General features: G+C 55.0%; 107 protein-coding genes, 2 tRNA genes, 1 rRNA gene and 1 pseudogene (1 of these 111 running past the window's edge). 72 read left to right on the forward strand and 39 right to left on the reverse strand.

Features of this window, described 5'->3' with window-relative positions; translation table 11 throughout:
• The 3 genes from rrf to dkgB form a co-directional block, all read left to right on the forward strand.
• Positions 1-93 (forward strand): 5S ribosomal RNA (gene rrf / locus ACIP6T_RS00005); the annotation flags it as partial.
• Between the two features lie 102 nt (positions 94-195).
• Positions 196-272, forward strand: a tRNA-Asp gene (locus ACIP6T_RS00010).
• A gap of 168 nt (positions 273-440) precedes the next feature.
• Positions 441-1,244, forward strand: coding sequence for a 2,5-didehydrogluconate reductase DkgB (gene dkgB, locus ACIP6T_RS00015; RefSeq protein ID WP_097094852.1), 804 nt, complete (start codon positions 441-443; stop codon positions 1,242-1,244).
• A 12-nt stretch (positions 1,245-1,256) separates the two neighbouring features.
• Here dkgB and yafC read toward each other — a convergent pair whose 3' ends face one another.
• Positions 1,257-2,165 (reverse strand): DNA-binding transcriptional regulator YafC, encoded by a 909-nt coding sequence (yafC, locus tag ACIP6T_RS00020; RefSeq protein ID WP_400454653.1) that lies wholly within the window; start codon positions 2,163-2,165, stop codon positions 1,257-1,259.
• A 100-nt stretch (positions 2,166-2,265) separates the two neighbouring features.
• Here yafC and ACIP6T_RS00025 point away from each other — a divergent pair, with 100 nt between their 5' ends.
• Positions 2,266-3,444 carry an MFS transporter gene (locus ACIP6T_RS00025; RefSeq protein ID WP_097094850.1) on the forward strand — a complete coding sequence of 393 codons (1,179 nt, stop codon included), beginning with the start codon at positions 2,266-2,268 and terminating at the stop codon, positions 3,442-3,444.
• Between the two features lie 148 nt (positions 3,445-3,592).
• Positions 3,593-4,396 (forward strand): endonuclease/exonuclease/phosphatase family protein, encoded by an 804-nt coding sequence (locus ACIP6T_RS00030; RefSeq protein WP_097094849.1) that lies wholly within the window; start codon positions 3,593-3,595, stop codon positions 4,394-4,396.
• Positions 4,397-4,551: 155 nt separating this feature from the next.
• Here ACIP6T_RS00030 and mltD read toward each other — a convergent pair whose 3' ends face one another.
• A complete protein-coding gene (gene mltD, locus ACIP6T_RS00035; protein WP_097094848.1) occupies positions 4,552-5,925 on the reverse strand; it encodes a murein transglycosylase D in 1,374 nt (457 codons plus the stop codon).
• Between the two features lie 71 nt (positions 5,926-5,996).
• Positions 5,997-6,752 carry a hydroxyacylglutathione hydrolase gene (gene gloB, locus ACIP6T_RS00040; protein ID WP_097094847.1) on the reverse strand — a complete coding sequence of 252 codons (756 nt, stop codon included), beginning with the start codon at positions 6,750-6,752 and terminating at the stop codon, positions 5,997-5,999.
• Positions 6,753-6,792: 40 nt separating this feature from the next.
• On the opposite strand from gloB, the gene ACIP6T_RS00045 reads away from it, so the two are divergent.
• Entirely contained in the window at positions 6,793-7,527 is a 735-nt protein-coding gene (locus tag ACIP6T_RS00045; RefSeq protein ID WP_097094846.1) for a class I SAM-dependent methyltransferase, read from the forward strand.
• Here the strand turns inward: ACIP6T_RS00045 and rnhA are convergent.
• A pseudogene (gene rnhA / locus ACIP6T_RS00050) lies at positions 7,512-8,079 on the reverse strand (ribonuclease HI). The gene ACIP6T_RS00045 and the pseudogene rnhA sit on opposite strands and share 16 nt — an antisense overlap.
• Between rnhA and dnaQ the strand changes: the two are divergent.
• Positions 8,033-8,764, forward strand: coding sequence for a DNA polymerase III subunit epsilon (gene dnaQ, locus ACIP6T_RS00055; protein WP_097094845.1), 732 nt, complete (start codon positions 8,033-8,035; stop codon positions 8,762-8,764). The pseudogene rnhA and the gene dnaQ sit on opposite strands and share 47 nt — an antisense overlap.
• A gap of 134 nt (positions 8,765-8,898) precedes the next feature.
• Positions 8,899-8,975: transfer RNA gene (locus tag ACIP6T_RS00060), tRNA-Asp, on the forward strand.
• 117 nt (positions 8,976-9,092) lie between these two features.
• Here the strand turns inward: ACIP6T_RS00060 and ACIP6T_RS00065 are convergent.
• Complete coding sequence (locus ACIP6T_RS00065) at positions 9,093-10,586, reverse strand: NCS1 family nucleobase:cation symporter-1 (RefSeq protein WP_400454657.1); 1,494 nt, start codon at positions 10,584-10,586, stop codon at positions 9,093-9,095.
• A gap of 145 nt (positions 10,587-10,731) precedes the next feature.
• Between ACIP6T_RS00065 and ACIP6T_RS00070 the strand changes: the two genes are divergently transcribed.
• Genes ACIP6T_RS00070 through puuE form a run of 3 tightly spaced genes read left to right on the forward strand, consistent with a single transcriptional unit; the run spans position 10,732 to position 13,177 of the window.
• Entirely contained in the window at positions 10,732-11,454 is a 723-nt protein-coding gene (locus tag ACIP6T_RS00070; protein WP_097094843.1) for a GntR family transcriptional regulator, read from the forward strand.
• Positions 11,451-12,182: an allantoin racemase gene (gene hpxA, locus ACIP6T_RS00075; RefSeq protein ID WP_400454661.1), complete on the forward strand. Its 732-nt coding sequence runs from the start codon at positions 11,451-11,453 to the stop codon at positions 12,180-12,182. The genes ACIP6T_RS00070 and hpxA overlap by 4 nt, the downstream gene beginning before the upstream one ends.
• 35 nt (positions 12,183-12,217) lie before the next feature.
• Positions 12,218-13,177, forward strand: a complete 960-nt coding sequence (gene puuE, locus ACIP6T_RS00080) for an allantoinase PuuE (RefSeq protein WP_400454664.1) — start codon at positions 12,218-12,220, stop codon at positions 13,175-13,177.
• A 615-nt stretch (positions 13,178-13,792) separates the two neighbouring features.
• Here the strand turns inward: puuE and hpxZ are convergent.
• The 4 genes from hpxZ to ACIP6T_RS00100 are packed head-to-tail and all read right to left on the reverse strand — an operon-like array spanning position 13,793 to position 17,357.
• Entirely contained in the window at positions 13,793-14,176 is a 384-nt protein-coding gene (hpxZ, locus tag ACIP6T_RS00085) for an oxalurate catabolism protein HpxZ (RefSeq protein WP_097094840.1), read from the reverse strand.
• A 2-nt stretch (positions 14,177-14,178) separates the two neighbouring features.
• On the reverse strand, positions 14,179-15,576 hold the full coding sequence (locus ACIP6T_RS00090) for an AtzE family amidohydrolase (RefSeq protein ID WP_097094839.1): 1,398 nt from the start codon (positions 15,574-15,576) through the stop codon (positions 14,179-14,181).
• On the reverse strand, positions 15,573-15,758 hold the full coding sequence (gene hpxX / locus ACIP6T_RS00095; RefSeq protein WP_400454667.1) for an oxalurate catabolism protein HpxX: 186 nt from the start codon (positions 15,756-15,758) through the stop codon (positions 15,573-15,575). Before hpxX ends, ACIP6T_RS00090 begins: the two co-directional genes overlap by 4 nt.
• A gap of 12 nt (positions 15,759-15,770) precedes the next feature.
• Entirely contained in the window at positions 15,771-17,357 is a 1,587-nt protein-coding gene (locus ACIP6T_RS00100) for a gamma-glutamyltransferase family protein (protein ID WP_400454668.1), read from the reverse strand.
• Positions 17,358-17,585: 228 nt separating this feature from the next.
• Here ACIP6T_RS00100 and hpxU point away from each other — a divergent pair, with 228 nt between their 5' ends.
• From hpxU to katG, 10 genes are all read left to right on the forward strand, one after another.
• Entirely contained in the window at positions 17,586-18,425 is an 840-nt protein-coding gene (hpxU, locus tag ACIP6T_RS00105; protein WP_345827221.1) for a MurR/RpiR family transcriptional regulator HpxU, read from the forward strand.
• A gap of 192 nt (positions 18,426-18,617) precedes the next feature.
• Positions 18,618-19,403: a transporter substrate-binding domain-containing protein gene (locus ACIP6T_RS00110; RefSeq protein ID WP_400454671.1), complete on the forward strand. Its 786-nt coding sequence runs from the start codon at positions 18,618-18,620 to the stop codon at positions 19,401-19,403.
• A gap of 3 nt (positions 19,404-19,406) precedes the next feature.
• Entirely contained in the window at positions 19,407-20,072 is a 666-nt protein-coding gene (locus ACIP6T_RS00115) for an amino acid ABC transporter permease (RefSeq protein WP_400454674.1), read from the forward strand.
• Positions 20,069-20,725, forward strand: coding sequence for an amino acid ABC transporter permease (locus ACIP6T_RS00120; protein WP_007887184.1), 657 nt, complete (start codon positions 20,069-20,071; stop codon positions 20,723-20,725). Before ACIP6T_RS00115 ends, ACIP6T_RS00120 begins: the two co-directional genes overlap by 4 nt.
• A complete protein-coding gene (locus ACIP6T_RS00125) occupies positions 20,706-21,437 on the forward strand; it encodes an amino acid ABC transporter ATP-binding protein (RefSeq protein ID WP_064740345.1) in 732 nt (243 codons plus the stop codon). The genes ACIP6T_RS00120 and ACIP6T_RS00125 overlap by 20 nt, the downstream gene beginning before the upstream one ends.
• A gap of 21 nt (positions 21,438-21,458) precedes the next feature.
• Entirely contained in the window at positions 21,459-22,694 is a 1,236-nt protein-coding gene (locus ACIP6T_RS00130) for an alanine--glyoxylate aminotransferase family protein (protein ID WP_345827219.1), read from the forward strand.
• On the forward strand, positions 22,691-23,950 hold the full coding sequence (gene hpxK / locus ACIP6T_RS00135) for an allantoate amidohydrolase (RefSeq protein ID WP_400454677.1): 1,260 nt from the start codon (positions 22,691-22,693) through the stop codon (positions 23,948-23,950). Before ACIP6T_RS00130 ends, hpxK begins: the two co-directional genes overlap by 4 nt.
• Before the next feature lie 10 nt (positions 23,951-23,960).
• On the forward strand, positions 23,961-24,455 hold the full coding sequence (gene uraD / locus ACIP6T_RS00140) for a 2-oxo-4-hydroxy-4-carboxy-5-ureidoimidazoline decarboxylase (protein WP_400454680.1): 495 nt from the start codon (positions 23,961-23,963) through the stop codon (positions 24,453-24,455).
• Entirely contained in the window at positions 24,452-24,787 is a 336-nt protein-coding gene (gene uraH / locus ACIP6T_RS00145; protein WP_097094832.1) for a hydroxyisourate hydrolase, read from the forward strand. Before uraD ends, uraH begins: the two co-directional genes overlap by 4 nt.
• Before the next feature lie 355 nt (positions 24,788-25,142).
• The gene (gene katG, locus ACIP6T_RS00150; protein WP_400454682.1) at positions 25,143-27,341 is read left to right on the forward strand and encodes a catalase/peroxidase HPI; all 2,199 of its coding nucleotides are present in this window, start codon (positions 25,143-25,145) and stop codon (positions 27,339-27,341) included.
• Positions 27,342-27,384: 43 nt separating this feature from the next.
• Here katG and ACIP6T_RS00155 read toward each other — a convergent pair whose 3' ends face one another.
• The gene (locus ACIP6T_RS00155) at positions 27,385-28,155 is read right to left on the reverse strand and encodes an amidohydrolase (RefSeq protein ID WP_400454685.1); all 771 of its coding nucleotides are present in this window, start codon (positions 28,153-28,155) and stop codon (positions 27,385-27,387) included.
• Positions 28,143-29,303 carry a pyridoxal phosphate-dependent aminotransferase gene (locus ACIP6T_RS00160; RefSeq protein ID WP_400454687.1) on the reverse strand — a complete coding sequence of 387 codons (1,161 nt, stop codon included), beginning with the start codon at positions 29,301-29,303 and terminating at the stop codon, positions 28,143-28,145. The genes ACIP6T_RS00155 and ACIP6T_RS00160 overlap by 13 nt, the downstream gene beginning before the upstream one ends.
• 130 nt (positions 29,304-29,433) lie before the next feature.
• Here ACIP6T_RS00160 and ACIP6T_RS00165 point away from each other — a divergent pair, with 130 nt between their 5' ends.
• Genes ACIP6T_RS00165 through ACIP6T_RS00175 form a run of 3 tightly spaced genes read left to right on the forward strand, consistent with a single transcriptional unit; the run spans position 29,434 to position 31,272 of the window.
• A complete protein-coding gene (locus ACIP6T_RS00165; protein WP_097094828.1) occupies positions 29,434-30,048 on the forward strand; it encodes a methylthioribulose 1-phosphate dehydratase in 615 nt (204 codons plus the stop codon).
• On the forward strand, positions 30,045-30,728 hold the full coding sequence (mtnC, locus tag ACIP6T_RS00170; RefSeq protein WP_400454689.1) for an acireductone synthase: 684 nt from the start codon (positions 30,045-30,047) through the stop codon (positions 30,726-30,728). The genes ACIP6T_RS00165 and mtnC overlap by 4 nt, the downstream gene beginning before the upstream one ends.
• A 1-nt stretch (position 30,729) precedes the next feature.
• Positions 30,730-31,272 carry a 1,2-dihydroxy-3-keto-5-methylthiopentene dioxygenase gene (locus tag ACIP6T_RS00175; RefSeq protein WP_400454692.1) on the forward strand — a complete coding sequence of 181 codons (543 nt, stop codon included), beginning with the start codon at positions 30,730-30,732 and terminating at the stop codon, positions 31,270-31,272.
• Positions 31,273-31,360: 88 nt separating this feature from the next.
• On the opposite strand, the gene mtnA is transcribed toward ACIP6T_RS00175, so the two are convergent.
• The gene (gene mtnA, locus ACIP6T_RS00180; protein WP_400454695.1) at positions 31,361-32,380 is read right to left on the reverse strand and encodes an S-methyl-5-thioribose-1-phosphate isomerase; all 1,020 of its coding nucleotides are present in this window, start codon (positions 32,378-32,380) and stop codon (positions 31,361-31,363) included.
• Between the two features lie 105 nt (positions 32,381-32,485).
• Between mtnA and mtnK the strand changes: the two genes are divergently transcribed.
• Complete coding sequence (gene mtnK, locus ACIP6T_RS00185; RefSeq protein WP_400454696.1) at positions 32,486-33,685, forward strand: S-methyl-5-thioribose kinase; 1,200 nt, start codon at positions 32,486-32,488, stop codon at positions 33,683-33,685.
• 42 nt (positions 33,686-33,727) lie between these two features.
• On the opposite strand, the gene fadE is transcribed toward mtnK, so the two are convergent.
• Positions 33,728-36,172 (reverse strand): acyl-CoA dehydrogenase FadE, encoded by a 2,445-nt coding sequence (fadE, locus tag ACIP6T_RS00190; protein ID WP_400454698.1) that lies wholly within the window; start codon positions 36,170-36,172, stop codon positions 33,728-33,730.
• Positions 36,173-36,415: 243 nt separating this feature from the next.
• Between fadE and lpcA the strand changes: the two genes are divergently transcribed.
• Positions 36,416-36,994, forward strand: a complete 579-nt coding sequence (gene lpcA, locus ACIP6T_RS00195; protein ID WP_097094822.1) for a D-sedoheptulose 7-phosphate isomerase — start codon at positions 36,416-36,418, stop codon at positions 36,992-36,994.
• 51 nt (positions 36,995-37,045) lie between these two features.
• Complete coding sequence (locus tag ACIP6T_RS00200) at positions 37,046-37,813, forward strand: class II glutamine amidotransferase (protein WP_097094821.1); 768 nt, start codon at positions 37,046-37,048, stop codon at positions 37,811-37,813.
• Here the strand turns inward: ACIP6T_RS00200 and dpaA are convergent.
• Entirely contained in the window at positions 37,784-38,527 is a 744-nt protein-coding gene (gene dpaA, locus ACIP6T_RS00205) for a peptidoglycan meso-diaminopimelic acid protein amidase (RefSeq protein ID WP_097094820.1), read from the reverse strand. The two genes, ACIP6T_RS00200 and dpaA, sit on opposite strands and share 30 nt — an antisense overlap.
• Before the next feature lie 312 nt (positions 38,528-38,839).
• On the opposite strand from dpaA, the gene ACIP6T_RS00210 reads away from it, so the two are divergent.
• Both ACIP6T_RS00210 and dinB read left to right on the forward strand, forming a co-directional pair.
• Positions 38,840-39,631, forward strand: a complete 792-nt coding sequence (locus tag ACIP6T_RS00210) for an FkbM family methyltransferase (RefSeq protein WP_400454702.1) — start codon at positions 38,840-38,842, stop codon at positions 39,629-39,631.
• 98 nt (positions 39,632-39,729) lie between these two features.
• Positions 39,730-40,782 (forward strand): DNA polymerase IV, encoded by a 1,053-nt coding sequence (gene dinB / locus ACIP6T_RS00215; RefSeq protein WP_400454705.1) that lies wholly within the window; start codon positions 39,730-39,732, stop codon positions 40,780-40,782.
• A gap of 32 nt (positions 40,783-40,814) precedes the next feature.
• Here dinB and ACIP6T_RS00220 read toward each other — a convergent pair whose 3' ends face one another.
• From ACIP6T_RS00220 to pepD, 4 genes are all read right to left on the reverse strand, one after another.
• Positions 40,815-41,885 carry a sugar ABC transporter substrate-binding protein gene (locus tag ACIP6T_RS00220; RefSeq protein WP_097094817.1) on the reverse strand — a complete coding sequence of 357 codons (1,071 nt, stop codon included), beginning with the start codon at positions 41,883-41,885 and terminating at the stop codon, positions 40,815-40,817.
• 27 nt (positions 41,886-41,912) lie between these two features.
• Entirely contained in the window at positions 41,913-42,911 is a 999-nt protein-coding gene (locus ACIP6T_RS00225) for an ABC transporter permease (RefSeq protein WP_400454708.1), read from the reverse strand.
• Positions 42,908-44,413, reverse strand: coding sequence for a sugar ABC transporter ATP-binding protein (locus ACIP6T_RS00230; protein ID WP_400454710.1), 1,506 nt, complete (start codon positions 44,411-44,413; stop codon positions 42,908-42,910). Before ACIP6T_RS00230 ends, ACIP6T_RS00225 begins: the two co-directional genes overlap by 4 nt.
• A gap of 279 nt (positions 44,414-44,692) precedes the next feature.
• A complete protein-coding gene (gene pepD, locus ACIP6T_RS00235) occupies positions 44,693-46,153 on the reverse strand; it encodes a beta-Ala-His dipeptidase (protein ID WP_176519196.1) in 1,461 nt (486 codons plus the stop codon).
• Between the two features lie 255 nt (positions 46,154-46,408).
• Between pepD and gpt the strand changes: the two genes are divergently transcribed.
• From gpt to crl, 3 genes are all read left to right on the forward strand, one after another.
• Entirely contained in the window at positions 46,409-46,867 is a 459-nt protein-coding gene (gene gpt / locus ACIP6T_RS00240) for a xanthine phosphoribosyltransferase (RefSeq protein WP_007887137.1), read from the forward strand.
• 121 nt (positions 46,868-46,988) lie between these two features.
• Positions 46,989-48,236: an esterase FrsA gene (gene frsA / locus ACIP6T_RS00245; RefSeq protein ID WP_345827210.1), complete on the forward strand. Its 1,248-nt coding sequence runs from the start codon at positions 46,989-46,991 to the stop codon at positions 48,234-48,236.
• Positions 48,237-48,345: 109 nt separating this feature from the next.
• Positions 48,346-48,747: a sigma factor-binding protein Crl gene (gene crl, locus ACIP6T_RS00250; protein ID WP_097094812.1), complete on the forward strand. Its 402-nt coding sequence runs from the start codon at positions 48,346-48,348 to the stop codon at positions 48,745-48,747.
• Positions 48,748-48,828: 81 nt separating this feature from the next.
• Here the strand turns inward: crl and ompC are convergent, their stop codons facing one another.
• Positions 48,829-49,920, reverse strand: coding sequence for a porin OmpC (gene ompC / locus ACIP6T_RS00255; protein WP_097094811.1), 1,092 nt, complete (start codon positions 49,918-49,920; stop codon positions 48,829-48,831).
• A gap of 246 nt (positions 49,921-50,166) precedes the next feature.
• On the opposite strand from ompC, the gene proB reads away from it, so the two are divergent.
• The 8 genes from proB (at position 50,167) to ACIP6T_RS00295 (ending at position 57,551) form a co-directional block, all read left to right on the forward strand.
• The gene (gene proB, locus ACIP6T_RS00260) at positions 50,167-51,270 is read left to right on the forward strand and encodes a glutamate 5-kinase (RefSeq protein WP_097094810.1); all 1,104 of its coding nucleotides are present in this window, start codon (positions 50,167-50,169) and stop codon (positions 51,268-51,270) included.
• A 10-nt stretch (positions 51,271-51,280) separates the two neighbouring features.
• A complete protein-coding gene (gene proA / locus ACIP6T_RS00265) occupies positions 51,281-52,534 on the forward strand; it encodes a glutamate-5-semialdehyde dehydrogenase (protein ID WP_400454716.1) in 1,254 nt (417 codons plus the stop codon).
• Positions 52,535-52,887: 353 nt separating this feature from the next.
• Positions 52,888-53,619: a S24 family peptidase gene (locus ACIP6T_RS00270; RefSeq protein WP_097094808.1), complete on the forward strand. Its 732-nt coding sequence runs from the start codon at positions 52,888-52,890 to the stop codon at positions 53,617-53,619.
• A 415-nt stretch (positions 53,620-54,034) separates the two neighbouring features.
• Positions 54,035-54,313, forward strand: a complete 279-nt coding sequence (locus tag ACIP6T_RS00275; RefSeq protein ID WP_097094807.1) for a hypothetical protein — start codon at positions 54,035-54,037, stop codon at positions 54,311-54,313.
• Positions 54,314-54,498: 185 nt separating this feature from the next.
• The gene (locus ACIP6T_RS00280; protein ID WP_097094806.1) at positions 54,499-54,966 is read left to right on the forward strand and encodes a hypothetical protein; all 468 of its coding nucleotides are present in this window, start codon (positions 54,499-54,501) and stop codon (positions 54,964-54,966) included.
• A complete protein-coding gene (locus tag ACIP6T_RS00285) occupies positions 54,963-55,313 on the forward strand; it encodes a hypothetical protein (protein ID WP_097094805.1) in 351 nt (116 codons plus the stop codon). Before ACIP6T_RS00280 ends, ACIP6T_RS00285 begins: the two co-directional genes overlap by 4 nt.
• Positions 55,310-55,603 carry a hypothetical protein gene (locus ACIP6T_RS00290; protein WP_097094804.1) on the forward strand — a complete coding sequence of 98 codons (294 nt, stop codon included), beginning with the start codon at positions 55,310-55,312 and terminating at the stop codon, positions 55,601-55,603. Before ACIP6T_RS00285 ends, ACIP6T_RS00290 begins: the two co-directional genes overlap by 4 nt.
• A gap of 202 nt (positions 55,604-55,805) precedes the next feature.
• Positions 55,806-57,551, forward strand: coding sequence for an amylovoran biosynthesis protein AmsF (locus tag ACIP6T_RS00295; RefSeq protein WP_097094803.1), 1,746 nt, complete (start codon positions 55,806-55,808; stop codon positions 57,549-57,551).
• Positions 57,552-57,677: 126 nt separating this feature from the next.
• Here the strand turns inward: ACIP6T_RS00295 and ACIP6T_RS00300 are convergent, their stop codons facing one another.
• From ACIP6T_RS00300 to ACIP6T_RS00325, 6 genes are all read right to left on the reverse strand, one after another.
• Positions 57,678-61,187 carry an autotransporter outer membrane beta-barrel domain-containing protein gene (locus ACIP6T_RS00300; protein WP_400454720.1) on the reverse strand — a complete coding sequence of 1,170 codons (3,510 nt, stop codon included), beginning with the start codon at positions 61,185-61,187 and terminating at the stop codon, positions 57,678-57,680.
• A 312-nt stretch (positions 61,188-61,499) separates the two neighbouring features.
• The gene (locus ACIP6T_RS00305) at positions 61,500-62,570 is read right to left on the reverse strand and encodes an ABC transporter ATP-binding protein (protein WP_400454722.1); all 1,071 of its coding nucleotides are present in this window, start codon (positions 62,568-62,570) and stop codon (positions 61,500-61,502) included.
• Positions 62,563-64,332, reverse strand: a complete 1,770-nt coding sequence (locus ACIP6T_RS00310; RefSeq protein ID WP_097094801.1) for an iron ABC transporter permease — start codon at positions 64,330-64,332, stop codon at positions 62,563-62,565. Before ACIP6T_RS00310 ends, ACIP6T_RS00305 begins: the two co-directional genes overlap by 8 nt.
• Before the next feature lie 74 nt (positions 64,333-64,406).
• Positions 64,407-65,495 (reverse strand): ABC transporter substrate-binding protein, encoded by a 1,089-nt coding sequence (locus ACIP6T_RS00315; RefSeq protein ID WP_400454725.1) that lies wholly within the window; start codon positions 65,493-65,495, stop codon positions 64,407-64,409.
• A 175-nt stretch (positions 65,496-65,670) separates the two neighbouring features.
• Entirely contained in the window at positions 65,671-66,372 is a 702-nt protein-coding gene (locus tag ACIP6T_RS00320) for a response regulator (RefSeq protein ID WP_400454728.1), read from the reverse strand.
• Complete coding sequence (locus ACIP6T_RS00325; RefSeq protein ID WP_400454730.1) at positions 66,365-68,017, reverse strand: ATP-binding protein; 1,653 nt, start codon at positions 68,015-68,017, stop codon at positions 66,365-66,367. The genes ACIP6T_RS00320 and ACIP6T_RS00325 overlap by 8 nt, the downstream gene beginning before the upstream one ends.
• A gap of 1,032 nt (positions 68,018-69,049) precedes the next feature.
• Here ACIP6T_RS00325 and ACIP6T_RS00330 point away from each other — a divergent pair.
• The 4 genes from ACIP6T_RS00330 to ACIP6T_RS00345 all read left to right on the forward strand — a co-directional run bounded on the left by ACIP6T_RS00330 (position 69,050) and on the right by ACIP6T_RS00345 (position 74,084).
• Positions 69,050-70,027: a glycosyltransferase family 2 protein gene (locus tag ACIP6T_RS00330; protein ID WP_400454732.1), complete on the forward strand. Its 978-nt coding sequence runs from the start codon at positions 69,050-69,052 to the stop codon at positions 70,025-70,027.
• Positions 70,028-70,043: 16 nt separating this feature from the next.
• Complete coding sequence (locus ACIP6T_RS00335) at positions 70,044-71,351, forward strand: oligosaccharide flippase family protein (protein ID WP_400454734.1); 1,308 nt, start codon at positions 70,044-70,046, stop codon at positions 71,349-71,351.
• Positions 71,348-72,343: a glycosyltransferase family 2 protein gene (locus ACIP6T_RS00340; RefSeq protein WP_400454736.1), complete on the forward strand. Its 996-nt coding sequence runs from the start codon at positions 71,348-71,350 to the stop codon at positions 72,341-72,343. The genes ACIP6T_RS00335 and ACIP6T_RS00340 overlap by 4 nt, the downstream gene beginning before the upstream one ends.
• A 457-nt stretch (positions 72,344-72,800) precedes the next feature.
• The gene (locus ACIP6T_RS00345) at positions 72,801-74,084 is read left to right on the forward strand and encodes an HAAAP family serine/threonine permease (RefSeq protein ID WP_097094794.1); all 1,284 of its coding nucleotides are present in this window, start codon (positions 72,801-72,803) and stop codon (positions 74,082-74,084) included.
• A gap of 79 nt (positions 74,085-74,163) precedes the next feature.
• Here ACIP6T_RS00345 and ACIP6T_RS00350 read toward each other — a convergent pair whose 3' ends face one another.
• From ACIP6T_RS00350 to dbpA, 3 genes are all read right to left on the reverse strand, one after another.
• Positions 74,164-75,720, reverse strand: a complete 1,557-nt coding sequence (locus tag ACIP6T_RS00350; RefSeq protein ID WP_097094793.1) for a methyl-accepting chemotaxis protein — start codon at positions 75,718-75,720, stop codon at positions 74,164-74,166.
• A 320-nt stretch (positions 75,721-76,040) separates the two neighbouring features.
• Entirely contained in the window at positions 76,041-77,003 is a 963-nt protein-coding gene (locus tag ACIP6T_RS00355) for a chemotaxis protein (RefSeq protein ID WP_345829924.1), read from the reverse strand.
• A 128-nt stretch (positions 77,004-77,131) separates the two neighbouring features.
• Positions 77,132-78,511: an ATP-dependent RNA helicase DbpA gene (gene dbpA / locus ACIP6T_RS00360; RefSeq protein ID WP_400454740.1), complete on the reverse strand. Its 1,380-nt coding sequence runs from the start codon at positions 78,509-78,511 to the stop codon at positions 77,132-77,134.
• A 400-nt stretch (positions 78,512-78,911) separates the two neighbouring features.
• On the opposite strand from dbpA, the gene ACIP6T_RS00365 reads away from it, so the two are divergent.
• Entirely contained in the window at positions 78,912-79,109 is a 198-nt protein-coding gene (locus ACIP6T_RS00365; RefSeq protein ID WP_039333073.1) for a hypothetical protein, read from the forward strand.
• A 208-nt stretch (positions 79,110-79,317) separates the two neighbouring features.
• Here ACIP6T_RS00365 and ACIP6T_RS00370 read toward each other — a convergent pair whose 3' ends face one another.
• On the reverse strand, positions 79,318-80,679 hold the full coding sequence (locus tag ACIP6T_RS00370; protein WP_400454742.1) for an amidohydrolase family protein: 1,362 nt from the start codon (positions 80,677-80,679) through the stop codon (positions 79,318-79,320).
• 87 nt (positions 80,680-80,766) lie between these two features.
• Positions 80,767-81,627, reverse strand: a complete 861-nt coding sequence (locus ACIP6T_RS00375; protein WP_097094790.1) for a LysR family transcriptional regulator — start codon at positions 81,625-81,627, stop codon at positions 80,767-80,769.
• Between the two features lie 87 nt (positions 81,628-81,714).
• Here ACIP6T_RS00375 and ACIP6T_RS00380 point away from each other — a divergent pair, with 87 nt between their 5' ends.
• From ACIP6T_RS00380 to yniD, 6 genes are all read left to right on the forward strand, one after another.
• Positions 81,715-82,875, forward strand: a complete 1,161-nt coding sequence (locus ACIP6T_RS00380) for a cyanate transporter (RefSeq protein ID WP_097094789.1) — start codon at positions 81,715-81,717, stop codon at positions 82,873-82,875.
• 236 nt (positions 82,876-83,111) lie between these two features.
• Entirely contained in the window at positions 83,112-84,758 is a 1,647-nt protein-coding gene (gene lldP / locus ACIP6T_RS00385; protein WP_097094788.1) for an L-lactate permease, read from the forward strand.
• Positions 84,755-85,543, forward strand: coding sequence for a transcriptional regulator LldR (gene lldR, locus ACIP6T_RS00390; protein WP_400454745.1), 789 nt, complete (start codon positions 84,755-84,757; stop codon positions 85,541-85,543). Before lldP ends, lldR begins: the two co-directional genes overlap by 4 nt.
• Positions 85,540-86,730 carry an FMN-dependent L-lactate dehydrogenase LldD gene (lldD, locus tag ACIP6T_RS00395; RefSeq protein ID WP_097094786.1) on the forward strand — a complete coding sequence of 397 codons (1,191 nt, stop codon included), beginning with the start codon at positions 85,540-85,542 and terminating at the stop codon, positions 86,728-86,730. The genes lldR and lldD overlap by 4 nt, the downstream gene beginning before the upstream one ends.
• A gap of 64 nt (positions 86,731-86,794) precedes the next feature.
• A complete protein-coding gene (locus ACIP6T_RS00400) occupies positions 86,795-87,223 on the forward strand; it encodes an OsmC family protein (RefSeq protein ID WP_097094785.1) in 429 nt (142 codons plus the stop codon).
• A gap of 79 nt (positions 87,224-87,302) precedes the next feature.
• Positions 87,303-87,410, forward strand: coding sequence for a small membrane protein YniD (yniD, locus tag ACIP6T_RS00405; RefSeq protein WP_097094784.1), 108 nt, complete (start codon positions 87,303-87,305; stop codon positions 87,408-87,410).
• A 114-nt stretch (positions 87,411-87,524) separates the two neighbouring features.
• Here yniD and ACIP6T_RS00410 read toward each other — a convergent pair whose 3' ends face one another.
• Positions 87,525-87,758, reverse strand: coding sequence for a hypothetical protein (locus ACIP6T_RS00410; protein ID WP_400454749.1), 234 nt, complete (start codon positions 87,756-87,758; stop codon positions 87,525-87,527).
• A 111-nt stretch (positions 87,759-87,869) separates the two neighbouring features.
• Complete coding sequence (locus tag ACIP6T_RS00415; RefSeq protein ID WP_007887091.1) at positions 87,870-88,040, reverse strand: hypothetical protein; 171 nt, start codon at positions 88,038-88,040, stop codon at positions 87,870-87,872.
• A gap of 213 nt (positions 88,041-88,253) precedes the next feature.
• Between ACIP6T_RS00415 and ACIP6T_RS00420 the strand changes: the two genes are divergently transcribed.
• Positions 88,254-88,421 (forward strand): hypothetical protein, encoded by a 168-nt coding sequence (locus ACIP6T_RS00420; RefSeq protein ID WP_176519132.1) that lies wholly within the window; start codon positions 88,254-88,256, stop codon positions 88,419-88,421.
• A 141-nt stretch (positions 88,422-88,562) separates the two neighbouring features.
• Here the strand turns inward: ACIP6T_RS00420 and ACIP6T_RS00425 are convergent, their stop codons facing one another.
• Positions 88,563-88,943 (reverse strand): helix-turn-helix domain-containing protein, encoded by a 381-nt coding sequence (locus tag ACIP6T_RS00425; RefSeq protein WP_097094782.1) that lies wholly within the window; start codon positions 88,941-88,943, stop codon positions 88,563-88,565.
• Between the two features lie 98 nt (positions 88,944-89,041).
• Here ACIP6T_RS00425 and ACIP6T_RS00430 point away from each other — a divergent pair, with 98 nt between their 5' ends.
• Entirely contained in the window at positions 89,042-89,773 is a 732-nt protein-coding gene (locus tag ACIP6T_RS00430; protein WP_345827192.1) for an SDR family oxidoreductase, read from the forward strand.
• 36 nt (positions 89,774-89,809) lie between these two features.
• Here ACIP6T_RS00430 and ACIP6T_RS00435 read toward each other — a convergent pair whose 3' ends face one another.
• Positions 89,810-90,457: a CPBP family intramembrane glutamic endopeptidase gene (locus ACIP6T_RS00435; protein WP_097094780.1), complete on the reverse strand. Its 648-nt coding sequence runs from the start codon at positions 90,455-90,457 to the stop codon at positions 89,810-89,812.
• Positions 90,458-90,674: 217 nt separating this feature from the next.
• On the opposite strand from ACIP6T_RS00435, the gene ACIP6T_RS00440 reads away from it, so the two are divergent.
• From ACIP6T_RS00440 to ACIP6T_RS00450, 3 genes are all read left to right on the forward strand, one after another.
• Positions 90,675-93,260, forward strand: coding sequence for an EAL domain-containing protein (locus tag ACIP6T_RS00440; protein WP_400454751.1), 2,586 nt, complete (start codon positions 90,675-90,677; stop codon positions 93,258-93,260).
• A 459-nt stretch (positions 93,261-93,719) separates the two neighbouring features.
• Positions 93,720-94,019: an I78 family peptidase inhibitor gene (locus tag ACIP6T_RS00445; protein WP_097094778.1), complete on the forward strand. Its 300-nt coding sequence runs from the start codon at positions 93,720-93,722 to the stop codon at positions 94,017-94,019.
• Between the two features lie 172 nt (positions 94,020-94,191).
• Positions 94,192-94,509, forward strand: a complete 318-nt coding sequence (locus tag ACIP6T_RS00450) for a hypothetical protein (RefSeq protein WP_097094777.1) — start codon at positions 94,192-94,194, stop codon at positions 94,507-94,509.
• A 12-nt stretch (positions 94,510-94,521) separates the two neighbouring features.
• Here ACIP6T_RS00450 and ACIP6T_RS00455 read toward each other — a convergent pair whose 3' ends face one another.
• Positions 94,522-94,773, reverse strand: coding sequence for a biofilm development regulator YmgB/AriR family protein (locus ACIP6T_RS00455; RefSeq protein WP_097094776.1), 252 nt, complete (start codon positions 94,771-94,773; stop codon positions 94,522-94,524).
• Positions 94,774-95,165: 392 nt separating this feature from the next.
• Here ACIP6T_RS00455 and ACIP6T_RS00460 point away from each other — a divergent pair, with 392 nt between their 5' ends.
• The gene (locus tag ACIP6T_RS00460) at positions 95,166-96,470 is read left to right on the forward strand and encodes a multidrug efflux MFS transporter (protein WP_345827190.1); all 1,305 of its coding nucleotides are present in this window, start codon (positions 95,166-95,168) and stop codon (positions 96,468-96,470) included.
• On the opposite strand, the gene ACIP6T_RS00465 is transcribed toward ACIP6T_RS00460, so the two are convergent.
• Positions 96,409-99,489 (reverse strand): beta-galactosidase, encoded by a 3,081-nt coding sequence (locus ACIP6T_RS00465; RefSeq protein ID WP_400454755.1) that lies wholly within the window; start codon positions 99,487-99,489, stop codon positions 96,409-96,411. The genes ACIP6T_RS00460 and ACIP6T_RS00465 overlap by 62 nt on opposite strands.
• 262 nt (positions 99,490-99,751) lie before the next feature.
• Here ACIP6T_RS00465 and ACIP6T_RS00470 point away from each other — a divergent pair, with 262 nt between their 5' ends.
• From ACIP6T_RS00470 to ACIP6T_RS00500, 7 genes are all read left to right on the forward strand, one after another.
• Positions 99,752-99,886 carry a hypothetical protein gene (locus ACIP6T_RS00470; RefSeq protein ID WP_400457132.1) on the forward strand — a complete coding sequence of 45 codons (135 nt, stop codon included), beginning with the start codon at positions 99,752-99,754 and terminating at the stop codon, positions 99,884-99,886.
• 207 nt (positions 99,887-100,093) lie between these two features.
• The gene (iraP, locus tag ACIP6T_RS00475; protein WP_097094773.1) at positions 100,094-100,348 is read left to right on the forward strand and encodes an anti-adapter protein IraP; all 255 of its coding nucleotides are present in this window, start codon (positions 100,094-100,096) and stop codon (positions 100,346-100,348) included.
• A gap of 103 nt (positions 100,349-100,451) precedes the next feature.
• The gene (locus ACIP6T_RS00480) at positions 100,452-100,754 is read left to right on the forward strand and encodes a PsiF family protein (RefSeq protein ID WP_097097587.1); all 303 of its coding nucleotides are present in this window, start codon (positions 100,452-100,454) and stop codon (positions 100,752-100,754) included.
• A gap of 291 nt (positions 100,755-101,045) precedes the next feature.
• On the forward strand, positions 101,046-102,569 hold the full coding sequence (locus ACIP6T_RS00485) for a sodium:solute symporter family protein (protein WP_400454758.1): 1,524 nt from the start codon (positions 101,046-101,048) through the stop codon (positions 102,567-102,569).
• 1 nt (position 102,570) lies between these two features.
• On the forward strand, positions 102,571-103,344 hold the full coding sequence (locus tag ACIP6T_RS00490; protein ID WP_400454761.1) for a 6-phosphogluconolactonase: 774 nt from the start codon (positions 102,571-102,573) through the stop codon (positions 103,342-103,344).
• A complete protein-coding gene (locus tag ACIP6T_RS00495) occupies positions 103,337-104,503 on the forward strand; it encodes an amidohydrolase family protein (RefSeq protein ID WP_345827186.1) in 1,167 nt (388 codons plus the stop codon). Before ACIP6T_RS00490 ends, ACIP6T_RS00495 begins: the two co-directional genes overlap by 8 nt.
• A gap of 145 nt (positions 104,504-104,648) precedes the next feature.
• A complete protein-coding gene (locus ACIP6T_RS00500; RefSeq protein ID WP_400454763.1) occupies positions 104,649-106,175 on the forward strand; it encodes an FAD-dependent oxidoreductase in 1,527 nt (508 codons plus the stop codon).
• A 169-nt stretch (positions 106,176-106,344) separates the two neighbouring features.
• On the opposite strand, the gene proC is transcribed toward ACIP6T_RS00500, so the two are convergent.
• Positions 106,345-107,157: a pyrroline-5-carboxylate reductase gene (gene proC / locus ACIP6T_RS00505; protein ID WP_400454766.1), complete on the reverse strand. Its 813-nt coding sequence runs from the start codon at positions 107,155-107,157 to the stop codon at positions 106,345-106,347.
• Between the two features lie 148 nt (positions 107,158-107,305).
• Here proC and ACIP6T_RS00510 point away from each other — a divergent pair, with 148 nt between their 5' ends.
• On the forward strand, positions 107,306-107,749 hold the full coding sequence (locus tag ACIP6T_RS00510; protein ID WP_400454769.1) for a YaiI/YqxD family protein: 444 nt from the start codon (positions 107,306-107,308) through the stop codon (positions 107,747-107,749).
• Here the strand turns inward: ACIP6T_RS00510 and ACIP6T_RS00515 are convergent, their stop codons facing one another.
• Complete coding sequence (locus ACIP6T_RS00515; protein ID WP_097094766.1) at positions 107,750-108,451, reverse strand: DUF2076 domain-containing protein; 702 nt, start codon at positions 108,449-108,451, stop codon at positions 107,750-107,752.
• A 285-nt stretch (positions 108,452-108,736) separates the two neighbouring features.
• Between ACIP6T_RS00515 and aroL the strand changes: the two genes are divergently transcribed.
• From aroL to ppnP, 7 genes are all read left to right on the forward strand, one after another.
• Positions 108,737-109,261, forward strand: a complete 525-nt coding sequence (gene aroL / locus ACIP6T_RS00520) for a shikimate kinase AroL (protein WP_400454772.1) — start codon at positions 108,737-108,739, stop codon at positions 109,259-109,261.
• A 108-nt stretch (positions 109,262-109,369) separates the two neighbouring features.
• A complete protein-coding gene (locus tag ACIP6T_RS00525) occupies positions 109,370-109,561 on the forward strand; it encodes a YaiA family protein (RefSeq protein ID WP_400454775.1) in 192 nt (63 codons plus the stop codon).
• A gap of 309 nt (positions 109,562-109,870) precedes the next feature.
• Positions 109,871-110,623: an IclR family transcriptional regulator gene (locus ACIP6T_RS00530; protein ID WP_345827182.1), complete on the forward strand. Its 753-nt coding sequence runs from the start codon at positions 109,871-109,873 to the stop codon at positions 110,621-110,623.
• A 189-nt stretch (positions 110,624-110,812) separates the two neighbouring features.
• A complete protein-coding gene (locus ACIP6T_RS00535; RefSeq protein WP_400454777.1) occupies positions 110,813-112,372 on the forward strand; it encodes an OPT/YSL family transporter in 1,560 nt (519 codons plus the stop codon).
• Between the two features lie 15 nt (positions 112,373-112,387).
• Positions 112,388-113,320: a DUF1177 domain-containing protein gene (locus tag ACIP6T_RS00540; protein ID WP_345827180.1), complete on the forward strand. Its 933-nt coding sequence runs from the start codon at positions 112,388-112,390 to the stop codon at positions 113,318-113,320.
• A 2-nt stretch (positions 113,321-113,322) separates the two neighbouring features.
• On the forward strand, positions 113,323-114,000 hold the full coding sequence (locus ACIP6T_RS00545; RefSeq protein WP_400454779.1) for an AroM family protein: 678 nt from the start codon (positions 113,323-113,325) through the stop codon (positions 113,998-114,000).
• Positions 114,001-114,104: 104 nt separating this feature from the next.
• Positions 114,105-114,389, forward strand: coding sequence for a pyrimidine/purine nucleoside phosphorylase (ppnP, locus tag ACIP6T_RS00550; RefSeq protein WP_007887052.1), 285 nt, complete (start codon positions 114,105-114,107; stop codon positions 114,387-114,389).
• 32 nt (positions 114,390-114,421) lie between these two features.
• Here the strand turns inward: ppnP and ACIP6T_RS00555 are convergent, their stop codons facing one another.
• Positions 114,422-115,343, reverse strand: the 3' portion of a protein-coding gene (locus tag ACIP6T_RS00555) for a hypothetical protein (protein WP_400454782.1). 473 nt of this gene lie beyond the right edge of the window; only the last 922 of its 1,395 coding nucleotides appear in the window; its start codon lies off the right edge, out of view — the gene reads right to left on this strand; its stop codon occupies positions 114,422-114,424.

A 115,343-nucleotide genomic window follows, 5' to 3' on the forward strand; every position in this document is an offset into this window, starting at 1 on the left:
CCCACCTGACCCCATGCCGAACTCAGAAGTGAAACGCCGTAGCGCCGATGGTAGTGTGGGGCCTCCCCATGCGAGAGTAGGGAACTGCCAGGCATCAATTTAAGACCCGTTATCGGGTCGTGACCTTCCCGGTGACGCGGAAAGGGCGAAACACCTGAAATCAGAACGATTTTCTGATATCAGTACAGAATCGGTGGAGCGGTAGTTCAGTTGGTTAGAATACCTGCCTGTCACGCAGGGGGTCGCGGGTTCGAGCCCCGTCCGTTCCGCCACTTAATTGATAAGCCCTGACTGCAAAGTCAGGGCTTTTTCATGTTTATAATTCAATCGTTATTATTGATTGTTAATCAATATTCTTCTGCTTATAAGCGGATTTTTCAGCAACAATAAACCTGCCAGAATGTTCTCATCGAAGCACAACACAATCCGATGAGGAAATCATGACAATCCCCGCTTTTGGTTTAGGTACTTTCCGTCTGCAAGACGATGTTGTAATCCATTCAGTTAAGACCGCGCTTGAGCTTGGTTACCGCACGGTTGATACCGCTCAAATCTATGAAAATGAAGCAGCTGTGGGTCAGGCGATCGAAGAAAGCCGCATAGATCGTAATGAACTGTTTATTACGACTAAGATTTGGATAGAAAATCTCTCTGCAGATAAGTTAATCCCGAGTTTAAAACAGAGCCTAACAAAGCTGCGTACCGAATATGTCGATCTTACATTGATTCATTGGCCCTCGCCTGGCTCGGCAGTTTCGGTAAAAGAGAGCATGCTGGCATTGATGGCCGCAAAAGAAGCGGGACTGACGCGTCAGATTGGTATTTCGAATTTCCCCATTGCCTTGATGAAAGAGGCTATTGAAGCCGTTGGTGTAGAAAACATTGCCACTAACCAAATTGAATTGCATCCCTTCCTACAGAATCGTCAGGTGGTCGACTTTGCTAAACAGCAAGGTCTGCATATCACTTCCTATATGACGCTGGCTTATGGTGAGGCGCTGAAGGATGACGTGATTAATGCAATTGCAGAAAAGCATCAAGCCACTCCGGCTCAAGTGGTTTTAGCCTGGGCGATGAAGTTAGGTTATGCGGTGATCCCGTCATCCACTAAGCGTGAAAATCTGGCCAGCAATATGGCTGCGACGGATCTAACGCTGGATCAAGAAGACATGGCAAGTATTGCAGCGCTGGATCGCCAGCAGCGATTAGTTAGCCCGGAAGGTCTGGCACCAGACTGGGATTAATCTCCTCGGTATTCAGCCCTGCACTCGCCAGGGCTGATCTTTTACCCATTCACTGAGAAAATCGATAAAAGCGCGCACGCGCTGGCTTACCCCTAAATCACTGTAATATACCGCATTAAAAGGCATCTCTACTGCCACTCGCTGCTCAGCTAATAATTCGATAAAAGTGCCATCTGCTATTTCACTGTCCACCATAAAATCCGATAAACAGGCAATGCCTTGAGCGTCTAAACACAATTGCTTGAGCGTCTCACCACTGTTAGATGATATCCCAGCAACGATATCGTAAAGCACGCCGCTTTCGTCGGCCACGGGCCAGCGATTTAAGCGTGGCGTTTCAACGAAGCCAAGACATTCATGATGTGCCAAATCAGCAACGGATGTTGGAACGCCATACGTTGCCAGATAAGCCGGCGTAGCCACTAATTTACGATAGCTCGTAAAAAGCCAACGAGCACGTAGCGTGGAGTCCACTAGGTTTCCTGCACGAATCGCAACGTCAACTTTGCGTTCAATAAGATTGATAAAACTCTCAGAGGAAATCAGCGAAAGCGTGACATCTGGATAACGCTCGCGAAAGGGCTTGATCATAGGCAGTAGAAGATGAAGAACGACAGGCGTAGCGGCATCAATGCGCAGTATGCCCCGCGGAGCCATCTGACGCTCTAACAATTCACTCTCGGCCGTAGACATCTCCTGCATTAACTTTTGCACGCGACGAAAGTAGTGTTCGCCTTCGTGGGTTAACGCTAGCTGACGAGTCGTACGAGTCAATAGGGCAACACCCAGTTTGTTTTCTAGCTTTTTTACAGTACGGCTCACAGCAGAGTTGGCCATGTGCAACTGTTCCGCAGCACGACTGAGACTACCGCTCTCAACCACGGCAATGAATACCTTCAGCTCTTCTGATGATGCTTTCATTATTCCCTCATGGGCAAAAGTCTATTCTCATTTTGCATCTTTTTGTCATTAAAGCATGAAGTGATACTAACGCCCATCAAAACCTCAATGGGAGTCAATCATGCCACTTGCACTTTGGGCGCTTACTATCAGTGCCTATGCGATCGGAACCACCGAGTTCGTTATTGTCGGACTCATTCCGACCATCGCTGAACAGCTCAGTATTACGCTACCTTCGGCGGGAATGCTGGTATCCATTTATGCATTGGGTGTGGCCGTTGGTGCCCCAGTGCTCACGGCTTTAACCGGTAAATTAGCGCGTAAGCAATTATTGATGGGGCTGATGGTACTCTTCACCGTCGGTAATCTGGTTGCCTGGCTGGCACCCAATTATGAAACGCTGGTGATTGCGCGCTTGCTCACAGGACTTGCGCATGGCGTTTTCTTCTCAGTCGGTTCGACAATTGCAACGAGTCTGGTGAGTAAAGAGAAGGCTGCGAGCGCCATCGCGATTATGTTTGGTGGTTTAACGGTAGCGCTGGTGACCGGTGTTCCATTGGGAACATTGATTGGGCAACATTTCGGCTGGCGTGAAAGCTTCCTCGCCGTATCGTTACTGGGCGTTATTGCTCTGGTAGCAAGCCAGGTGCTCATTCCGCGCAATATTGCTCAACCACCTTCTACTACGCTAGCACAGCAGGCGAGGGTAATGGTTAATCCTCGTTTGTTGCTGATCTATGCAATTACAGCACTCGGTTATGGTGGCGTATTCACCGCTTTTACTTTCCTTGCGCCGATGATGCAGTCGCTGGCAGGTTATTCACCTACTGCGGTGAGCATGATTCTGTTGGGATACGGCATTTCTGTTGCCATAGGCAATATATGGGGCGGTAAACTGGCCGATCGTCGCGGTGCAATTCCCGCACTGACACTGATCTTTATGGCACTGGCCATTTTACTGATGGTGTTCCAGTTCACCGCGAGTATGCACATCATGTCACTGGTAACCGTATTGCTCATGGGAATCTTTGCCTTTGCCAACGTGCCTGGTCTGCAGGTGTATGTGGTGCAGAAAGCAGAACACTATGCGCCAGGTGCGGTTGATGTCGCTTCAGGTTTAAATATCGCGGCCTTCAATATTGGTATTGCTCTGGGGTCCACTGTAGGGGGCTATATCGTTGAGCACTATGGTCTGGCGCAAACACCATGGGTAGGCGCAGTGATTGTGCTGGGCGCATTATTGCTGGTGCGACTGAGTGGCCAGCTCGATAAACCGAAGAGTGCGATAGCAATGGAATAATCTACACAATAGCCTGCCAACCGGCAGGCTATTACATGGGTATGCTGTGAGGTGAATTCCGACAATTACCAACACCAATTGAAACCCCGCACTAAAATCCCTATAACAGTCAGGTGAAGTAGTAGTCGTAAATCAGCCAGGCGGGAAAGTGCGGAAAAAAACTTATTCAATGCGTTATGTAGCAGGTCAGCCAGCTGAGCGAATCTTTCCGCCAGGGGCAATGCTGCATCTTGGACAGGCACTGCCGCCTGGCGCGCCCCTGCCAGCGGATCCCACTTTGCGGGTTTTAGTCTGGAATATCTTTAAACAGCAGCGTGCCGATTGGATGTCAGTCCTGCAAGGCTTCGGCAAGCATGCCCATCTGGTATTGCTGCAGGAAGCACAGGCAACCCCTGAGCTGGTCAAATTCGCCACCAGCAACTATCTCGCGGCCGATCAGGTGCCTGCCTTTGTCTTACCGCAACATCCTTCTGGCGTCATGACGTTGGCTTCTGCGCATCCTGTGTATTGCTGTCCTCTTCGTGAGCGCGAACCGCTGCTGCGCCTTGCCAAATCGGCGCTCGTTACGGCGTACCCATTACCCACCGGTGAAATGCTGATGGTAGTAAATATCCACGCGGTGAATTTTAGCCTGGGTGTCGATGTCTACAGCAAACAGCTGGGGCCGATTGGCGAACAGATTCAGCATCATCGCGGGCCGGTAATTATGGCAGGCGATTTCAATGCCTGGAGCCGCCAGCGTATGAATGCGTTATATCGTTTTGCGCGGGAGATGTCGCTGCGGGAAGTTAATTTCACTGACGACCACCGCCGGAAAGCCTTTGGCCGACCGCTAGATTTCGTTTTCTATCGTGATATGAAGGTGAGTGACGCTTCTGTACTGGTAACACGAGCTTCCGATCACAACCCGCTGCTGGTTGAATTCAATTCTCTCTATGGCATTGAGCGTTAACTAAAGGCGCTCAGGCTCCCACTCTGCTACAGCCGAAAATGGCCAGAACCGAGTACAGCTGATGAGTTAGCTAAAGGCTGGAGAGTCGGGGAAGTACACAATTTGGCAAAAGCTGAAAATGAAAAAGGCTGACAAAAGTCAGCCTTTTCGACGCATTAGGTATCAGGTGTTGCGCTATTCTTCACAAACAGCGTGAGCTTATCGCCCGGCTGGATGTCTTTAGCGTCACTGTTCCAGCGCATCACATCTTTGGTATTCACACCATGACGTTTTGCAATACTGGCAAAAGAATCACCCTTACGTACACGATAGGTGATGCTGTTGCCGTTATCAGCCAATTGCGTGGACGCTTTGCCGCTTACGGTCAATGTTTGACCCGTGCGAACTGAAGCGCTGCGCAGATTGTTCTGCTGTTTCAGTGTACTGACGCTTACGCCAAGCTTGCTGGCAATGCCAGACAAGGTGTCGCCTTTGCGCACCGTGTAGCTATTTCCTGCCGCGCTGGCTTTCGCCATCTCGGTAGGCTGCACGGAAGCAATATCACCGGAAGCCAGTGAATCTCGCAGCTTAGCAACATTGGACTTTGGCACCATAATGTAGTGCGGTCCATTAGGCGCCGTCGCACCGTTTTTATAACCGGCATTGAATGTCTTCAGTTTACTGAGAGACATACCGGCCATATCTGCGGCTTGCGTCAGTTCCATCTGCTGTCCCACCTCTACGCGAGCTAACGCACGGCTCTCGTTCGGGGTCGGCAGTTTGATACCGTAACGCTTGTTGTTCTTGAGAATTTCACTCAAGGCCAACATTTTAGGTACATAGACCGTCGTTTCGCGTGGTAACGATAAATTCCAGAAGTCAGTCGGCTTGCCGCGCGCCTTATTCTGTTTCATCGCTTTCAGCACTCGTCCTTCACCGCTGTTGTAGGCGGCGATGGTCAGTAACCAGTCACCGTCAAACATACCGTTTAGACGCTGCATCATATCCAGCGCTACTTTGGTCGAGGCCACCACATCGCGGCGCCCGTCATACCATTGGTTCTGTTTCAAACCATAGTTTTTGCCCGTTTGTGCAACAATCTGCCAGATGCCGGCGGCATTGGAAGACGATGTTGCGTGTGGGTCAAAAGCGCTCTCCACTATGGGTAGCAGTACCAGTTCCATCGGCATTTTACGTTTCTGTATCTGCTCGACTATCCAGTACATGTACGGCTCTGCCCGTAATGTTACATCGTGGAGATAGCTCTTATTTTTTAAAAATTTTGTTTTTTGTTCGCGGATCCGGCTGTTTTCCGGAATCCCCATCTTCAACTCGTCACTAATGTGATTCCAGAGATCAGTATCTTCTGCGAGGCTTGTTCCATCATCCTGCCATCGCGGCGACAACAATCGATCTCCGTACTTTCCATTTTCACCTTGACCAGCTGAAGACAGACTCTGTGCATGCTGTACGGGGATATTGGCGTCATTCCTTGATGCCTGACATCCTACCAGCAAGACCGAGGCGAGTAATATCGCTTTAGCCTTCATGTGTGTGTCAATAGTTCGCTTAAAAGACGAGCAACTATACGTGACGGTCCGCCACAACACAACCTCAAAAATTAAAAGCGGTCTTTCTTCTCGCGTAGATCGGCGAAAGTTTGCCATAACGCCGACGATGAGACATTACCGCCTAAAGCCTGTTGTAAATCAGGATCTTGCGTGCGTAAAAATAAATTTATTTCTCGCTCAAGGGCCAGTTTTGTCGGTAAAGTAATGCGATTTTCTGCGCGTAAGTCCTTAATTTGCTGATACCTTGCCAAAATTTTCGGGTCATGAGGCAAAATTGCTGCCGCAAACTTCATATTGGATAAAGTGTATTCATGCGCACAGCAAATAAGAGTATCTTCAGGAAGCTGATTAAGCTTTTGAAATGAATCAAACATTTGTTCTGCAGTGCCTTCAAAAAGACGCCCGCAGCCACCAGAAAACATCGTGTCGCCACAGAAAAGATAAGGAGAACTGAAATATGAGATATGTCCTAAAGTGTGGCCGGGGGTGGCGATGACACAGAAGTTTAGTCCAAGCAGCGTAAATTCATCTCCTTCAGCCACAATACGTTTTGCACCTTTATCTGCCGTTTCCTGTGGGCCGAAAACCTCCAGATCGGGATAGTGCTGCAACAGCTCCTCCACGCCGCCAACATGATCGTGATGATGATGGGTCAATAAAATCGCGACCGGTTGCCACCGATTGGCCTTAATTTTATCCATTACCGGCTGTGCTTCGCCGGGATCGACAATCAGGCACTTGTTATCCTCGTCCGTCAGTGTCCAGATGTAGTTATCCTGCAATGCGGGAATGCTGGTAAGATTCATAAACACCTCTCAGGTCGTAGAAAAAGGAAAATGGTAGAGCATGAAGCCGGCTAAAACACGCCAAATCCTGACTGCACCGCGCTCCTGGCGCGATATGCCCATGGGAGATTATTTTCGCGATGCGCTCACGCAGCAACTGCAGCCCTACCTCGGAAAGCTGTATGGCTTTCATATGCTTAAAATTGGCAGTCTTAGCGCAGAAATCAATACGAGTCAGTGTGCCATATCGCACCAGGTGAATGTGGGCATTGAGGGCGATGAGTTGCAGGTTATCGCCAATAACACACAATTACCCTTTGAATCTAAATCGATTGATGCCTGCTTACTCGCGCACACGCTGGCCTGGAGTCAGGATCCACATCGTGTGTTGCGCGAGGTGGATCGGGTATTAATCGATGATGGCTGGATGATCATCAGCGGCTTCAATCCCTTCAGTTTACTCGGTATCAGTAAAGGCATTCCGGGCTTGCACTCGCGCGCGCCGTGGAGTGGACGCATGTTCAGTCAGGTTCGTCTGCTCGATTGGCTAAGCCTGCTCAATTATGAAGTAGTATATCGCACGCGTTTTCAGGTGGTGCCGTGGCATCGGCAAGGCGGCCGAGTGATTAGTGCGCATTTACCTGCGCTGGGCTGTCTGAATATTGTGGTGGCACGTAAGCGCACGTTCCCGCTAACGCCCACCAAAATGAAGAAGAGTCTGAGTCAAAGCCAACTGCGCCAAACCGTCAACGTGACGCGCCAGTTTCGTGAAGTGAAGGATCAGGACTCAACCTGATACCCAATATCATCCTGGGTTGGGTTGCCCGCCGCGCTGCGTGCTAATTCATCGCAGCGTTCGTTTTCTGGATGACCGGCATGGCCTTTTACCCATTCCCACTTAATTTCATGATTGCTGAGCGCCAGATCGAGGCGTTTCCACAAATCGACATTCTTCACCGGCTTCTTATCGGCCGTTTTCCAGCCGCGCTTCTTCCAGTTATGGATCCAGCTGGTGATCCCCTGGCGTACATATTGGCTGTCGGTGCTGATTACCACGTCACACGGCTGCGTCAACGCTTCAAGCGCCACAATCGCCGCCATCAATTCCATGCGATTATTGGTCGTGAGACGATAGCCAGTGCTGAATAATTTTTCGTGTTCGCGATAGCGGAGAATGGCACCATAACCGCCGGGACCGGGATTGCCCAGGCAAGATCCATCGGTGAATATTTCTACCTGTTTGCGCATCTCTGGTAGACTTCCTTCTGACAAAACGCCAAGTCTGACATAAAACGAGTCCTATGAGCACTGCAAATAACCGCCAGATTGTCCTCGATACTGAAACCACCGGCATGAACATGATCGGTGTGCATTATGAAGGGCATCGCATCATTGAAATTGGTGCGGTTGAGGTGATCAACCGTCGCCTAACCGGCAACAACTTCCACATGTATCTGAAGCCCGATCGGCTGGTAGATCCCGAAGCTTTCGGCGTGCACGGCATTGCCGATGAGTTTCTCGCGGATAAGCCGCTGTTTGCAGATATTGCCGACGAATTCCTTGAGTACATTCGCGGCGCGGAGCTGGTGATCCATAACGCCTCGTTCGATATCGGTTTTATGGATTACGAATTCGGCATGCTGAAGCGGGATATCGGCAAAACCGAGACCTTCTGCCAGATCACCGATAGCCTGGCAATGGCGCGTAAGATGTATCCCGGCAAGCGCAACAGCCTTGATGCGTTGTGCAACCGTTATGAAATAGACAACAGTAAACGTACGCTGCACGGCGCACTGCTCGATGCCGAGATTTTGGCAGAAGTGTTCCTGATGATGACCGGTGGCCAAACCTCACTCTCGTTTTCACTGGACGGTGAGCAGAACAATCAGGGCTCCGGTGAAAGTATTCAGCGCATTGTGCGCCCGAGTTCGGGCTTGCGCGTGGTGAGCGCCAGTGATGAAGAGATCGTTGCGCATGAAGGCCGTCTGGATTTAGTGCAGAAGAAGGGCGGCAGCTGCCTGTGGCGCGCGTAAAACGGTTGGTTTTGCACGCATAATCGACGTTAAGCTGAAAAAAGCGGCAAACGAAACATTCCCACAGAAAAAGCGTTGACGGGTGTGGAAGCTGCTATTAATATGCGCCTCGTTCTCGACGGGGAACAAAGCGCGGAGCGGTAGTTCAGTTGGTTAGAATACCTGCCTGTCACGCAGGGGGTCGCGGGTTCGAGCCCCGTCCGTTCCGCCAATCTATTTAAAGAAGCCGATGCAGAAATGCATCGGCTTTTTGCTTTTCCTGGCTGACATAAATGCCAGCCCTACACATCCGGCGTAGGGTCGCCATTCATGGCGACCAGCACCCAGCTTAATCCTTCTGCACCACCACCGTCGCGCGATACGTCGCCACAGATTCTTCACGGTCGGCGCGCGCCAGCCAGCGGTAGCAGCCGGCGCCCAACGCCACGCCGATAAACCAGCTAAAGTTCGCCACTGCATGCAGTGAGGGAATAAAGCTAATCACTAAACCGATGCCCACCGACGGCAGCAGCGCAGCAATTGCTTTCGGGTTGAAGCCGCCGCGATACCAGTAACGTCCTTTCGGCGTGTCATCAAACAGATCGTCAACGTACACTTTGCTGCGTTTAATCAGGTAGAAATCAGCAATCAAAATTCCGAACAGCGGTCCAATGAACGCGCCCAGTACATCCAACGTATAGTGAATCAATTCCGGTGACTGAAACAGGTTCCACGGCGTCAGCAACACCGAGCCGACGGCGGCAATCATGCCACCGGTACGGAAGCTAATTTTCTGCGGCGAACAGTTAGAGAAATCGAACGCGGGCGAAACAAAGTTGGCCACGATATTAATGCCGATGGTGGCGATAATCATGGTCAGCAGACCAATCGCTACCGCCACGTCGTTACCTACCATGCTCACGGTCTCAATCGGATCGGTGATCATTCTGCCGAACAGCGATTGCGTGCCGGAGACAATGACCACGGTGACAATCGAGAACAGCAGGAAGTTGAACGGCAAGCCCCAGCGGTTACCGCGACGAATTTCACCCATACTTTTGCCGTAGCGCGAGAAGTCACCAAAGTTGAGCAGCGGACCGGAGAAGTAAGAGACCACCAGCGCGGTAGCGGTGATCATCTGCCAGGTTTGCTCGCCGGTGCTCAACTGTTTGCTGGCCAGCGTAAAGGAGATGCCGTCAAAACCGGTTTTGTATACAATCCAGCCGGCCAGTGCCACCATCACTACGTATACCGCTGGACCCGCGACATCGATAAAGCGTTTAATCGCGCTCATCCCATGCCAGAACACCATTGCCTGCAGTAACCACATCACGCCGAAACAGCACCAGCCAAGCTGCGATAAGCCGAGCCAGCTGCTTTGCGTCATGCTGCTAAGCGTCGGGAAGAACTTCAGCAGCACCAGCATCAGGGCGTTGGCCGCCAGATAAGTCTGGATGCCATACCACGCGAAGGCGATCAGCCCGCGAATGATGGCCGGGATGTTGGCACCGAATACGCCAAACGCCTGACGCGAAATCACCGCGTACGGCACGCCCGCCATCTGGCTTGGTTTGGCCACCAGATTGGCACACAGCTGCACGATGCAGATGCCCACTAACAAACACAGCAGAACCTGCCAGCTCGCCAGGCCTAAGGTAAAGAAGCTGGCGGCAACGACATAGCCGCCCATGCTATGCACATCCGACATCCAGAAAGAAAAGATGTTGTACCACGACCAGTTCTGATCGCGCGTTGGCGCCAGATCGTCATTGCACAGGCGCGGACTGTATTGCGCGTTGGCTTCAGAGGCCACCCGCGAGGTCACTTCAGAATGTTTTGGCATGAAACCTGCTCCTCTCAACATCATGGAAAAATAATCACAGCGTGAAACGGTATTGCAGGATCCAGGCCAGAATTGATTTCTTGTATACAAAAAATTAATTTCACGTATACGATGTGCAGCACACAGGCACTTACCGGAGCAGGTAATGAAGAGTGAAACAGGCCAGAAAACGGCTGCCGATCTGACCGATCGCGATGAACCCATCTACCAGGCGCTTCTCACCGCCATCGTTGAACATCAACTGCCGCCGGGCAGTAAATTGCCGGAAGAAGCCTTATCCGAAGTATTTGGCGTCAGCCGCACCGGCATTCGTAAAGTGCTGCAACGCCTCGCCGCGGTGCAAATGATCACCTTGTCGCCCAGACGTGGTGCACAAGTGGCGACGCCGGGCGTGGATGAAGCACGCGATATCTTCACCACCCGCAGTTTATTGGAGTGTGCAAATCTGCCGGCGGTGCTGAGCCATGTGCAGCAACCGCATTTGGCTGCGCTGGCCGATCTGATTGAGTCCGAACAGCAGGCGCACCAGCAGCACGATGGTGCCGCCGCGATCCGCTTATCCGCCGCCTTCCATATTCAGCTGCAGGCGATTTCCGGTAATGCAGTGCTTACCGATATGGTGACGCGTTTAACGCAGCGCTCGTCGCTGGTGATCGCCGCTTACGGCGCGCCGTGGCAGCGCGGCTGCCGTTGCGATCATCACGATCGGCTCGTGGATCTGCTACGAAAAAAAGATCTGCCGGCGTTAACCGCCGCTCTGCAGCACCACTTTGAGCACATTGTTAGCAGTCTGCACTTTGAGCGCAGCGGCGAAACGTTACCCGATTTCTCCCGGTTATTTGCCGGTAACAAAGGAGCGGCATCATGAGCCTGATCCAGGTGATCAATCCCAATACCAGCCTGGCGATGACGGAAACCATTGGCGCCGCCGCCCGCGCGATCGCCGCACCGGGCACCGAGATTCTGGCGGTATGTCCAGACCACGGCGTGCCGTCGATTGAAGGGCATTTTGATGAAGCCATTGCGGCGATTGGCGTGCTGGAGCAGGTGAAGCGCGGTAAAGAGCAGGGGGTTAGCGGCCATATTATTGCCTGCTTTGGCGATCCGGGATTACTGGCGGCGCGCGAACTGGCGAGCGGACCGGTGATCGGCATTGCAGAAGCGGCGATGCACACCGCCACGCTGGTGGCAACGCGCTTCTCAATCGTCACCACCTTGCCGCGCACGCTGGTAATTGCCCGCCATTTGCTGCAGCAATACGGTTTTACCCACCATTGCGCTGCGCTGCACGCTATCGATCTGCCGGTGCTGGCGCTGGAGGACGGTAGCGGTGTGGCGCAGGAGAAGGTGCGTCAGCGCTGCATTCAGGCGAAACGTGAAGATGGCAGCGGTGCGATTGTCTTAGGCTGCGGCGGCATGGCATCGCTGGCGCAAGAGTTAACCAAAGAGCTTGGATTGCCGGTGATCGACGGCGTAAGCGCCGCGGTGAAAATGGTGGAGTCGCTGGTGGCGCTAGGCTTCGGCACCAGTAAGCATGGCGATCTCGATTATCCGCTCGAAAAACCGCTCAGCGGGGCATTTCAGCACCTAAACTAAGTGCTGGTTGAGGACTGACGACAGGAACTTGCAGAATGAATGATGTATCTGAAAAGAAAGAGTACAGCTTCAACAAGAACTATCCACGCGATCTGATCGGCTATGCTGGCAACCCGCCGCATGCGCAGTGGCCGGGCAAAGCGCGCGTCGCGGTGCAGTTTGTCCTTAATTACGAAGAGGGCGCCGAGAACAACGTGTTGCATGGCGACGCCGGTTCCGAGCAGTTTCTTTCCGATATCATCGGCGCGGCCAGCTACGCCGATCGCCATATGTCGATGGATTCGCTGTATGAATACGGATCGCGCGCCGGTTTCTGGCGCATCCACAATGAGTTTCAAAAGCGCGGTTTGCCGCTGACGGTGTTTGGCGTGGCGATGGCGCTGGCGCGTCATCCGGACATCGTCGAGGCGATCAAAGCGGCGGATTACGACGTGGTGAGCCACGGCTGGCGCTGGATTCACTATCAGGCAATGGATGCCAAAACCGAGCGCCAGCATATGCAGCAGGCGGTGGACGTGTTAACCGACCTGTTCGGCAAAGCGCCAACCGGCTGGTACACCGGCCGCGACAGCCCAAATACCCGACGTTTGGTGGTCGAGCAGGGCGGCTTTAGCTATGACAGCGACTATTACGGCGACGATTTACCGTTCTGGACGCAGGTCACCTGTCAGGACGGCACGGTTAAACCGCATCTGGTCATCCCTTACACGCTGGAGTGCAACGATATGCGCTTCGCCTCGCCGCAGGGCTTCAACACCGCGGAGCAGTTCTTTACCTATTTGCGCGACACCTTTGATGTGCTGTACGAAGAGGGCGAAACGGCACCGAAGATGATGTCGATTGGCATGCACTGTCGTTTACTGGGACGTCCGGGGAAATTCCGTGGTTTGCAGCGCTTCCTTGATCACATTCAGCAGCATGAGGATGTGTGGGTGTGTACGCGGCAGCAAATTGCCGACCATTGGATTAAGACGCATCCCGCGCCGGATGCTTGATGGGCGCTGGCGGGCTGCCAGACCGCTTTTTTAAAGGCAACTTCAAGGTCAAAGGCGGTTTCGATTGTCCTGCGGACAACCGACCCAGGGGAGGCAGTCGCCCCTCCCCTGGGGACCCGGTCTCTTTGTCGGCAGAATTGCCGCTGCGCGGTCCCCTCACTTCAGGTGAATTCCTGACGGACCGGCTGCGATTCGCTCCTGCTCAGCGCAGCCTCTCGCCGCCGTCCTGGCGGCTCATCTTGGAATCCCCCCTCCGTTCGGCAATTCTGACGACACTCTCCCGCTGCAAAACCTCTGCACCAAAAAAGAGATCGCATCGCGATAAGAATATTTGATTTTATTAAAAATCTTGCCGCGGGGGTGTTGAGTCGGCATCACTTTCGCCGAGGAGAAGCCTGCTTCCAGGATGAGCCGCCAGGACGGCGGCGAAAGGGCCTGCTGAGCCAGGATGGCGAATCAGAGCCGGTCCGTCAGGAAGTGGGATTTGACGAGGGAACCCGCGTAGCGGGCGAGAGTGCTGCCGAAAAGCCCGGGTTCCCAGGGGAGGGGCGACTGCCTCCCCTGGGTCGGTCGGCTGAAAGCCGATCGAAACCGCCCTTGACCTGGCAGCACAGGTCAGCTCATCAAGCTGACCTGTGCTGCAACAATCCGCCACCCTTCCGGCATCCGGACCCATGTCTGTTGTTGACGCCCAATCTGCTCCACGCCCGCGCGCGTAAACTCAGTACTGCACACCGCATAATCATCACCAAAGGTAGTGATCACCGTATTGCGCAGCGTACGATCCAGGCCTTTTGACGGGCGCGCGGCGCGAAACGCGCGGATCTCGTCGATGCCATATAAATTCTCACCCGCACCCAGGCGCACGGTGCGTGGGTCGTGCCAGAACAGCTCATCCAGCACCGCGATGTCATTGCTAATCAGCGCTTGCTCGTAGCGATAAAAGGCGGCGGTGACGTCGGCGAGAACCGCCGGGCGGTCGATATCTTCAGGTGTCATCTTCAGGCGTCCATTAAGGTGGTTTGTGGCAGCGTCAGCCCCTGCTGTTGCAGCGCCCAGGCGGCGCGCAGTGCCAGATGTTCTTTAAACGGTGCGGCGATCAATTGCAAACCAATTGGCAAGCCGCTGGCGGTGTGCAGCGGTACGGTGCACACCGGTAAGCCGAGGAAGGAGATCGGCTGGGTGAGCATGCCCATGCTGGCGCGCGTCGGTAAATCCTGGCCGTTGATGTGAATGGTTTCCTGGCCGATGGTGGTGGCGGTGCACGGCGTGGCAGGGGCGATCAGCACGTCGAACTGCTCAAACAGCGGCAGCACCTGCTGCTGGAAGTGACGGCGGAAACGCTGTGCCTGCACGTACCACGCCGAAGGCAGCATTGCGCCAGCCAGCAAGCGTTCACGCGAATTAGGCTCGAACTGTTCTGGCTGACTACGCAGCGCAGGTAAATAGTGATTGCCACCTTCGGCAGCGGTCATGATAAAGGCCGCCGAACGCGCGATTTCAGCATTGGGTAAGCTGACTTCCTCCACGGCATTTAACGCTTTGGCGACCACTGCCACAGCGGCGCGCGCTTCATCGCTGCACCAGGTTGAGAAGAAACCACCGAGCACTGCGCTGCGCACGCCTTCTGCGCCGTGGCGCAGTAAATCGCTGACCGGCGCAACCGGCTGTGCGGCCTGGAAGGCATCGCTGGCGTCGGCGCCTTGCAGAGTGTCATACACCAGGCTCAAATCTTCCACCGACCGGGCAAACGGGCCGATGTGATCGAGACTGGCGACAAACGGATGGCTGCCGCTGCGCGACAGGCGACCAAAAGTGGGTTTTAAACCGAAGATGCCGCACAGCGAAGCGGGTACGCGGATCGAACCGTTAGTGTCGGTGCCGAGTGAAAAGTGCACCAAACCCGCTGCAACCGCCGCCGCCGAACCGCCGGACGAGCCGCCCGCCACGCGGGTTAGATCTCGTGGGTTGTGCGTCGCGCCATAATGGGTGTTTTCGGTGGTAAAGCCGTAAGCGTAGGCATCCATATTCAACATACCGGAGAGCAGCGCGCCGGACTGACGCAGTTTGCTCACCGCCCAGGCATCTTCGCGTGCCGCGGCGCGATCGCTGAACAGGCTGGCACCGGCTAAAGTGCTGTGTCCAGCGACATCAAACAGGTTCTTTACCGCATACGGAATGCCGGCCAACGGCGCTAATGTCTCGCCGCGCTGGCGTTGCCGATCGAGTTGCTCGGCTTCACGCAGCATGCGTTGGCCGGTCACTTCGGTCCAGGCGTTGAGCGCCGGGTTATGTTGCTCAATCGCTGCCAGCGTCGTTTGTGCGATCTCGCGGGCGCTAATTTCACCCAGGCTGAGCGCCTGATGCAGGGCGTTAATCGATAATGACGACAGTTTCATGGATGGAACACTCCCGCCACTTCCAGGCGATCGTCGAGCGGCAGCGCCATCAGCGGCTCGGCCATCGCGGCGATGAGATTAAATTGCGTCAGCAATTCGGCACGGCGCGCATCGTCCAGCTCCAGCGCCAGAATCTGCTCCATTTGGGCGATATAGGAGGCCCAGTCCGGTTGTGAACTCATCAATAATCTCCGTTAGAAACCGGCGGCGCTGCCGTTGCTGCGCGGATCGAACGCGCCTTCCAGCATGCCGTTGTTATGTCGAACGATGGCACCCGCATGGCCGACCACTTCACTGAAGTCAGGCAGCAGTTCCACCTCATGGCCGAGCGCGCGCAGCTGCTGCACCGTTTCCGGCGCGATGCGGGCTTCAAGCTTGAGTGAATCCGATGATTGTCCCCAGGTGCGGCCCAGCAGCCAGCGCGGCGCGCTCACTGCCTGTTGCAACGGCTGCCCCTGAATCACATGGCGCGTGAAAATCGCCGCCTGGGTTTGCGGCTGGCCGTCGCCGCCCATTGAGCCATACACCATGGTGCGGCCATCTTTAAGACGCGCGGCGGCAGGATTGAGCGTGTGGAACGGCTGTTTGCCCGGCTGCAGCGCCAGCAGATGGTCGGGCTGCAGGCTGAACGCAGCGCCACGGTTTTGCCAGGTGATGCCGGTGCCGGGCAATACCACGCCGCTGCCGAATTCGTGGTAGATGCTCTGGATAAAGGAGACCGCCAGCCCGCTGCTGTCCATCACGCCCATCCACACCGTGTCGCCGGGTCCGCGTCCGGTGCCCCACGACGCGGCTTGCCTGTCGTCTACCTGTGCCGCCAGCGTGCTGAGATGTTCGGCGTCCAGCAGGCTCTGCACATTAATGTCGATGTGGCGCGGATCGGTGATGTGCTGGTCGCGCAGCGCGAAGGCTTTTTTGGTGGCTTCAACGATGCGGTGCACGGTTTGTGCCTCATCGGCGTCTGCCATAGCGAGCCGATCGGTAATGCCGAGGATCGCCAGCGACACCAAACCCTGCGTCGGCGGCGTCATGTTCCAGATATCGCCTTCGCTGTGTGCCAGATGCAGTGGCGTGCAGCGCCGCGCTTGGTGGGTTTGCAAATCTTCCAGGGTGATCGGCATCCCAAGTGCGGTCATTTCGCGCGCCAGATGGTGCGCCAGTTCGCCGCGATAAAAACTCTCCAGCCCGTGATCGCACAGCATGCTCAGCGTATTGGCCAGCGCCGGTTGGGTAAAGCGGCTGCCCGCAGTCGGTACGTTGCCATCTGGCAGGAAAGTGGCGGCGAAACCGGGCTGATGCTGTAACTCCTGCTGCTTGGCAGCGGTAGCGGCGGCTTGCGAAGCGGTGACCGGAATGCCGTCGGCAGCGTAACGAATCGCATCGCGCAGCAGGCGCGTTAATGGCAACGGCGCGGCACCGAGTTCCTGCGCCAGCGTTAAGGCTTCCTGCCAGCCGCTCACGGTGCCGGCGACGGTTAATGCCGCTTTCGGCCCGCGATGCGGAATATGGGTTTCGCCGTGATAGAAATCGACATGTGCCAGCGAACCGGCCGCGCCGCTGGCGTCAATGGCGATGGGATCGCCGTTAGGTGGCACCACCAGCCAGAAGCCGTCGCCGCCCAAACCGTTCATGTGCGGATAGACCACGGCGATGGTGGCGGCCGCAGCCACCATCGCTTCAATTGCGCTGCCGCCTTCGCGCAGCACCGCTAACGCGCTTTCGCTGGCAAGATGATGCGGCGTAACGGCCATGCCTAACGGCGCCATGTTGCTCTGTATCATAGTGATTTCTTCTCTTGTTCTTTTGTGAGCACGCTGTTTAATCCCCCGCACATTCCGTAGCGGCGCAATTTATTGCGCGATAAATCGCGCCGCTACGGAATGTGCGGGTTTATGCGCACCTGGCAGATCCTGCATAAACCTAAGCAAGAGCTGTTCCAGTTTTGCTCGGACATCAATCTGGATCGATTTATGCTAGCTTGTGATGAAACAAAAGTTACAGGACCGATGATGAAACAACTTGATGAACGACTTCGTAGTCACTATCCGCAACTGTCGCCGCAGGAGCAGCGCATTGCCGACTTCGTATTTGACCATTTTGATGACCTGATCAGCTACAACAGCGCCGAGCTGGCGCGATTGAGCGGTGTATCAAAGGCCACGGTCAGTCGTTTATTCAAGCGTCTCGGTTACGAAAAATACAAGGACATGCGCGATGAGCTGCGCATTCTGCGCCAGAGCGGCATGCCGCTCACCGATAATCGCGATGCGGTGCAGGGCAACACCTTGCTGTCACGCCACTATAAGCAGGAGATGGCGAATCTGACGCAGTGGGTTAACAGCATCGATCCGCAGCAGTTCGGTGAGGTGATTGCGGCGCTGGGCGTGGCTAAACGGGTGTTTATCATCGGCATGCGCAATGCGTATCCGGTGGCGCTGCACCTGCGTCAGCAGCTGATGCAGGCGCGTCCACAGGTGCATGTCCTGCCGCAGCCGGGCCAGACGCTGGGCGAAGAGCTGGTGGACATCACGCCGGAGGACATTGTAGTGGTGATGGCGTTTCGCCGCCGCCCGCGCATCATTCGTCCGCTGATGCAGCAGCTGCAGCAGAGCAACATTCCGGTGCTGGCGCTGTGTGAGCCGCAGGCGCAGGGCATCATTACGCTGGCGCGCTGGCAGCTGTGTGCATCGCTCGATAGCGTTTCCGCCTTTGATAGCTACGCCTCCGCCATGAGCCTGATTAATCTGCTTGCCAACGCTTTGCTACATGAAATGTTGTCGCAGGGGCGTCAGCGCATCCATCAAATCGCCGATCTTTATCAGCATCTCGACGAGCTGGAACACCGTTAACGGGCGCCATTTTGGTGCGTTGCACTGTTTTAGAACGTTAACTTCCACGGGCGCTAGGCCCGTTTTTTTCGCCTTGTATTCAGTAAAACCTCATTTTTTCCTCTTTCTTTCCCTGACGCTGCGGTTGGCACATTAGTTGCAGAATGATTCATCAAGAATCTTTTGTTTCACGTAAACTCACCGGGGTGCATAATGAAAAAAGTATTATTGGCGGTAGCGGGCGCGGCTTTGCTGATGGCGCAGGTCGGTAGCGCGATGGCCGATCAGTTGCAGGATATCCAGAAGCGCGGCGTGATTCGCGTGGCGGTACCGCAGGATTTCCCGCCGTTCGGCTCAGTGGGCACCGATTTGCAGCCGCAGGGCTACGATATTGATATGGCGAAGTACCTCGCCAAACAGATGAAACTGAAGTTGCAGCTGGTGCCGGTTTCCAGCGCCAACCGCGTGCCGTATCTGCAAACCGATAAAGTCGATCTGGTGATTTCCAGCATGGGCAAAAACGCCGAGCGCGAGAAAGTGATCGATTTCACCCGCGCCTACGCGCCGTTCTTCCTCGGCGTGTTTGGTCCGAAAGGCGACACGCTGAAGGATGCGGCGGCACTCAGCGGTAAATCCATCGGTGTGACGCGCGGTGCGGTGGAAGACATGGTGTTAAGCGATATCGCGCCAAAAGACGCGCAGGTGAAGCGTTATGAAGATAACAACACCACGCTGTCAGCTTATCTCTCAGGTCAGGTGCAGTATGTGGCTACCGGCAACCTGGTTGTCGCCGCGATTGCGCGCCAAAACGCCGAAAAAGCGCCGGTTGCCCAGTTCATGTTGAAAGATTCGCCGTGCTACATCGGCCTGAAAAAAGATGAGCCGGCGCTGAAAGAGAAAGTGAATGCGCTGATTGAGCAGGGCATCAAAGACGGCACGCTGAACACGCTGTCGGAAGAGTGGCTGAAAGCGCCGCTGCCCGCCAACCTCGGCGCATAAAACATGGGGCAACTTAACTTTGCCGATCTCTGGCCACATTGGCCAGAGCTACTGGCCGGGCTGTGGGTCACGATTCAGATCACCGTGCTCGCCACCGTGGGCGGCGTAAGCCTCGGCATTTTCGGCGCGGCGCTGCGTAGCGGCAAACCGAGCTGGGCGAGCCGCATCTGGGGCGTATACGTTGAACTGATTCGTAATACGCCGTTTGTGGTGCAGCTGTTTTTTATCGTCTTTGGTTTGCCCAATCTTGGTCTGAAACTGACGGCGGGCGAAGCTGCACTGCTAGCGATGTTGATTAATCTGGGTGCCTACAGCACCGAAATTATTCGCGCCGGGATTCAGGTGACGCCGCGCGGCCAGTGGGAAGCGGGGCGCGTGCTGGGCTTAACCCGCACGCAAACCTTTATCCGCGTGGTATTGCCGCCGTCGCTGCAGCGCATTTATCCGGCGCTGGTGAGCCAGTGCATCATTGTGATGCTCGGCTCATCGGTGGTGTCGCAGGTGTCGTACGAAGAGTTGACCTTCGCCGCCAACCTGATTCAGTCGCGCACCTTTTTGAGTTTTGAAGTCTATTTCGTGACCACGCTGATCTATCTGGCGTTGTCGATTGCCATGCGCCAACTGCTGCTGGCGCTGGGACGTAAATGGTTAGGAGCGCAGCCGGCATGACGACGTTTACCGACTGGGACATCCTGCGCAACCTGCTGCTGGCGGCGCGCTGGACAATATTACTCTCGCTGGTGGCGTTTTTCGGCGGCACGCTGGTGACCTTGCCGCTGCTGTTTATGCGCTTGCTGAAACGCAAATGGCCAATGCGCCTGGTGCGCGCTTACACCGAACTGTTTCAGGGCACGCCGCTGCTGATGCAGCTGTTCCTCGCCTTCTTCGGCGTCGGTTTGTTCGGCATTGACGTAGCGCCCTGGACCGCCGCCTCGCTGGCATTAACGCTCTACACCAGCGCGTTTCTGGTGGATATCTGGTACGGCAGCATTCGCGCCCTGCCAAAAGGACAATGGGAAGCGTCGCGCTGCCTCGGCCTGACCTTTGGTCAAACGCTGTTTCGCGTGGTGGCGCCGCAGGCGATTCGTATCGCCATCGCGCCCACGGTCGGTTTTGCCGTACAGGTGATTAAAGGCACCGCGCTGGCCTCGATTATCGGTTTCGTCGAGCTGACCAAAGCCGGCACCATTTTGAATAACGTGACCTATGAGCCCTTCAAGGTGTTTGGCCTAGTGGCGCTCGGTTACTTCCTGATGTGTTATCCGCTGTCGCGTTACAGCCAGTACCTGGAGAAAAAATTCAATGCCGCTCATCACCATTAATCAGGTACAGAAGTACTACGGCGATAATCACGTGCTGAAAGGGGTCGATCTCGATGTCGATCACGGCGAAGTGATCTCGATTATTGGCCGCAGCGGATCGGGCAAAAGTACCTTGCTGCGCTGCATGAATGGGCTGGAAGGCTATCAGGATGGCAGCATCAAACTGGGCGGCATGACCATTACCGATCGCGAATCGCAGGCGCGGGAAATCAGCCGTTCGGTCGGCATGGTATTCCAGAACTTCAATCTGTTCCCGCACATGACGGCGCTGGAAAACGTGATGCTGGCACCGCGCCGCGTGCTGAAGAAAAGCGAAGCCGAATGCCGCGCGCTGGCGACGCAGATGCTGGAAAAAGTCGGCCTTGGTGAGCGCATCAATTACTACCCGGCCAATCTGTCTGGCGGCCAGCAGCAGCGCGTGGCGATCGCCCGTGCACTGGCGATGCAGCCGAAAGTTTTACTCTGTGATGAGATCACCTCAGCGCTCGATCCCGAGCTGGTGGGCGAAGTGCTGAAAGTGCTGGAGCAGCTGGCCGCCGAAGGCATGACGCTGATTCTCGTCACTCATGAAATGAACTTCGCCCGCGACGTGGGCGATCGCGTGGTCTTTATGCATCAGGGGCGCGTCTGGGAGCAGGGCGACAGCAAAACGCTGTTCGCCAATCCGCAAACTGCGGAGCTGAAGCAGTTTATTTCCACGGTCCGCCTCTAGGTTTTCATTAAGGAATACAACATGGATATCAGCCAATTTTCGCAAATCAATCCACCACAGCGTCTGCTGATGGGACCGGGCCCGATCAATGCCGATCCGCGCGTGCTGCGCGCCATGTCGAGCCAGCTGATTGGTCAGTACGATCCGGCGATGACGCACTACATGAACGAAGTGATGGCGCTGTACCGTGGCGTATTTCGCACTGAAAACCGCTGGACGATGCTGATCGACGGCACCTCGCGCGCCGGAATCGAAGCGATCCTGCTGTCGGCGATCCGTCCAGGCGACAAAGTACTGGTGCCGGTATTTGGCCGTTTTGGTCACCTGTTGTGTGAAATTGCCCGTCGCTGCCGCGCGGAAGTACATACCATTGAAGTGCCGTGGGGCGAAGTGTTTACCCCGGATCAGATTGAAGATGCGATCAAAAAGGTGCAGCCGCGCCTGCTGCTGACGGTGCAGGGCGACACCTCCACCACCATGCTGCAGCCGCTGGAAGAACTGGGCGCGATTTGCCAGAAATATGGCGTGCTTTTTTATACTGATGCCACCGCCTCGCTCGGCGGTAATGCGCTGGAAACCGATGCGTGGGGCCTTGATGCGGTCTCCGCTGGCATGCAGAAATGCCTTGGTGGACCGTCCGGCACCTCGCCGATCACCCTCAGTCCGCAGATGGAAGCGGCGATCCGCAAGCGTAAGTGCGTGGAGGAGGGCATCCGCACTGCCGATCATCAGGATGGCGACGACGAGATGATCTACTCCAACTATTTCGATCTCGGCATGATCATGGATTACTGGGGCCCGGAACGCCTCAACCACCACACCGAAGCCACCACCGCGCTGTTTGGCGCACGAGAATGTGCGCGGCTGATGATGCAGGAAGGAGTTGATAACGGTATCGCACGCCATAAGCTGCACGGCGATGCGCTGCTGAAAGGCATTCAGGGCATGGGCCTGGAAACCTTCGGCGATCTTAAACACAAAATGAATAACGTGCTCGGCGTGGTGATCCCGCAGGGCGTGAATGGCGATCGGGTACGTAAACTGGTGCTGGAAGATTTCGGCATCGAAATCGGCACTTCGTTTGGGCCGCTGCACGGCAAAGTGTGGCGCATCGGCACTATGGGTTACAACGCGCGCAAAGATTGCGTGATGCAAACCCTCAGCGCGCTGGAAGCGGTGCTGAATCACGTGGGTTTCCGCACCACGCAAGGCGCCGCGCTGCAGGCGGCGTGGGATCTCTACGGGAGCCGCGCATGACACAAAGCCTGATGAGCGCCAGCGAGGCACAATCTGCCGCCGCGCGCGTCATGGCGCGCTGTGACACGTTAGCGGCGATCAGTGAAAGCGAAGAGGGGCTGACGCGCGTTTATCTGTCGCCGGAACAGCTGCGCGCTAACGCACGCGTGGCTGAGTGGATGCAGGCTGCGGGCATGACGACGTGGCAGGATGCGGTGGGCAACATCTGTGGCCGCTATGAAGCGGCGCAGCCGGGCGCGCAGGCGCTGCTGCTCGGTTCGCATCTGGATACGGTGCGCAATGCCGGTCGCTATGACGGCATGCTCGGCGTGTTAAGCGCTATCGAAACCGTGCAGTGGCTGCACGATCGTCAGCAGCGTTTGCCGCTGGCGATAGAGATTGTCGGCTTTGGCGATGAAGAGGGCACGCGTTTCGGCATTACGCTGCTCGGCAGCCGTGGCATTACCGGCAGCTGGCCCGAAAGTTGGGTCACGCATCCGGATGGCAACGGTATCACCGTGGCGGAAGCGATGCAGGATGTCGGTTTCGATGCAGCAAAAATCCTCGACGCGGCGCGCGAGGTGAATGACATCGCGGCCTATCTGGAATTGCATATTGAACAAGGTCCGTGTCTCGAGCAGGAAGATTTGGCGCTCGGCGTAGTTACCGCGATTAACGGCGCGCGTCGTCTGAACTGCAGTTTTGTTGGCGAAGCGGGCCACGCCGGCACCGTGCCGATGACGCATCGCAAAGATGCGCTGGCCGCCGCTGCCGAATGGATGGTGTTTATTGAACACACTACGCAGCAGCAGGATCCGCAGCTGGTGGCGACGGTGGGCACGCTAAGCTGCTTGCCGGGTGCGGTTAACGTGATTCCCGGTGAAGTACAGCTTTCGCTCGATGTGCGCGGTCCGCAGGATGAGCCGCTGGAGCGCTTGCTCTCGACGCTGCTGACTCAGGCGCAGGCGATTGCGCTGCGTCGCGGCTTAACCTTCAGCGCCAACGAGTATTACCACATTGCCGCCACCGCCTGTGATGCGCGCTTGCAGCAGGCGCTGAGCCATGCGGTGGAAACCGTGCAGGGGCGCAGCCTGTCGCTGCCAAGCGGCGCGGGTCATGATGCGATTGCCATCGCCGAGCGCTGGCCGGTGGGGATGCTGTTTGTGCGCAATCATCGCGGTATTAGCCATCATCCGGCGGAATCGGTGCAGGCTGACGATGTGGCGCTGGGCGTGCAGGCCTATCTGCAAGCAGTTTGCGATATCGCCCGCGTATAAAGGAACAAATATGGATTTGGTCAGCTTTAATCAGTTGCCACCCGAAGCGGCACAGGCGGCGATTGCGCACTGCGTGGCGATTCCGGCCTGGCAACAGGCGCTGGTGGCAGCGCGACCTTTTGCCGATATGGCGGCGCTGCAGGCAACCGCCGATCGTCTGGCACAGCTGTGGCATGCTGATGAATTGAGTCAGGCGCTGAGCGCCCACCCGCGCATTGGTGATAAGGTGGCGGGGGCAGATAAAGATGCAGCGCTGTCGCGCAAGGAGCAGTCAGCGATGCAGCAGGCTAGCGGCGCACTGCAGCTGGCGATGCTGGCGGGCAATCAAACCTACGAGCAGCGTTTTGGTCGGGTATTCCTGATTCGCGCCACAGGGCGCAGCGGCGAGGAGATGCTGGCGGAATTACAGCGCCGGCTGAACAATGATGCGGAGAGTGAACAGCGTGAAGCGCTGGCGCAGCTGCGCGAAATCACCCTATTACGCCTGAAGGAGAGCATCAGATGAGCACCATTACTACCCACATTTTGGATACCGCGCTGGGAAAACCAGCGATTGGCGTGGCGGTTTCGCTCGAGCAAAACAGCCCGGAAGGCTGGCTGCCGCTGGTGGAAGGCGAAACCGACAGCGACGGGCGCATCAAAGATTTAACGCCCGAGCCGCTCGCGCCCGGTCATTATCGTTTGACGGCAGAGATCGGCGATTATTTTGCGGGTGCAGGACGTGATGCGTTGTATGTGAGTGCGCAGATCGATTTCGTGATTGGCGCGACGGGCAGCCACTATCATCTGCCGTTTCTGATTTCGCCGTGGTCGTGGTCGACGTACCGCGGTAGTTGATCCGCGCTGTAGTACGCCTGGTGCGCATCAATGCGCACCCTATAAAAACCGTCGGGTCGCCATTCATGGCGACCAATTGTATAAATGCGCACCTGACAAACGTGGCTGCGGCGGTCGTAGGGTCGCCATTCATGGCGACCAATTGCACAAATGCGCACCTGACAAACGTGGCTGCGGCGGTTGTAGAGGCGCCATTCATGGCGACCAATTGTATAAATGCGCACTGCATCACACGGCTGCGCTTGAAAGCCAGTAACTATCAAAACCTTCGGTTCATCCAAATATATTCTTGGCTCAAGTGCGGCTAATCTTAGTCGCATTAAAGAAAGCAATGTGAAGCCAATGGAGCCGAAAAATGAGCACGCACGACAATAACGATAATGCAGCAGCCTCAGGTAAATGCCCCTTTCATCACGGGGCTTCAGAAGAGAAGAGCGTATTAGCACGCGGCGCCGGTAGTGGGACATCTAACCGCGATTGGTGGCCCAATATGCTGCGTGTCGATCTGTTAAACCAGCACTCCAACCGTTCCAACCCACTCAGTGATACCTTCAACTACCGCGACGAATTCAGCAAACTTGATTACTCCGCATTAAAAGCCGACATCCGCGCCATTCTCACCGATTCGCAATCCTGGTGGCCAGCCGACTGGGGCAGCTATATCGGGCTGTTCATTCGCATGGCGTGGCACAGCGCGGGCACCTATCGCACCATCGATGGTCGCGGCGGTTCAGGGCGTGGGCAGCAGCGTTTTGCCCCGCTTAACTCGTGGCCGGATAACGTCAGCCTTGATAAAGCGCGTCGTCTGCTGTGGCCGGTGAAACAAAAATACGGTCAGAAAATTTCCTGGGCCGATCTCTACATTCTGGCGGGTAACGTCTCGCTGGAAAACGCCGGCTTCCGCACCTTCGGCTTTGGTGCCGGTCGTGAAGACGTGTGGGAACCGGATATGGATGTGGATTGGGGCCACGAAACCGAATGGTTGGCACATCGCCATCCCGAAGCGCTGGCTAACGCTCCGCTGGGCGCGACTGAAATGGGTCTGATCTACGTTAACCCGGAAGGTCCGGAAGCCAGCGGCGATCCGAAATCCGCCGCACCGGCCATTCGCGCCACCTTCGGCAACATGGGCATGAACGATGAAGAGATCGTCGCGCTGATCGCCGGTGGTCATACGTTGGGTAAAACCCACGGCGCGGCTGCGGCCAGCCATGTGGGTGTCGATCCGGAAGCCTCACCGATTGAAGCGCAGGGCCTTGGCTGGAGCAGCAGCTACGGCAGCGGCGTCGGCAAAGATGCCATTACTTCTGGCCTGGAAGTGGTGTGGACACAAACGCCAACGCAGTGGAGCAACTACTTCTTCGAAAACCTGTTCAAATACGAGTGGGTACAGACGCACAGCCCAGCAGGCGCGATTCAGTTCGAAGCGGTGGATGCCGAAGCGATTATCCCGGATCCGTTTGATCCCGAGAAAAAACGCAAGCCGACCATGCTGGTTACCGATTTGACGCTGCGTTTTGATGAAGAGTTCGGCAAGATCTCGCGCCGCTTCCTCAACGATCCGCAGGCGTTTAACGAAGCCTTTGCTCGTGCCTGGTTCAAACTGACGCACCGTGATATGGGGCCGAAAGCGCGTTACATCGGTCCGGAAGTGCCGAAAGAAGATCTGATCTGGCAGGATCCGTTACCGCAGGCCATTCATCAGCCAACGCCGGCGGATATTAGCGATATCAAAGCGCGTATTGCGGCGTCAGGTTTGAGCGTAAGCCAGCTGGTTTCTGCCGCCTGGGCTTCGGCATCAACCTTCCGCGGTGGTGACAAACGCGGCGGTGCAAACGGTGCGCGTCTGGCACTGGCTCCGCAAAACGGTTGGGCGGTCAACGCCAGCGTTATTAGTGATGTACTGCCGACCCTGCAGAAGATTCAGCAGGAATCGGGCAAAGCTTCACTCGCTGACGTGATTGTGCTGGCGGGCAGCGTCGGTATCGAGCTGGCTGCAGCTGCGGCGGGTGTGGCGACACAAGTTCCGTTTACGCCAGGCCGCGTTGATGCGCGTCAGGATCAAACCGATATCGAGTCGTTCAACTTCCTGCAGCCGCTGGCGGATGGTTTCCGTAACTATCGCCGCATCGCCAAAGGTTCTTCGACGGAAACGTTGCTGCTGGATAAAGCGCAGCAGCTGACGCTGAGTGCGCCAGAGCTGACGGCATTGATTGGCGGTTTGCGCGTGTTAGGGACTAACTTTGACGGCGGCCAGCACGGCGTGTTCACCGATCGCGTTGGCGTGCTGAGCAACGACTTCTTCGTTAATCTGCTCGACATGCGTACCGCATGGAAAGCTACCGATGAGAGCGAGGAGCTATTTGAAGGTCGCGATCGTCTGACGGGAGAAGTGAAGTTCAGCGCCACACGTGCCGACCTGGTGTTTGGTTCGAACGCTATTTTGCGCGCCCTGGCGGAAGTTTACGCCAGCAGCGATGCGAAGCAGAAATTCGTGGCCGACTTCATCGCTGCCTGGACGAAAGTGATGAATCTGGATCGGTTCGAGCTGTAATTCAATAAACCAAAATAAACCCCCGGCTAGCCGGGGTTTTTTATTACTTCAACATATAAGCATCCGCATCGCGCCACGCCGGGAAGCGTTCGCGGTAGGCTTGTAGCTCTTCCAGTGACAGCTCAGCGTCGAGGCGCGCGCGTGCAAAAGGCTCACCGCTTGCCAGAATCTCACCCTGTGGCGAAATAATCCGGCTATCGCCGCTGTATTGATGCTGATTGCCATCGCTGCCAACGCGGTTGCAGCCGGCGACGTAAGCCTGGTTCTCAATCGCACGCGCCAGCAGCAGTGATTGCCAATGCAGCGCACGCGGCGCTGGCCAGTTGGCGACATACAGTGCCAGATCGTAATCATTATGATTGCGCGAAAATACCGGAAAGCGCAGGTCGTAACATATTTGCGGCAGAATGCGCCAGCCGCGCCACTCAAACACTGCGCGCGTTTCACCCGCCACATAGTGCTGATGTTCATTGGCCATGCGGAACAGATGGCGTTTGTCATATTGATGCAGCGTGCCGTTGGGTTCCACCAGCAGGAAACGGTTAACCGCGCCTTTCGCCGTCTGAATTGCTGCGCTACCGCCGACTAAAGCATTGCTGGTTTGCGCGTGTGCGTGCAGCCACGCCACCACGTCATCCTGCGGCAGCGAGCCTTCGGCGGCTTCCATGGCAAAGCCGGTGGTAAACATCTCTGGCAGCAGAATGATGTCGCGGCCTTCAATACCTTTCAGTACGCCATCAAAATGGTGCAAATTAGCCGCGCCATCCATCCAGCTCAGCGTTTCCTGCAGAACGGTAATTTTTAAAGCTGACATAAGCGCTCCGCAGCGGCGTCGAGCGTCGCTTCCTGTTTGGCAAAGCACAGGCGAATCAGCTTGTGCGGGAAAGGATCGGCGCAGAACACCGAAAGGGGGATGGCCGCCACGCCGACCTCTTTGGTCAGCAGCTGGCAGAAACTCACGTCATCCAGATCGGAAATGGCGCCGTAATCCACCAGCAGGAAGTAGGTGCCTTCACACGGTAACACCTTAAACCGGCTGCCCGCGAGTGCCGCGATCAGCCGATCTCGGCGGCCACGGTAGAACGCTGACAGCTCACGATAGTGTTCGGGTTCCTGGCGCAGCATATCGGCAATCGCTAACTGCGCTGGCGTATTGACTGAAAACGTCAAATACTGATGCACCTTGCGGATTTCGGCGCTGATCGCGGCTGGTGCGATGCAATAACCCACTTTCCAGCCGGTCATATGGAAGGTTTTACCAAATGACGACACGGCAATAGCGCGCTGACGCAGGTCGGCATGCGCTAATACGCTGGTGTGACCTTCGTCGGCAAAGCAGATGTGTTCATAGACTTCATCGCTCAGCACATAAATTTCCTGCTCTGCAATCGCCTGCCACAGTTCGGCATAATCGCTTTTATGCCATACGGTGGCGGAAGGGTTGTGCGGCGTATTCAGAATCACTAAGCGGGTTTTGGCGCTTAGCAGCGTGCGGAATTCAAACCAATCAACGCGAAATTCTGGTGGCTGCAGCGCGACGCGTTTCAACACGCCGCCGGCGAGCTGAACAGCAGGTGCATAGCTGTCATAGCTGGGATCGAAGCAGATCACTTCATCGCCCTGGCGTACCAGCGCGGTGATCGCGGCGTAGAGCGCTTCGGTAGCGCCGGCGGTCACGGTAATGTCGCTGTTAACGTCGGGCTTGTGGCCGTAAAGTTCGGCGGTTTTCTCTACGATGGCTTCACGGAGTGGCAGCGCGCCGATCATCGGTGCATATTGGTTCGCGCCCTGGCTAACGTGATAGGCCAAACGTTCTTGCAGATAGCGTGGACCGTCGAAGTCGGGAAAGCCCTGCGAAAGATTGATAGCGTTGTGCTGCTGGGCTAACGCGCTCATTTGCGTAAAAATGGTGGTGCCGAGCGCCGGTAATTTGCTCTCGGGGATCAGGTTGTGCTGCGTCATTATTTGTGGCCTTAAGCGCGAATGTCGTTGCGGAGAAACCCTGTGTTGCTGCCACTATAAACAGGATGTTAATATTTGGCAATCGAGACGCTTAGACGTCTAAACTAACCTGCGGAGCCTGTATATCGCTATGACGGATTTTCTCCCACTGGAGCATTTAGTGGCCGCCTGCCACTGGATTGGTGGCAAAGGCTGGGCACCCGCCACTGGCGGTAATATGTCGGTGCGGCAGGACGCAGAATATTGTCTGCTGAGCGCGTCAGGGAAAGATAAAGGCAGCCTGACGCGTGATGATTTTATTCAGGTAGAGATTGCGAATAACGCCGTGCCATCCGGGCGCACGCCATCGGCGGAAACCGGTTTGCATACCTTGATTTATCGCCTTTTCCCCCAAGCTGGCGCGGTATTGCATACCCACACCGTCAACTCCACCGTGCTGTCGCGCGTTGAGCAGGGAGATGCGCTGCGGTTAAGTGGCTATGAAATGCAGAAAACGCTGGCCGGCCAGCAGACGCACCTTAATACCATTGCCATTCCTTTATTCGATAACGATCAGGATATTGACGCGCTGGCGCAGCGTATTGCCGCCTTTGCAGCAAACACCCCGCTGCAATATGGCTTTTTGCTGCGCGGCCACGGCTTGACCTGCTGGGGCAAAGATGTGAACGAAGCGCGCCGCCACCTGGAAGGGCTGGAATTCCTGTTTGAATGTGAACTGCAACGTCGCCTGCTGGAGGCTAAATGATCCGCGCCATTGTTACCGATATTGAAGGCACCACCAGCGATATCCAGTTCGTGCACAGCGTTTTGTTCCCCTATGCCCGCCAGCATTTGGCCGCCTTTGTGCGCGAGAAGCATGCAGATGAAGATGTGGCTGCCGCACTAAACGCGGTGCGTGACGAAGCGGGCACACCGCAGGCCACGCTTGATGAGCTGATTACCACGCTGATGGGTTATATCGATGAAGATCGCAAGTCGCCGGGCCTCAAGGCATTGCAGGGGATGATCTGGCGCGCGGGTTATGTTGACGGCCAGTTTACCGGCCACCTTTATCCCGATGTGCTGCCAGCGTTTGAACGCTGGCAGCAGCAAGGTATTAGCCTGTATGTTTATTCCTCCGGATCGATCGCCGCGCAAAAACTGTTATTTGGCTACAGCGATGAAGGTGATTTAACCTCGCTGTTTAGCGGCTATTTTGATACCGGCGTTGGCGCGAAACGTGAAACGCAATCGTATCGCACTATCGCCGAAAAAATCGGCCACGCGCCGGGCTCGTTGTTGTTCTTGTCGGACATCCATCAGGAACTCGACGCGGCGGCGGAAGCGGGCTGGCACACGGTGCAGTTAATTCGTGGCGAGGCGGATAACGCCAGTCGTCATCACCAGGTAAATGATTTTTCCCAGATTAAACCGGAGTCGATTTAACATGAGCGCATTGACCATTTTTACCGATACCGAAGCCCATCAGCCGGTGTGGCACAGCACCGATGCCTCAGCGATTCGCGACCGCCTGAATGCTAAAAACGTGCGCTTTGAACGCTGGGAAGCCGATCGTGATTTGGGGGCGAATCCCGATGCAGAGACGGTGATTAACGCCTATCAACATGCGATAGATCGACTGGTCGCTGAGAAGGGTTATCAGAGCTGGGACGTGCTGAGCATGCGGGCGGATAATCCGCAGAAAGCGGAGTTGCGCGCTAAGTTTCTCAATGAACACACGCACAGCGAAGATGAGGTGCGTTTCTTCGTTGAGGGGTCAGGGCTGTTCTGCCTGCATTTGGATGGCGAGGTTTATCAGATTCTGTGTGAGAAGAACGATTTGATTTCCGTGCCAGCGGGTACCGCGCACTGGTTTGATATGGGATCTGAGCCGCACTTTACTGCGATTCGTATTTTCGATAACCAGGAAGGCTGGGTAGCGAACTTTACCGGCGACAAGATTGCCGATGCCTATCCGCGCCTGGCGTGATCATGGGGCGGCATGAATGCCGCCCCTACAACCATGTGCCAACCGTAAGGTCGTCATTTATGACGACCACTAATCAACGGCAATCAGCTTACGGCTGAAAAATCCCTTCCTGAACTTGCGCTGGCGTGACCACGCCAGTATCCAGCACCCAACCGCTAATCAGCGCTGCAGGCGTGACGTCAAACGCCGGGTTATACACCGCTGCGTTGGCGGGTGCCCACTGCACGCTGCCAAAACTGCCCGCTACGCCCGTCACTTCGCTGGCGGCGCGCTGTTCAATCGGTATTGCGCCACCGTTCGGACATAAGCGATCCAGCGTGGTATGCGGTGCCGCCACATAGAAGGGAATGCCGTGATACTGCGCCAGCACGGCCAGGCTGTAAGTGCCAATCTTATTCGCCACATCGCCATTGGCAGCAATGCGATCCGCACCCACCCAAATCGCATCGACCACGCCGCGCGCCATCAAACTGGCGGCCATCGAATCGGTGATCAACTGATAGGGAATATTCAGCTCGCCAAGTTCCCACGCGGTTAAACGCCCACCTTGCAGCAGCGGTCGGGTTTCATCTACCCAGACATTTTTCACCAAGCCCTGCTGATGGGCATAGGCAATCACGCCGAGCGCCGTACCGACGCCCGCCGTCGCCAGCCCACCGGTATTACAGTGCGTCAGCAACTGGCTATCCGGTTTCACCAGCGTGCTCCCGGCGCGAGCGATGTTGTCGCATAGCTGTTTATCTTCCGCCACCAGCCGCAGTGCTTCGGCACTGAGCGCCGCGCCATAATCGTGCTCAGCGAGCGCCGTTTTCATGCGATCAAGATTGTTCATTAAGTTCACCGCCGTTGGACGAGCGGCGCGCAGCACGTTAAGCGCTTCAGCCAGTTCGGGGCGCGTTGCACCTTGCTCGGCGAGCAGCGCCAGCAACAAACTGGCGGAGAGGCCAATCAATGGCGCTCCGCGCACGCGCAGGGCGTGAATATGATCAACCAGCTGAGCAACGCTATGCGCAGGCTGCCAGTTTTTCTGTTGCGGCAGCGCCTGCTGGTCAAGGATCCACAGTTGATTATTGCGGACCTCAAGGCTGGTGGTGCGAAGTGTTTGCATGATGTGAAATCCCTGTTGCGTTGATGCTGGCTATTGTGCCAACATGCTTAACGGATGTATAGACGTCTGAACGGCTTATTACTATCGAAACTCGAGGAACAGGCAATGTCGCAATACCGTACGTTCACCGCTGCCGATGCTGTGGAATATGCTAAAAAATTTGGCGGTGTTGACGACCCGTCCACGCTGGTGAGCGCTGAAGAGATCGGGGATGGCAATCTCAACCTGGTATTTAAGATTTTCGATAATCAAGGCCGCAGCCGTGTGGTCGTCAAGCAGGCGCTGCCGTATGTGCGCTGCGTGGGCGAGTCATGGCCGCTCACGCTGGATCGCGCGCGTCTGGAGGCGCAGACGCTGGTTGAACACTACAAATATTGTCCTCAGCACACCGTTAACATCACGCATTACGACGCAGACTTAGCGGTGATGGTGATGGAAGATCTCTCCAGCTATCGCATCTGGCGCGGCGAGCTGGTGAAAGGCGCCTACTACCCGCTGGCAGGCCGTCAGGTAGGGGAATATCTCGCACAGACGCTGTTCCATACTTCCGATTTCTTCCTGCATCCCCACAAGAAAAAAGCGGAAGTCGCGCGTTTTATTAATCCGGAAATGTGTGAAATTACAGAAGACCTGTTCTTCAACGATCCCTTTACCGATCACGAACGCAACAGCTATCCCACCGCGCTGGAATCGTTGGTGGTTAGCCTGCGCACCGACGACGCACTCAAAATCGCCGTCGCGGGACTGAAGCACCGCTTTTTCGCTGATGCGGAAGCGCTGCTGCACGGTGATGTTCATAGTGGCTCGATCTTCGTGGCAGATGGCAGCCTGAAAGTGATCGATGCCGAGTTTGGCTACTTTGGACCGATCGGCTTTGACGTCGGCAGCGCTATTGGCAACCTGCTGATTAATTACTGCTGCCTGCCGGGCCTGCTGGCCCCGCGTGAAGCGGCGGAAGGGCGTGAGCGTCGCTTGAGTGACGTACACGATATCTGGAGCCACTTTGCTAGCCGCTTCCTTGAGCTGGCACAGGAAAAAACCACCGACGTGGCGCTGGCTTATCCCGGCTATGCCGCATCGTTCCTGCAAAAAGTCTGGCGCGACACCATTGGCTACTGCGGCACTGAGTTGATTCGACGTACCGTAGGTATGTCACATGTTGCGGATTTCAAACAGATTGAAGATGTGACGATGCGCACTGAATGCATCCGCAGCTGCATAACGCTGGGACGCACGCTGATTTTAGCCGCCGATCATGTTGCGGATGTTGATGCGTTGATTGCGCGGATTCGCCAGGCGGGCTGAATTTCTGATAAAAAAAAGCCTCCAGAAGGAGGCTTTTCGTTTTTATGCGGCTTCACTTGCTCGTGGGTTAGGCTTGCTTTGCGGCTTGGGGACCGCCAGCGCCTCGGGAGCAAAATCATCCACGTTAATCGCTTTCAGGCGGCTTGCTTCAGCGCGCACCAGTACCTGGGCTTCGCTCTCATCAATCCATCCCTCTTGCAGCGCACGCTGCGCCAGCGCATCCAGCCGGGTAAACGGCAGATGTTTTTTCTGCTGCTGGCACAGGCGATCGTGAATTACTTCTGCTGCCATGACATCCTGCAGCGCTTGCTCCAGCTGACCGGCCGGATTGTGCGCGCTGGGTGCCAGATACTGGCCGCGGCCTAAACGGGTGCGCGTGGCGGAGGGCAGTTGCAGCAGTTTCGCCAGTTTATGATCCAGCTTATCTGATGGAGCAGGGCAGTGATGACCGCCAGCGAAAATCACCAGACGCAGCGCACCGGCTACCATGCGATTTGGGAAGTTGCGCAGCAGATCATCCATCGCTACCTCGGCCTGATGCAACGCATCCTGCACCCCCCAATGCACCAGCGGTAAATCAGCCTCGTTACGGCCTTCATCGTCATAGCGTTTCAGCGTGGCCGATGCCAGATACATTTGGCTGAGTACATCGCCGAGGCGCGCCGAGATGCGTTCGCGACGCTTCAGGCTGCCACCCAGTACCGCCATCGATACATCCGACAACAGCGCGAGGTTGGCACTTAAACGGTTGAGATGCTGATAATAGCGGCGCGTAACGTCGCGGGTTGGCGTGGCACTGGTACGGCCGCCGGTTAAACCCAGCCACAGGCTGCGTACTTTATTGCTGCCCACGTGGCCGATATGGCTGAACAGCGCGCGGTCAAAGGTAATCAAATCGTTTTTCGCCGCGGCGTTCATCTCTTCCAGCACCCATGGATGGCAGCGAATGGCGCCCTGACCAAAGATAATCATGCTACGCGTCAAAATGTTGGCGCCTTCCACGGTGATGGCGATCGGCGCGCCCTGGTAAGCGCGGGCCAGGAAGTTGTTTTCGCCCAGCATGATGCCTTTACCACCGGCGATATCCATCGCATCGATGATGGCGCGCTGGCCGCGATGGGTGCAGTGATACTTCACAATCGCTGACAGCACCGCCGGTTTCTCACCGAGCATGATGCCGCTGGTGATAAGCGTCGCAGCGGCGTCCATCACGTAGGCGTTGCCGGCGATGCGTGCCAGCGGCTCTTCAATCCCTTCCATCTTACCGATGGAAAGTTTGAACTGGCGGCGAATGTGCGCATAGGCACCGGTTGCCAATGCCATACTCTTCACGCTGCCGGTAGAGTTGGATGGCAGCGTAATACCACGGCCTACAGACAAGCACTCCACCAGCATACGCCAGCCCTGGCCGGCCATCGACGGACCACCGATGATGAAATCGATGGGTACGAAGATATCTTTACCGCGCGTTGGGCCGTTCTGGAACGGCACATTAAGCGGGAAATGACGCTGGCCAATCTCCACGCCAGGCGTGTGCGTAGGGATCAGTGCACAAGTAATCCCCAGCTGTTCCGTCTCGCCCAGCAGATGGTCCGGATCGGAAAGCTTAAACGCCAGGCCGAGTACGGTCGCGATCGGTGCCAGCGTAATATAACGTTTGTTCCAGGTGAGGCGCATGCCCAGCACCTGCTGACCTTGCCAGTCACCCATGCACACGACGCCGGTATCAGGAATAGCGCCGGCATCAGATCCGGCTTCCGGGCTGGTCAACGCAAAGCAGGGAATTTCGTCACCGCGTGCCAGACGCGGCAGATAGTGATCCTTCTGCTCATCGGTACCGTAATGCTGCAGTAACTCGCCTGGGCCAAGTGAGTTTGGTACGCCGACGGTAATCGCCAGAATGCCGGAAACGCCGGCCAGTTTTTGCAGCACGCGCGCCTGCGCATAAGCTGAGAACTCCAGGCCGCCGTACTCTTTCTTAATGATCATGGCGAAGAAGCGATGCTGCTTCAGATACGCCCACAGCTCCGGCGGTAGATCGGCCATTTCATGGGTGATTTCGAAGTCGTTCGCCATGCGGCATGCTTCTTCCACCGGGCCATCAATAAAGGCCTGTTCCTCTTCGGTCAGTCGCGGTTGCGGATAGTTGTGCAGCTTCTGCCAATCCGGCTTTCCGCGGAACAGATCGCCTTCCCACCAGGTGGTGCCCGCGTCAATCGCCTCTTTTTCGGTGCGTGACATCGGTGGCATCACTTTCTGGAAGCTGCGCAGCGCCGGTTTTGAAAACATGCTGCGGCGCAGTGCAGGCAGGTTAAACGGCAGCAGGATAATCGCCAGCGGCACCAGCAGCCACGGGGTCCAGAGGCCAGCGGCCGCGAGTGCGCCGGTCCATAGCAGCAATATGACGCTGCTCAGCTGCAGGGAGATTTGGTGGTAAAACAAGACGCTAAGTAAAATTAGCGTCGCAACAATTGAGGCAACCAACATAATGAACCACTCCATAAGTAGTAAGAGGTCTGACCTGTTATGGGTGTAGGTTTAGAATAGCGGGCAAAATTTATCAATCTGTTTACATCGCAATTACAACCCAACTCACAAATTCATTGCGTGTACGGCAACAACTGCCAAACTTCCTTCAGCCATCGCGCTTTTCCTCGGTGCTGGCGCTTTGCGGCTTAGCCCCATTCCGTTAAACTTGCTGGGTCAATCTTTCCTCTAAAGGACATCCCTATGTATCAGGACATTATTCGCTCAGAACTCAATGAAGCAGCCGATACGCTCACTACGTTCCTGAGTGACGAAGCCAATATTCATGCGATTCAGCGCGCTGCGGTTCTGCTTGCCGATAGCTTTAAAGCAGGTGGCAAAGTGCTCTCCTGCGGTAACGGCGGCTCACACTGCGATGCCATGCATTTTGCTGAAGAGTTGACTGGGCGCTATCGTGAAAATCGTCCTGGTTATCCAGCCATTGCCATTTCGGATGTCAGCCATCTCTCCTGCGTCAGCAACGATTTCGGCTATGACTATGTGTTCTCACGCTACATCGAAGCGGTGGGCCGTGAAGGGGATGTGGTGCTGGCGCTCTCTACCTCGGGTAACTCCGCCAACATTATTAAAGCAATTGAAGCTGCCCGCGCCAAAGGGATGAAAGTGATCACCCTGACCGGCAAAGATGGCGGCAAGATGGCGGGCTCGGCGGACATCGAAATTCGCGTGCCGCACTTTGGCTATGCCGACCGCATTCAGGAGATCCACATTAAAGTGATTCATATCCTGATGCTGTTAATCGAAAAAGAGATGGTTAAGTAATGACGTGTTCCTCTCGCCGCTTGCGAGAGGGACTCATTTAAGGCGGTTGCTATGTGCGAATTGCTCGGGATGAGCGCCAATGTCCCTACGGACATCTGTTTCAGTTTTACCGGTCTGGTGCAGCGTGGCGGTGGAACCGGGCCGCACAAAGATGGCTGGGGCATCACCTTTTACGAAGGCAAAGGTTGCCGCACGTTCAAAGATCCGCAGCCGAGCTTTAACTCGCCAATTGCCCGTTTGGTGCAGGAATATCCCATCAAATCGCATTCGGTGGTGGCGCATATCCGCCAGGCGAATCGCGGTGAAGTGTCGCTGGAAAATACCCATCCGTTTACGCGTGAGCTGTGGGGCCGTAACTGGACTTACGCCCATAATGGGCAGCTGAAAGGCTATCGCCAGCTGGATACCGGGCCCTTCCGTCCTATTGGCGAAACCGACAGTGAAAAGGCGTTTTGCTGGATTCTGCACAAACTTACCGAGCGCTATCCGCGCACGCCGGGTAACTGGCCTGCGGTGTTTCGCTATATTGCAGAGCTGGCTGCAGAAATGCGTGAGAAGGGCGTATTTAACATGCTGTTATCGGATGGGCGTTACCTAATGGCCTTCTGCTCTACCAATCTTTACTGGATCACGCGCCGCGCGCCGTTTGGCAAAGCGACGCTGCTCGATCAGGACGTAGAAATTGATTTTCAGCAGCAGACTACGCCGCAAGATGTGGTGACAGTGATTGCCACACAGCCATTAACGGGGAATGAAACCTGGCACCGGATAGTGCCAGGCGAGTGGGCGTTATTTTGCCTGGGTGAGCGCCAGGAATGATTTCGAGGCAGCATCCGGTGTCGATATCACCGGCGTGTTGTTCACCGCATATTGGCCGGTTGCCGTCACGTTCACCGTTGGCGGCACGCGGTACTTCACAAAGTAGGCATAGCCCGGCTGCAGTTCACGCCAGAAATTAATATCGCTTGAATAACGATGGCGCTGCATGTTGCTTTCAGTCATGCGGAATGGATAGATGTTGACCTGAATCTCCTGCTGACCATTACGCAGCGCGGCGTTGGTATAGTTGAAGATCTCATCCATTGACGCATTAGTCATCGCGTAGCAGCCAATCGATACGCAATCACCGTGAATCATCAGAAACTTACCGTCATAACCTTTAGCGCGATCGTACTGGTTAGGGAAACCGGTATTAATGGCGCGGTAAAAACGGCTATCGGGTTTTAACTGGTTAAGCTTAACGTTATAAAAGCCTTCCGGACTTTTAAAATCGCCCTGACGACGTTTAGGTCCTAAACCGCCAGAAAAATTACAGATGCGATAGCTGTCCAGCAGACGATATTCATTACCGATTTTGCCGTACAGTTCCAGCGTACGCTCTTCCTTGAAAATCTGAATAAAAACCGGGGTTCCAATCAGTTGTTTCTTTAACTCTTTGCTCACCGGAGCCAGCGGTTGCGTAGGCTCGGGGTTAATTGCCCAGCTAAGGAGCGGCATAAGAATCATCGCAAGCAATAATGCGATTCTGCCCATTCTGTAGATACCTTGATGTGAAGAGAGACGATGACGCTGCGCGTCTGGGTATTGCATTATCGGAAATATCCGCTATCGCTGCGCAACATTAACATTGTCTGGCTTTTAATCAAGCCAGTGTCCGAGAAAATGGCGCGTTCCTAAAGGGAATGCGGCCATAAATTTGTAAACTTTAATTAGTCCGACAAAAATTTCGCGCATTTTGTACGAAGGTTAAAATTTATAATCCGAGCAGCAAACAAGAACGGTCTTGTCGGAAGGGGTCAGCCACCTCCTTATACTGCGCCAAACCCTTTCAGCAGGAAAAAATCTATGAATCTCTCGGTGGCCCCTTCGGTTTATCAGGTTGAGGATCTTCATTATATGTTGTCGCCCGGTCCTGACCTGATTAATCGGCATCTCAGGAATGGCACTCCATGGGAACCGGCAATGGTCTCTCTCTCAAAATTACTCATCAAAGGGATAGATCGCCCGGTGTTGATCGATGTCGGGGCCAATTTGGGGGCCTGGTCGGTGCCGATGGGTGACCATATTCGTGAGCAGGGTGGCACGTTATATGCCTTCGAACCCCAGCGCCAGGTGTTTTATCAGCTGTGCGCCAACCTGTTTATCAATCAGCTGTTTCATTGTCATGCAAGGCAGATGGCAATAGGTGATACCAATGGTGAAATTGATGTTCCGGTGCTGGATATGCAAACCGAGATTAATGTTGGTGCGCTTTCTCTGGATGCTGAAATTCGTGCCCAAAGGCAGGTATTAAGTACCAAATTAACCGAGAGTGAATCTGTGCGTATTGCAACGCTGGATAGTCTGGAATTGCCTGGCGCGCACCTCATTAAAGTGGATGTTGAAGGTTTGGAACTTGAAGTACTCAGGGGCGCTCGTCACTGGCTTGAAACGTCTGCTTATCCGCCCATTTTGTTCGAAGTCTGGCGAGAGCAGCTCAAAGCATTCGTTCCAAAACGTAACCGCTTGCTGGACTTTGTGCGCGGGGAATTGGGCTATGAAGTCGAGCTATTTGGTGAGCTTGCTATCGCACAACATCCCTCTAACAAACGTTTAAATATCACCATCAGCGATAAAGGAATGGTGATTAATCCCTGAAATTAATCCCACATGCGCGCTCTGTGAACACTTTTGCATCTGTACAAATATCCAGTATTATAATGAGGTCTTATTTTTAATCTGGGTTAGTTACACACGTGAAAATCATTCATGTCGATATGGACTGCTTTTATGCGGCGGTGGAAATGCGCGATGATCCCTCATTGCGTGATATCCCCATTGCAATTGGTGGCAGCCATGAGCGACGTGGCGTGATCAGTACCGCCAACTATCCGGCCCGTAAGTATGGCGTGCGCAGCGCGATGCCCACCGGCATGGCGCTAAAACTTTGCCCTCATCTGCGTTTATTGCCCGGTCGCTTTGATGCGTATAAAGAAGCTTCGCACCAGATTCGCGACATCTTCTCGCGCTATACCTCGCTGATTGAACCGCTCTCGCTGGATGAAGCCTACCTTGATGTTACCGACAGCCTGCATTGCCAGGGCTCGGCAACGCTGATGGCGCAGGCCATTCGTGCGGATATTCTGCGCGAAACCGGATTGACCGCTTCTGCCGGTATCGCGCCCATCAAGTTTCTTGCCAAAATCGCCTCCGATCTCAACAAGCCCAATGGGCAATATGTGATAACGCCTGACGCCATGTCTGATTTTTTACTGACGCTGCCGCTGAGTAAGATCCCCGGCGTTGGCAAAGTCGCCACCAAAAAGCTGGAAGAGATGGGCTTACGCACCTGCGCCGATGTGCAGCAGGCCGATCTTGCCCTGCTGCTCAAGCGCTTTGGCAAGTTTGGCCGCATATTGTGGGAACGCAGCAACGGCATTGACGAGCGAAATGTCGTGGTGGAGCGTGAGCGTAAATCCCTCGGCGTTGAGCGCACGTTAATGGAAGATATTCATCACTGGGAGCAGTGCCTGGAAATTATTGATTTTCTCTACGCTGAGCTGGAGCGTCGCTTAACCGCCATCAAGCCGGATAAGCAGATTGCCCGCCAGGGCGTTAAGCTGAAGTTTAACGATTTCCAGCAGACCACGCAGGAACATGTCTGGCCGGTGCTGAATAAAGAGGACATGATCGCCGTCGCGCGTCAGGCCTGGAATGATCGTCGGGCAGGGCGCGGTGTCAGGCTGGTGGGATTGCATGTCACCATGGTGGATCCGCAGCTGGAGCGGCAGCTGGTGCTGGGGTTATAACAGGGCGCGCTGGTGCACGCCCTGTCAAAGTATTACTTCTTAGCGTACTTCGCTTCCAGCGTGGCAAACCAGGGCGCGACGAAATCACTGTTCTCGCCCCAACCTGGAATGATGTTATTCAGTGAAGCCATGTTAACTGCACCCTGCTGGCTGTTCAGCTGCTGCTGCGAAATCGACGCCGCTTTGAACTCATAGGTTGCGGGCGTTGCTTCGCCGCCAATCTTATTCGCCACCAGGCGCATATTGACCGCGCCAATGGTTTTTGGATCCACCGCTACCGTTTGCACCCACGGGCTGTTCTTCTCATGCATCAGCTGCAGATCCTGATTGGATACGTCGATACTATAGAGTTTGATCTCGGTACGACCGTTCTCCTGCAACGCTTTGTAAGCACCCTGGCTGAAGGCATCCCACGATCCCCAAATGGCATCAATCTTACCTTTCGGGTATTTGGCCAAAATGGCGCCAATCTTGTTGGCGGTATCGCCTTGCACATCAGAGGAAACCGCACCAATCGATTCCAGTTGATGAATGCCAGGATTCGCTTTTAACAGCTTCTCATACACCACCTGCCGGCGATCCATCGCTGGGAAACCCGCCACCCATAGCTTGACGATGTTCGCCTTGCCGTTGAAGTCTTTGATCAAGCTGCCGAGTGATTCTTGCGCTAGCGAGGCGTCGTTTTGTGCCGTTACGGTTACGCCCTCCACCGGGGTATTAACCGGCGTATCAAACACGGAAAGCTTAATGCCGGCCGCAGTGATACGTTGCACCAGCGCGGTAGAGTAAGGATCTTTACCGTGCGACAGAATAATGCCGTCATATTTCTGGCTAATCGCCTGATTAACGAAATCCTGGAAACGCGCATCGTCACCGTTGCTTAGGAAAGTACTGACTTTAAAGCCCAGCTTGCGTCCCTGCTGGATTGCCCCGGCAACAAACTGCGTGGTGTTATCGTCTGAACCGAGGTTACGGATAATCGCAATGCGCACCGGACCTTCGTGGTTGGCGATCGCCGCAGGCACCGGTGTGACGGTGTCGGCGAAGGCGATGCTGGTATTGAGCAGGCTAACGGCCAGCAGCGAAAGGGTGATTTTTTTCATTATGATCTCTTTCTGGTTTAACGCGCCTTAGCGGCGCTGGATGTAAGTGATGGCCAGCGCCAGCGCCAGCACCAGGCCTTTGATAATGTCCATGGCGTAATAGGGTACTGACAGCATCACCAGCCCGTTTTGCAACACTCCGAGGATCACGGCGCCCACTAAGGTCCCGAGCGCATTAGGTTTGCCGGAACCGGCCAGCGAGAAGCCAATCCACGCTGCGGCCACGGCATCCATTAAATAGCCACCGCCAGCATTCACCTGCGAGGAGCCAATACGCGAAGCCAGTAAAATGCCGCCCAATCCCGCCAGCAGCGATGCCAGCACATAGGCCAGCACGCGATAGCGTGTAGTGCGAATGCCCGACAGGCGCGCCGCTTCCGGGTTGCCACCCAGCGCATACATGCGACGACCATGCTTCGTTAGCGACAGCGCCAGCTGCGCCACAATCGTTACCACCAGCATGATAATCACGATAGTTGGCACCTGGCCGAGCAGACCAAAGGCGGCAGGAATGGTGCCCTCGGCCATATCGCCGCTGGGCAGCACCATGTTTTCAGTGATCGAGCCGCCAAAGCTGTAGGTCATTGCGACGCCCTGAATCACACACAGCGTGGCCAGGGTGGCGAGCATGTCGGGAATCCGCAGAATCACGATCAGGAAGCTGTTGAACAGCCCGACCAGCGTGCACAGCAGCAGCGTAATGATGATAGCTTCGGTAGTGCCAAAGCCGTGCCACACGAACAGCGATATCACCAGTGCATTGGCTAGTGACGCCGTAGAGCCCACCGACAGGTCAAAGCCGCCAACCGTCAGCGAAAGGGATACGCCAATCGCGATCACCGTAACGATGGCAATCGATCGCAGGATGTTGATGATGTTGGTCGGTTCCAGAAAGCTATCTGAGGCGAGTCCAAATGCCGCAATCAGGATGACAACCGTCAGCAACATGCCCCATTTATAAAGGAACTCGAAGAGTTGATGGCGCAGAGAAGGCCGCGGGTTTAGGGATAATTCTTTGCTGCTCACGCAGGTGTTCCTCCGGTGGAATAAAGCAGAAGCATCTCTTCTGTCGCTACATCGGCGTCCATTTCTGCCACGATGCGCCCATCCCAGAGCACACAAATGCGGTCGCATAGGCCGACCAGTTCAGCAAACTCACCCGAGGCATAAATGATGCCTTTACCTTCGCGCGCTAAGCCGTCAATCAGGCTGAACAGTTCGGTTTTAGCTTTGATATCCACGCCTTTGGTGGGCTCGTCAAAAATCAGAACATCGGCGTTATTACGCAGCCATTTGCCAATCGCCACCTTTTGTTGATTGCCACCCGACAGACGTCGCAGGATCTGCGCCGGCCCGGTGGTGCGTACATTCAGGCGCTGAATCACCTCTTCAGCCCAGCGCCATGCCTGACGATGACCAAACAGGCTCCAGCGTGAAAAGCTGTTATCGGCGCTGATACTCAAATTCATGCTCACCGGCTCATCAATGAAAATACCCTCTTTACGACGCTCTTCCGGCACCAGCGCCATGCGGTTTTCCACCGAATCATGCGGCGAACGCGGTCGCCACGGCTTGCCATGTAACTCGCCTTTCTCAACCCGGCTTTTGCTGGCACCAAACAACGCTTTGCACAGTTCGGTCTTCCCGGCACCGGCTAAACCTGCAATGCCAAGGATTTCGCCTTTATGCAGGCGCAACGAAATATCTTGCAGCAGACGATCGTCATGTAAGCCTTCAACCGACAGGAGCAGCGGCTGCGCCTGATGTATGCGGCGCGGTGGAAAGACATCGTCGAGCTGATGTCCCAGCATCTTCTCAACGATTTGCTCGCCGCTTAGCGCCGCCATCGGACTACTTTCGATCAGGCGTCCATCGCGCAGCACCGTCAGCCGATCGCAAATCGCTTTAAGTTCATGAATGCGGTGCGAGATGAATACCACGCCAATGCCGCTCGATTGTAAGCGGCGCACGACGGCAAACAGGCGCTCGCTTTCATGCTGATCGAGCGGGGCGGTGGGTTCATCAAGAATCAGGAAGCGGCAGTGGTGAGATAGCGCACGCGCCAGCAAGATTTGCTGCTTCTCCGCCAGCGAACAGCGCTCAACCAAACGGTTCACATCCAGGTTGACTTCCAGCTGTGCCAGCAGCGCGCGCGCCTGATGGCGCGTTTCATGCCAGTTGTAGCCATGGCCCGGCTCCGCTAAGCGATCGAGCAGAATGTTCTCCGCGACGCTGAGTTGCGGCACCAGCGCCACGTCGACTTCCTGCTGAACCAGATGAATGCCAAGTTTTTTGGCATCACGCGGCGAGCGCAGGGCGACGGGAACGCCATCCAGCAAAATTTCCCCGCTGTAATGGGTGTGCGCTCCAGCCAGCACCGCCATGAGCGTCGATTTCCCCGCGCCGTTGGCGCCCGTCAGGGCATGTACCGAACCGCCTTCAGTCATAAAATCGACCTGCGATAGCGCGGCAAAACCGCCAAAAGCGATGGAGATATTACGCATCTCCAGGCGGTTGATCGCCGTCATGCAGCCGTGCCTTTAATTATTTGAGTTGGGGGCATTTTTTCCTGAACCCTCGCGCTGGGCAACAAACGAAAGGGCATAAGCTAGCACGAAATCTTATTAGCCATCCAGACATCTGGATGTAATGGTGGCTAAATCTGGCGCAAGGGAAAGCGGTGGTTTAACTACGAGGCGTTATGGATAATGGGTAGAGTATTGTGCTGCTGAAGGCGATAGGCGGAAACGAGTGGCTTAGGCATAAAAAAACCAGGCCGTAGCCTGGTTGATAGGTCAAACGTAAACTTACGCTTTTTCGGGTACCACGTTCAGCAGCGCTGTCAGCAGTTTCCAGTAAAGACCAACGCTCTCAATGTGTACCTGCTCATCCGGTGAATGCGGGCCGGTGATAGTGGGACCGATCGAAACCATATCCATGTTCGGATACGGTTTCTTGAACAGGCCACACTCCAAACCGGCGTGAATCACCTGGATGTTTGGCGTTTTGCCAAACAGCGCTTCATAGGTTTTACGCGTCAACGCCATAACCGGTGAATCGGCATCGGGCTGCCAGCCTGGGTAGCCGCCTTTGGGTGCCGTTTGCGCGCCAGCCAGTTCTCCCAGCGAAGTCAGCACTTCAACCACCCAATCTTTACCGGTATCGATCAGCGAACGAATCAGACAGATAATTTCGGCATTGTCCTGATCCATGCTCACCACGCCAACGTTCAGCGAGGTTTCTACCACGCCTTTGGCGACGTCGGAGTTACGAATCACACCGTTTGGCGTGGCGTTTAGCAGATTCAGGAAGCGATCGCGGCTATCGCTGCTCAGTGCCTGGCCCTGATGCGCCAGCGACTCGGTCACGACCGCGATATTCTTCTCTTTTGCTCCCAGCTCGTTCAGCAAGGTTGCCTGGAAATGGGCCGCAGCCGATTTCAGGGCATCCACTTTATGGCTGTCGATCGCCAGCGTCGCGAAGGCTTCACGCGGGATAGCGTTGCGCAGCGTACCGCCGGTGAATTCAATCAGGCGCACATCGAGATCGCGCGCGTGCAGCGCCAGAAAACGCGCCAGCAGTTTATTGGCGTTGCCCAGACCATGATGAATGTCGGCACCGGAGTGACCGCCTTTCAGGCCTTTCAGCGTCAGCTTCAGGGTTTCATAACCCGCTGGAATGGCTTCACGCGTCAGCGGCAGGGTGGTGATGAAGTCGATCCCCCCGGCGCAGCCCATGTAAATCTCACCTTCCTCTTCGGAATCGGTGTTGATCAGGATGTCGGCCTGCAGCCAGTTTGGCTGTAAACCAAATGCCCCGTCCATGCCGGATTCTTCGGTCATGGTCAGCAGCACTTCCAGCGGACCGTGCGTCAGGCTGCTGTCAGCCAATACGGCCAGCGCAGACGCCATACCAATGCCGTTATCGGCGCCGAGCGTGGTGCCGCGCGCTTTTACCCAGTCGCCATCAACGTACGGCTGAATCGGATCTTTGGTGAAGTCGTGCGCCGTGTCATTGTTCTTCTGCGGCACCATATCAAGGTGTGCCTGCAGCGCCACCGGCGTGCGTTTTTCCATGCCGGCGGTAGCGGGTTTACGAATCAGGATGTTGCCAACCTGATCGCGCTCAACCCAAAAACCTTGCTCTTTGGCCCAGCCAACAACGTATTCGGCCAGCGCTTCTTCGTGGTAAGAAGGGTGTGGAATGGAACAAATTTTGGCAAAAATATCCCACAGCGGTTGGGGTGAAAGTTGCGACAATTCAGACACCATGCGTCTCCTGTGTCAGCGTGGCGGACAGACCGCACGCACGCGGGTTTCCAGTAAAAATCGTCGTCAGAACATCTGACGTGATGGGGCTGAGAATATCACTGTTTCTCACCGGGTGCGTAATCAGGCGCGCTAAAAACCTGCAACCAGTAAGACAGATGCTGGTTTTTAAGGCGTCAGATCCTTATAATCTCGCGCAACCTTTTCCCCCTTGCATATTTTTTAAGCCAAGTTTATTGGTTGGGATTCCTTCATATGAGCGAAAAATACGTCGTAACCTGGGACATGCTGCAGATTCATGCCCGTAAACTGGCCCAGCGCCTGCTTCCTGTGGAACAGTGGAAAGGTATTATCGCGGTGAGCCGCGGTGGTCTGGTTCCGGCATCGCTGCTGGCGCGCGAACTGGGTATTCGCTATGTCGATACCGTGTGCATCTCCAGCTACGATCACGATCATCAGCGTGAAATGAAAGTGCTGAAGCGTGCCGAAGGCGACGGTGAAGGATTCATCGTAATTGACGATTTAGTGGATACCGGCGGCACCGCGCAGGCGATCCGCGATATGTATCCAAAAGCGCGTTTCTGCACCATCTTCGCTAAGCCAGCAGGCCGTGCGCTGGTGGACGACTATATTGTCGATATCCCGCAGAACACCTGGATCGAGCAGCCCTGGGATATGGGCGTGGTGTATATCCCGCCTATCGTTAAAAGCTGATTGATGCATCGCAAACAACGCCCGGTTATGCCGGGCGTTGTGCTTTCTGCGTCTCGCGCGCGTATGACGTGTGCAGTACACTCTTAGCCATCGCTGTAACGTTGGCAGGAGAATCACTAAAATGTCTGATAAAAACCTGAGCGAAGAACTCTTTAAACCCCGTTTTAAACACCCGGAAACCTCTTCACTGGTGCGGCGTCAGCATCACACGCCAGCGCAGGTGCATAACGCGTTGGAAGGGGATACCCAGCGCGGCTGGTATCGCATGCTGAATAAGCTGCTGTGGACGTGGCGTGGGTTATCGCCGCAGGAGATCAGCGAAGTGCTGGCGCGCATTGCGGTGAGCAACTTTGAGCGCACCACGGAATCTCTGCTGGATACCGTGATTGGCTATCGCGGCGGTAACTGGAATTATGAGTGGTCAAAACAGGCGGCAATCTGGCAGCAGCGCGCGATGCAATCTGAAAATCACGACGAAGCCGGACAACACTGGCTGCATGCCGCCAATTTATTCAGCCTCGCGGCCTATCCTTATATTAAAGGCGATGAGCTGGCCGATCAGGCGCAGGTGTTAGCCAATCGCGCCTATGAAGAGGCCACGCAGCGTTTGCCGGGTGAACTGAAATCACTGACGTTCCCGATAAACGGTGGCGCGCCGGTGACCGGCTTCCTGCACATGCCTGCGCAGGCTAAAGCGCCGTATCCCACCGTGTTACTGTGCGGCGGTCTCGATTCGCTACAAAGCGATCACTATCGCTTGTTCCACGATTACCTGGCACCACGTGGCATTGCTATGCTGACGCTGGATATGCCGTCGGTGGGTTTCAGCAGCAAATGGACGCTGAATCAGGACACCAGCCAGCTGCATCAGCAGGTGCTGCGCGAGCTGAGTAACGTGCCGTGGATTGATCATACCCGCGTTGCGCTGCTGGGCTACCGCTTCGGTGCCAATGTGGCAACACGGCTGGCGTATCTTGAAGTGCCGCGCGTGCGTGCCGTCGCCACGCTGGGGGCGATGGTGCACAACGTGTTTGTTGATGCGCAGCAACAGCAGCAGTTACCGGATATGTATATGGATATGCTGGCGAGCCGTCTCGGCATGTCATCCACCTCCGACAGTAATCTGCGTATCGAGCTCAACCGCTATTCCCTGAAAGTGCAGGGCTTGCTCGGTCGCCGCACGCCAACGCCAATGCTGGCAGCGTACTGGCCGGATGATATTTTTGGCCCGGAAGAGGATGCGCAGTTGATCGCGAATTCCTCTGCGCAAGGTAAGACGCTGGCAATTGCAGGCAAGCCGGTTTTTGCCAGTTTCGACAAAGCTTTAAACCAAATTTGTGACTGGCTGGCAAAACAGTTGCAAAACTAACTGGCGAAACCTCAAACCTCTGCTACTACTTATATCCGGGATTTTCCATTTTTAGTTTCATGGGAAGCTAAAAATGCATTTGATGCGGTTTATTTGAGGGAGAGTTTGCATGACGTTACCGAGTGGTCACCCCCGTAGTCGCCTGCTTAAGCGCTTCACCGAATTGGGGCCGTACATCCGTGAAGGAAAATGCGAAGAGACGCGTTTCTTCTTTGATTGCCTGGCGGCCTGCGTCAACGTCAAGCCTGCGCCGGAGCTGCGTGAATTTTGGGGCTGGTGGATGACGCTGGAAGCGCACGAAGATCACTTCACCTATGAATATCACTTTGGTCTGTTTGATAAAGCCGGCGATTGGGGCACCGCAACCATTAAGGGCAAAGAGAACAATGCCAAAGTGGAGAGCACGCTGCGTAATTTCCACGAGCGTCTGAAAGCGATGCTGTTAGAGCAGAAGTTGGATCTGAAACCGGCGGAAGGGTTTAAAGACGAGCCGGTAAAATTGAGCGCCTGACACTCTCGCGCGTGAATAAATAAGAAAGAGCCGGTGATGAGCCGGCTCTTTTTTTATCGACACAGCAAGGGTAATACGCAATCAGAATTGGTAAGTCAGACCCACGGCTACGATGTCATCGTTGTTCAGGTTCAGCTTGTTGTTATCATCCAGCTGGTTGATTTTGTAATCAACAAAGGTCGACATGTTTTTGTTGAAGTAGTAAGTCATGCCCACGTCGATATATTTAACCAGATCTTCATCACCGATACCTTCGATGTCTTTACCTTTGGTCTGGATATAGCCAAGGGACGGACGCAGGCCGAAGTCAAACTGATACTGCGCCACCACTTCGAAGTTTTGCGCTTTGTTAGCAAAGCCACGTGTACCGATTGGCGTCATATTGCGGGTTTCGGTGTAGATAGAGGCCAGGTAGATGCTGTTGGCATCATACTTAATGCCCGCGCCCCAAGAATCTGCTTTATCGCCATGCCCCAGCGCCTGTTGCTGCTGCTGAATGGTACGATCGGAAGAGGTGATAGCCGACATCAGGCTGACGCCGGTATCACCAATGGTGTAGCCCAGTGACGCACCGTAACCGTCACCGTTCTGGCGAGAGGTATCGGTGATGCTGCCACGGGCGTTGGCGCTGGTCGCATCGTTTTTGCCCTGATATTGCAGCGCGAAGCGCAGGCCATCAACCAGACCGAAGAAGTTGCTGTTGCGGTACGTGGCCACGCCGGTAGCACGCGCGGTCATGAAGTTATCGGTACGCGCTGTACCGTCACCACCAAACTCTGGGAATACGTCCGTCCATGCCTCTACGTCGTAGAGCACGCCGTAGTTACGACCGTAATCGAATGAACCGTATTGACCGAATTTCAGACCGGCAAAGCCCAGACGGGTTTTGTTGCCGGCGTTCGCGTCAGAACCTTCAGAGTTATTGACGTTGTACTGATATTCCCACTGGCCATAACCGGTCATCAGGTCATTGATCTGCGTCTGACCTTTGAAACCGATACGAACGTAAGATTTGTCGCCGTCCTGGCTCGCATTATCGCTGAAGTAATGTTCAGCTTTAACGCGGCCGTAGAAGTCGAGTTTATTACCATCTTTGTTATAAACTTCTGCGGCGTTTGCGGTGGAAGCCAGCGCCAGCGCTGAAACGACTAATGCCAGTGTGCTTTTCTTCATTTTGCTATCAATCCCAATGAGTAAAATTTGTTGTACCCGTGAAAGGTTTTGTAAAACACGGGACTTTTTACCGGGTGGCGATGAACTTTTTATGACAGTTTTTCGGATTTCTTGTTAATTGCGAACTTTTGGTCTAGCGCATTGTCAGCGGATTTTTGTGCTTTTCCCCTTGCTGCTGTTGGCTTCCTTGCTCACTCCTGATAAAACGTCCCTTCGCAGATTTTTTTCTTATATGGCAGGAAAAACATGAGTGGCAGTCAGACCCTTGTGGTCAAGTTGGGTACTAGCGTCCTCACCGGCGGTTCGCGTCGGCTGAATCGGGCGCACATGGTGGAGCTGGTTCGTCAGTGTGCACAACTGCACGCGGCGGGCCATCGCATTGTTATCGTTACCTCCGGCGCGATTGCCGCTGGACGCGAACACCTTGGTTACCCCGAACTGCCGCCTACCATCGCCTCAAAGCAGCTGCTGGCTGCGGTGGGGCAGAGCCGTTTGATCCAGCTGTGGGAACAGCTGTTTTCGATTTACGGTATCCACATTGGGCAGATGCTGCTGACGCGCGCCGATATGGAAGATCGCGAACGCTTCCTCTACGCGCGCGATATGCTGCGTGCGCTGCTCGATAACCACATCGTGCCGGTAATCAACGAGAACGATGCGGTAGCCACCGCCGAGATTAAAGTCGGCGACAACGACAATCTGTCGGCGCTGGCGGCGATGCTGGGCGGCGCCGACAAACTGCTGCTGCTCACCGATCAGCAAGGGCTATTCACCGCCGATCCGCGAACTAATCCTGAAGCGTCGCTTATCAGCGACGTGCACCAGATCGACGACGCGCTACGCACGCTGGCGGGCGGCAGCGTTTCCGGCCTCGGTACCGGCGGCATGGCCACCAAGCTGCAGGCGGCGGACGTGGCTTGTCGCGCCGGCATTGATGTGATCATCGCCGCTGGCAGTCGTCCAGACGTGATCAGCGACGTGCTGTATGGCAAACCGGTGGGCACGCGCTTCCACGCGCAGCAATCGCCGCTGGAAAACCGCAAGCGCTGGATCTTTGGCGCGCCGCCTGCCGGAGAGATCACCATTGATGATGGGGCACTGGCGGCGATGCTGGAGCGCGGCAGCTCGCTGCTGCCGAAAGGGATTCGTGAGGTGCAGGGCAACTTCTCACGTGGTGAAGTGATCCGCATTCGCAGCCTGCAAGGGCGGGATATCGCTCACGGCGTGACGCGCTACAACAGCGATGCCATGCGCATGATCGCCGGTCATCACAGCCAGGAAATTGGCGAGATTCTCGGTTACGAATATGGCCCGGTAGCGGTGCACCGCGACGACATGATCGTCAGTTAAGGAGTGGATGATGTTAGACGAAATGGGTAAAGCGGCGCGTGCAGCGTCGTACAAGCTGGCGGAACTCACCACCGAACAAAAAAATCAGGTGCTGCTCACTATCGCCGATCGCCTTGAAGCCGACAGCGCCGCGATTCTGGCTGCGAACCAGCAGGATCTGGCCGATGCGCGGCAAAACGGCATGAGTGAAGCGCTGCTCGATCGTTTGACGCTTAATCCACAGCGCCTGAAAGGGATCGCGGATGATGTCCGCCAGGTCTGCCGCCTGGCCGATCCGGTGGGGCAGCTGATGGATGGCGGCCAGCTGGATAGCGGTCTGCGCATTGAACGTCGTCGCGTACCGCTCGGCGTTATTGGCGTGATCTATGAAGCGCGTCCGAACGTCACCGTCGATGTCGCCTCCCTTTGCCTGAAAACCGGCAATGCCGCGATTCTGCGCGGCGGTAAAGAGACGTATCGCACCAATGCGGCCACGGTGCGGGTGATTCAAAATGCCCTGACGCAGCACGGTTTACCGGCGGGTGCGGTACAGGCGATTGAAAATCCCGATCGCGAGTTGGTTAATCAGCTGCTGAAGCTCGATCGCTACGTCGATATGCTGATCCCACGCGGCGGCGCAGGTTTACACAAGTTGTGTCGTGAAAATTCGACCATCCCGGTCATCACCGGCGGCATCGGCGTTTGCCATCTCTATCTGGATGAAACCATGGAGACCGAGGCGGCGCTGGAGGTGATCGTCAATGCGAAGAAACAGCGGCCAAGCGCCTGCAATTCGCTGGAAACGCTGCTGATTCATCGCGATCGGGCGGAGCGCTTTATCCCGGCATTCCTGCAGCGCATGGCGCAGGAGAAGATCGTGCTGCACGGCGATGAAAACGTGCTGACGCTGCTGCAAAACGGCCCCGCTGACGTGGTGGCCGTGCAAGCGGAAAACTACGACGACGAATGGTTGTCGAACGATCTGAACGTCAAACTGGTGGCCGATATGGATGCCGCCATCGCGCACATTCGCGAGCACGGTACGCAGCACTCCGACGGCATCCTGACGCGCAGCCTTAGCAACGCCAATCGCTTCGTCAACCAGGTTGATTCCTCTGCGGTCTACGTTAATGCCAGCACCCGTTTCACCGACGGCGGCCAGTTTGGCCTGGGTGCCGAAGTGGCAGTCAGCACGCAGAAGCTGCACGCGCGCGGTCCTATGGGTCTGGAAGCGCTAACCACCTACAAATGGATTGGTTGGGGCGACGATACGCTACGTCGCTAATGTTCGCTCCTGCATGACAATGGGCACCGAAAACGGTGCCCATTTTTTTCGCTTTCGATCCAGTTATTTCCAGAGGTTTTTGATTTATTTCTGTCATCTATGGCGGGGTCACGGCTTTTCACCCATTTTTTCCTTTAGATACTGGTCTTACTGCTACAGAACAATCCTGAAAACCCCTGTCAGAACAAGCGATATGGCATTGTTCACTGGTTTCGGCATAACCGAAGGGGATAATGATCATGCAGCCTCATTGATAAAAGCGGTTGGGTAGTAAACTGACGGTAATATAAAATGAACTGGTAGCAAAAATGAAAATAACATTCAGTCTTTTACTGAAGGCAGATTATTAACTGATGGTTAAAAAAGAAAGTACCAGACAAGGGTTTACTGCCAGGCTGATTGCCGCGTGTGAAAGCGCGGGAATTGTCGGACATGGACGGAACAAACAGGTTGCGCTTGCTCTGCAGGAGAGGGGATGCAAGATCTCAACGCCGGGGGTTTGGAAATGGTTTAACGGACAATCGATTCCTGACGATAACAATCTACTGGCGCTCAGCCAGCTGTTAGACGTGCGCGTTGAGTGGCTGCAATTTGGTATGGAAAAACCGGCTGCCTTACTCACGCATCACAGTCTCACCCCTCCGCAGCATTTATTTCGCGTCGAGAGTCTGGATATTGGACAACATGGCGTCCGCAGCAGCAGCACGCGTGATGAACTGGTCGAAACCATTCAAGCCATTGAATACGGTCTGGAAGAAGCGCGCGTGTTGTTTAATGGCCGTCCGGCCGAAAACATTCGCCTCATTGCGCTCAACAGCGATTCGATGGCGGGCACTTTTGCGCCACGCGATCAGCTGTTTGTCGATATCAGCGTGCATCGCTTTGATGGCGATGGCATTTATTTATTTACGCTTGACGATCAACTCTATCTCAAACGCCTGCAGTTACAGCACAAAAAGGTGGCGGTGATCTCCGATAACAAGCGTTATGAAACCTGGTATTTAACCCTCGACGAAGCCAAAACATTGCAAGTGGTGGCGCGGGTCATCATGAGCCAGGCGCGCGATTACCAAATCCTGGGCTGATCGTATCACCTCAGCCACGGGCAAAAAAATATTGTGGCTGAAATCAAAAATTTAACTGATGGTAAATAAAAAATTAACCATTGGTGTTTGCCAATGCATTAGATCCTGTTAATAATTTGAGCATAGAAGGACGACACACCTGCTCCCGGATGAGCCCGCTCTTAAACAATTGAGGCGCTGCACAAGCGCGATGCATACCACCCAAAGTTAGTGAACTTTGGGATGGGGTGGATACGCACTTTGCAGCGTTGTCAGTTGCCCTCTGTTTTTCACTCTCCTCTACTTCACCCTGGCCGTTAATACTGCCGGGCGAGTTGACGTCGAGTGTTTTTCAGAGGAACAGCGGACGCTTCGGTTTAAGCCGAGTTGCCGTGCCTGCCACCCCATCGCCAAAGACTCATTCACAGGAGGAGTTATGGCGATTATCCAGTACGGAAAATCAGTATTTTCAGGTAATACACGCACGCGCCGCCATCGGCGGCGTCAATCCATCAGCCGCCTTAAGCGCAGCATCGATAGCGCTCTCGGCATCGAACCCGATAACATCACCTTGCGTACCGCTGAACGCATCTGTCAGCGCCAGACGCACTCACGCGTAGATTGCGCCGTTCTGGCGCCGACGCGCGTTCAGCAGGAACAAGCCAGCTTTGATAACTGCTGTTTACCCCATGTGTATTTGTACGCCGTGCGCTAATCCTTTCATCACTTTTCCCCAGTTTTAAACGGGACGTTTCTTTGTTGCTCACTGTTTAAGCATCCTTGAGCGTTTCGCTTATCAAATGACGCGCTCAAGCCGGTGAAGGATCAGCGTGATTTATGTTTGTTTGCCGTTTTGCGCAGCCCATTTCAGGCCGTTGCGCCCGTCAAAGAGGAACGACTATGAGCCAGATTATTGCCATCCTGAATTTCGAAGAGGGTTACCGCGAAGCGCCTTACCTTGACACCTTGGGGTTTCCCACCGTCGCGGGGGGAATTCGTATTGGCCCGAAAGGTGCCTCGCTCAGCAATTACATCTTTCAGGTGCCACGGCCCGTGGGCGACGTGTGGAAGCAATGCATTGTCGAGGGCAAGGTGCAGCAGATGAATCAGCGTGCGCTGGTGCAACAGGCGCTCGCCAAATGCAACGAAGCGCGCTGCGATGTGTTGATCAGCATGGGCTATCAACTCGGTATTGATGGGCTGGCGATGTTTCGCGGCATGCTGACGTCCATCACCCAAGGTGACTTTGACGCTGCTGCCAACGCCATGCTCGATAGCCTGTGGGCGCGCCAGACCTCAGGACGCGCGCGGCGGCATGCGGAAGTGATGCGTAGCGGCACCTACGACATCTATCGGGGGTTGCTATGAACCTGAAACTACTGATTTTTATCATTGCCGTGCTGCTGGTGATCATTGTGGTGCTGATCATGCAGCGCTTCACCACGCTGGAGTTCGTGAAGCATGCGCGCCTGCTGTTTAAAACCTGGTCGGTGTGGCTGGCGTCGCTGGGTTCAATGCTGAGCGCATGGGTGCAATCTTTCCCCTCCGCGGCGCTTGATGCGTGGAACAACATGCCACCAGACGTGAAAGAGATTCTGCCGCATAACTACCTTGGGCTGATTGGCGCCTTCATGGTGGCGATGGGCGTGATTGCTCAGTTCATTCGTCAGAAGAGCCTTAACCAACAGAAAACGGCGCTGGAGGAAAAAGCATGACGTTTCTTATGACATTGCTCGGCGGCAGCTGGCACTGGCTGGCCGCGCTGGCGGGCGTGATTGCCGCGCTGGCTGCCAGCTACTTCGGCGGCAAGAAGATCGGCAAGGTGCAGCAACAATCTCAATCCGCAGTGGAAAGCGCCGACAAAGCGGCAGCACAGGCGGTGGCGGTTAATCAGCAGCAGCAACAGCTGCGCGAGGAGGCCAAACGTGTGGAAGCCAGCAATCTTAATCTTGATGACGCTGCTGCTCGCGACAAGCTGCAGCAATCGAAATACCACCAACCCTGAAGCCCCGGTCGTCATCGACTCTGCCTGTACGCTTTTTTCCCCGATTTATACCCACGGCAATGACGCTGAGCGCATGGACGTTCGCACCGTGCGCGCCATTAACAACCACAACGACCTTTGGGATCGGCACTGCGGCCAACCGGCCCCCTAACGCTGCTCTCACGCATTTGCATTACCTACCTGAAAAGCCGAGGAGGCTATGATGATCGAAGTTAACTCTTATGCAGAACTGCGCACCACTGTACCGACCAAAAACGGCGATCTGGCATTTTTACGTCGCTACAACGCCGACTCCACCTTCCACGGCGGCGGTGACTTTACCGGCTTTATCGGCAGCACCACGGCCGCCGATGATGGGGGTACGCTGGCGGTGGGGAACGGGTTTTACTGGAAACGTGTGATTAACGATCCTTCCGATATCAACGTGTATCACTTTGGTGCCAAAGGTGATGGTTACGCCAACGATACCGATGCGTTCAATCGGATGCTGGCGTGGACGCAAAATTATTCAGGAAATATTGCTGCCTTACCGGTGCGTTTCCCTGGCGGTCGGTTCTTGATTAACCCCATTGACATTAGCGGCACCGAGCGCGCCTATTTTGGTTTACAAGGCGATGACGTGGAGCTGGGCTCTTTACCGCGTACGACCATCATCTCTGACAAAAGCCCCAACACGGTATTTAAGGTGAAGGCGCGCCGCACGTCGATCCGAGGCATTGCGTGGAACGGTCAGGCATCAGCGGACGTCACCACCAACAAAAGCACCATCACCGCCGATATGTGCAGCAACGTGCAGCCGTTCTTCGAGAATACCTGTATCGAAGGCACCACCGTCAATATCTACTGTTTCCGCGCGCAGAATAACGGCGGTACGGTGATCAAGCTGCTGGATACGCTGGACAGTAAATTTGACCAGATTTACACCCTGTATACCTACGGGCGCGTGTTTGATGTTGGCTGGTCGAACTCGCCGAAGGGCGCCTGGGATCACTCCACGGCAATTGAGATCTGTAACTGTAACTTCCAGACCGGTTATGCGGATGCCACGCTCTACATGCCGCGCGTGACGCAGGGGATTTTGCGTAACGTGTGGATCGAGCACACGCGCAACCCGGGCGATCTCTCCGACGGCGGCTGGACCATTGATACGCTGAATATTGAGGACTGCGGTAATCCGTTCAACCTCAACAACGCGCGCGTCACTATCCGCCAGCTCAACCTGCAATCGGGCGCTAAAGTGAGTACCGATGCCGCCGCCGGACGCTGGTTATCCACCTTTGAATATGGCTACCGCCGTGATGAAAGCTACGGCAGCTTCCTCACCGGATCGCTGCGTGCCGGCTATTTCAGCGGCTACAAAATCACTAACAATACCGACACCGATAACTGGTATCGCCTGGGGCAGCTGTTCTTCCCCAACGCCAATCAGCAGTGGGTGATGGAGTTGATTGGTAAGGCGGATGCCACCCAGCCAACCGGTACCGCGGGGTCGCCGGTGAATGTGGCGGCGACCGGGAAAACCTGGATCAACCTGCAGCGACTGGAAACGGTCTGGGCCGATGTCTATCACATGGGACAGCCAGCGGTGCTGGATATCCGCTACAGCCGCGTGGGCACCACCTATGCGGCGGTGTGGGTAAAGCTGCGCGCCAACAGCGGTGACACCATGATGAACCTGAAATGCACCGGTCCAACGCGTTTCGATAGCGGTTCCTGCTCGCTGTTCCAGCAGGACTTCTCGGTAGTGACCGATACCACCAAGCTGGGCGGCTTTAAACCGGCGGCGCGCTTCGGTCTGCATAACGGATTGGCGGGCATTGGCGCCAATGAGAAAGGGGTGCTGACCGTGGCGACGGCGGCCGGTACACCAACCAATGCCACCGCTCCGACGGGCTTTGTGCTGGTCAATATCAACGGTGTCGATCGTAAGCTTCCCTATTACGATTGAGGTCCAGCACCTGTTTGGCGAGGCCTTTGGCCTCGCCTTTTTTTGTTTGTGGGGGAAGAATCCAGGCCATAAAAAAAGCACCGCTGTTTCCAGCGATGCTCTGATTAAGACAGGCTGATTGCGCGATTAAAAACTGACGTTGACGCCCAGAGAGGCGCTAGATTCACTAAAGCCTTTACCGCCAACCTGTTGTGCCACGCCGCCCCAGACACCCACGCGATCGAGCACTTTAGCCTCCATGCCGAGCTTCACTTCACCGATATTGCGCGCGCCGGCCTGCTCGATCTTCACGCCGTCCAGCTGGCTACCGTAGCGCTGCGTGTTGTGCAGCCAGTTCACTTCCGCATAGGGCTCAACGATAGCGCTTTTCATCGCAGCACGCACGCCAGCGCGGGTTTGCACATTATTATTGCCGGTGGCGCTGACGTGCGTCCCGTTTTGTTCGGTGTAATCACCCGGTTTCACACCCATCCATACTGCCTGTGCTTTTGGCTGCAGGCGATATTGCTGCTGCTCACCGAACGCAAAGGTATAGCCACCTTCCAGTGATGCGCTGAGGCCGTGCGACTTATAGCTCTCCTGACCGATACCGTCACCTTTCACGCTGTTGTTGAATGTGCTGTAAGCCAGCCAGCTGTCGGCATAGGCACCGGTTTTTGACACGCTGTCCTGCTGCCAGTTTGCGTAAACACCACCGCTGTAACCATTAATCTGGCCCCTGGCGGTGTAGCCGGTGATGGTAGATTTGGTATGGCTTTTCGCATTACCGTAGCCGGCCATCACGCCAAGGCTGAAACGGTCACTGCCGTTTAGACTCCACTGCGCCACGTCACCGCCCAGCTGTGTCATAGCGATATTGGTGGTGCTCTTCAGCTGGCCGGTGCTGTCGTCAAAGCGATTGTGCGACGCTTTATTGCGCAGCCACAGCGTAGTTTTTTCCACTTTGCCGGTCATCGGGTCTCGATATTCGGTGATACCGGACCGATCTGCGGCACTCAGCGTAAACAGATTGTTAGCCGCTGCCAGATTGGCGATATAGCTGCCAACTTCAGGACGTGCGCGCGGTGCATGCTCAGGCGGTGTGATTCCTGGATCAACAGGTATTGTGGGATCAACCGGCGTGGTGGGATCAACCGGCGACCAGCTCGTCAGCTGCCATTTGCCGTTATCGCCTTGCACCAGATCGTAATCCCACGCGCCGCCAACAATGCGGCCATCCTGTTCAAATTTGCCCGCTGCGTTGCCGTCAACCTTGATAAGCTCAATGCCTTGCAGCGTGGCATCACCTTTGCCGCCAGCATTATGCACCTGAACTTTGGTGGTGCCGCTGCTGTCGCCAGTGATATGCAGGTGGTCCGTTGCGGAGTTGTCATCGCCCAGCGCCAGGTTCATTACCAGCTTAGCGTTGTCAGCGTGGTAATTGCCGTTAACGGTCAGGTTTTTAAAGCTTCCGTCGCTGTGATCAAAACTGATGGTGCTGTCTTTTGCTGTCAGGTTGTCAACCGTCGAGTCGCCGGTAATATTCCAGCTACTGTTGTCGCCCAGCGTCAGGTTTTGCAGGTCATGAGCCGCGCCGCGCCAGGTCGAACCGGCGTTCAAAGAGAGAGTGCTATTTAACGTTTTGCTGCGTTCAATATTGATATCGCCCTGCAGCAGAGAATGATTGCTGGCGTTCAGCGTGATGCCTCTGACATCGGCACCCGCATCTTCGCCGGATGCCAGCTTACCCGCTTCCAGCAATGTACTGCCGGACAATACGCTATGATCCAGGTTGATAGTGGTTAACGCTGCATCGTAGGCAAGCACGGCGGGTCCATTTTCAACGGTCAGCGACGTATTATTCAGATTAATATCGCTTTCAGCATGATGGGTTTGGATACCAATCGCATTATCACCTTCAACGTTTAAAATGGAGTTATTAATGCTTATTGTAGGATTGTTAGAGCTTAAATAAGGATTGCCGGTATGGATCGCAATAGTTTTTATACCAGAATTATTGCTGTTATTCATGTTCACCAGCATGTTGTCAGCGGTAAGAGATGAACCGTTTTGTGCAGAAAACGCTGTGCCACCGCTTAAACTGGTTATTGTTGAATTTGAGACATTTAATGTGGAATTAAAGGTTGATAAGGTCCCGTTGCCGCCATGGGTGATTTCAATATCAACATCATTAGCATCAATGGCACTTGAGTACTGTGAGGCAAGTCCACCGGAATTAGCACCGGATGATATTAGCTTACTATTGCTAACCGTTGCAGAAACATCTTTTCCTGAAACATAAACTGCACCTCCACCATATTGGCTGCCAGAAATCGTACTATTGTCAATTTTAATTGAGGTGCCACTTCCAGTTCCGTAAATGCCGGATGACTTCGCATCAATATTTACATTACTGACGTCAACAGTTGATGAATTTGCGTAGAGACCATAACCCGTTGAAGCAACTTGAACATCCTTAATAAATAGTTGTGCGTTATCGAGTGCAGCAATACCGTAACTTGCCGCACCATGGGTTGTTACGTGCGTATCGCTGATAGTCAGTGTGGAACCTTGGCCACTGGCATGAATGGCGTAGGCTTTATCACCGGTCGTTTCAACATTGACATGATTCAATATTCCGCTGGCACCTTTTTTAAAGGAAACGGCTTCTGCGCCATTGTTCGTACTTAATATATCGGTATGTTCAATATTGAATATCGCGTTGCTTCCCGTGGCATAGATACCTGAAGAGCCTGAAGTAATATGCATATTCTTGAGCGTTACAGCCGAGTTTTCACTGTAAACCCCCCAGCGTGCGGAGTTTACCGTTACGCCATCGGCATGAAGAATACCGCTACCTTTAGTATAAATACCGTAGCTTCCCGCACCGGTGGCGGTAATCGAACCGCCAGTGATATCCAGCTGTGAACCACCGCCCACCCAGCCACCATATGATTTTTCACCGCTGGTGATGTAGTCAACGTTAGTGCTGGAGACTTTTCCGCTGGTCTCTGCTGCAACGGCATACGCACCATTTCCCGCCACGTTAACCGTGCTGTCTGCGATGTCCACGAGTGCACCTTTACCTAAACCATGTACGCCAAATCCAGCGGCGTTCACATTCAGATTTTTAGCTTTAATCGTTGCTGCGTTCGCGTACACCCCTTTACCCGAACTATTGATAGTGATATCGCTGGCCGTCAGGTTACCGCTTTTACCCGCAACTAACCCATGTCCGGCTGCGCCTGTGGTGGTAACGCTTCCTCCGGATACATTAATATTTGAGCCTGCGCCAGTAACATAAACGGCGTAAGCACCACTACCGGAAGTGTTAAAATTCACATTGCTACTATAAGCAGTGGCGTTTTTTTCAACGAATAAACCATGAGCATCCGCGCCAGTGGTATTGACATCTTTATCTTTAATATCGAGGATGTTTCCCTGGCCGGATGCGTATTCTCCGTAGGCGGGAGCGGCGAATGCGGGTTGAATAAAGAGTCCTGCTGCTGCCGTAATTAAGGCACCCAGTGCTCCGCGGCGAATAACCTGAATGACAGATGTTGAGGAGGATGATTTAACTTTTCCGCGCGCAAGTTCTGAGGTTACAACATAATTACCCTGGCTATGATTCCAGATGACGCGATAATTTTTGTTCATTTTTTATTCCCGCAAGCAAATTACGCGCGAAAAATAATTTCGTGCGCTGAATGGGTTGGTTGGTGGTTGAGATTAATATGGGTAAGTCGATGCTTTGCGGGAAGGATGATATTTGAATTACACAGAAAATATAATTGAGACTGGTCTTGAATTATTCCATTAACGATAGTTATTACTTATGGGTGAAAAGGGCGCTTGATTTTATTGTTTTTGTTGCCGTGATGGTTTGGCTAATTTTTTTATCGGGATGGAGAATCAGGAAGTATTGAGAGCCTACCCAGCAGGGAGCGGCAAAAACCGCTCCCAAACACCTCACCCTTTCGGGAAAATCCATACATGGTTTTCCGGCAGCGCCAGATGGCAGTGCTGCGGATCGCGCACCTCGTTGCCGTAGGCGCGAATCACAAAATCGTCGCCGACGGTGCGGAACAGATATTCCCAGCGGTCGCCGAGATACATGCTGGTGAGCAGCGGCAGTTCCAGCTGGTTTTCGCCAGGGCCATCAACCAACCTCACGCGCTCCACGCGAATCACCGCCGTGGCGTCCTGCCCCTGTTGCACACCTTCACCCGCTAGCCCCCATAACGCCCAGCCTTTCCCCTCGATCCGCGCTTTGCCGTCACGCAGCTCGGTGATTTTGCCGTGCAGCCGGTTATTGCTGCCCATAAACTCGGCGGTAAACAGGGTTTTCGGCGAGCCGTACATCTCCTGCGGCGTACCCTGTTGCTCGATCTTGCCGTTATTCAGCAACAAAATACGGTCGGAAATCGCCATCGCCTCATTTTGATCGTGCGTCACCATCAACGCCGACAAGCCCAGCTTGATGATCAGCTCGCGCAGGAACACGCGCGCCTCTTCACGCAATTTGGCATCCAGGTTTGAAAGCGGCTCATCCAGCAGGATCACCGGCGGGTTGTAAACCAGCGCGCGACCAATCGCCACGCGCTGCTGCTGCCCACCGGAAAGCTGATGCGGATGGCGTTTGCCCAAATGGCCAAGGCCAAGCTGCGAGAGAACATCATTCACCCGCTGGGTGATTTCAGCGGAGGCCACTTTGCGCAGTTTCAAAGGGTAGGCGACGTTCTCAAACACCGTTTTGTGTGGCCACAGCGCGTAAGACTGGAACACTAATCCCAGATTACGTTCCTCCGCGGGGATCTCGCTGCGCGGCGTGCCGGCGTAAACCTGGTTTTTGCCGATGATAATCGTGCCCTGAGTCGGCTTCTCCAGCCCGGCGACCGCGCGCAGCAGCGTGGTTTTACCGCTGCCGGAGGGGCCCAGCAGGGACACCACTTCACCACGCTGCAGGTTCATTGAAACGCCTTTCAGCACCGGGTTGTCGCCGTAGGTTAAGTGCAGGTTCTCGACCGATAATTCAATCATGTAATTTCACTCCAAAGCGTAAAGCGATACCCAAGCCGACGACCACCAGCAGGATATTAATAAAGGAGAGTGCGGCGACGATATCAATCGCGCCTGCCGCCCACAGAGAAACCAGCATTGAGCCGATGGTTTCTGTACCCGGCGAAAGCAGATAAACGCCCGTTGAGTATTCGCGTTCGAATATCAGGAACATCAGCAGCCAGGAGCCAATCAGGCCGTAGCGGGATAATGGAATGGTCACGTGACGCGTAATCTGTCCGCGCGTGGCGCCGGTGCTGCGTGCCGCCTCTTCCAGTTCCGGACCCACCTGAAGCAGGGTGGAAGAGATCAAGCGCAGGCCGTACGCCATCCACACCACTGTGTAGGCTAGCCAGACGCTGAAGATGGTGCTGCGCAGCGATCGCAGCCAGACCACCAGGTTATCGCGCAGCCACTGCGACCAGGCAAAATCGGAAAGCCAGCCTGATTTCAGCGCGTTGTCCAGCCACATTGGCAGGAACAGGAATACCCAGAGAAACGCCAGGCCCGCCAGCAATCCCGGCACCGCGCGCGGCACCAGCACGCTGTAGTCAAGGAAGCGCGTGGTGTTGTCCGGTTTGCGGTGCATAGCGATGCCGATAAACAGATAACAGCCTACCGCCACGGCACCGCCAATGACGCCGATCGCCATGGAGTTGACGATGGCGCGCAGCAGGTTGGGCTGCGCCCAGATGGTCTGGAACGTTTTGATCGACAGCTCATCCCACAGCGAGACGCCAACGCCCCAGTTGGAGATAAAGGCGCGCAGCACCACGCCGAGCAGCGGAACACCAATGGTTACGGTCAGCCAGAAGGCGACCACCGCACCGGCCACCCAGCGCCATTTGCCCAGCGGCAGGGCGCGCGCCTGCGACGCTTTCCCTTTGACGGTGACAAAGCGGTTGGCGGTGCGCATCAGGCGGCGTTGCAGCATCACCAGCGGCACCGTGATACAAATCAGCACCACGGCCACTGCGGCCATCAGGTGGTAGGACGGTGTGCCGAGTTTATTAGTGAGCTGGTAGAGATAGGTTGCCAGCACCATGTTGCCTTCAGGATCGCCTAGCACTAGCATCAGGCCGAACACTTCCAGCCCGAGGAAAAACAGCAGCACAATGGCATACAGGATTGACGGACGTACCATCGGCAGGCTCACGGCCGTCATCACCTGCAACGGCGAGGCACCGGCGATACGTGCGGCTTCTTCCACATCCGACCCCACGCTGCGCAGGGCTGATGAGATGTAAAGATAGGCGTGGGGCACGTGGGTTAACCCGGCAATCACCACGATGCTCGACATGTCGTAGATATTCCACGGCACAAATCCCAGCAGCGACTGCGCCCACAGCGAGAAGAATCCCACCGGCCCGGCCGCCACCACATAACCAAAGCCCAGCACCATCGGCGAGACAAAAATCGGTACGAGGATCAGTGGCTCAATAATGCGTCTGCCGGGGAGATCGGTGCGCACCATTAAGAACGCCAAAATGCCGCCCAGCGGGATGGCGATGATCACCAGGCCGAAGGCCAGAATAAATCCGCTTCGCAATGCCTTGTAGAAATCGGGATCGGTAAAAATAAATTCGAATGCTTCCAGGCTCCACGCTTTCGACGGAGAGAAGAACGGGGCGGAGAGAAAACTTTGTATCACGATGAACGACAGCGGCACATAGATAACCAGCGCGGTTATCAGCACCACGACGCCGCGCGGCAAGCTTTGCCACTTTCTGCGCAATGTACTCATAATGAGACCCTGAATGGCGAAATCAGATAAGAGAAAGAGAAGCGCGACGCAGCCGCCGCGCTTGCTTACTGCCGTTATTTACCGGCGGCCGTGCGCCACTGTTTGATGTAATCGAGACGTTTTTTCGGCTGCAGATATTCCAGCAGGCTCTCGTCAACCGGGATCGGTTTCAGCGCTTTGCCTAACATTTTGGTCATGCCATCAATATCGTTTTTGCCTTCGATATCGTTACGCAGGGAAGGGATATCGGCCTGATTGGCCAGAATGCTTTGTCCTTTCTCCGACAACACATAATCTAGCCAGAGTTTGGCCGCATTGCTGTTGTGCGCCTGCTGGCTGATAAAGGAGACGCGAGACAGGACCAGGGTGTAATCCTTCGGATAGGAAATACCCAGTGAAGGATCGGTTTTGGCGCGGGCTTCCGCGTAGGAACCGAGGATGTTGAAACCGATCAGGTTTTCGCCGGATGACACCCTTTCCATCATGGTGCCGGTAGAGGATTGTACGGCTAACCCACCTTTGGCGACGTCAGCCAGGGTGGTGAAATAGTGAGGATCGGCTTTGTCATCCTGCACCGAAAGCATGAAGCCAAGGCCCGATTTTTCAATATCGTAGGTGGTGACTTTACTCTTGAATTTGTCCGTCTGGCTGGCAATAAGCTTGGCCAGCGCAGTGTGTGAATCAGGCACGTCAGCGGCGGGAATCAGGCGTTTGTTGTAAATGAAAACCACCGGTTCGTAGGTGGTGCCGTAGGCCTTATTATTCCACACCGCCCACTTAGGGATCTGGCTCAACTCTGGCGATTGATACTCCTGCGCATAGTCGGTCGCCAGCTTCAGGCCGGTGTCCATTGAGGAGCTCCAGACCACATCGCCGCTGCTGCCGCCTGAAGCCTGCTCGCTGATAAAGCGGTTATACAGCTCGGTGCTGTTCATATCGTTATATTCCACTTTGATACCCGGATAAGTGGATTCAAAGCCCTGAATAAGCGGACCGGCCGCTTTGGTGTCGGTGGTGGAGTAAACCACCACTTTGCCCTCTTTTGTCGCGGCATCTATCACGCTTTGATAGTTGGCCGGATAGCCCTGCGGCGGGGCGGCGAAGGCAGAAGAGGCGAGCAGGACAGTAGTAGCAACCAGAGAGAGATGGAAAGTGTTCGACATTATAATTAACCTTTTAGTTACATTTGAGGAACTAAAGGTCAACATAGCCGATCGATTTTGTCAGACAAGAGGTGACAGATCGTTATCTTCACGAAGTGTGATTGTTGGCGCTGTTTAGCCAATTAACACCATTAAAACCACGCACACGGCGGCCTGGCATTTGCGCTCGGTCACACTATTCCGCCTGCGTGATTTTACGGTAGAGCCGACGCGGATGGCCGATATTGCCATACTGCATCTCCACGCCAATAAAGCCGATTTCGACACAATATTCCAGGTAACGGCGTCCAGTGGTTTTGCTGATTCCCACGCTCTCCACCACTTGCTCCACCGACCAGCTGGCGGCGGGCGCAGCGCTAAAAAAGTGCTTAACCCGTTCCAGCGTGATGGTTTCTATCCCCTTCGTCGAGGGGGCAGCGGGCACATCGCTGGTGGGCAAATTGAACAGCTTATCCAGCGCGTGCTGATCAACATTCGTCATCTGGCGCATCGTCTGGACCAACAGCATAAAGCGTTCCAGCGAGGCGCGCAGGCGATGAAAAAACACCGGTTTTAGCAGGTAATCGAAAGCGCCGCTGCGCATCGCGTGGCTGCAGGTTTGCATATCGCTGGCGGCCGTGATGAAAATCACTGAGCACTCAAATTGCTTCAGGAGAGGATCGTCAATCAGCGTGACGCCCTGGCCATCCGGCAAGTAATTATCGAGTAGCACCAGGCGCGGCTGATGCACGCGAATAAGATCTCGCGCCTGCTGCAGCGTGGCAGCAATGCCTACCACGCGCAGATGAAAATGTTGCTCGATAAATTCGCGATGCAAATCGGCCAGATGGGGTTCATCTTCCACAATGACGACATCAAGTGCTTTGGCGTTATTCATGGGATAGTCCTGTTGAAACCTCGGGCTGGAACGGAATGAAAATGGAGAAAATGGTGCCCTGTGGCGCGTTTTCGCTGATCTCAATGCTGCCGCCCGCCTGATGAACATAACCCGCCGCCAGGTAGAGGCCGATGCCGTGTTCGGAACCCAGCATATCGTCGCCGCTGGTGGGTTTGCTGGTCACGCCTTGCTCAAACAGATGCGGTTTTATCGCCTCATCGACGCCGCAGCCCTGGTCGGCGACTTCAATTAACAGCTCGTGATTTCTGTCTGAAATATAGAGCTCGATAGGGTTGGCCGGTGGCCTAACGTTCAGCGTGGCATCCACGGCGTTATCCAGCACATTTCCCACCACGGACATGAGCGCCGTTTCACTCAGCGCGGCGGGAAGACGCGTAAGCTGGCAGGCCGGATCGAATTTCAGCTCGACGCCTTTCTCTCTGGCACTAACATATTTCCCCAGCAGCAGTCCGCAGAGCGCGGGCGAAGTAAAGCGTGCCGAGACAAAATCCAGGACCTGCTGCGCGCCCGCAGATTGCGCATGGATATAGCGCATGGCATCGTCATAACGCTGCATTTGTAGCAGGCCGACCAGCGTCGCCGTCCAGTTCAGCTGTTCATGGCGCATGATGCGTAAATTATCCGCGTAGCGCTTCACCTGGCTTAGTTGGCTGCTCAGCGTATTGATGTCATTTTTATCGCGGAAGCTGCATACCCAGCCGCTGGGCTCGCCGGGCTCCAGCTCAATCGCGACCCGATTAACGATCACCTGGCGCTGATTCAGTACGGTAATCTGGTCATGATGACGATTTGGCTCATGTACGTCACGTTGGCTGAGAAACGCGGGGTGTATCTGCAACACCGCATCAAGCGGTTTCCCCAGCAGCTCTTTTTCACTCTGCTGCAAATCCAGTAATTCCCGGGCGGCACGATTGATCAAAATCAGCTGTTTTTCTGCATTCACGGCAAACACGCCTTCATACATCGCCTCCAGCAACGCTTTTTGCTGCAGCACCAGTAGCGCAATATCTTTTGGCTCAAGCCAGAACATCTGTTTTTTCAGGTTGCGACTAAACACCCATGAAAAAATAAACAGCAGCAGCAGCAGGGCCACACCGTAGAGGCTGGCTTGCCACAGCAGGCTGGCATTGATATTGGCAATATAGGACGTGAGATAACCCACCGAGACAATGCCAATCACCTGATGCTGCGCATCAAAAATGGGGGCTTTGCTGCGCAGGGAAACGCCGATGCCACCTTTGCGTACGGAAATGATGGTTTTGCCTTGCAGCACCTCGGCATTGTCGCCGCCAATCAAGGGCAGATTAAGGCGCTCGGGCGATTCCGAGTGGTAAAGATGTTGTTCACGCACGTCACCTATCACGATGTAACTGGCATCACTTTGGTCGCGCAGCGGCTGAATCAACGCGGCAATGCCCGCGATATCCCGACGCGCCACCTTATCCGCCAGGCCCGGCATCAGCGCAATTTCGCTGGCCTGCACGCGTGCGCGCTGCCCAAGATCGTGATGCAACTGCCTGTCGATAAAATGAAACAGAATTGTGCCCAGCAAAGCCAGCAGCTGGCAGGAAAAAAGCACCAGAGAGAGAAAGAGTTTTACCTGAAAAGGGAGTCTGCGTTTCATACGGCCTGCAGTAAGGAAAACTGGAGAGTGGCATCCAGGCAGACTAGCACGCGAAAATGCAGGCGGTGATCGACTAACGCCAGAGTTGTGAGCTGGCTACAATCTCCTCGCGACGTAAGGGGTGGTTTGTGCTGGTACGTTGAGATCGGGCTTCCCCCTCTTATTCCTGGCCTATCGAGTCGCTGGCGCTAATCAATGGCGTAAATATTCATTCATCACGGCTAATCTATAGGCTTAAAATTTATCAACGCTGCCCCTGAGTAAATTCCGTTTTGGTCTGGAAGCCATTGACCTTATAACCACTACTGGTGAGAATGCCGCTATAAGTTTTGAACCAGATCGCAAATTTTGGGCCTTATGCCCGTTGCAGTGCGGCTGCGAGAGCCGCACTGGATTAACGCCACTTGCACTTATCGGCTAGCGAAAGACGCACCGAGGTAATAAAAGTGCAGGGCATACAGCAAATATCGTTAATGTCGTCACGTGGGTTGAAAAGGCCCGTTTTTTGCTGCGTCTTTTCACTGCCGATCGACATGTCTTGCGTTACGTAATGGGTGCAATAAAGCGCCAGCGTTTTTTATTCTCATTACAGGAAAGATAAAAATTTAATTTAAGTACACATTGATGAATGCGGTATCTGCGTAATGCAAAAATCGCCGCATGAAAGCGTAACTTGCTGAAAAACAACTGAACTCCTGTGAGTGCAGCGCAGCTTCTTTACGCCAAAAAAGAGAGTTAACTGTTTTCAGTACACGGGTAGCTGTAAGCCTGGGGCGGTAGCCTGCCTATTTTAGCAGCTGAAAACAGAATGAGATTGCTCAGTTTATATGGCGATTATCTTATTACGCTTTTTTTTATAGCCAGCATTTCCCGGCTTTTTTAATTAGCCTGAGGAAACTCTGAAATACCTATCCCATAAATGTTAAGCAGGGCGAAAGCAACGTGTAGTGATAGTTATCGATTAATCACCATTGCGTTCACCGATGTTTTTATCCGCCCGCAATTTTAAAGTCGACAGAGTCCAGAGGTCATATGCAAAATCCCGTTAACGACGTTTTACTCAGCGTCATTGTGCCGGTGTATAACGCCGCAGCGTATCTGGAGCGATGCATTGATAGCCTGCTAAAGCAGGATGAAACCCGTTTTGAAGCCATCTTCATTAATGACGGTTCCAGCGATAACTCGCTCGCGATATTACAGCATTACGCCCATTACCCGCATTTTCACATTATCGATAAAGCCAACGGCGGCGTCTCTTCGGCACGCAATCAGGGCATTCGCGCCTCGCGCGGCAAACTGCTGTGCTTTTTAGATGCGGATGATTTTCTGCCGCCCAGCGCGTTTGCCACCTATGTGCACCTGATGCAAAACCCGGTCGCGCTGGTGGTGGGGGAGTCGCAGCACTTCACGCCGCAGGGGCAGCCCCTTGATTTCCCGGCCAACGCCACCGATACGCGCCAGCTGGCTTCGTCTGCGGCTATCAACGATTTGCTCTATTTCAATCCCCGTCACGGCATCTGCGATAAGGTGTTTCGCGGCGATGTGATTCGTCAGCATCAGCTTAGCTTTAATGAAGAAATTTATAACTTTGAAGATCTGCTGTTTGTGATTAATTACCTGCATCTGCAACAGGATCGCCAGGTGATATTTACGCAACGGGTGGTTTATCACTATGTGGTATCGGATAACTCCGCGACGCGCTCGGCACTGCGGGAAAAGCACTTCTCCTTTGCGCGCTCCTTTAATGGTATGCAGGCGTTTTTATCTGCACAGCACAGCCGTTGTTATTACCATCTCTATTTAAAAGTCACTTCATCTTATATCTATAAAGCGTTGTACAGCGACGGATTTAGTCGCGCCTTTGTTGATGAATATATCTCACTCTACCGCCGCAGCTTTAAGTCTTATTTCACATCAGGATTGATGCTCAATCCGTGGAGTCTGTACTTTGCGCTGTTTTTCGTCAGTCCACGACTGGTATCGCGTCTGCGCCGGCTGGCACAGAAATAAACGCTGAGGTTGAGTTGTGAAAGATAAATTAAAAAACTCCATGTGGATGATCGCTGAAAAGCTGATTGCGGTGTTCGGTCTGATATTTGTCACTTCCTATGTGGCGAAATATGTAGGTCCCACCACCTTCGGCATTATCTCGATCTCGATGCTGGTCTTTCAGTTCATTCAAAGCATCGCGCTGATGGGCAGCGATGTCATTCTGCTGAAACGTATATCGCAAAACCGGCACTCCGGTATGCGCTTAATGATGGCCACGTTCCTGCTGGTGTTGGTGATTTACTGCGTGCTGGCAGCAACGGGTATGCTGATTATGGGCGAGGAGTGGAGTAGTGAGGCGCTGGTATTTATTTGTGCGGCGGCCATTGCCTGTCTCTTCTCGTCACTCGATTTGGTGAATATCTACAATGAGGCGATGCTTAATGCCCGCCTGAATGTCATCGCCAACCTGGCGGGGTTGGCAATCAGTTTAACCGTGCGCTTCTTTATTTCCTGGTTTGAACTGGACGCCAGGTTATTGGCTATTCCTATCGTGCTGGCCACCTTTATTCCGTTCGTCATTAAGCTCGCCATCTTTCTTAAATATCATCGTCAGGTGCCTATTCCGGCCATTCGTCAGATGAAAAAGTATTCACGCTATATGGTGGCCTCGGGTATTTCCCTGGTGTTTTCCGTGATTGCTGTCGCGATCTATACGCGTGTTAACCAAATCAGCGTCTCCTATTTCCTTGGCGTTAAAGAGGCGGGCATTTTCTCGGTGGCGCTGACGTTAGCCACCGCGTGGGTATTTTTACCCAATGCCTTGCTGGCTTCATTTTTCCCGGCGTTCTTTGCCGAACGTGATGATGAGCAGTCGATTATCAAGGCGCAGAAATTACATCTGCTGGTGATTGGCGTCTCATCAATGGTGATTCTGGCTATTTGGTTGCTGTCCGGATGGTTCATCCGCGACTTTTACGGTGCCGAGTATCTCGATGCGGTAGCGCCAACGTTATTACTCAGCGTAGGGGCGATGTGCGCGGTGCTTAGTAGCGTCATGGATCGCTTTATTATTAAGTACAACGGTTATCGTTATTTGGTGAAGAAAACCTTCGTCGTGTTAGTCATCTGCGTGGCGTCATCACTGTTATTGGTACCGTATTTTGGTTTAAACGGCGCGGCAATGAGCGTGGTATTAACCGAGTTCCTCTCCTTCTCGCTACTTAATTACTTTTTCCCTGCTCAGCCAGTTATGCGTATTCATCAAGTGTTTATCAACCCCAGGAAACTATGGCTGTTATTTAGCAATATCAAAACCTCAGACAGTAAAGAGAGTTTATCATGAATGAAAAACCCCTATTTAGTCTTATCATTCCCGTCTATAACTCACAAAAAACCATTAAGCGTACTTTGCTGAGCGTACTTAAACAGACGTTCAGGAATTATGAGGTTATTGTCGTTAATGATGGCAGCAGCGATACAACCCCGAAAATACTGGAGGAGTTTAGCGCTTATTCGCAAGTCACCGTTATTCACCAGATTAATGGCGGTGTTAGCGCGGCGCGCAATAGCGGAATGCAACAGGCGCGTGGTGAATATGTACTCTTTCTCGATGCGGATGATTGGGTGGATGATAACTTCCTAATGATCTTCAAACAGAATCTTGATGCCTGGCCAGCTGAAACTGTCGATTTGATGGTAGGAAACCTCAATGATAACCGCGTGGGGAAGGTATCGCAGGCGGGCTTCTTCAGTAATGAGGATATTCCCTACGTGCTCGGTGAACTGGAGATGAGCGATAACATCGGTTATCTGCATAACAAATGTTATCGCCGTCAGATCATCGAAGAACTGAATCTGCGCTTTTTAGAAGGCATCTCCATGAGCGAGGATTTATTGTTCAACCTGAAGTTCTTTAGCTGTATTAACAATTTCCTGGTGACTCCGGGCGCGGCTTATCACTATGAAGATGTGGAGGCATCATTATCCAAGCGTAAGGTGCAATACAGTGAGCTGAAAGTGAGAAAGCAGTTTCTGACGGCACTTTATGACGCTATTATCAGTAAATATCACTCCAGCGATCTCGATTATTTCCTGAAAGGCATTTCAAAACGCGTATTAGCGTTAGATATGCAAATCGTGACCGCAATGTATCACTCTTCGTTTTCACCTGCGGATATTGCCCAGGAAATTAATGAAATTAAGCGGGGGAAATACTCAAAAGGTATTTTCATACTGCTAAATAAAAATGAAAAACTGAAGTACATGATTATGAATTTGAATACTCTCACAGCGTACTATTTTCTTTATGCTCTCTACAGGATGCGCGCATTCTGATTCTCCCTTCATACTTCACGCTGCAGGTGCGTTGGCTGCGTGAATCATTTGGGAGAAAACCGCTATCAGTGGCAACAACTCACCGTTGCCACTTTCGCTTGTATCCAGGTGCGCATAAATGCGCACCCTACGAAAACCCCGCTCATCAAACGTAGAGTCGCCATTCATGGCGACCGATTAACGCAACTGACCAACCTTTCTCCACGCTTACCAGACCTTTCTGCTTCCTCATTGTGACTCCTTCTTGCACTCATCCCGCGTCTCATGTCAAATAGCGCCCCATGCAATCGATTGCGCGCATGTTTCGTGCATTTACTGCGGTGCAAAACATCAGGGCGCGTGAAATTGTGGCCTTTAAGCGTCATCCTTTGCGCAACGGCAGAGCTGCAAAGCCCGCGCCATAATTGGCAGCCACCGTTTGGCTGCGTTGATTAAGCTTTAACTTGTGGAGAGACAGATGGACAACTCACAAACCGGTACGCTTGGCACCGTTGAAACGGTAGCTAAGGGCTGGCGCAAGAGTGATACCGTGTGGATGCTGGGTCTGTACGGTACGGCGATTGGAGCGGGCGTACTTTTTTTACCGATTAACGCCGGTGCAGGCGGGCTGATTCCGCTGATTATTATGGCGATTCTTGCCTTTCCGATGACCTATTATGCGCACCGCGCGCTGACGCGCTTTGTGCTTTCCGGTAAAAATCCCGGCGAAGACATCACCGAAGTGGTGGAAGAGCACTTTGGCGTCGGTGCCGGCAAGATCATCACCTTGCTCTACTTCTTTGCTATCTATCCGATCCTGCTGATGTACAGCGTGGCGATCACCAATACCGTCGATAGTTTTATCGTGCATCAGCTGGGCCTGGTTTCGCCGCCGCGTGTGCTTCTGTCGCTGATTTTGATCATCGGCATGATGACGGTGGTGCGCTTTGGCGAGCAGATGATTGTGAAAGCCATGAGCGTGTTGGTGTTTCCGTTTGTGGCCGTGCTAATGCTGCTGGCGGCTTATCTGGTACCGCACTGGCATGGCGCGGCGCTGGAAACGTTGTCCCTGAGCCAGAGCGGCAGCGGTATCTGGATGACGTTATGGCTGGCGATTCCGGTGATGGTGTTTTCCTTCAATCACTCGCCGATCATCTCCTCTTTTGCCGTCGCCAAGCGTAATGAGTACGGCGATGGCGCTGAGAAGAAATGTTCACGCATCCTGGCGAATGCCCATCTTTTGATGGTGTTTACGGTGATGTTCTTTGTGTTCAGCTGTGTGCTGAGCCTGTCACCTGCTGATTTACAGGCGGCGAAAGATCAAAACATCACCATTCTCTCCTACCTGGCGAACCACTTTAATGTGCCGATGATTGCGTGGATGGGCCCGATCGTGGCGATGGTCGCCATTACCAAATCGTTCCTCGGCCACTACCTGGGCGCCCGTGAAGGTTTTAACGGCATGGTGGTGAAATCGCTGCGCAGCCGCGGTAAAAGTGTCACGCCGCAGCGCCTGAATCGTCTGACGACCGGCTTTATGCTGCTGACCACCTGGCTGGTGGCGACGCTGAATCCCAGCATCTTGGGGATGATTGAAACCCTGGGCGGGCCGATTATTGCGATGATTCTGTTCCTGATGCCGATGTACGCCATCCAGAAGGTGCCGGCAATGCGTCAGTACAGCGGTAAGATCAGTAACGTATTTGTGGTGATGATTGGCGTGCTGGCGATTTCTTCTATCGCGTATTCATTGGTGAATTAATCTTCGTCATCAACAAGGTGCGCATTAATGCGCACCTAACAATTTGGTAGGGTCGCCATTTATGGCGACCTGGCAAACCTTACACCGCAGCCGTTTTAAACACGCTCATTGACTGCGCCAAACGATCGGCCTGCTCCTGCAACGCCTGTGATGCCGCTGAGGCTTCCTGCACCAATGCGGCGTTCTGCTGCGTTACCGCTTCCATCTGCGTAATCGCAGAGTTTATCTCGCTGATCCCGCTGCTCTGTTCGCTGCTGGCAATGGTGATTTCGCTCATAATATCCGCCACGCTTTTTACGCTGTTGACCACTTCACCAATGGTGGAACCCGCATGCGTCACCAGACGGCTGCCTTCATCCACTTTCGCGACAGAATCCTCAATCAATACCTTGATCTCTTTAGCCGCAGAAGCAGAACGTGCTGCCAGATTACGCACTTCGGTGGCGACCACGGCAAAACCGCGACCTTGTTCACCCGCGCGCGCCGCTTCGACGGCAGCATTGAGGGACAAGATGTTGGTCTGGAAGGCAATGGAGTCAATCACGCTGATAATATCGACGATCTTCTTCGATGACAGGGTAATGGCTTCCATCTTCTCAATCACCTGTTCCATCACCACGCCGCCTTCTTTGGCTACGCTCGAGGTATTGGCGACCAGTTGATTGGCTTCGCGCGCATTCTCGGCATTGTGTTTCACCGTGGCGGTCATCTGCTCCATGGCGGAAGCCGTCTCTTCCAGCGAGCTCGCCTGCTGCTCGGTACGTGAGGAGAGATCGATATTGCCGCTGGAGATCTGATTTGACGCCACCGCGATGGTATCGGAACCCGCACGCACGTCCGAGACGATGGTCAAAAGATTGTCGTTCATCGCCTGCAGCGCCTGCATCAGCACGGCGGTTTCATCTTTGCCGGTGACTTCAATGTGTGAGCTCAGATCGCCCGCCGCCACTTTCCCGGCAATTTCTACCGCTTCGTTGAGCGGACGCACAATTGAACGCGTCAGCATAAAGCCCAGTACGATAGCGGCAGCAATGGCGATAGCGGAAAAGATCAGCGTCATTTCAATCGCCGATGAACCGTTATCAATAATTTTTGTGCCTTCCTGTTCCAGCTGTGCCGATTGAGAATTGGCAAAGGCTATCGCGCTATCCAGAAACGCGTTTTGCGTTTCGGTGATGGATTTCAGCACATAGGTGCTGGCCGCATCCGCATTGCCCGCGCGCACCAGCTCCAGCAACGCCTTTTTCTCTACTTCGAACTTGTCACTGGCGGCCAGCAACCCGGCAATTTTCTTTTTACCCACTTCAGTTACCTGAACCGCTTTGATTTTATTCATCGCGCTATTGGTATGTTCGGTGGCATCGGCGAGTTGCTGATAGCGTTTGACATTATTTTCGGGGCGCGTGGTATCAATCACGATGCCGCGCAGGTATTTAATCTGATCGTTGACGCCATCACGTACATCAAAACCGAGGCGCACTTTCACATAGCGATCTTCCACGATTGATGTGATGCCGGTTTTGATAGTGTTGATTTTGCTAATTGATGTCACACCGACGATGACGAGTAGTGCCACCACTAAACCAAAGGCGATGCCCAGACGGACGCCGACCTTCATATTCTTTAAGCTCAACATTGGATCTCCCCGTAATGCCAAAAATTGATGTTTCAAGATGGAAACGCAGGCAAGGCGCCCGCAGCAGGTTGATGTTTTTAAAGGTGAAAATAATTACGCAGCGTGACAAAACTGGTATGGCAGCATCGGCGCAAGCGCTTTCTGTTATCGGTTGTTAATGTGTTAACTTTAATTTTTTAGAGGTAGGTCACAGTTTGGTGAATGGTGTAAACGAGGATTTTTGGCTGGCATTAGATATGTGCGTATGAGGTTGCCATAAATGGCGGATGCGGATTTCGTCGGGTGCGCATTTACGCGCACCGGCAAAAGGGCGAAAGGACTTAACGCGGCGTTTTCAGCACGCTGTGGATCACACTGGAGAGCTCATTAATTTCGAATTTTGCTACGTATCCATCGGCGCCCACTTTGCGCACGTGATCTTCGTTGGCGCTGCCGGAGAGCGACGAATGGATCACTACCGGGATATGGCGCAAAACGTTATCGCGCTTGATATTACGCGTTAAGGTAAAACCGTCCATCTCTGGCATTTCGAGATCGGTCAGCACTAACGCGATCTTATCGTGGATCGACTCCCCGTTAGCCGCGGCTTCTTTTTGCATCTCGGTAATTTTGATCCAGGCTTCAAGCCCGGTGTTATGCATGATGGCCGGTATGCCCATGCTTTTCAGACCCTGCTCCAGCAGCTGGCGCGCCACTTTGGAATCTTCCGCCACAATAGCAACCTGACCCGGCTTCAAATTGAAATCTTTGGCCGTCTCTGCGCTTGGCTCAACGCCACGCACGGAAGGGATCACGTCATAGAGAATCTGCTCAACGTCCAGTACCATCGCCAGATTATTGCTCTGACCATCGGTATCCAGGCAGGCGATACTGGTGATGTTACGGCTACCAATGCCCGCTTCCGCGGTATGCACCTGGCTCCAGTCGAGACGGACAATATTCTCCACGGATTCAACGGCAAACGCCTGGGTGCTACGGGCATATTCGGTCACCAGCAGCAGATTCAGTCCGGTCTCTGGTTTACAGCCGGTTACCGCAGGCAGATCGATTACCGGTATAAACTGACCACGAATGCTCGCCATGCCCAGCAGCGGTGATTGCATACCTGCCGCGCGCGTAATGGTTGGCATGGGCACAATTTCACGCAGCTTAAAGACGTTGATGCCATATAGCTCAGATTTGCCTTTCAGCTGATCGGAACCCAGGCGGAACAACAGCAGTTCGAATTTATTGGAAAGCGCAAGATTGGCGCGTTCATCGATCTCTTTCTGAAAATTATCCATCATGGCCTCGGGGCTGAATCTGGGCAGGGCAAAATCGCCATGATTAACTTATCGGCAGAAGGGCGAAAAAATGAAGGGAAAGGGGATGAAATTTTAGCGTGAGAGCGACGCCCTCACGCTTGAGGAGATTACTTCAGCAGGATGGCACGCACGCTTTTGCCTTTGATCTTGCCCTCTTTCAGCTTGATCAGCGCTTTTTTCGCCTGTGCGGCATCAATAGCAACATAGGCATGCGTTGCGGTCATGTCGATCTTGCCAATCTGATCGCCGCTGAATCCGGCTTCACCGGTCAACGCGCCGAGGATATCACCCGGACGGATTTTCGCTTTGCGGCCGCCATCAATGCACAGCGTCATTTTCGTGGCGGGCAACGGCGTCGCGCTGCTGCCTTTCAGCGTGCTGGAGGAAACCCAGTTGAGTTTCTGCTGCAGATACTCCTCCAGCGCATTCGCGCGCACCATTTCGTCGGGAGCCACAAAGCTCACCGCCAATCCCTTTTCACCCGCGCGCCCGGTACGACCGATACGGTGAATGTGTACCTCCGGATCCCACGCCAGCTGGAAGTTCACCACTAAGGCCAGCGATTTAATATCCAGACCGCGCGCGGCCACGTCGGTGGCGATCAACACCCGGATGCTGCCGTTAGCGAAGCGAATCAGCACGCGTTCACGATCGCGCTGCTCGAGATCGCCATGCAGCGCCAGAGCACTGATGTTGCGTTCATTTAGCGCAGCGGCGATGTCATCGCATTCACGTTTGGTATTACAGAACACCACGCACGATGCCGGCTGCTGTTGGCTGAGCAGGGCACCGAGCAGGCTGTGACGCTCTTTGGCGCTGGCTTCAATAAACTGCTGCTCAATGGCCGGCAGTTCAGACTTATCTTCAGTGGCCACCGCCAGCGCATCGCGCTGGAAACGCTGGCTGAGGCTGGCAATGGTATCTGGCCAGGTAGCGGAGAACAGCAGCGTTTGCCGTGTTTCGGGGGTGAAACCAATAATCGCTTCCATATCGTCGCGGAAGCCCATCTCCAGCATGCGATCCGCTTCGTCCAGCACCAGCGTTTGCAGCTGGCTGAGATCGAGATTGTCGCGCTTGAGGTGATCGAGTAGACGGCCCGGCGTGCCCACCACGATATGCGGCGCATGGACCAGCGAGTCGCGCTGCGCGCTCATCGGCTGGCCGCCGCACAGCGTCAGGATCTTAATATTGCGGGTAAAACGTGCCAGCTGGCGCAGAACGTTGCTGACCTGGTCGGCCAGTTCGCGCGTGGGGCAGAGGATCAGCGCCTGCGTATGAAACTGGCTGTTGTCGATGCGGTTCAATAAGCCGACACCAAATGCGGCGGTTTTGCCGCTGCCGGTTTTCGCCTGCGCACGCACGTCGCGCCCTTCCAGAATGGCGGGCAGGGAAGCGGCCTGAATCGGCGTCATGGCGTCGAAACCCATCTCGCGCAGGTTATCGAGTTGGCTGGCAGGCAGTTGCGTCAGGGTAGAAAAAGCAGTCACGGAAATGTCTCTAATTGCGGGTAGGATTGCGGCGGTCAGTCTGGCAGAAAGGGCGGTGATCGGCAATGGCAAAAGCGCAGGTGGTTTACCCCGGAAACCAGTTAGCCTCGCCACCGCATTGTTGAGTTTATGAGCGAAAACTATCGCATAGTTCTAATGTTTTTGCGGTTGATTTTGTTGCGCCATGAAGGGTTAGAATCAGACATCTTTAGCCAGTTGGGGTGATTAGCAAGAATTTGCCGCTTATTCAGCGCTTATTCGCCACCCTTTTGCAGGCGTTATGCTTATGTGTGCCTAAGGGCTGGGAAAATTCTGATTAAAGATTATGGTCGATTTGCTTTATATTTAGCGCGCCATTTGGCGAACGATTAAAACCCAAGATACTTCAGAGGTCATTTCATTGAGTCATTATGTCCAGGGACAAAACGAAGACATTCTGAAAATCGTCGGCCGCGCCGTGTTAACGCTGCATCTGCATGGGGAAACGTTATCTTCGGATAAAGTGAGCTCTATGATTGCCTGTTACGCGGAAGAAGAGCCTGTCAGCGACGATGAAAACCAGCGATTGTATGCGCTGGCGATTCAGATGCTTTCGTAAATCCAGCACTCATCGGGTGTGCGCATGCCACCCTTTTTATGTCGTACGTAAAGCCTCCTTGCGGAGGCTTTTTTGTTGCTGGCAGGACTCGAATGCGGGACGGTCGCCATCAATGGCGTCACTATGATTCGCACAATGATTGGGACGGTCGCCATTAATGGCGACCCTACAACACTGTAGGGTGCGCATTTATGCGCACCTGGGAACATCAGGCGCTGAACACCGGCAATCCGCGCTGGAAGGTGGCGCGCACCGGGGAAATGCGTGCCACGGCTTCGGCGGAACAGCTGGCCTCGACCAACATCATGCTGGCTTCATCGTCCAGCTGGGGCCACTGCCGCTCGCCCTGATTCGACAACGGCAAAATTCCGCCGGTGGCTATGTGCAGCGCACGACTTAAGCCAAACTCATCAGAACCGCGATACAGCTGCGCATACACATTGGCTTTTTCCAGCATGCTGCCGCTACCAAACGGCGACCAGTGATCGATCACGCTATCGGTACCGGTCATCACCGTGATGCCCGCCGCCTGGAGCTGCGGCAGCGGCATGGTCAGCTTACCGATTGGGATGGTAGAAGCCACGCTCATCTGCTGCTCGGCCATGCCGGCAATCATCTGATCCAGCGCTTTGCCTTCAAGCGTTGCGAGCGCAAAGCCATGGCTCAGCGTGACTTTGCCTTTCAGCTGTGGATTTTTCGCGATGGTATCGATCATGTACTGAATGGCCGCCACGCCGGAGGGCGAGGTTTCGTGCAGGTGGATATCTACGCCGCGCTGGAAATCAAGCGCTATCTGGAACATCGCATCCAGCGACGCCTGCATCGCGCCATCCACGTTGGTTGGATCGAGTCCGCCGACGAACTCGACGCCCATCTGCATCGCTTCACGCATTAATCCATCAACCTTCGAGTGCAGCAAACCATGCTGCGGAAAAGCGACAATCTCACACGGGAATTGCGGATGGTTAGCCAATGCCAGCTTGAGATGCTCAAGACTTTTCAGGCCGCTAACCGGATCGATATTGCAGTGGCTGCGCGCTTCGGTGGTGCCTTTACTGTGCAACAAGCCAATGATCGCTTCGGCGCGTGCCTGTGAGGTGGGCAGCAGCTGCGGGATCAGCACCTGTTCCCGGGCAATCATATCCATGATGGTTTTGCCCTGACGCGGACGTGGTGCTTGCCACGGACCGCCGTAGAAGGTTTTGTCGAGATGGATATGCATATCGCGGGTGCGCGGCAGCAGCAGAGCGCCGTTGGCATCCCACTGGGGCAATGCGGCATTACGGGCCTTGCCTGCCGGTTCAATCGCGGCGAATTTGCCCTCTTTGACGGTGATGTCATACAGCGCGGTGCGCGTGGCAATCACGTCGTTACCGTCGCGCTCAAAACCCTCTTCGAGGCGCACATTGAGCAGCTGGTAATGGGCGACGCGCGGGGGTGGAGTATGAGGCTGCGTTTTTTCAGGCAATAACGGTGAAGCTTGTCCGGCGTAGCTGATACCGGCTGCCAGCAGGCTACCGGCGGCGGTCAGACTAAGAAATTCGCGACGGCTGGGAGAGGTGAGTTGCATCAGAGGCTCCATCAAATGAAAACGCCTAATCTGGCAAAACCCGGCGCGGGGCGCTGCGATATTTTCCACTGACTGGCAGTGGGAAAATCACTGCCACTGCAAATGGCAAAACCTGACCAGCGCGGCGGCCAGTGCCTGTTGCAAATCGTCCTGCGGCGAACGGCAAAACAGTGCCAGTTCAAAATGGCTGATGTCAGGTAAACCTTCGGCTTCGCCTAATACGCGATGTTCAGGCAGGCGACAGCTGGCGGGCAGCAGGGTGACACCCAATCCGGCGGCGCTGGCGCTGGCAAGCGCGACGAGGCTGGCGCTGCTGTAGCTGATGCGCCAGCCGCGGCCAAGGTGATCCAGCGTCTGCGCCATCTCTTCGCGATACAACCCGAGCTGCGGGAACACCACCAGCGGTACCGGCGTTTGCTCAAAGCAGGGATGCGCGGCGCTATCCAGCCACAGCAGCGGCTCCGGGCGCGAGGCCAGCGGCCGCTCGCCGCCCGGCTGCTTGATCAACATGATATCCAGCTCTTCGCGCTGCCACGCGCGGTGCAGATCGACATACATGCCGCTCATGACATCCAGCCGTAGCTGCGGATGCTCGCGGCTGAATTCCGCCAGCAAACTGGCCGTGGGCGCGGCGAAATCTTCCGGTACCCCCAGGCGCAAAATGCCATCGCGCCATTTGTCGCTCAGCACATCGTGCGCTTCGCCGTTCAGGGCAATAATGCGCCGCGCATAACCGAGTAGTTTTTCCCCCTCTTCGGTTAACGCCACCTGATGCGACGTCCGCTCCAGCAGCGCTTTACCTATCATCTCTTCCAGACGGCGTACTTGCTGGCTGACGGTAGATTGCGAGAGATGCACGCGCTCGGCGGCGCGGGTAAAGCTGGTGGTTTCGCATACCGCCACAAAACTGAGCAGCTGCTGCGGAGTAAACATCGGTTGACGATTCATTTTTCCACTGGTCGCTATGGTGTTATTTCATTTCCAAATAGTACTGACTGCTGCGATGCTGGCAACCTTTTCACTATTGGATTGCGTATGAACCGACATTCCAACGGACTGACGCTCGCCGCTTTAGTGCTGGCTGGGCTGAATATGCGTCCGTTACTGACTTCAATTAGCCCGCTGCTCGGCCAGTTACGCCAGGCGATGGGGCTCTCTCCGCTGGCCGCCTCACTGCTGCCCGCCGTGCCGATGGTGATGATGGGGGCGGTTGCGCTGCTCAGCGCCTCGCTGATGCAGCGCGTGCCGCTGCAACGATTATTATTGGGCGGCTTAATCCTGTTATTGCTGGCGCTGCTGGCGCGTGGCGTGATCCATGACGGCAGTTGGCTAGTGATCAGCGCCTTGTTCGGTGGACTTGGCGTGGGCGTGGTACAGATGGCGATGCCAGGATTGATCCGTCAACGCTTTGCCCAGCGTAGCGCACCGGTGACCGGCTTATGGGCCGGCGCGCTGATGGGCGGCGGCGGGCTGGGAGCGGCGCTGTCGCCATGGCTCAGCGCGCAGTTCGGCTGGTCGCTGGCGCTAACGGGCTGGGCGCTACCGGTGCTGCTGGCAATAGCATTGTGGCTGTGCGTGCGCGTGCCTGCCGCAGCCAGCAGGGAGAAGATTGTGCTGCCAGCGCTGTGGCGCAAGCCGCGCGCCTGGACGCTGGCGCTGAGCTTCGGGCTGGTGAACGGCGGTTATGCAACCTGTGTTGCCTGGTTGCCGGATGCCTACCATCATCTTGGCTGGTCGGCGCAGGCCGGTGGCTCGCTGCTGGGGGTGATGATTCTGTGTCAGGTGGCTGGAGCGTTATTGATGCCGCTGCTGGCGCGCAAGGCCGATCGCCGTCCACAGCTGATTATTAGCCTGATTTGTCAGTTGCTCGGCATGAGCGGCTTTCTGTTTGCACCGCTGCTGGCACCGTGGCTGTGGGCCGCGATCGCCGGTTTTGGCCTGGGCGCGGCGTTTCCGCTGGCGATGGTATTGGCACTCGATCACCTGCCGCATCCACAGGCTGGCGCACGGCTGGTGGCGTTTATGCAGGGGGCGGGTTTTATCATCGCCGGCTGCATGCCGTTTATCGCGGGCCAGCTTCAGGCATTCACCCACAGTTTCAGCAGCGTCTGGCTGATGCAAACCCTGGTGACAGTTGGGCTAATTGTGCTCAATCTGCGCTTCCATCCCCGCAGTTATGGTCGGGCCTTTGGTTGAATTAACGATAATTGGTCCTACCAAAATCGTTAAATGTTGCCATATCGTCACATAACACGAAAAATCACACCTGCTTCGTTGCTTTAGGTTAACAATGCATTAACTATCTGGAGCCAGAAAGCCCGGCGCCCTGAATGTGGTCCTACCAATTCAGGGCAGAACAGGGCAATAGCGGCGGCGCGCACCTGCATTAGCCGATGCGCCGCCCCCTTCTGGTCACCTCTGGAGTAAACGGCATGCAGGTATGGCAACAAAACTACGATCCGCTCGATAATTTGTGGCTCTCCAGCCTTGTGGCGGTGATCCCGATTGTGTTTTTTTTCTTCGCGCTGATTAAGCTCAAGCTAAAAGGCTATCAGGCGGGTACCGCCACCGTGGTGATTGCGCTGCTGGTGGCGCTGTTTCTGTACGGTATGCCGTTAGGCCAGGCGCTGGCATCCGTGGTCTACGGATTTTTATACGGCTTGTGGCCCATCGCCTGGATTATCGTCGCGGCGGTGTTTGTCTACAAAATCTCGGTAAAAACCGGCCAGTTCGACATCATTCGCGCCTCGATCCTGACGATAACGCCCGATCAGCGTTTGCAGATGCTGATCGTCGGCTTCTGTTTCGGTGCCTTCCTGGAAGGTGCGGCGGGCTTTGGTGCGCCGGTGGCGATCACCGCCGCGCTGCTGGTGGGTTTGGGTTTCAATCCGCTGTATGCCGCAGGGCTTTGCCTGATTGTGAACACCGCACCGGTGGCGTTTGGCGCGATGGGCATTCCGATTATTGTTGCCGGGCAAGTGACCGGAATCGACAGCTTCCAGATTGGACAGATGGCGGGGCGTCAGCTGCCGTTCCTCACCATGATTGTGCTGTTCTGGATCATGGCGATTATGGATGGCTGGCGCGGCGTGAAAGAGACCTGGCCGGCGGTGATCGTCGCAGGCGGATCCTTTGCCATCGCCCAGTTCTTAAGCTCTAACTTTCTTGGCCCGGAACTGCCCGACATCATCTCCTCACTGGTATCGCTGGTCTGCCTGACGCTGTTTCTGCGCCGCTGGCAGCCGGTGCGCATTTTCCGCTTTGAGCAGGCCGCGGTAGATGCGAACAATACGCAGCAGCGCTACAGCCTGGGCCAGATTGTGCGTGCATGGATGCCATTCCTGTTTCTCACCGCCACCGTAACGCTGTGGAGTATTCCGCCGTTTAAAGCGCTGTTCGCCAAAGGCGGCGCGATGTATGACTGGGTGTTCACCGTGCCGGTGCCGCTGCTGAATGAACTGGTGGCGCGCATGCCGCCGGTGGTGAACGCGGCGACGCCATATCCGGCGCTGTTCAAGTTTGATGTGTTGTCGGCCACCGGGACAGCGATTTTGCTGGCGGCGGTATTGTCTGTCATCTGGCTGCGCATGAAGCCGAAGGCGGCAATCGAGACCTTTGGCGAAACGCTGAAGGAGCTGGCGCTGCCGATTTACTCCATCGGTATGGTGCTGGCATTTGCCTTTATCTCCAACTATTCCGGCCTGTCGGCGACCTTAGCGCTGGCGCTGGCGCATACCGGTAATGCCTTTACTTTCTTCTCGCCGTTCCTTGGCTGGCTCGGCGTGTTTCTTACCGGTTCAGATACCTCATCGAACGCGCTGTTTGCTGCGCTACAGGCAACAACGGCGCAGCAGATTGGCGTGTCGGATGTGTTGCTGGTGGCGGCCAATACCACCGGCGGGGTAACCGGCAAGATGATTTCACCGCAGTCGATTGCCATTGCCTGTGCCGCCGTTGGGCTGGTGGGCAAAGAGTCGGATCTGTTCCGTTTCACCGTCAAACATAGCCTGATCTTTACCTGCATGGTCGGCGTGATTACCACGCTTCAGGCTTATGTCCTCACCTGGATGATTCCATGACTGAAAACACGCCGCGCTCAGCGGATACGCTACGGGCGCGACTCTGCACCTGGATGAGTGAACGCCAGCTTGAGCCGGGGATGCGTTTACCCTCGGAACGTGCGCTGTCAGCCGAATTGGGTGTTTCGCGCTCGTCGCTGCGCGAGGCGATTCAGCAGCTGATCAGCAGCGGCGTGTTAATCAGTAAACGCGGCGGCGGCACCTGGCTGTGTCAACCGCAGGAGCCGTGGCCGGAGCAGCGTATCGTTGAGCCGATTCGTCAGCTGCTGGCCGCCGATCCCGATTATCGCTATGACATTCTGGAAGCGCGCCACGCTATTGAAGCCAGTACTGCGTGGCATGCGGCGTTACGCGCCACGGAATCTGACAAAGAGAAGCTGCGCTACGCCTTTGACGCGCTGCTGAAGATGCATGAGAGCGACGATCCCGATCTCGCCGCGCAGGCCGATCTGCGCTTCCATCTCGCCATCGCCGAAGCCTCACATAACGTGGTGCTGCTGCAAACCATGCGCGGTTTTTTCGATCTGCTGCAATCTTCGGTGCTGCACAGCCGTCAACGCATGTATACCCATCCGGTGATTTTCAATCGCCTGCACGAACAGCATCAGGCGATGTTTGATGCGGTCATGGCCGGCGACGCTGAAGCCGCGCGCCAGGCGGCGATGGATCACCTCGGTTTTGTGCACACCACCATGAAAACTCTGCATGAAGATGAAGCGCGGCAGGCGCGGATTACGCGTCTGCCGGGCCATGATTTACCTCAGCATAAGGAAAAAAACGGATGATCATTTCAGCTGCCAGTGACTATCGCGCCGCGGCGCAACGCATCTTACCCCCGTTCCTGTTTCACTATCTGGACGGTGGCGCCTATGCCGAGCACACGCTGAAGCGCAACGTCGCCGATCTCTCCGATGTCGCGCTGCGCCAGCGCGTGCTGAAAAATATGTCGGAACTGAGCCTTGAGACCAAACTGTTCAATGAAACTTTATCGATGCCGGTGGCGCTGGCACCGGTGGGACTGTGCGGCATGTATGCGCGACGAGGCGAAGTGCAGGCGGCACGTGCCGCGGCGCTGAAAGGCATTCCATTTACGCTCTCTACGGTCTCGGTTTGCCCGATCGAAGAGGTGGCACCGGCGATTAACCGTCCGATGTGGTTCCAGCTCTACGTGCTGCGCGATCGCGGCTTTATGCGCAATGCGCTGGAGCGTGCCAAAGCCGCCGGTTGTACCACGCTGGTATTCACCGTGGATATGCCGACGCCGGGCGCGCGCTATCGTGATGCGCACTCGGGGATGAGCGGCCCGAATGCGGCCATGCGCCGTTACTGGCAGGCGGCAACGCATCCGCAATGGGCGTGGGATGTGGGGTTACATGGCCGTCCGCACGATCTTGGCAATATCTCTACCTATCTTGGCAAACCGACCGGGCTGGAAGATTACATTGGCTGGCTGGCGAACAACTTCGATCCGTCGATCTCCTGGAAAGATCTGGAGTGGATCCGCGAATTCTGGGATGGACCGATGGTGATCAAAGGCATTCTCGATGCCGACGATGCGCGCGATGCGGTGCGCTTTGGCGCCGATGGCATTGTGGTGTCAAATCATGGCGGGCGCCAGCTGGACGGCGTGCTCTCTTCAGCGCGCGCGTTACCGGCAATTGCCGATGCGGTAAAAGGTGACATTACCATTCTGGCCGACAGCGGTATTCGTAGCGGATTGGATGTGGTGCGCATGATCGCGCTTGGTGCCGATAGCGTGCTGTTGGGCCGCGCCTTTGTGTATGCATTGGCAACGCATGGTCAGCGCGGCGTGGAGAATTTGCTCAATTTGATTGAGAAAGAGATGAAAGTGGCGATGACGCTGACCGGTGCGAAATCCATTCACGAGATTACGCAGGCGTCGCTGGTGCAGGCCAATGCGCTGCTGAGCGAGGCAGGATTGAGCCCGGCACGGCCGCGCGCGGTGAGCTAAGCGCCAGCAAAATCAGGGAGGTTGTCTATACTCATTACCTGTCGAACTAAACAGGAGGAATGACATGACCATTCATAAGAAAGGATCGGCCCATTGGGAAGGCGACATCAAAGGCAAAGGAACGGTAAGTACTGAAAGCGGCGTGTTGAGCAATCAACCGTACGGTTTCAACACCCGTTTTGAAGGGCAGAAGGGTACCAACCCGGAAGAGCTGATTGGTGCAGCACATGCCGCTTGTTTCTCCATGGCGTTGTCGCTGATGTTGGGCAATGAAGGACATAAAGCGACCAGCATCGATACCACTGCTGATGTGTCGCTGGATAAAAAGGGCGAGGGTTTTGCCATCACCAAAATCGCGCTGACCAGCGCCATTGTGCTGCCAGGCATTGAGGATGCGAAGTTCGATGAGATTATCCAGAAAGCCAAAGCGGGCTGCCCGGTGTCTCAGGTACTGAACGCTGAGATCACGCTCGACTATACGCTGAATAAATAATCGCCCTTCCGGGTGACCAGCGTTAGAATCAACAATGCGCCTCAGGGCGCATTGTTGCTTTCTGTCATCTGGAGGGTGCGTGGCAAAAAAACTGGCTGCAACCAAACACTGGAAAATGATAGTGGTGCTGTTATGCATCTGTGGCGCGCTGATGCTGATTCGCTGGGCGGCCATGTTATGGGGCTAAAAGACTGGATTTGCAGCCACAAGCTCGGCGTGCTGGTGATGGTGATTTTAGTGCTGGAGCTGCTGCACTATCTGCTCACGGCGTCGTGGTTCCCGTGGCAGATTAGCTAATCAATCAGGCGTACTCGCCGTCTGTCTGGCGTACGTTACGCACGCTGCTGCGCGCAATGCGATAAGCCTTGCGTGGATCGCCCGCCACAAACTCAAAGGTTGGCGAGAAGTAAAACGGCAGCCAGCCGCCGAAGCCGCTCTCCCATTCCCAACGCACGGGGCAGGGCCAGAGAATGCCATCATACAAAATGTAATAAACCCAGCGTCCGTTTGGACGACGGGGGCGAGGTGTTTTCATTGGATTCACAACGGTAATAGTGAAAAGCAGCTTATATTTTGAACGCTACAACCCATTCTTGCAATGCCGTCTGGCTGTTTTTTGCGCAACTGTAATAAAACTGGCACCGAATTAACGGTGCACTTCGCCACAAAGTAAGACCACGTTAGGCCGAACTTTATGGATGCGATCGGCCATTTGCTCACAGGCCACTTTGGTTGGGTAAATCCGCTCCGATACCGGCAACGCATCGCAGGCATCATGCCCACACGCGCTCACTAACAAAACAAAACCAATCAGCATACTCAGACTCCTTTAACACCTTCTCGCTGGTACGGAATGTGTGGCTGGTCGTTCCCTTTTTTGATCCAGTATAGCTAAACGCGTCGGGAGTCAATTATCACCCTGAGCGGCTTTCTTGTTCGGTCGGCAAGATTATACCCATCGTGGCGCGCATCAGCAGCGTAATCTGGGCTAAACTGTGCGGCCCTGACAATAATGATGAGTGAGTAAACCATGTCTAACGAAATTGCCCATCCGGCCAGCAGCCCTAAACAAGCCGCCCTGCAGCTGGTGATTGAACTGGTCCGCGCGGGAAAACTGAGCCCGCTGCACGGCGATGCGTCAAATATGATCTCCATTTACGAGCAGTTCAAAAACCATTTCGAAGCGGAAAAAGCGTAGTTTTTCTGGTCAGCGATCGCCATGAATGGCGTAATGCCGCTCATTTGAGCCATAAAAACCGCGTTATGCAGGTGCGCATGAATGCGCACCCTACGAAAACCCTACGGTTAACTGACGAGCATTACGCCATGCATGGCGGCCCTACAACAGCGCTTCTGCATGAGTGCGATCATACTCTGCCTGCGCGCGTTCCAGCGCAGGGCCATGCTCCAATGCCCAATCGTACAGCGCGATAAACGGCTGCTGTAGCGTCTGCGCCAGCGGCGTCAGGCTGTATTCCACCCCGATGGGTGCCGTGTTCAGCACCTCACGATTCACTAACCCATTGCGCTCCAGACGCTTTAACGCATCCGCCAACGCTTTATGAGTAATGCCATCCAGTCGCCGGCGAATTTCATTAAACCGCGCAGGCTGAGTGCAGAGCACGGTGAGAATTAAAATCGACCATTTATTGGTGATGTGTTCCAGGATTGGACGCGTTTTTCCTACCTCTCTCAAGCTGTTACCGTTGATTTCTGCCATGGCGATATACTCCGCGATATCTGGTATAAATAAAGTGCGTAATTGATATCAAGTATAAAATATATACCATCAGCTTTCTACCCAACCGGAGAAAGCAAATGAGCAGACTGGAAAAAAAAGTGGCCGTCGTCCTGGGCGGCGCAAAAGGGATTGGGCTGGCAATCAGCCAGCGTTTTGCCAGCGAAGGCGCGACAACCTGGTATACCTCGCGTCGTGATGAAGAGTTACAGGCGGCCGGCAGCACCATTACCGGTCATGCGCACCCGTTGCGTGCCGATGTGAGCCAGCAAAGCGAACTCACCCGCATTATGGAGACGATCAAGACCGAAGCCGGGCAGCTGGATGTGCTAGTGATTAACGCGGGCATGGCCGAGTACGCCACCATTGATGAGATCGGCGCAGAGCATTTCGATCAGATCTTCGGCCTCAATGTGCGCTCGCCGGTCTTCGCTTTGCAGGCAGCGCTACCGCTGCTGAAACCTGGCGCCAGCGTGGTGCTGATTGGTTCGATCGCCGATGTCATTGGTACGCAGGGTTACGGTGTTTACAGCGCCAGTAAAGCGGCGCTGCGTTCCTTTGCGCGCACCTGGACGCGTGAACTCTCCGCGCGTGGCATCCGGATTAATGTGGTGGCGCCTGGGCCCATTGATACCGATATGATGCAGGCGGCTTCTGAAGAGGTGCGCACGGGCATCACCAGCACCATTCCGCTGAGCCGCATGGGCAAGCCAGAAGAGGTCGCTAACGCGGTACTGTTCCTCGCCAGTGACGAGAGCAGCTATATTGCCGGGGCAGAGATCTGTGTGGATGGCGGTTTAACGCAGGTGTAAGGCGCTAGGTTTACGGCCATCGTATGATGGCTGTTTTCAGGCGAAATACCAGGCGGGCAGGATCGCAATCAGGTTATTCAGCGTATGCAGGAAAATCGGGAGCGCGAGGCTATTGCTGCGCAGGCGCGCATAGCATAATAGCAGCGAAAACAGCGTTAAGGCGACCAGCGTTTCCCAGTGCACATATTGGGTATGCATGGCGGCGAACAGCAGGGATGTCAGCAGCATGCAGGCAAAACGGCTTTTTGGCGCCCACAGTAGAAAACCTTGCAGTAAGAATCCGCGAAACAGCACTTCTTCAAACACCGGTGCCAGCAGCACCGCCGTCAGCAACAGAATTAGCATGGAGCTGCGTCCCTGCTGGGATTGCGCAATCAACCATCCTTCCGGCTGCAAAAACTGGGTTTGTGCCACCATCAACGCAAACAGTAGGCCAATAAACAGCAGCGCCTGCAGCGGACGCACATAGCCAAGCGGAATATCGCTACGACGCTGGCAATAAAAGCGGTAGAGCGGGTAGATCACGGCGAATTCAAATAAGCAAAGTACCGGCATCAGCAAGCCATCGTTACGCAGCACCCCATAGTTGGGAAACAGCGTAACAAGCATGGTCACAAGGTAATAGACCACAAAGCTACCAACGTAGAAGAGCGTTAACGTAACTTTGTCGGATTGCGTATCCATAGGCGACTCAGCGGACAGAGGAGAGCGCATAGTAGCAACGGCGGTGATCGCTGTCGAGGTGGTGTGCTGCACATTTGCGCTGTTCAAATATTCCACCGCTAAGGCTAAATCTGCGACGGCCAGCGCCGATAACCGATCAAACCTTACAGGGTGGAGAGGGGCGGTTGTTGCCCCTCATCCGCCTCTTTTCGCCGCCTGCATTTTACGAGCAATGCGCATGAATTCTGAGTATCACCGGCACCCGGCGTTAAACGCCAGGGCCAATATGGAGGCACATACGGTTCGGGTGACGCGGCGCAGTCTTCGCACCTTATCCTCACTGCTGTTTGGCGTACTGCTTCTCTCTGTTGTAATGGTGCTGGTTATCGCCCATCGACAAAACCGCGACGCGATCCGCCAAGACGTCAATTTGATGCGTCAGGCGTGGCAGCAACAGCAGCAGGAGATGATTGTTGATGCGCGAGATTACGCCAACTGGGGCGAAGGCTGGAAAAACCTGCATCTCACGGTAAACAAAGTCTGGGCCTGGGATGAAGAGAACTTTGGCGCGGGGCTTTACAAGGAGTATCACTACGACGGTGTCTTTGTTGTCGATGGTGCCGGTAAAACCCGTTATGCGGTGGTTCGCGGCAAATTATCCAATGTGTCACTTGAGAGTTGGTTAGGTGCGCAAAGCGCGCTGTTATTGAACTCGGCGCGCACCCTGCGTGACGGAGTGGCGCGCAACGTTATCATAGATAACAACCCGGCGATTATGGTGGCCGCCCCCATTACGCCGGGAAAAGTCCCCGATTTACCAAGCCTTCCCGGTCCCGCTTCGGTGATGGTGTTCATCAATGTGTTTACCCCGGATAAACTGCAGGCGCTGGGTAAATCGCTAAATGTGATTGCGCCGCGTATCGCTGCGGATGTAGCCGATGCGCGGTATGAGCCGCGTCTGGTAGAGCCGGTGTTGCAGGGCGAAGCGATGGTGATTCGCTGGCAGCCGAAAGATCCGGGTTTTGGGGTGATCTGGCTGATGATGCCGCTGCTGCTGTTCACGGCGCTGGCCGTGACGCTGGTTACGCGTCGGGTGCTGCGCCATGCTTTGCACAATGCCGTCATCTCCGATCGGCGCTTTGCATTGCTGGCCATCAGCCAGCGCGAATTGGCTGACAGCGAAGAACGCTTTCGCGATCTGGCGGAAGCCGCGTCGGACTGGATTTGGGAAATCGACGATCGCGGGTGTCTCTGCTATCTCTCGTCGCGTTTTGCCGTGGTAACCGGCCATGAAGTGAAAAGCTGGATGGGGCGCCCGCTCGACCAGCTCCTCAGTCATCCTAGCCATTCGCTGGTCTCCTGGCTGATGCGTCAGGGAGAAGAGGTGCAGCATGTGCCGCTGCGCTGCCAGTTTATGTCAGCCAGCGGCGAGCGACGTATTGGACAGCTGATGGCGAAGGCTATTCGCCGCAGCGGCCTGCGCACGGGGTTTCGTGGCACGGTGTCAGATATCACCCATGAAGTGGATGCAGAAGCGCGCATTCAGTTTTTGTCACGCCACGACATGCTGACGGGATTGGCCAACCGCGTCCAGCTGCAGGAGTATTTAACCGCGTATCTGGAGCGCGTCAGTGAAGAAGATCCGCTGTTCATCATCAGTTTTGATATCGACCAGTTCAAGCCCATCAACGATACCTGGGGCCACGCGGTGGGAGATGAGGTGCTGAATGAGGTTTCACAGCGCTTAAAAAGCCTGCTGGCACCCAATGAGCTGGCGGCGCGTCTTGGCGGCGATGCTTTTATTCTGCTGCTGCGTGAAAACAGTCGTGCGGGGGTGGAGTATCGCTGTCGGGCACTGCAACACATCGTTCATCAACCGATTTTCAGCGGCTCGCATCAGATCAGTTTGACCGCCAGTATGGGCATTGTTTCTGCGCCACAGGATGCGGCACAGCCGGAAGCGCTGCTGCGGCTCGCGGATATTGCATTGAGCCAGGCCCGCAGCGCCGGTCGCGATCAATGGATGTGGTACTCCAGCGATATGGCGAATCACCTGCAGTCAAAACGCGAGATGGTGCAGGCGATTGAACAGGCGCTGCAGTCAAACGCGTTTACGCTGCACTATCAGCCGCGTTATCAGCTGCAAAGCGGGCAGCTGGCGGGGGCTGAAGCGCTGATACGCTGGCAGGTCGCGGAGGGACAATGGATCACACCAGACCGCTTTATTCCTCTGGCGGAAGAGAAAGGGTTAATCACCGCCATCAGCGACTGGGTGCTAATGCGTGCCTGTCTCGATGCCAGTCACTGGGGCGAACATCGCTATGTTTCGGTGAATATTTCGCCGGTGGAGTTCCGTAATAGTGATTTGGTCAAGCGCGTCGCGCATGCGCTGGACATCAGCGGATTACCCGCGACGCGGCTGGAGCTGGAAATTACCGAAAACGTCACTTTCGAAAACCCGGATCGCGCGCTGGAGATCATGCAAGGTCTGCGCGCGCTTGGCGTGCGTTTAACCGTGGATGATTTTGGTACCGGCTATGCGGCGCTCGGTTATCTGAAAGCCTTCCCGTTCAATGGCTTAAAGATTGATCGTTCGTGGATGAAAGAGTTCCCAGAGTCGCAGCAGGCACAATCGGTGGTGGCCGGTATTGTGGGGCTGGCACGCGCGTTTGCGCTCACCATCACCGCAGAAGGGATCGAAACCGAAGCGCAGTTAAATGCGCTAAAAGCACTTTCTTGCGAGGAGGGACAGGGGTATTTCCTGGGGCGTCCGATGCCGTTAGCGGCGTTTAATGCGCGGTTACAGGAGGAAGTTGCATCGTAGGGTCGCCATTCATGGCGTAATGCTCGTCAGTTAAGCATGCATCGGTCACCATGAATGGTGACCCTACGTGGATATCGCCGGGTTTTCGTAGGGTGCGCATTCATGCTCACCTGCATAAACAGGCATTTTTTTGCTTAAGTGAGCAGCATTACGCCATTCATGGCGACCAACCACATGCAGTGACTCAACGCACTCTAATCGCTACAAACGTCATCAATGCGGCGAAGCCAACAAAAATCACCAGTTCCATAATGACCTCCTCTAAGAATTGTCTTAGGTAATTTTAGTGGCTGAAGGATTGTTTTTTAGACAGTGTGTGCGATTAATCTTAAAAATTGGGAACAAGATCGCGCTTTAAAGCCGATCCAGACCCACTATCTGCTGTAAAAATTTTCGCTTCACGGTCGTGCTTTGTTACTCTCACCCACCGGTTGTCTATTTATCCAGGAGGAGAAACTTGTGACCCATTATGGAAAAGCGCTGCTGGTTACGGCCTTGTTTGCCCTGACCGCCTGCCAGTCTGCCAGCAAACCTGACACCAGTGCGGCGGCCAGCCACGATCCGGAAACCGATCAGTGTGGCGCATCGCAATATCAGAACTATGTTGGTCAACCGTTATCGACCCTCGACAACAAGCGCTTTGCCGTTCCGGTACGCGCGATTCCCTGGAATTCAGCGGTAACGATGGATTTCAATCTGCGTCGGGTGAATTTCGCGGCGGATCAGAGCGGTAAGATTTCACGGGTTTACTGCGGATAACACTAAACCGACATTGCATTGTCATCCGGCTGTCACAGCGCCGGGCGAGGATAGCTGCGCACTACGGAGATTTCCTCGTCACTCTCGAATATGCAATGCTCGTCTTATTTCTTCCCGCTTCGGCGGGAATTTTTTTATCGGTTGGCGTAATGCCGCCAATTGAGGAGTGATGATGAGACATACCAAAAAATTACTGTTGTTAGCCCTGCTGGTAAGCCCGCTGGCGCAGGCATCAAGCGAAGCGGCCTGGCAGCAGAACGACAATAACAGACTACAAAGCTGTCTTAAGGCCAGCGGTCTGAAGAGCGTGAAAGTGGTCGGCAAGCCGATCCAGTATGACGACCGCATCGGTATTGATGCGCTGCTGCTGGAAGGCCGCTATCCGCAGAAGCACATGAAGAACCAGGTCGGGCGCGAGCTATGCCTGTATCAGCGTCAAAGCGGTAAGGCGTTTGTCAGCGAAGCCGACCAGCTGCGCGCGGTGAAATAATCCTTCGGGCTGCTACTTCTGCGGCCCTGATTCCAGCAGTTTTGCCAGCAGCGCACGATAGCTTTGCAGCTGCTGCTCATCCCCGGCAAATTCCAGCTTATCGATTACGCGCGCAATAATGGCTTTGCTGGTCGCTGGCTGCCCTTCATCCATCATTTCGCGCATGATTGCCGCCAGCAAATCGCTCTCATGAGGCGCATGCCAGGCCGGACTGTTGAAGTAGTCGGTAATCGCCCGACTGGCGCTGTTTGGTTGGGTTCTCATGGCTGACCTCCGCAGAGACAACGATGCCCGCCGCCTGAGAGTAGCAGCATGGGGAAATAAGGTTTAAGCATGCGGACTGTCCAGAACGGGCAGTACGTCGCCAGCGATGGCTGGTTGTTTTTTAAACATAGATGCGGTGATGACGATTGTCAGTAACGAGTAGACATATTTTTTCACGTTTGCCGGTCATCAGGATGCGCTTATCTTGCGGGGAAAGAGGTTTCAGCACATAAAGCCACTAAAAAAACGCTCTCTTGCATGATTTGCTGTGAGCAGAATCACGCTCTACAGCGTAAAACTGCGTTTTTACCCCGATGCCATGTTTTGCCGTCCAGTAATGTTACGGGATTGTTAGACTGAACCCTCGTTTCATTCTTCTGACGCTCACGCCCATGTTACGCTCCATCGAGTCCTGGAAAGTTAATCTGATATCGGTCTGGTTTGGCTGTTTTTTTACCGGTCTTGCCATCAGTCAGATCATTCCCTTCCTCCCGCTGTATGTTGAAGAACTCGGGATTCATGGCGGTAATGCGCTTAGCGTTTGGTCAGGGCTCACCTTTAGCGTCACCTTCATTGTGTCTGCGGCCGTTGCGCCGTTGTGGGGCAGCCTGGCAGACCGTAAAGGGCGCAAGCTGATGCTGCTGCGCGCCTCGTTTGGCATGGGCGCAGTGATCTTAATGCAGGCGTTTGTCACTCAGGCGTGGCAGTTGCTGCTGCTGCGCGCACTCATGGGGCTGACCTCCGGCTATATTCCAAATGCGATGGCGCTGGTGGCGGCGCAGGTGCCGCGTGAACGCAGCGGCTGGGCGCTGAGCTGTGTCTCTACCGGTCAGATTAGCGGGGTGATCCTTGGGCCGATGATTGGCGGCCTGTTGGCGGACTGGCTCGGATTACGCATGGTGTTTATTGTCACTGCGGTATTGCTGATGGTGAGCTTCCTGGTGACGCTGTTCCTGATTAAAGAGACCGGTTATACCCCGGTCAGCAAGAAAGACAAATTAAGTGGACGTGAGGTGTTTCGCAGCCTTGATAACCCGCGTTTGATGCTGTGCTTATTTATCACCACCATGGTGATCCAGATGTGCAACGGCTCGGTAAATCCAATCCTGACGCTGTTTGTGCGCGAACTGGCACCGAATGCGCAGAACATCGCCTTTCTCAGCGGCGTGATTGCTGCGCTACCGGGCTTTTCAGCGCTGATCTCAGCCCCGCGGCTCGGTAAACTGGGCGACCGTATTGGCACGCAGCGCATTCTCATCGCCACCATGATCGCCTCGCTGCTGCTGCTGGTGGCGATGTCATTTGTCACCAGCGCCACTCAGCTTGGTGTGCTGCGTTTCTTGCTGGGATTCGCCGATGGCGCCATGATGCCAGCAGTGCAAACGTTGCTGGTACGCCATTCACGCGATAACGTCACGGGCCGCATCTTCGGCTATAACCAATCGTTTATGTATCTGGGGAATGTGGCGGGGCCGCTGCTGGGGGCTGCAGTTTCGGCAGCCACCGGCTATCGCTGGGTCTTCTTCGCTACGGCGATGGTGGTATTCGCCAACGTGGTGTTGCTGCGTCGTTTTTATCGTCGCCCGAAAACCACGCTGACTCCACCGTTGAGCCAGCGTGATACAGCGGAAAAACCTACTGACGCAGCGTCAACGCGTAGTACCAGCGCTGCTGAGAAAGCAAAAACTCCGGGCTAACGCTCGGACTCCAGGAATCATCACCGCCGACACCCATATGGAAGCCATCGAGATGCAGCCAGCAGCCATCCTCTTCCTGTAATAAGTGGCGATGTGAGGTTGCGCGCAGCTGTTCAAGGCTGTAACGGCTGAGCGAGAAAGCGAAATCACCGCTGACCTGTAACCCATTGCACATTAAATGACGCGTGCCACAGCGCAAGCCATTTTCCCCCGGAAACACATACGTGGTGCTGAGCGCCGCCAGCGGAAGCTGCCAGCGGGAAAACTGCGCTGACAGCTGGCGATCCGGATAGTTTTCGTGTGGTCCCAGACCGAGCCAATTCACCTGCTGTGGTGCTTGCATCAGCTGGCAGCGCAGGCCGATGCGCGCCGGAGGCGGTAAGCCCGGCGCCTGTTCCACCTGCACGCTTATCGACAACTCACCATTGCCACCAATTTGATAGCGTTTGTGGCTGGTGAAAACCACTTCTCCGTGAGCCAGCCACTGATGCCAGGTTTCAATCAGCACGCTATGTTTCAGGCTATCGACCTGCATATCTACCAGCACCGCTTCTAGCGCATCGTAGCCCGCTCGTTTCCAGCGCTCGACCCACGCGTTGGGGTCAATGTTAGCGGCTTCGCTGGTGCCGATATCGTTATCAATCGGCGCACGAATAAAGCACTCCTGCAGCGGCGTCAGAAGCGTTTCTTCATCATCTACCCACCATTGCAGCAGCTCGCCGCTGCGGCGGGAGAAGTGCCAGCACTGCTGCGGCAACACCACCGCCACCAGCTCGTGATTGGCGATAAGCTCAGGTGCGGTGGCGCTGAGCGTTGGCGCGCGCGCAGGCAGTGCCGCAGGCAGCGGCCACTGATCCCAGGCGACGCGGGCATCCGCTTCGGACCACGGGGTGGCGTTACGTTGATAAACCGCCACGTTGAGCCAGGCATTGCCCTGCAGATTCTCACTGACTGGCAGCGTAAACGACTGGTGACCTTGTGCAGCGAGATCGAGCGGCCATTCACCGCTGGCCAGGGCGATGCCGTCCTGCTCAATCGACCAGCGCAGGAGCTCGTTATCGCTGCGGCGGAACAGATATTCGCTGCTGACGGTAAAGCGATACGCATTGGTAGCATCTGGCTGGAACTGGAAGAATTGCTGCGCTCGCTGCGCCTCAAACAGCGCCGGATGCGGCGAGCGATCGGCAAAAACTAAGCCGTTCATACAGAACTGACGATCGTTGGGCGTATCGCCAAAATCGCCGCCGTAGGCTTGCCATGCCGCGCCGTTATCGTCATAGCGCGTCAGGCTTTGGTCCACCCAATCCCAGACGAAGCCGCCCTGCAAGCGCGGGAACTGCCGGAAGGCTTGCCAATACTTTTCGAAGCCGCCGAAGCTATTGCCCATCGCATGCGCATATTCACACAGGATTAGCGGGCGCGTTTCGCCAGGCAGGCCAATCCACTTCTTCAGCGACCATTTTGGTACGGCGGGGAAGGGCTGATCCTGATCGACGCGTGCATACATGGGGCAGACGATATCAGTGGCGGCCGTGTTTGCGCCGCCACCTTCGTACTGAACCGGACGGGTGGGATCGCTGCTTTTCACCCATTGATAGAGCGCATCGTGCGTGCTGCCGTGGCCGGATTCATTCCCCAGCGACCAGATAATAATGCAGGCATGATTGCGGTCGCGCTGCACCATGCGCGTCAAGCGTTCGCTGTACGCGGCAAACCAACGCGGATCGCTGGAGAGCCGGTTCATTGGCTGCATGCCGTGGGTTTCAATGTTGGCTTCATCCACCACGTACAAACCGTACTCATCGCATAGCCGATACCACAACGGATGATTGGGGTAGTGCGCGCAACGTACGGCGTTGAAGTTATGGCGCTTCATCAATTCGATGTCGCGGCGCATGCTGGCTTCATCCACCACCTGGCCGTTTTCCGGATGGTGCTCGTGGCGGTTAACGCCGCGGATCAGCAGCGGCTTGCCGTTCAGGCACAGTTGGCCGTTCTCAATGCTGACGCGGCGGAAGCCAACGTCATAGGCTTCGGCCTCCAGCAGCATGCCATTTTCATCCAGCAGGCTAACCACGGCGCGATAGAGATGCGGCGTTTCGGCACTCCACAGCAGCGGTTGGTGAACCGGCAAGATCAGCAACGCGCGCTCTGGATAGTGACCGCGCTCGTCGATGATAGCGCTGCCGGGGGCTTGTTCTTGCTCCACAATACAGCTTTCGCCGCGCCACAAACTGACGCGCAAACGGCACTGCGCAAGCTGGCGAGTGCCCGCATCGATTTTGACGCTAACGCGCAGATCGCCGCGCAGGTATTCCGGGCTGAGCGCGGTTTCAATTTGCACGTCTGCCAGCTGCGTTGCTGGTTTATGCAGCAGCGTGACGTCCCGGAAGATGCCGCTCATACGCCACATATCCTGATCTTCCAGGTAGCTGCCATCGCTCCAGCGCAGCACCATCACGGCTAAGCGGTTTTGGCCCGGCTGTAACGCTGCGCTGAGATCAAATTCAGCGGGCAGGCGGCTGTCTTGCGAATAACCGATCCAGAGGCCGTTACACCACAGGAAAAATGCCGAGTTGACGCCGTCAAAAATAATGCGCGTTTGACCCTGTTGCAGCCAGCCATTATCCAGATTAAATGTGAGCGAATAACATCCTGTGGGGTTTTCCTGCGGTACATAAGGTGGCGTTACCGCAATCGGATATTGTACGTTGGTATAAATTGGGGTATCGAAACCATGCAACTGCCAGTTAGCGGGTACGGGCAGGGCGCGTGCATCAGGCTGATCCTGCCGCAGCCAGCTTTGCGGCACCGCTTCAGGCTGGGTGAAGTAGCTGAAGGTCCATTGACCGTTAAGCGACATGCGCGAGGGCGATGGGCGATCATCGCGCGCATCCATTTCATCGCGCCAGCTGGCAAACGGTGGATGCGCATCCAGCCGGTTAAGGCTGGTGATCACCGGATTTTCCCAATCCCGGCGCGCCAGAATTTCACTGAGGGAAACAGCAGATAACTTCATGATAAGATCTCATTTATTGTAATGCGCTCACATTGCGTGAATTTGCGTCAGCTGTAAAGTGAACGACAGTGATTTTGCGAGAGCCATCGGCTGACTTGCATGCCAGCTGTGTGATGTTTTTGCCGGGGTAGTGCCAGTAAATTGTTAAGCGTGGTGAGCAGAGATGAATAGCGCGGGGTTGCGGAGAATTCTGTATTGTCGCGCCCGATGCGGCCTCATACACTCAGCCCGATTTCACCATTCTGAGGTAATTATGGTTCGTATGAGTAAACTCGCCGCAGTTGTGGCATTGGTTACCGCGTTGAGCGGCTGTATTTTCCCACCGCCGGGCGGCGGTTGGGGTGGCGGTCATGGCCATGGCGGCGGACCGGGACGCGGATTTGTCGGGCCTCATTAATGCGTCTTAGTATTATTTAACTTTTAAGCGAAACGTTTCAATAAATAGGCTTCACGTCAGTGAAACGTTTCGCCGTTAGATATTGAAATACATTTCTTTTTTCGCGTCGCAGCGCGTCTTTTTTTTCTCAAAAATACTGAAAATTTCTTGTTGTTTTAATCTGCTCAGTGCTAACGTCTTTTTTTCTTCTCTCAATGAGCTTGTCGCATGAAAAACCTGATTGCGGAACTCCTTCTAAAGCTGGCTGAAAAAGAAGAAGAGTCTAAAGAATTAGTGGTTCAGGTTGAGGCGTTAGAAATCGTGTTAACGGCGATGCTGCGCAAACTGGATCCACAACAGTTCCATGACATTGCGGCGGGTATTAAATTAGCCATGCCGCCCGTTGCCCCCGCTGCTGAAACGCCTGATACCACCCTGCTGCGCAATTACGTTGAAAAACTGTTGGATCATCCCCGCGTTTAACCCTTTTTCGCCTGTTTTTGCAGGCGATTTCCATTATTGATTTCTCGCATTTGCTTATTCCGTGCCATGCTTAACAGGCAATAATGCTATGGAGAATCCGGTAATGAAATCGTGTCTTTTGGCAATAATGGCAGCAGGCTTGCTGTTGGCAGGCGGTGCGAGTGCGGCCGAAAAAACCGCACAGCAGGAAAAAATGACCATGTGTAATCAGCATGCAGGTTCGCAGAATTTGAAAGGTGATGCGCGTAAAAGCTTTATGAGTGACTGTCTGAAAAAAGACAGCAAAATGGGCAGCATGTCACCGCAACAAATGAAGATGAAAACCTGTAATGCCGACGCGGGCGATAAAAAACTCACCGGCGACGCACGTAAAACCTTTATGAGTTCCTGTTTAAAGAAGAGCTGATTTAATTCCCCCGCGAACCTACTCGTCGCGTGTAATTAATGGCAAAGTAGAGATAAGAAGGGTTCATGGTAAACATGAACCCTTTTTTTATCTTGATAATGCGCTCATCGAAATATTCAACTTCTCTTATCACGTCAGAGGAAAAACTCATACCAGGATGCACATCACAAAATAAGGCCAACAACACTGGCAGGATGCATTAGTCCTAATTAGTGACTAATTAATTCGAATCTTTTTAATCCCCGCGAAGCCAGACCGTTCGTTGGGCAGCCTTTACCTGTGGAGTCTGCTATGAATGTGCTTGATTATGCAGTGATGGCGCTATACGCGCTGATGATTGTAGCGATAACCCTGTGGGCGATGCGCAAGGTGGGCAGCACGCGCGATTTCTTTGCTGCGGGTGGCAAAATGCCGTGGTGGCTGTCTGGCGTATCGCACCACATGTCGGGTTACAGCGCCGCTGTGTTCGTGGCCTACGCTGCGGTGGCTTACAACATGGGCATCACCATCTACTTTTGGTGGGCCTTACCCATTGCGATTGCCGTGCTGTTGGGATCGCGTCTGTTTGCGCCGCGCTGGGCGCGACTGCGCATTTATATGAACATCGAATCACCGATGGAGTATCTCGCCACGCGCTATAACTTGCCGACGCAAATGATATTGGCGTGGAGTGGGGTGCTGCTGAAAACCTTTGATGTGGGAGCAAAGTGGGCGGCAATTGCGGTAATCATTAACGTTTTCACCGGACTCGATCCGCTGGTGGGCATCTGCGTATCGGGTGCGCTGAGTTTGTTTTATACCGTAATGGGCGGGTTGTGGGCCGATGCCTGCAACGATTTCGGTCAATTTGTCGTACAGTTTGTTGCCGCCATAGTGATGGTGGTGGCGGTGGCAATGCATCTGGGCGGTTTTGCTGAGCTGTTCACCATCTGGCAACGCCTGCCATCCACGCACACACAGATTATTCAGGAACCGTATTCGCTCGGCTTTATCCTCGCCTATTTTGTGATTTATACCCTGAGTTACAACGGCGGGACGTGGAACCTGGCTCAACGATTTATTGCCGCACCCGCTGGCCGCGATGCCCGCAAAGCGGCGCTGCTTTCTGCGGCACTCTATCTCATCTGGCCGCTGATTCTGTTCTGGCCAATGTGGGCGGCGCCGCTGCTGTTTCCCGGTCTGAGCGACCCGTCGCGATCCTATTCGATGATGGCGATGGAGCTGTTGCCGAATGGCCTGGTGGGGTTGGTGCTGGTGGCGATGTTCACTCATACACTATCGATGACCTCCTCTGACGCCAACGCCATCACCGCCGTCGTCACGCGCGATATTCTGCCGGGCATGCTGCCAAAACGCTTTCAGCGCGGTAACAGCTCGCTGCTGGTAGCGCGACTCACCGCCTTTCTGTTCATTATCACCACGCTGGTGATTGCCATCAATGCCAGCCACTTTGGCGGCGTACTGTCGCTGCTGATCGTTTGGTTTGGCGGCCTGGTCGGCCCGATTTCGATTCCGATGCTGCTCGGTTTACTACCCGCTTTTCGTCGCAGCGGCAGTGCCGCCGCGCTGGTGAGTTGGGCAGTCGGCGTTGGGACTTTTTTCTGCGTGAAATTCGTTTTTGCCGATGTCAGCACCGCCACCGTGGTGGCTGCACCGGTGATGTCATCGCTGGTGCTTTTCGTGGTGATGGGCTGGCTGCGCCGCGCACCGGTACGTCCGGAAGTGGACCAGTTGCTCAACGCACTGAATCAGGATCAGCATGTGCCCGGCGATCAGCGCTGGCCGCAGAAAACCAATATTTCTCAGGAGGGATAACATGACGCTATTACAACAGGGGAAAAGAGATCGTCTATGGGTCAAACGCTTCGCCAGCCGCGCTGCGCTGGGAGTCGCGGCTGCACATGACGTTGCGGCGCATTTGCGTCAGCTGTTGAGCACACAAGATGCAGTGCGCATGGTATTTGCTGCTGCGCCGTCGCAAAACGAGTTTCTCGCTGCGCTGATTGCGGAGAACGATATCGACTGGTCGCGTATTCACGCCTTCCATATGGATGAGTACATTGGACTCGATCGCGCGGCCCCGCAGCGTTTTGGTCAGTTTCTATGCCAACACCTGTTTGATGCGGTGCGGCCGGGTGAGGTTCATCTGATCCCTTATGAGGGCGAACCGGCGGTAATTTGCGCCGATTACAGCCAAAAACTCCACGCTGCGCCGATTGACGTGGTGTGCCTCGGCATTGGCGAGAACGGACATTTAGCCTTTAACGATCCGCCAGTGGCTGACTTCAACGATCCTTTCACCGTCAAGGCGGTGCAACTGGATGCCGCCTGCCGTCAGCAACAGGTCAACGATGGTTGCTTCGCGACGCTGGACGCGGTGCCAACACAGGCGGTGACGCTGACCATTCCGGCCTTGATGAGCGGGGCGCGCCTGTTCTGCATGGTGCCGGGAGCCAGCAAACGTGCGGCGGTATACGCAACGCTCAATGATGAACTCTCCACCGCTTGTCCGGCAACCCGGCTGCGCCAGCATCCGCACTGCACGCTGTATACCGATAGCGAAGCCTGCGCGGAGGTGACGTTTGACTAGTTCCATTTTGCGCGGCCGTGATTACCGCACGCTGCAACCGATTGAGCTGGAGATTGAGCACGGTTACATCATCAAGGTGCGTTCCCTGCGTGACGTTGAGGAGGATGTCATACTCGCGCCGGGTTTGGTGGATCTGCAGGTTAACGGTTTTCAGGGCGTGGATTTCAACCATTTTCCGTTCAGTGAACTGGATGTGCTGCATGCTACACGCGCGCTGTGGCAGCAGGGCGTGACCAGCTATTTGCCGACGGTCATTACCGCTATGCCAGAAGCGATCGACCAGGCCATGCAGCGGCTTGCCAGCGCCTGTGAACATTATGCGGACGTGGCGCGCGCGGTGCCGGGCTTCCACCTGGAAGGACCGTTTTTATCCCTGGAGGATGGTCCGCGCGGTGCACATCCGCGTGAGGCGATCTGCGCACCGGATATCGCCCTGTTCGACCGCTGGCAGCGCGCAGCACAGCGGCGTATCCGAATGCTGACGCTATCGCCGGAGTGGCCACAAAGCGGGGCGTTGATTCGGCATTGTGTGGCGCAGCAGGTGCGCGTCGCGATTGGCCATACTGCGGCAACGTCGGAACAGATTCATACGGCGGTGGAAGCCGGCGCCACGCTTTCTACGCATCTCGGCAATGGTGCGCATCTGCAACTGCCGCGTCATCCGAATTACATCTGGCAGCAATTGGCGGAAGACGCGCTGACGGCAACGCTAATTGCCGATGGCGATCATCTGCCGCCAGAGGTGCTAAAAGTATTTCTGCGCGCGAAAGGGGAGCAGGCATTGCTGGTGAGTGATGTGACCTCGTTTGCCGGACAGCCGCCGGGCATCTACCACACCGCTATTGGTGGCCGCGTGCAGCTTAGCGCCAGCGGACGTCTCAGCATGGCGGATGCCCCGCAGCTGCTGGCGGGCTCAGCGCGCGGGCTATTGGACGGCGTAAACGTTCTCTTGCGCCACAAGCTCGCCACGCTGGCGCAGGCGATTGAGATGGCATCGCTGCGGCCGGCGCGCCAGCTTGATCTGCCACAGCAGCAAGGTTTAGCGTGCGGCGCTCCCGCTGATGTGCTGCTGCTGGCGCCGTTGGCGGACGGGAGCGTGACGCTACGCGGCTGCGTAAAACAGGGCGCTCGGGTGTGGAGTCATGACGCTGCGGCGTAACAGCCGCAGATTATCTTTCTCAGTTAAACAACCACTTATCCACCGCTGCGCTTTGTTGTTGCGGACAAATCACGACGTTTTGCCAGGCTTACTCTTTGTAGGGATTTGTTGTCTACATCAAAAACCAGAAGAATGGAGGCCTATCGTGAGCTATCAAACCGTCGTGGAACTCAAGTCGCTGGCGCAGCGCAAACCCACCAAATTTACCGTGGGTGATACCGATGTGGTGTTGATTCGTGACGATGAGCGGGTACAAGCGTTTCAAGCCAAATGCCCGCATGCGGGTGCGCCGTTAGAGCAGGCCGCAGTATGTGGCGACAAGCTGGTGTGCCCGTGGCATAAAGCGGTGTTTCAGCTGCAGGATGGTCAGATGTGCGAGCCGCTGGCGCTGGCTCATCTGAAGCGTTATCCGGTGCGCGTTGAACAAGGCAAAGTGCTGGTCAATCCGCAAGCGATGTCGCCCGCCAGTTCGCCTTCTCCTCAAGGTCAATCCCCGGTTTGCGTGATCCTGGGTTCCGGTGCTGCCGGTAGCGCTGCGATTTGGACGCTGCGTGATGAAGGCTTTAACGGACACATCGTCTTGATCGAGCGCGAATCACCGGCGCCTTACGATCGCACGGCATTGAGCAAATTTGTGCCGTCGGGAAAAATGGCGATTGAGGATGTGCCAAAACTGTTAAAGCAGGATGTGCTGGGCGCGGTGGAGCGGATTCAGGGAGAAGTGGAACAACTCAAAGCGCATGAGCAAACCTTGATTCTCAAGGGCGGCCAACAGGTTAAATTCGATCAGCTGCTGATTGCCAGCGGTGGCGTGCCGAAGCCGTTGGATATTCCAGGCAAAGATCTGGACGGCGTGCATCTGTTGCGCTCGCTCAATCAGGCCGATGAACTGCTGAAAGAGATAGATAAAACCGAGCAGCTGGTGATCATTGGCAATAGCTTTATTGGTATGGAGATGGCGGGATCGCTGCGCAATCGTGATGTGGATGTCACGGTGATTGCGCGTCATCCGCTGCCCTTTGCCAAACAGTTTGGCGAAGAGATTGGCCGCCAATTTTACGATCTGCACCGCAGCAACGGCGTGAAGTTTGTTGAGGGCGATCCAGTGGCGCTGGAGGGCGAGGGCAAGGTAAAGGCGGTGCGGTTAAAAAGCGGCAACACGGTGGAGGCCAGCCTGGTGCTGTTTGGAACCGGCGTGGTGCCTGCCACGCAGTTTATTCACGACCTGCCGCTCGAAGAGGATGGCAGTTTGCTGACGGATAGCCAGCTGCGTGTGGCTGACAACATTTGGGTGGCCGGTGATATTGCCAGCTATCCTTCGGTGCGCGGCCCGCAACGTATTGAGCATTATCGCGTGGCACATCAGCAGGGGCGCATTGCCGCACTGAATATGCTGGGCAAACAGATAATGTACGATCGCGTGCCGTTCTTCTGGACCGCACATTACGGTACGCGCTATGAATATTTAGGCCATGCGGAAGAGTGGGATGATTATCGTCTGCTGGGATCGCTGCAGGATAAGCGCTTTATCGCCTTCTATTGCCGCGAAGGAATGATTGCGGCGGTGTGTTCTGCCGGGCTGTATACGCTGACGGCAGCGCTAGTGCAGCAGATGCAGCAGCCAATGACGCTGGCGCAGGGGATTGCCTTATATGAGGCGAGTCAGGGGTAAAGTGCGCGCAGCGCCCTCATCCCAACCTTCTCCCGCCAGCGGGAGAAGGGGCCGTCCGAGCTAACTATTTCCTCTCCCGCCTGCGGGAAAGATAGATGCTGCAACATGCTCGATCGGTTCCCTCTCCCGCTGTCGGGAGAGGGTTAGGGTGAGGGGCAAGCCGCTCCGATTATGGCTTACTCAACGCCTCTGACTTCGCCATGCAGGCCTGCATCGCGTTGATCACCGCAGCGCGGAAGCCTTTCTCTTCCAGCACTTTTACTGCTTCAATGGTGGTGCCGCCTGGCGAACACACCATATCTTTCAGCTCGCCCGGATGCTTGCCGGTTTCCAGCACCATCTGCGCCGAGCCTTTAACCGCCTGCGCGGCAAACTGGTACGCCTGTGCTCGCGGCATGCCGCCAAGCACTGCCGCATCGGCCATCGCTTCAATAAACATAAACACATAGGCGGGCGCCGATCCGCTCACGCCAACCACCGCGTGAATCAGATATTCGTTCACCACCGCCGCTTTGCCGAAGCTCTCGAAGATGCTGACCACTTCATCCACTTCATGCGGTTCAACCAGCGCGTTTGGCGTCACCGACGTCATGCCTTCATTCACCAGCGACGGTGTATTTGGCATCACGCGAATGATTTTACGATCGTGGCCCAAGACTGAGGCTAACGAATCCAGCGTCACGCCTGCGGCAATCGATACGACCAGCACGTCTTTTTTAAGTTGGCCGGCAAGATCTTTCAGCACTTTGAGGATGACGTTGGGTTTTACCGCGCCAAAAAGAATATCGACTTCACGCGCCATGCTTTCAACGCTTGCGGCGGCGGTTACGCCGTATTGCTGCGCCATCTCCTGGTTGGTTGCCGGCTTACGGTCACACACCCAGATATTGGCCGGGGCGATTTTTCCGCTATTGACCAGTCCGCTGATGATGGCTTTTGCCATATTGCCGCAGCCAACAAACCCGATTTTTTTCTCCAGCATCGCATTATCCTTCACGTGGTTCATTTTTCTGTGGGGGTAAGCTTACGTTAGCGGCCATGAATAACAAGGCTGGCCGTTATCAAAAACAGTTGCCATTCTTCAGCAGCACGGCAAGATCAGCCACATTCTCCGCGAAAAAGGATTCACTATGTCGATTTGGGTTGATGCTGATGCCTGCCCCAATGTCATCAAAGAGGTGCTTTACCGCGCCGCCGAGCGCGCCAAGGTTACCGTGACGTTCGTCGCCAACCAGCCGTTACGTGTGCCGCCGTCGCCGTGGCTCAAGACGCTACAGGTCGCCGCCGGTTTTGACGTGGCTGATAATGAGATTGTAAAACGCGTGCAGCCCGGTGAGCTGGTCATTACTGGCGATATTCCGCTGGCGGCGCAAGTGCTGGAGAAAGGGGCGGCGGCGTTGAATCCGCGTGGGGAATGCTACTCGGCGGATACGATTCGTCAGCGCTTGACCATGCGTGATTTTATGGAAACCCTGCGCGCCAGCGGGATTCAGAGTGGCGGCCCATCGACATTGAGCCAACGCGACCGCCAACTGTTTGCTAACGAACTGGATAAGTGGCTACGTCAGCGGTAATCAGACGAAGCTGTCATCGTCATCAAAGTCGCCGCCACTGCCAAAGTCGCCAAAATCATTGTTATCCGCCAGGTTGTTGTCCCAACCCGAGTTATCGTTCAGGAAGGCACTGTTGCTGTCGTTACCGTTAAAGGTATCGAGGCTGTTATCCACCTGCGGCAGCGCGGGTTCATTGATAATGTTCACGATCTCTTCCGGCTGCGAGTGGTGGAACATGCTGGTCAGCATATCCGCCATGACCACGCCTCCGGCCACGCCCACCGCCGTCTGCAATGCGCCGCCCAGGAAACCGGTACCGCGCGCCGGCGCTGCACCATATTGCTGCTGCGGCGGTGGCGCATACTGTTGCTGAGGCTGTGGCGGTGGATTGCCCCATGCCGGTTGCTGCTGTTGTGATGCTGCCGGGCGTGAGCCGCCGCCAAACAGGCTAGAGAGAAAGCCGCCGCTGCTCTGCTGCGGCGCCTGTTGCTGCTGCGCCTGCGCCAGACGATTTTCCAGATCGGTGACCTGCGCATTAAGCTTTTTCAGCGCGGCCTCCTGAATCAAAATCGCCTGCGACATGTAGTAGGGCGCGCCCGGCTGGTTCTGTAAATGCTGTTTGATTAATTGCTCGGCACCCGCATCACGCGGGCCGCTTTGCGTTTCAGCCTGTTTCAGACGGCTGAACAGACTTTCAATGAGTTGTTGTTCTTCGCTTTGCATGGGGAATCCTCCGTTTGCGACTTATCACACTATATGAGGGTGCGAACAGAGAAAGTAAATCAACGGCCTGGTAAGGAAATGTTGCCTGCTCTTACATTTAGCCTGATGCACGTTTCAAGCATTGTTTTTCTTTTATTTAACAAAGAAGTAGCTCAGCCAAGCGCTGAAATATGCGTAAATCGTGCCTGGCGGGTGGCTGATAAAATAAAATCCAGGTATTATGCGACGCATTATTGACCTGATGACGTTGCCCGTGCGGCACATTACGGCGGAGGATGAGCCCGGATGTCATTACCCATCTATCTGATCGGCGCACGCGGTTGCGGTAAAACCACTGTTGGCCAGGCGCTGTCGCAAGCGTTGGGCTATGCCTTTAACGATACCGATCACCATCTGCAACTCAGCACGCAGCGTAGCGTGGCGGAGATTGTAGCGTCTGAAGGTTGGGAGAGTTTTCGCGCGCGTGAAACTGAATCGCTGCGCGCCGTCACTGCACCTAACACCGTCATCGCCACCGGCGGCGGCATGATATTGGCTGAGTTCAACTGCCGCTTTATGCGCGAACACGGCCAGGTGATTTGGCTCAATGCGCCATCGGATGTGCTGGCTGAACGGCTGGAACATCAGCCGGAAGCGGCGCAGCGTCCCACCTTAACCGGGCGTCCGATTGCCGAAGAGATGGGCGATATTCTGCGCGAGCGTGCGCATCTTTATCGTCAAACGGCGCATCACGAAGTCAACGCCATGCAATCACCCGATCGCGTGGTGGAACATATACTGCAGTCGCTTTCGCTCGCCCGCGCCAGCTAAACCCTCAGATTTCTCTCTCTTTTTTTGCAGCGATCCTCCGTTGTCTATACTGAATGGTAGGCAGAGGATCACTGCTGCCCGTGGACAACTGATAGAAGAGGGAAAATTATGCCAACTAAACCACCCTATCCGCGTGAAGCGCGCATCGTCACGGTTGAAAAGGGGTCGGCGGATCAAACCGTCACCTGGTTTGAATTACGCGCCGACCATCCCAAACCCGATACCCTAATTAGCGAACACAAAACGGAAGCCGAAGCGCAAGATGCGAAAGAGCGCTATGAGGATGCTGGCAAAGATTGATTAACGTCGAAAAAGATTAACGTCGGCTGGCAAGGATGCTAGCACATAATTAATTACCTCCTGTCACTACATGCTTTTTTATATTTCCGCAAACGCGCTGTCATCCTTAAATAAATCTGCATACTTTCCTGCTAACTATTTATCTGGCCTGATAACATCTTTCAATTTTCTTTTTCCACCGTATTTTCTGCTGTCCTAAATTTAGTGGCAACGGCGCGGCTCAAAATTTGCGCTTGACGCATAAAGCCGTGCGTTTTACTTTCGAGATCTTGATAGAGGAACTCAGTTCCATATAGTGAAACAGGCGCCATGACCACACTCGAAAATGCCTCTGCCGTATTAAAGCTGTTCCAGCGCTTTGGCGTGACCCAAGGCCATCCGGGCCTCACCTTTACCGAGGTGGTTGACGCATTGGGTTTGCCAAAAAGTACGGTGTCGCGCCTGCTGGCAACCATGGAAAATGAAGGCTTGCTTGAGCGTGATGTCGAGAGCCGTTGCTTCCAGATTGGCCGCGTTCTGCTCTCGGTGGCTGGTCACTATCTGTCAACGCCGCTGGTAGATAGCGCTTCAGCACCGATGGCGCGTCTGGCAGCCAGCAGCGGCTGCATGGGCTATATCTCGGTGCTGGATGGCGACGATGTGCTGGTCATGCGCATGTACCACGGTCGCTTCTTTACCCAGCTGGTGACGCCGCCGGGCACGCGAGTTTCATTAACCGGCACCTCGACCGGACGCGTGCTGCTTGCACAGCTCAGTGATGAGGAGGTGCGCGACCGTTTTGCCAGCCACTGGCAGGCGGCTTCGATGAACTCACCGCTCACGCTGGATGATTTATGTCGTGAACTGGCTGTGATTCGCCAGCAGGGCTGGGCACTGGCGCGCAATGAGACGCTGCCGGGCATCAGCTCTTTGGCCGTTGCGGTAACCAATAAACATCGCGGTGAAAGTGCCGCGCTCTGTCTCTCGTTTTTATCGCAAGAGGCGGCGCCCGGTTATCCGGAGACGCTGCTCAGTGAACTACGCGCAACGGCTGCACTGATGGCCGAAAAATACGGCGCATAATCCTGTTTAAACAGGAAAACCCTATTTTTGTTTTAAAGGCGTTTATTCGCGCCACACCAGGGAAATAACAGGTCTTCGGACCTGCTTATTTCAATAATCAGGGAACGATTAAATAAATATGTGGATGTCCCGCGTGTCGGGCGTTGCATTTTAAATGCGTTTTCTTCAGGGTGAAAATACGGGGATATCATGCGTCAAAATAATCCAATAAAAAGTGTTGGCGTTGCCTTAATGCTGGTTCTGCTTTCTGTTGCAGGGGCCATTATTGGGGTTCAGCTTATTACCACCATTGGGGTAACACCCAATACGTCTATTATTGGCGCGCTGTTTGCCATGCTGCTGGCGCGTATTCCTTTGCAATGGTTTCGTCGCTACCGTTCGATAGAAGTCCAAAACCTGGCGCAGACCGCGATCTCCTCAGCCACCTTCGGCGCAGCCAACAGCCTGCTGATGCCGATTGCCGTGCCGTGGGCGCTGGGTGAACCGCAATTGGTGCTGCCGCTGTTTGTCGGCGTCAGTGCAGCGATGCTGCTGGATGCCTATTTACTCTATCGCCTGTTTGATACGCGCGTCTTCCCGGCCAGCAATGCGTGGCCACCGGGCGTGGCGGCAGCCGAAGCGATCAAAGCCGGTGATAAAGGCGGTCGTCAGGCGTGGCTGCTGGTGGTGGGGATTGTCGGTGGCATTGTCGGCTCAATGTTGAAAATCCCCATGTCAGCGTTTGGTACTGCATTTATCGGCAATATCTGGGCGCTGAGCATGCTCGGATTGGGGTTCCTGCTGCGTGCTTATGCGCAACCGGTTGCCGGTATTGACATCAACGCACTCTATATTCCGCACGGCGTGATGGTCGGTGCTGGTTTGGTCGCGCTGATTCAGGTGGTGCAGGTGATTCGCAGCCGCCGCAACGATCAGGTTAACGTCAGCCGCAGCGACAGCGAAGTGAAGCGTTCGCTCGGTTTCGGCACCGTGGGTTACATCGTCATCTCCACGCTGCTGGCGCTGGCGGGCGGATTATGGAGCCAGATGGGGATGCCGATGCTGGTGCTGTTTATTGTTTACGCCGCGTTTGCTGCCTTTGTGCATGAACTGATTGTTGGCATCGCCGCCATGCACTCGGGCTGGTTCCCCGCCTTTGCGGTGGCGCTGATCACGCTGATTCTTGGGATCCTGCTCGGCTTTCCGCCGCTGGCGCTGTGCCTGCTGTGTGGTTTCACCGCCGCCACCGGCCCGGCATTTGCCGATATGGGCTATGACCTGAAAGCCGGCTTTATTCTGCGCGGTAACGGCGCGGATGTGCAGCAGGAGCTGTGGGGCCGCCGCATTCAGCTGATCGCCGCGATGATCGCCTTTGTCATCTGTATTCCGGTGGTGTGGTATGCGCACACCATTTTCTTTGCCGAAAATCTGCTGCCGCCGGTGGCGCGCGTCTATGCCAAAACGATTCAGGCCGGCGCGGAACCGGGTATCGCCGGTAACCTGCTGATGTGGGCGATTCCAGGCGCCATCATTCAATTGATCGGTGGGCCGAAACGTCAGCTTGGCGTGCTGCTGGCAACCGGTTTGCTCATTAACAATGCCGCTGCCGGTTGGGCAGTGATGGTAGGCATCGCGCTGCGTATCCTGATCCTGCGCGTGTGGGGCGAGCGTGGACGTTCACCGATGGAGGTGATGGCCGCTGGATTTATCGCGGGCGATGCGCTCTACAGCTTCTTCCATTCACTTTTTGCCAGCAGCACCAAGAAATAATCCAGGGAAATTATTATGAGTTTACAGCAGACACTGCAGGTTTTTGAGTTACTCGACAGCGCCTACATTGATGGTCAGCAGATCGTGGATCTCTTTGCGGCTTATCCCGGTGTGACGGCGAGCACCAAACGCGTCAGCGGGCCGAAAGGGCGTACCGATTTCGTGCGCATCGATATCCCCGGCGCGCAGGGCAAAAGCAACGGCGGCAACGCGCCGACGCTGGGAATTATTGGTCGCCTCGGCGGCATCGGTGCGCGCCCAACGCGCATTGGTATGGTCTCTGATGCCGATGGCGCGGTGGCGGCGGTGAGCAGCGCGCTGAAGCTGGCGCACATGCAGACCAAAGGCGACGTGCTGGCAGGTGACGTGATCATCACCACCCACATCTGTCCGGATGCGCCAACCCGTCCGCACGAACCGGTCGATTTCATGGATTCGCCGTGCGACGACATCACCATGAATGACAATGAAGTGATTGCGGGCGTCGATGCGATTCTCTCGATCGATACCACTAAAGGGAATCGCATCCTTAATCACAAAGGTTATGCGCTGTCGCCGACGGTGAAAGAGGGCTACATCCTGCGCGTCTCGGAGGATTTGCTGCGCATTATGGAGATGACCAGCGGCAAACCGGCGGTCACTTTCCCGATCACCACGCAGGACATCACGCCTTACGGCAACGGGGTTTATCACCTCAACAGCATTCTGCAACCCTCTACAGCCACCGATGTGCCGGTGGTCGGCGTGGCAATTTGTGCCGAATCGGTGGTGCCGGGCTGCGGTACCGGCGCCAGCCATGAAGTGGATATCGCCTCTGCGGTGAAGTTTGCGGTAGAAGTGGCGAAGGAGTTTGGGCGTGAAACCTGCCACTTCTATGACCCGCAAGAGTACGCGCTGCTGCTATCTTTGTATGGTAGCCTCAGCCACCTGCGCAACCGGAAAGCCTGATAATGAATACGTCTCTGGTCACACTTACGATTGGTCAATCACCGCGCAGCGACATTCTGCCGCTGCTGCAGGAGCATTTACCCGCTGAACAGGTGGCACATGCTGGACTGCTCGACGGCCTGACGCTGGCCGACGTTGAACAGCAGTACGCGCCCGCGCCGGGCGACAAAGTACTGGTCTCGCGCATGACCAGCGGCGAGCAGGTGCGCCTGTCGGCACCCAAAGTGGAGCAGGGATTGCAGCGAAAAATCAACGCGCTGGAACAGCAGGGCTACGACACTATTCTGCTGTTGTGCACCGGCGAGTTCGGCACGCTGAAAACGCAATCCGCCTTGCTGCTGGAGCCGGATCGCATCATTCCGCCGCTGGTGCGTGCAATTGTTCAGGAGCACAAAGTGGGCATTGTGGTACCGGTCAAAGAGCAGATTGCCGAGCAGGCCAGTAAATGGCGCAATCTGAACTGCCCGCCGTGTTTTGCGGTTGCCAGCCCTTACCTGGCAGAGCAGTCGGATCTGGTGGAAGCAGGATTGTCGTTGCAGGAGCAGGGGGCGGATGTGGTGGTACTGGATTGCATCGGTTACCACCAGAAGCACCGTGATTTCCTGCAGAAAATGCTGGGTATTCCAGTACTGTTATCGAACGTGCTGGTGGCCAAGCTGGCAGCAGAATTGATCGTCTAATGCGAAGAGATCACAACTTGCGATCTGTGGCGCTATTTCGCGTGACAGATCAGCGAGTTCCTTAGTAATCTGCCAGTCACGATAATGTGCTGTGAGGAAGTAATATGCTCAATACGAGTGAGTATTTCGACGGAAAAGTGAAATCCATTGGTTTCGACAGCGTCACTATTGGCCGTGCCAGCGTCGGCGTGATGGCGGAAGGTGAATACACCTTTGGCACTGCTCAGCCGGAAGAGATGACGGTAGTCAGCGGTGCACTGAAAGTGCTGCTGCCGGGCGAAACCGAGTGGAAATGGTACGAAGCCGGTTCCGTTTTCAGCGTACCGGGCCAGAGCGAATTCCATTTGCAGGTGGCCGAGCCTTCTTCATATCTGTGCCGCTACTTGTAAGACTTAAAATGGCCGCGCGATGCGGCCATTTTTTAACGCCAAATCTTCACATCAAGCAGTTGTGTCTGTTCCTCAGGCTTGTCACCTATCTTCGCACTGATTGGAACCATCACTTTCAAATCATCGATCCACGCCTGACGTGACACGAGTGCCGGCTGTTTATCAGATTCAATCAGGCAATCCACGCGTAAATAGTGACCGCTGAACGCGGGGTTAATTTCGTGAGCGTTGCCGCCTTCGTAAACATTGCAGGTTTCACTTTGATAACTTTCGCTGACCCTTTTCACCGGGTCCTCATTGATCAGCACACTTTTATACTGCTGCCCGGCATGCAACGGGTAACGTAGCGTGGTGTCCAGCTTTTTAAGTCGAGTCGGATAGGAAGCTATCGACATGGCAAATTCGAGTTGTGTGTCGTTTGCTAACGATAACCGCTGTACTTTCCAGATACCGTAATCTTCAAGTTTGCGAATAAAGCCTTGCTCGTCTACATCCATGCGTACTTTGACTTCACCGCTACGATTTTTCTCTACCCAGCTGATCTGACGAAAACGTGGCGTCGCCCAAGGATGAATAATCGATTTTGCCTGCTGCTGCACTGAGGCAGATAAAGGAAATCTTGCCATGACAGAGGAAGAATTAGCGCTTAGGTCGGGTAGCACAGGCATGGCTGTTGTGCTGAGAGGCTTGTGTGTAGCGGCGGTAAAGCGCCCCAGCGCGCGAAAGTGCTGCGGATCGGCCAGCGAGCAAAGCTGAATGAAGTTTTTTTCCAAAAGCGTTGTTAACGGAAAAGAGGATTTTCGCCGCTCAATATCTGCACTATCGAGCGAGTCAGTCACATAGCCATTTTCATCAATATCCTGCGCAGACACAGGAATATGTAATTGCGTTTTACAGTTAAAGCGGTAATTTTCAACTTTCAGCGCATAAGGTGCATCGTACGGTGGATCGAAG

Origin of the sequence: Pantoea sp. NPDC088449 (genome assembly GCF_044753225.1) — a bacterium.
Taxonomy (GTDB): Bacteria; Pseudomonadota; Gammaproteobacteria; order Enterobacterales; family Enterobacteriaceae; genus Pantoea; species Pantoea floridensis.

Coding starts and splice junctions, on each gene's coding strand:
- dkgB (WP_097094852.1), top strand. CDS start 441: ATGACAATCCCCGCTTTTGGTTTAGGTACTTTCCGTCTGCAAGACGAT.
- yafC (WP_400454653.1), bottom strand. CDS start 2,165: ATGAAAGCATCATCAGAAGAGCTGAAGGTATTCATTGCCGTGGTTGAG.
- ACIP6T_RS00025 (WP_097094850.1), top strand. CDS start 2,266: ATGCCACTTGCACTTTGGGCGCTTACTATCAGTGCCTATGCGATCGGA.
- mltD (WP_097094848.1), bottom strand. CDS start 5,925: ATGAAGGCTAAAGCGATATTACTCGCCTCGGTCTTGCTGGTAGGATGT.
- gloB (WP_097094847.1), bottom strand. CDS start 6,752: ATGAATCTTACCAGCATTCCCGCATTGCAGGATAACTACATCTGGACA.
- ACIP6T_RS00045 (WP_097094846.1), top strand. CDS start 6,793: ATGAAGCCGGCTAAAACACGCCAAATCCTGACTGCACCGCGCTCCTGG.
- dnaQ (WP_097094845.1), top strand. CDS start 8,033: ATGAGCACTGCAAATAACCGCCAGATTGTCCTCGATACTGAAACCACC.
- ACIP6T_RS00065 (WP_400454657.1), bottom strand. CDS start 10,586: ATGCCAAAACATTCTGAAGTGACCTCGCGGGTGGCCTCTGAAGCCAAC.
- ACIP6T_RS00070 (WP_097094843.1), top strand. CDS start 10,732: ATGAAGAGTGAAACAGGCCAGAAAACGGCTGCCGATCTGACCGATCGC.
- hpxA (WP_400454661.1), top strand. CDS start 11,451: ATGAGCCTGATCCAGGTGATCAATCCCAATACCAGCCTGGCGATGACG.
- puuE (WP_400454664.1), top strand. CDS start 12,218: ATGAATGATGTATCTGAAAAGAAAGAGTACAGCTTCAACAAGAACTAT.
- hpxZ (WP_097094840.1), bottom strand. CDS start 14,176: ATGACACCTGAAGATATCGACCGCCCGGCGGTTCTCGCCGACGTCACC.
- ACIP6T_RS00090 (WP_097094839.1), bottom strand. CDS start 15,576: ATGAAACTGTCGTCATTATCGATTAACGCCCTGCATCAGGCGCTCAGC.
- hpxX (WP_400454667.1), bottom strand. CDS start 15,758: ATGAGTTCACAACCGGACTGGGCCTCCTATATCGCCCAAATGGAGCAG.
- ACIP6T_RS00100 (WP_400454668.1), bottom strand. CDS start 17,357: ATGATACAGAGCAACATGGCGCCGTTAGGCATGGCCGTTACGCCGCAT.
- hpxU (WP_345827221.1), top strand. CDS start 17,586: ATGAAACAACTTGATGAACGACTTCGTAGTCACTATCCGCAACTGTCG.
- ACIP6T_RS00110 (WP_400454671.1), top strand. CDS start 18,618: ATGAAAAAAGTATTATTGGCGGTAGCGGGCGCGGCTTTGCTGATGGCG.
- ACIP6T_RS00115 (WP_400454674.1), top strand. CDS start 19,407: ATGGGGCAACTTAACTTTGCCGATCTCTGGCCACATTGGCCAGAGCTA.
- ACIP6T_RS00120 (WP_007887184.1), top strand. CDS start 20,069: ATGACGACGTTTACCGACTGGGACATCCTGCGCAACCTGCTGCTGGCG.
- ACIP6T_RS00125 (WP_064740345.1), top strand. CDS start 20,706: ATGCCGCTCATCACCATTAATCAGGTACAGAAGTACTACGGCGATAAT.
- ACIP6T_RS00130 (WP_345827219.1), top strand. CDS start 21,459: ATGGATATCAGCCAATTTTCGCAAATCAATCCACCACAGCGTCTGCTG.
- hpxK (WP_400454677.1), top strand. CDS start 22,691: ATGACACAAAGCCTGATGAGCGCCAGCGAGGCACAATCTGCCGCCGCG.
- uraD (WP_400454680.1), top strand. CDS start 23,961: ATGGATTTGGTCAGCTTTAATCAGTTGCCACCCGAAGCGGCACAGGCG.
- uraH (WP_097094832.1), top strand. CDS start 24,452: ATGAGCACCATTACTACCCACATTTTGGATACCGCGCTGGGAAAACCA.
- katG (WP_400454682.1), top strand. CDS start 25,143: ATGAGCACGCACGACAATAACGATAATGCAGCAGCCTCAGGTAAATGC.
- ACIP6T_RS00155 (WP_400454685.1), bottom strand. CDS start 28,155: ATGTCAGCTTTAAAAATTACCGTTCTGCAGGAAACGCTGAGCTGGATG.
- ACIP6T_RS00160 (WP_400454687.1), bottom strand. CDS start 29,303: ATGACGCAGCACAACCTGATCCCCGAGAGCAAATTACCGGCGCTCGGC.
- ACIP6T_RS00165 (WP_097094828.1), top strand. CDS start 29,434: ATGACGGATTTTCTCCCACTGGAGCATTTAGTGGCCGCCTGCCACTGG.
- mtnC (WP_400454689.1), top strand. CDS start 30,045: ATGATCCGCGCCATTGTTACCGATATTGAAGGCACCACCAGCGATATC.
- ACIP6T_RS00175 (WP_400454692.1), top strand. CDS start 30,730: ATGAGCGCATTGACCATTTTTACCGATACCGAAGCCCATCAGCCGGTG.
- mtnA (WP_400454695.1), bottom strand. CDS start 32,380: ATGCAAACACTTCGCACCACCAGCCTTGAGGTCCGCAATAATCAACTG.
- mtnK (WP_400454696.1), top strand. CDS start 32,486: ATGTCGCAATACCGTACGTTCACCGCTGCCGATGCTGTGGAATATGCT.
- fadE (WP_400454698.1), bottom strand. CDS start 36,172: ATGTTGGTTGCCTCAATTGTTGCGACGCTAATTTTACTTAGCGTCTTG.
- lpcA (WP_097094822.1), top strand. CDS start 36,416: ATGTATCAGGACATTATTCGCTCAGAACTCAATGAAGCAGCCGATACG.
- ACIP6T_RS00200 (WP_097094821.1), top strand. CDS start 37,046: ATGTGCGAATTGCTCGGGATGAGCGCCAATGTCCCTACGGACATCTGT.
- dpaA (WP_097094820.1), bottom strand. CDS start 38,527: ATGGGCAGAATCGCATTATTGCTTGCGATGATTCTTATGCCGCTCCTT.
- ACIP6T_RS00210 (WP_400454702.1), top strand. CDS start 38,840: ATGAATCTCTCGGTGGCCCCTTCGGTTTATCAGGTTGAGGATCTTCAT.
- ACIP6T_RS00220 (WP_097094817.1), bottom strand. CDS start 41,885: ATGAAAAAAATCACCCTTTCGCTGCTGGCCGTTAGCCTGCTCAATACC.
- ACIP6T_RS00230 (WP_400454710.1), bottom strand. CDS start 44,413: ATGACGGCGATCAACCGCCTGGAGATGCGTAATATCTCCATCGCTTTT.
- gpt (WP_007887137.1), top strand. CDS start 46,409: ATGAGCGAAAAATACGTCGTAACCTGGGACATGCTGCAGATTCATGCC.
- frsA (WP_345827210.1), top strand. CDS start 46,989: ATGTCTGATAAAAACCTGAGCGAAGAACTCTTTAAACCCCGTTTTAAA.
- crl (WP_097094812.1), top strand. CDS start 48,346: ATGACGTTACCGAGTGGTCACCCCCGTAGTCGCCTGCTTAAGCGCTTC.
- ompC (WP_097094811.1), bottom strand. CDS start 49,920: ATGAAGAAAAGCACACTGGCATTAGTCGTTTCAGCGCTGGCGCTGGCT.
- proB (WP_097094810.1), top strand. CDS start 50,167: ATGAGTGGCAGTCAGACCCTTGTGGTCAAGTTGGGTACTAGCGTCCTC.
- proA (WP_400454716.1), top strand. CDS start 51,281: ATGTTAGACGAAATGGGTAAAGCGGCGCGTGCAGCGTCGTACAAGCTG.
- ACIP6T_RS00270 (WP_097094808.1), top strand. CDS start 52,888: ATGGTTAAAAAAGAAAGTACCAGACAAGGGTTTACTGCCAGGCTGATT.
- ACIP6T_RS00275 (WP_097094807.1), top strand. CDS start 54,035: ATGGCGATTATCCAGTACGGAAAATCAGTATTTTCAGGTAATACACGC.
- ACIP6T_RS00280 (WP_097094806.1), top strand. CDS start 54,499: ATGAGCCAGATTATTGCCATCCTGAATTTCGAAGAGGGTTACCGCGAA.
- ACIP6T_RS00285 (WP_097094805.1), top strand. CDS start 54,963: ATGAACCTGAAACTACTGATTTTTATCATTGCCGTGCTGCTGGTGATC.
- ACIP6T_RS00290 (WP_097094804.1), top strand. CDS start 55,310: ATGACGTTTCTTATGACATTGCTCGGCGGCAGCTGGCACTGGCTGGCC.
- ACIP6T_RS00295 (WP_097094803.1), top strand. CDS start 55,806: ATGATCGAAGTTAACTCTTATGCAGAACTGCGCACCACTGTACCGACC.
- ACIP6T_RS00300 (WP_400454720.1), bottom strand. CDS start 61,187: ATGAACAAAAATTATCGCGTCATCTGGAATCATAGCCAGGGTAATTAT.
- ACIP6T_RS00305 (WP_400454722.1), bottom strand. CDS start 62,570: ATGATTGAATTATCGGTCGAGAACCTGCACTTAACCTACGGCGACAAC.
- ACIP6T_RS00310 (WP_097094801.1), bottom strand. CDS start 64,332: ATGAGTACATTGCGCAGAAAGTGGCAAAGCTTGCCGCGCGGCGTCGTG.
- ACIP6T_RS00315 (WP_400454725.1), bottom strand. CDS start 65,495: ATGTCGAACACTTTCCATCTCTCTCTGGTTGCTACTACTGTCCTGCTC.
- ACIP6T_RS00320 (WP_400454728.1), bottom strand. CDS start 66,372: ATGAATAACGCCAAAGCACTTGATGTCGTCATTGTGGAAGATGAACCC.
- ACIP6T_RS00325 (WP_400454730.1), bottom strand. CDS start 68,017: ATGAAACGCAGACTCCCTTTTCAGGTAAAACTCTTTCTCTCTCTGGTG.
- ACIP6T_RS00330 (WP_400454732.1), top strand. CDS start 69,050: ATGCAAAATCCCGTTAACGACGTTTTACTCAGCGTCATTGTGCCGGTG.
- ACIP6T_RS00340 (WP_400454736.1), top strand. CDS start 71,348: ATGAATGAAAAACCCCTATTTAGTCTTATCATTCCCGTCTATAACTCA.
- ACIP6T_RS00345 (WP_097094794.1), top strand. CDS start 72,801: ATGGACAACTCACAAACCGGTACGCTTGGCACCGTTGAAACGGTAGCT.
- ACIP6T_RS00350 (WP_097094793.1), bottom strand. CDS start 75,720: ATGTTGAGCTTAAAGAATATGAAGGTCGGCGTCCGTCTGGGCATCGCC.
- ACIP6T_RS00355 (WP_345829924.1), bottom strand. CDS start 77,003: ATGGATAATTTTCAGAAAGAGATCGATGAACGCGCCAATCTTGCGCTT.
- ACIP6T_RS00370 (WP_400454742.1), bottom strand. CDS start 80,679: ATGCAACTCACCTCTCCCAGCCGTCGCGAATTTCTTAGTCTGACCGCC.
- ACIP6T_RS00375 (WP_097094790.1), bottom strand. CDS start 81,627: ATGAATCGTCAACCGATGTTTACTCCGCAGCAGCTGCTCAGTTTTGTG.
- ACIP6T_RS00380 (WP_097094789.1), top strand. CDS start 81,715: ATGAACCGACATTCCAACGGACTGACGCTCGCCGCTTTAGTGCTGGCT.
- lldP (WP_097094788.1), top strand. CDS start 83,112: ATGCAGGTATGGCAACAAAACTACGATCCGCTCGATAATTTGTGGCTC.
- lldR (WP_400454745.1), top strand. CDS start 84,755: ATGACTGAAAACACGCCGCGCTCAGCGGATACGCTACGGGCGCGACTC.
- lldD (WP_097094786.1), top strand. CDS start 85,540: ATGATCATTTCAGCTGCCAGTGACTATCGCGCCGCGGCGCAACGCATC.
- ACIP6T_RS00400 (WP_097094785.1), top strand. CDS start 86,795: ATGACCATTCATAAGAAAGGATCGGCCCATTGGGAAGGCGACATCAAA.
- ACIP6T_RS00410 (WP_400454749.1), bottom strand. CDS start 87,758: ATGAAAACACCTCGCCCCCGTCGTCCAAACGGACGCTGGGTTTATTAC.
- ACIP6T_RS00415 (WP_007887091.1), bottom strand. CDS start 88,040: ATGCTGATTGGTTTTGTTTTGTTAGTGAGCGCGTGTGGGCATGATGCC.
- ACIP6T_RS00420 (WP_176519132.1), top strand. CDS start 88,254: ATGTCTAACGAAATTGCCCATCCGGCCAGCAGCCCTAAACAAGCCGCC.
- ACIP6T_RS00425 (WP_097094782.1), bottom strand. CDS start 88,943: ATGGCAGAAATCAACGGTAACAGCTTGAGAGAGGTAGGAAAAACGCGT.
- ACIP6T_RS00430 (WP_345827192.1), top strand. CDS start 89,042: ATGAGCAGACTGGAAAAAAAAGTGGCCGTCGTCCTGGGCGGCGCAAAA.
- ACIP6T_RS00435 (WP_097094780.1), bottom strand. CDS start 90,457: ATGGATACGCAATCCGACAAAGTTACGTTAACGCTCTTCTACGTTGGT.
- ACIP6T_RS00440 (WP_400454751.1), top strand. CDS start 90,675: ATGAATTCTGAGTATCACCGGCACCCGGCGTTAAACGCCAGGGCCAAT.
- ACIP6T_RS00450 (WP_097094777.1), top strand. CDS start 94,192: ATGAGACATACCAAAAAATTACTGTTGTTAGCCCTGCTGGTAAGCCCG.
- ACIP6T_RS00455 (WP_097094776.1), bottom strand. CDS start 94,773: ATGAGAACCCAACCAAACAGCGCCAGTCGGGCGATTACCGACTACTTC.
- ACIP6T_RS00460 (WP_345827190.1), top strand. CDS start 95,166: ATGTTACGCTCCATCGAGTCCTGGAAAGTTAATCTGATATCGGTCTGG.
- ACIP6T_RS00465 (WP_400454755.1), bottom strand. CDS start 99,489: ATGAAGTTATCTGCTGTTTCCCTCAGTGAAATTCTGGCGCGCCGGGAT.
- ACIP6T_RS00470 (WP_400457132.1), top strand. CDS start 99,752: ATGAGTAAACTCGCCGCAGTTGTGGCATTGGTTACCGCGTTGAGCGGC.
- iraP (WP_097094773.1), top strand. CDS start 100,094: ATGAAAAACCTGATTGCGGAACTCCTTCTAAAGCTGGCTGAAAAAGAA.
- ACIP6T_RS00480 (WP_097097587.1), top strand. CDS start 100,452: ATGAAATCGTGTCTTTTGGCAATAATGGCAGCAGGCTTGCTGTTGGCA.
- ACIP6T_RS00485 (WP_400454758.1), top strand. CDS start 101,046: ATGAATGTGCTTGATTATGCAGTGATGGCGCTATACGCGCTGATGATT.
- ACIP6T_RS00490 (WP_400454761.1), top strand. CDS start 102,571: ATGACGCTATTACAACAGGGGAAAAGAGATCGTCTATGGGTCAAACGC.
- proC (WP_400454766.1), bottom strand. CDS start 107,157: ATGCTGGAGAAAAAAATCGGGTTTGTTGGCTGCGGCAATATGGCAAAA.
- ACIP6T_RS00510 (WP_400454769.1), top strand. CDS start 107,306: ATGTCGATTTGGGTTGATGCTGATGCCTGCCCCAATGTCATCAAAGAG.
- ACIP6T_RS00515 (WP_097094766.1), bottom strand. CDS start 108,451: ATGCAAAGCGAAGAACAACAACTCATTGAAAGTCTGTTCAGCCGTCTG.
- aroL (WP_400454772.1), top strand. CDS start 108,737: ATGTCATTACCCATCTATCTGATCGGCGCACGCGGTTGCGGTAAAACC.
- ACIP6T_RS00525 (WP_400454775.1), top strand. CDS start 109,370: ATGCCAACTAAACCACCCTATCCGCGTGAAGCGCGCATCGTCACGGTT.
- ACIP6T_RS00530 (WP_345827182.1), top strand. CDS start 109,871: ATGACCACACTCGAAAATGCCTCTGCCGTATTAAAGCTGTTCCAGCGC.
- ACIP6T_RS00535 (WP_400454777.1), top strand. CDS start 110,813: ATGCGTCAAAATAATCCAATAAAAAGTGTTGGCGTTGCCTTAATGCTG.
- ACIP6T_RS00540 (WP_345827180.1), top strand. CDS start 112,388: ATGAGTTTACAGCAGACACTGCAGGTTTTTGAGTTACTCGACAGCGCC.
- ACIP6T_RS00545 (WP_400454779.1), top strand. CDS start 113,323: ATGAATACGTCTCTGGTCACACTTACGATTGGTCAATCACCGCGCAGC.
- ppnP (WP_007887052.1), top strand. CDS start 114,105: ATGCTCAATACGAGTGAGTATTTCGACGGAAAAGTGAAATCCATTGGT.